Raw genomic sequence first — 113544 nt, forward strand, 5'->3', positions numbered from 1 at the left:
CGCCGCAGTAGATGAAGTTTGCCTGAAAATTAGCAATGCAATTGTTAATTGCTATCAGGACGAACAGGTCGGCCTTGATGCAGCGGAAACTATTTGCGGTGACTTCGCCGCCCAGCTTCGCAAAGGAGTGCAGTCATGAAAAACCGTAAAGCAAAAATCATCATTCTTCGCGCCCTGAAAAACTGCTACCCGCGCCAGTGGCTGAACGTAAGCAATCGTCGCATGGTTCTCTTCTCGCTTGGTGGTGTTAGTCGTGAAGGGCATCAATTCAAAAATAGCGCAGCACAGAATCGCTGGAAGAATCATGTGAGGTTCCTATGAGCAACATCGACAAACGCGCATTACGTGAAATCGCTGAGGCAGCAGTTGGTGCACATGAGCGCCTTAGTGTTATGCCGCCTGACGATATTTTCGACATCTCACTCGCAGAAGGAACTCAGCTTGATGCAGATATCACTGCCTTGAACGCGTTGAACTCCGCAGCAAACCCCACTACCGTGCTGGCGCTGCTGGATGAACTGGAAGCCGGAGAGAAGCGGATTGCTGAGCAACGCGAGTATTACGAGAGCGTCATCGCTGACGGTAGTATGCGCATCGCCTCGCTTGATGCCAGAACGCTCACCGTGAAGCTGCCGCAGCGCGCAACAGCAGGTAAATACGTTGACGAGGAATTTAATAATAGTGACCTCGCAGCCATCTACAACTCATGCCGCCTTGAATGTGAGGTGAAGTTTAAAGATGCCTGCGCCGCCGCTGGCATCAAATTGCAGATAGAGGGGGAGTGAGTATGAGAATGGGCGATCACATGCAAGAAGTCGTGGACCTTGTCAACGAGCTAACAGGCTGCGATACAGGCGCATCACTCAAGTTGCTGGCTTTGGTAGTCGGTGAATACATGATTAACGCAGATGCCACGGAGATGAGCGTTAATGCTGGCGTGATGAGTATCAATGTGGAAATTATCGTGCAGGCAGAGGACTAACCCATGACATTCACCAAAGAACAATTACAGCACATCATTGAAACCGATCACGTCCAGTGTGGTGATGCATCTGCATTGGCACGCATGGCGCTTGCGGGGATGGAAGCGGAGCCTGTGGCGTGGGCGCACAGATTAATCAACAAGCGTAACGGAGTCGTTCACCCTTGGGTTTACGGTAGCGCAGAGGCATGTCCAAGCGAGGGGGATATCTTCAATATTGAGGTAATGCCACTTTACACAGCCCCTCCAGCGCCGGTATCTGTGCCCGCTGCGATGGAAATGGATGATGACTTTGATAGCGCGTTTGAACACGGAAAAGCTGTCGGCTGGAACGCCTATCGCGCAGCCATGCTTCAGTCGTTCGGTAATTCCGAACAACTCAACTCTCCGGTGATTCCTGATGGTTGGGTGGCTTGCAGTGAGCAGATGCCTGAAGAGAATGCAGAACAAGAGGTTCTCGCATGCTTCAAGGGTGGTGACATATCAACTCTGTATTATTTCGAAGGCCGATGGGATGACGCATATGGAATCGTGCCGATTCGACAGGACGTTACCCACTGGATGCCGCTGCCATCAGCACCGCAGCAGGAGGCATGATGTACGACAATTACACCATCAACCGCTGCGACGCCATGGAGTGGCTTGCAGGGCATTACCCAACCTTCCCGGACAGGATGCCAGATGTGCCGCTTAAGGCCGACTGGTGTAGCGCCAGCCTATTCAGAGGGTGGAGTTTCGTTATCTTGCTCGATGGTTCACTGGTCTTTGCTGACTGCCTGTCACCTCCCATCCGGGCAGAAGACATGGCTGGCTTCAAACTGCCTGAGTTGACATAGCTACCATACAAGCGATATGGGAATCCCCATATCGAGAGCCATGGCCTCTTCGGAGGCCTTTTTCTCGCATTGATAATTCAGAATCAACCAGCCATAATATCAGTGCCGTCGGAGTTGAACGCCCGACGGTAAGACTTCTGCGCATTTGATGGGGACATTAAATGCGACCACAATCTGAACTCCTCACCTTGTCACAGATGCAGAAATGCACCTGCGATTTTCTGCATTCTGCGGTTTCCGTTAAGGAGGCCGTATGACTCTGCCAGTAGACGGTATCAAACTCCATCGTGGCAACTTCGCGGCCATCGGCCAGCAGATTCAGCCGTTGCTGGATGCCGGGCAATGTTTCCGCCTGCAAGTCAAACCGTGGCGCGAGAAGCGCAGCCTGTCTCAAAACGCACTCTTTCATCTTTGGATGGGAGAAATCAGCGGATACCTCATCAAATCCGGGCGTACCGACGCAACGCCGGAATGGGTTAAGCGCAACCTCAAAAAGACGTACCTCGGATGCGAAGAAGTCACCTATACCGACTTCATTACCGGTGCGAAAGAAACCTCATGGGAGCCTCGACACACCTCCCTCCTCGACACTGGAGAGATGCATATCTTCATGTGCAAGGTCGAAGCCTGGTGCGCCCAGTTCGGCCTGGCGCTGACTATCCCGAACGGTTGCGAATATCAGCAGCTGCGCGATAAGCAGGAGGCGTAATGGCTAGCCCTCTCGCTCGCATCATCACCAACGAAATCTACCGGGTCCGGACTCGCCGCAAGCGCAAGCCGGAACTCAAGCCATCTGAAATCCCAACCCTCAAGGGCTACACCGCCCGTCTCGTCGATCAGAAATGGCTGCGCCTGGCAGCAAGGAGAAATCATGCGTAAACCAGCCCGGCGTAAGTGTAAGGTCTGTAATGAATGGTTCCAGCCGGCGTACAGCAATGTCGTCTGGTGCTGCCCGGCTCACGGCGCTATCTACGCGCTAGATCTGCGTGCCAAAGAGAAGGTTAAGGCTGAGGCGAAGCGCATCAGGGAGAAGCATCAGGCCGAGAAAGAGAGTAGGGATCGCCAGGCTAAAAAACGCCTCGAGGTTAAGCCGCTAAGTTACTTCGCAAAGCAGGCGCAGCAAGCGTTCAATGAGTTTATCCGGTACCGGGATCGGCATCAGCCATGCATCAGCTGCGATCGTTATCATTACGGCCAGTATCATGCCGGCCATTTCCGCACGACTGGAGCTAACCCAGAGCTTCGCTTCAATGAAGACAACTGTCATCGCCAGTGCGCCCCCTGTAATAACCACCTTTCAGGCAACCTGATCGCCTATCAGCCAGCACTTATCGCCAAGATAGGCCAATCCCGCTTTGATGCCCTGATGGGGCCGCACGAATTACCGAAATGGAAGCGCGACGACTACATCCGGATCCGAGATGAGTACCGCGCAAAACTCAAAGAACTGAAACAGCAGGAGATCGCAGCATGAATAAAATCCATTACCCATGTGAAACAGCAGCGATCTTTCAGGACGTGCTGTTCGTCATGCGAGTTAACCATTACTCAGAGCTTCTTTGCGCAGCTGACAGAGCCGCAGAGTTCTATCTCAACTACTTCCCGTACGCGACGCTCGAAAACATCCGTGACGGCATCCTGTATAGCTTTGGCGGCCTGTATCTGAACGACTACGAGCTGATCAGGGAGGCGGCATGAGCTTTGAATTGATATTCAACCTCGCAATCTGGATGGGACTTTTATTTGGTTGGCTGCCCTATATGCACTTGAAGCACCTAAAGAGGATGAGGGCTTACAGAGCGATAAATAAGGGCCGGCGTTTTTCCGAAAAGTATCGGCTGCTGAAGAGGATTAGCTGACATGCGCCTCTCCGAGTTTCAGAAATACCAGGCCGAAAGCGTCATGCGCGCCAAGATGCCGCCAGTAGCAAAGCACAGCCAGACCAAAACCAATCAGCCACAGAAGGAAGCCGCATGAGAAACATTCAGCAAGTTTTAGAGCGTTGGGGGGCTTGGGCTGCCGATAACAGCGAGGATGTTTACTGGCCGCCGATTGCAGCAGGTTTCTCTGGACTCATACCATCGAAGGTGCGCACTCGCCTCCAGTGCTGTGATGAAGACGGTCTGATTATCTCAAACCTGATGGCAGGACTAAGGTCAAAGCATCCTGTGGCTCACGACCTGCTTTTTGATTACTACGTATTCGGCAAAACATTCATGCAACTGGCGAATGCGCATCATTGCTCTGACGGGCATATAGGCAAAAAGCTATCAAATGCAGAAGGGATCGTTGATGGCCTTCTTATGGCGCTGGAAATCAGGCTGGAAATGGACAGAGAGGTAAGGATTTTTCCGGCAGCATGAGCAGATTGCCCACTCAGGTGGGCTTTTTGTTATTTATGGTCCAAATATCCCATGCGGCGACCAAGTATCTCAGCAAGCCGCCTCGCGTGCTCTTCTCCCTCGCGAAGAATGTCTGCCGTGAACGGATCCTTTTTCGCAAGGTCACTTAGGAACTGCTCTTTCTCTTCTACTGTCGATGCGGCATTAAAAGCGGCTTGAGTTGAGTCGAAATCAACAAGGTCGCTTTCAGAAACAGCCTTATCGGTATCCAGCGTTTCTTGAAGTATCTGCACAATTTCAGAGTTCATCGACCTGCCATTGCGCTTGGCCCGCTCAGCTATAGCGTCACGCATCCCATCCGGGAAGCGTAGGTTGAACTTGTCGTAATCTTTTACTTGTTTTTCGGCCATTGCAAATCCCTCAAAAAAACAATGGTGCCATATTGCCATATCATTTCAATGGTGGCATTATGGCCTTGTGGTGTCATTATGGCCCCTAAGGAGATAAGAGTGGAAAAGAGTGAAGTAAAGACGACCCTGCGTTATCCGCAGAAGTTGAAAGAGGAGTTTAAACGCATAGCCGATGAGGAGGGGCTTTCAGAAAATGCAGCCTTGGTCCAAGGATTGGTTTGGTGGCTAAAGTACAGAGAGAAAATGCAACATGCGCTGTAAAAACAGCGAAGCCCCAATGGCTGCAACCATTGAGGCTTCGATATCAACAAATCTGATTGGGAAATATTGACATGACAAGTTTAGCAATTGCAGATCGCACAATCAACGTGCCTTTCTATGGTAATTCTCTTTTCGTTGTTGAGCATAACGGGGAGGCGTATACGCCGATGAAACCGATTGTTGAGGGTATGGGTATTACTTGGCAATCGCAACTGGAGAAGATTAAAAATCGCTTTTCCAAAGGTGTAACGGAAATCGTTATACCTTCCGCTGGTGGTTCACAATCAATGACTTGCTTAGCTCTGCGTAAACTGAACGGATGGCTTCAAACCATCAGTCCAAACAAAGTGAAACCTGAAATTCGTGACCGGGTCATCCAGTACCAGGAAGAATGCGACGACGTTCTCTACGAATACTGGACGAAGGGCGAGGTTAAAAATCCGCGCAAAGCCAAAAAGGCGCTCCCCGGCAAAATCACTGCCGAACAGCAGGAAGCAATTAAGCAGTTGGTAATGACTCGCGGTAAAGCCTTGCCGAAAGAATGCCAGGCCAAAGCGATGATCACAATGTGGTCATCCCTTAAATCCCACTTTGGTTGCAGCTACAAGGAAATCAGCGACGACCAGTTTACTGAGGCGCTTTCTATTGCGGCGCGAGTGCCGCTGGAAGGGGATTTCATCGGAAAGCAGGAGTCGCTTCCTGCACCGAAGCTTGACGTTAACCTGCCCATCCAGTGGTGGATCGACAATAATCCACTGGTACGCAGCGGTAATCTGTCGTTCGGAAATTCAAAGTGCGCTCCAGCCCTGGATGTAACTATGCCAATGTTGTGTGGAGACAATTCGACATCATCAGCAATTCGCCTGATTAATATTCTTGAGGCGGCGGGATTTGATGTATCTGCACCCAAGGCTGAAATCGTAGCGATGCGAAGCCATCTGGCTAATGTTGAATATGGAATGAAGGCCATTGCTGACGCTTGCCGTCGGGCGGGGAATAAAACCATCTCCTTCCGTGGTGCTAAAGCTGAGTTCGTAATCAACTAAATGCTTTACGTACGTAAAAACATGAATATCATGGTAAGAGTGGTCACTTCGACACGAACTTAAGAATTCAAGCCCGAGGTTAATGCCTTGGGCTTTTTTATTTGCGGTACGCCGCACACAGAACCCACTACCTGGGACCCTTCGGCCAGAGAGCCGACATTGCCTTACCCTCATCTTCCCGGCCTGTCGCCGGGTTTTTTATTTCAGGCTCCGGGAACCATCCTCGACATGCCTTCTTGTTAAATCGTCCCGAGGGCCTGACCCCTTTTAAACACACAGCCCCCGCTTTTAAGCCGGAGGTTAGAGACTATGAAAATGCATAACGATCCCCACTCCTGGACGGAGTTTATCGAACTACTCCACAGTTGGTGGCGTGGCGAAACGCCGATGGGTGCCGTCTTGCTATCGGTTGCCATGGCCGCATTACGAATCGCTTACGGCGGTGGCGGATGGAAGAAAATGCTACTTGAGGGGGCAATCTGCGGGGCTCTGACCCTTACTGCTGTGTCGGCTCTTGATTACTTCAACCTTCCGCAGTCCCTGTCGATTGCTATAGGTGGCGCACTCGGTTTTGTTGGCGTAGAGCAGGTGAAGGTTATGGCTGCACGGGTGTTTAATTCTCGCTTTGGAGGCGGTGATGCAAACCAGTGATAAAGGCATTGCCCTGATCAAGCAGTTCGAAGGCTGCAAGCTCACCGCCTACCAGGATAGCGTCGGCGTCTGGACGATCGGCTATGGCTGGACTCAGCCTGTCGACGGGAAACCAATCCGCGCCGGGATGACGATTAAGCAGGAAACGGCAGAGCGTCTGCTGAAGACCGGGCTGGTCAGCTACGAAAGTGACGTGTCCCGCCTGGTCAAAGTTGGAATGACTCAGGGGCAATTTGACGCCCTGGTGTCGTTCACGTACAACCTCGGCGCCCGGTCACTGTCGACATCTACTCTCCTGCGAAAACTCAACGCCGGAGATTACGCTGGCGCTGCCGATGAGTTCCTGCACTGGAATAAAGCTGGTGGCAAAGTCCTGAATGGGCTGACCCGTCGGCGTGAGGCGGAGCGCGCTCTGTTCCTGTCGTGATTGGCGCGCTGGTAAAACGTTACTGGCTGCAGTTGCTGGTGTTGGCGTTAATCTTCGTGCTGGCGTTCTTCGTGAACCACTACCGCGACAACGCTATCACCTACAAAGACCAGCGCGATAAGGCCATTGAGAAGCTCAGCCTAGCGAACGCCACCATCAAAGACATGCAAACCCGGCAGCGTGACGTTGCTGCACTGGATGCCAAATACACGAAGGAATTAGACGATGCTAAAGCTGAAAATGATGCTCTTCAGCGCAAGCTTGATAATGGTGGCCGGGTGCTCGTCAAAGGAAAGTGTCCAGTGCCAGCCTCAACAGAAACCGCCAGCACCACCGGCTTGGGCAATGATGCCACCGTCGAACTCTCTCCAGTTGCTGGACGAAACGTTCTCGGTATCCGTTCCGGAATCATCAGCGACCAAGCATCACTGAAGATGCTGCAGGAATACATCAACACACAGTGCCTGAAATGATGGACAACCCGCACTAAGAATAGAAGAGCTGACCTGCCCCCACGATTAGATACAACACTCAGTTAGTAACGCCGGAATCTTCATTCTCAGAATGACCCTTTCTCCAGCCCGCTGCAAATTCAGACGGTGTCTGATAATTCAGCGTGGAGTGCGGGCGGCATTCGTTATAATCCTGCCGCCAGTCATTAATAATTTTCCTGGCATGAACGATATCGCTGAACCAGTGCTCATTCAAACATTCATCGCGAAATCGTCCGTTAAAGCTCTCAATAAATCCGTTCTGCGTTGGCTTGCCCGGCTGGATTAAGCGCAACTCAACACCATGCTCAAAGGCCCATTGATCCAGTGCACGGCAAGTGAACTCCGGCCCCTGGTCAGTTCTTATCGTCGCCGGATAGCCTCGAAACAGTGCAATGCTGTCCAGAATACGCGTGACCTGAACGCCTGAAATCCCAAAGGCAACAGTGACCGTCAGGCATTCCTTTGTGAAATCATCGACGCAGGTAAGACACTTGATCCTGCGACCGGTGGAAAGTGCGTCCATGACGAAATCCATCGACCAGGTCAGATTGGGCGCCGCCGGACGGAGCAGCGGCAGACGTTCTGTTGCCAGCCCTTTACGACGTCTTCTGCGTTTTACGCCCAGGCCACTGAGGTGATAAAGCCGGTACACGCGCTTATGATTAACATGAAGCCCTTCACGGCGCAGCAACTGCCAAATACGACGGTAGCCAAAACGCCTGCGCTCCAGTGCCAGCTCAGTGATGCGCCCTGATAAATGCGCATCAGCAGCCGGACGGTGAGCCTCATAGCGGCAGGTCGACAGGGATAAACCTGTAAGCCTGCAGGCACGACGTTGCGACAGACCGGTCGCATCACACATCAACATCACGGCTTCCCGCTTCTGGTCTGTCGTCAGTACTTTCGCCCAAGAGCCACCTGAAGCGCCTCTTTATCCAGCATGGCTTCGGCAAGCAGCTTCTTGAGTCTGGTGTTCTCTTCCTCAAGCGACTTCAGGCGCTTAACTTCAGGCACCTCCATACCGCCATACTTCTTACGCCAGGTGTAAAACGTGGCATCGGAAATGGCATGCTTGCGGCAGAGTTCACGGGCGGGTACCCCAGCTTCGGCTTCGCGGAGAATACTGATGATCTGTTCGTCGGAAAAACGCTTCTTCATGGGGATGTCCTCATGTGGCTTATGAAGACATTACTAACATCGGGGTGTACTAATCAACGGGGAGCAGGTCATGGAGAGTTCAGCTGCAATGGCTAACCCTTCACAGAGGGGCTTCGATAATGACAAGCAGAGGTATCACCATGCGCCTTACCGTACTTGACGACGATCCCGGCATCAAAATTAACCCTGGTCGTGAGCGAATCACTGTTTACCTTGATGATGTTGAGGTGAGTCGATGCTTAACCGCTGACGATGAGAAGGGTGAGGTCATCGTTATTGCCACAACCAATGATGGGCAACCACTCATTGAGGATGGCGAGTTGGTGCATAAAACCCTTCACGGAAAAGTAAGGATTGAAAGACATGGCGGCTACCTTGCAACTAGAAATCAAAACACGGTGGTGGGTGAAGCTTTATATCAGGACACTCACATTATTCTGCCTAACCACACGACAAGAACCTGATTACGACAAGGTCGCAGGCTTTATTGTTCGCCATGGCATCAGCAAGAAGGTGAAAACATGCCCGACATCTACCAAATCACGCTAACCACCCAAACAGGCGAAAGCTTCACGGGCAAGATGTCCCGCCGTCAGCCTGAGCTGGTTAATGGCTTTGTGCCGCTGGCGACCGAGACGGGCGAGTGGCTGTATTTTACACCTGGCGACGTGAAGCGCGTGCAGTTCACACCAGTACCGGCAGATCAACCAGAACAGCCAGCAGAACAAGCGACGGAGTAACGAATGAGCAAACCGGACTGGGAGGCCATCGAGACGGCGTACCGGGCCGGAGTGATGTCCCTCCGAGAGATAGCATCACAACACGGCATAAGCGAAGGCGCTATCCGTAAGCGTGCCAAGCGTGATGACTGGTCGCGTGACCTGAATGCGAAGGTGAAAGAACGTGCTGACGATCTGGTACGCAAAGCAGAGGTACGCAAACAGGTACGCAGTGAAGTCACTTTTAACGAACGCGTACTCATCGAGGCGACTGCTGAAGTAATCGCCAACGTCCGCATGGAGCATCGCGGCGACATTAAGCGCGCCCGGCAGATAACCAACGCTCTGTTTGATGAGCTGGGCGCAGAGTGCGCAGACGTGGCCGCACTGGAGAGGCTCGGAGAGTTGATGTTCGACCCTGACGACAAAGGCCAGGACAAACTCAATGAGATTTACCACAAGGTCATCAGCATGCCGGAGCGGGTTAAGTCAGTGAAGGCGCTGAGCGACGCGCTGAAGAACCTGATTGGGCTTGAGCGCCAGGCCTACGATATCGACGGGCCGGAAGGCGACAATTCTGTTAAGCAACTCTCTGACCTGATGGATTCACTGTCTCAGGGGGCGTAATGAAACCTGAGCACATCAAGCTGCTGGCAGATAAAGACTGGCGGCTGAACAATCTTTACTGGATCACCGACAAAGAGGGAAAGCCAACGCGTTTCAGGATGACGCCTGAACAGCGGGAATACTTCGAGGGGATCCACACCCGCAACATTATCCTGAAGGCTCGTCAGCTAGGCTTCACGACCGAGGTGTGCATCATACAGCTCGACGCGGCTCTGTTCGAGTCGGCGAAGTGCGCGTTAATTGCTCACACGCTGAATGACGCAAAACGCCTGTTCCGCGAAAAGGTGAAATACGCATATGACAAGCTGCCGGCAGAGATAAAGGCTGCCAACCCGGCCAGCAATGACTCTTCCGGAGAGCTCGTCTTTAAGAAGGGCGGCTCACTTTACGTCAGCACGTCATTCCGTGGCGGTACGCTGCGTTACCTGCACGTTTCCGAGTTCGGGAAGATATGCGCCAAGTATCCTGACAAAGCCCGTGAGATCGTCACTGGTGCGTTTGAGGCGGTATCGACCGGATGCTTCGCTACTATCGAAAGCACGGCTGAGGGTCGGGCAGGTTACTTCTTCGATTACTGCCAGACGGCAGAGAAAGCGTTGCTGCAGGGGAAGCCTTTATCCGCGCTGGACTGGAAGTTTTTCTTCTTCTCCTGGTGGAAGAACCCACAGTACGCAATCGACCCGGTCGAAGCACTGCCGGTGCGCCTGCTGGAATACTTCGCTGAGATGGAAGCGAAGCATGGCGTTGTCGTAAACGAACGGCAGAAGGCCTGGTATTACGCCAAAGAAAAGACACTCGGCGATGACATGAAGCGCGAATACCCGACCATTCCGGCCGAGGCGTTCCAGCAGTCGGTCGAGGGCGCGTACTACGCCAAGCAGTTCCGCTGGCTCTACACCAACAAGCGGATCGGCCAAATTCCGGATAACTCACACCTGCCGGTGCACACGTTCTGGGATATCGGTGTGGGTGACTCCACGGCGATATGGTTCGTTCGTGAGGTCGGCGAAGAGTTCCACATCATCGACTACTACGAAAACTCCGGCGAGGGGCTGAGGCACTACATGAAGGTGCTGAAAGACCGCGGCTATGAGTACGGCGAACACTGGGGGCCGCACGACATCGAAAACCGCGAGTTCGCAGCTGATGCGAAGTCACGCAAAGAGCTGGCGCGCGAAGGGTACGAAATCGACGGTCAGATGTACTCACTGAATTTCAAAGTGGTGCCGAAAGCTGGCATCGATACCGGCATTGAGTCGGCGCGTGAAATCCTCCCGAAATGCGTATTCGATGAGGAGAAATGCTCGGAAGGTATCTCTCACCTTGAGGGCTACCGGAAGGAGTGGGACGACAAGCGCGGATGCTGGAAAGACAAACCTCTCCATGACGCCACTTCGCATGGTGCCGATAGTTTCCGTTACTTCGCTGTGACGAAGAACAACCGCAAGCAGGTTGGCACAGTATTCTTCTAAGGAGCATCGCCAGTGAGCGAACAAGATAACGGCCTTCAACTGGCTGTGAACAACCTCGCCACTGAAATGAGGCGAGCAAATTACCTGAATGCCATCGGCATCGGTGGCGGGAACACGAAGCGACCGACGCTTTACCAGGAATTTGGCTACCCGCGCACGATCACCTTCAACGACTTCTACAACATGTACCGCCGCAACGCCGCTGGCTTCGCTGTGGTGCATCGCCTGCTGGATGGTTGCTGGCAAGACTATCCGGTCATTGTTGACGGTGATGAAGCTCAGGAGGCGAAGAATACAAACGCCTGGGAAAAGAAAGTCACCAAGTTCATGAAGAAGCTGTGGCCGAAGGTGAAGGATGCCGATCGCCGCAATATGGTCGGGCGCTACTCAGCGCTTCTGCTGCAGGTCAAAGACAATCGGAACTGGGATCAGGAAGTCGACACTGCTTTAGTAAAACGACTCGGCGAGTCAGCGCTGGTAAAACTTATCCCTGTGTGGGAGCCGCAGTTAACCGTCGCTGAATGGGATAACGACCGTCAGTCAGAAACGTTCGGCCAGCCGAAGATGTTCAACTTCAACGAGCAGCCGGTTGGTGATGAGCCTTTTGTCGGTCCGATGCGCGGAGAACCGGTACATCCGAGCCGCGTTATCCTGTTCTGCGAAGGATCTGAAGACGACAACGTTCTGTCCGGCATCCCGCTGCTGGAGGCTGGTTTCAACAAAGGCCTCGATATCGAGAAGATTTCCGGCGGTGGCGCCGAGGGCTTCCTGAAAAACGCCAGCCGTCAGATCGCCGTCGAGTTCAGCAAAGAAACGGACATGGCGACACTGGCAGACCAGGCCAAGAAGGCTGGGTATGCCGATCTCGGCGAAGCTATGGGCGACAAGGTCAACAAGCTTAACCGCGGTACCGATGCGGCCGCCGTAATGCAGGCCGGGCAGATGCACGTTCTCAGCGTCACACCCGGCGACCCAGGGCCAACCTGGGAAGTCACAGCCAACGAACTGGCCGCATCCGTTCAGATCCCGTTCACCATCCTGTTTGGTCAGCAGACCGGGCGACTGGCGAGCGACGAGGATAAAACGGACTGGGCTATACGCCGCAACACACGCCGTAATGGTTTCCTGACTGACCGCATCACAGCGCTGCTGGAACGCTTCTGGACGCTTGGGATTATCGACCCACCGACTAAAGGCGAGGTCACCATCTCCTGGAGCGACCTGCTGGCGCCCGGCGAGAAAGAGAAGATCGAGAACGCTTCGAAACTGGCCGATATCGTGCAGAAAACATCTGGCTTCTATGGTGGCGAACCGCCATTCACTGCCAATGAGTTGCGCGAGATTGTTGGGCTCGACCCGCTTCCTGAGCCAAAAGAACCACCGAAACCGGACGAGAAGGTGACTACCGATGATCCACTGGCCGATGACACCAGAACAGACGGCAAAGGTGGGGCTGCCGATAGTTCCGCGCAGCAAGGTTGACCCGACACGCTCTGCAAAGCAGGTTTCCGCGATGTTCCGGGATATCGAGGAGCGGTATCTCGGCATCAAGCGCGCGCTAAAAGCACTGTTTGACCAGCGGCTGACCGGGCGAGAGCGTGAGGTAAATAGCCATAACTGGCACTTCCTGTGCCACGACCACGGCGAGGATATGCGGCTCTACCAGGTCAACGCCGGCAGGTTCATCTACGACATGTCGGCGCAGGAACTGGCTGACCTGCTGGAGGCAGTGCAGGGAATTCTCGACGATTACCTGCTTGATGGTGGCGAGCAAAACCTCTGGACCATGGATTTCGTCGTCGCAGAGGCGCAGCGCGGCACGCTGGAGGCATTCAACAACCTCTCGCAGCAGTCGCAGATGTACGCCAGCCAGACAACGCTACAGCAGCTTTTAAGTAGCCCAGGTTATCTGAACCAGATATCGGCGGCCAGGCTGACAACGTTCAATGACTGGAAGGTCATCAGCGATACCGCCCGAGGTGATCTGACCAATATCATTACCGATGCGGTCGCGCGTGGGGCGAATCCACGCGAGACGGCCAGCGTCATCAGCAAGCGCCTCGATGTGTCGATGTCGAAGGCGAAGACCATAGCGCAGACCGAGCAGGTAGGCGCGATGCGGCAGGCGCAATGGAATGAAACTGACTGGGCTGCTGACCGGCTGGGGCTGAACACCGGCTTGCTTTGGCTCTCAGCGCTAAAACCAACAACGCGCACCTGGCACGCCAGCCGTCACGGCAAGGTCTACACCACCGAAGAGGTGCGGGACTTCTACGCCGAGAACGGCAACCGGTACAACTGCTATTGCAGCCAGATTCCGGTGCTTCTCAACGACGACGGCAGCATATTCAACGAAGGGCTGGCGGATAAGTTGGCGAAAGAGCGAAAAATCTGGAATAAGACTCAATGATTATGAAAAACAGCCGATAAGGTATAGGGACATTTTCAAGGAGAATACTATGGAAAAATATATCGTAACTTATCGCGCTTTTGGAAATAACAACGTTCAATTGGGAGAAGGGCATACAGCTGTTGAGTATGCGGAAGGAAGTTTTACTGCGGTAGGTTTTTTGAAAGATGTTGAAGACGAGGCGCTAACTGATGCCCAGAGTCGCCATCAAAACGCAATCAGAATTATCATTAACTCTGTATTTAAGCTCTAGCCCATATAGTTGAACTAAACCCTCCTCCGGAGGGTTTTTTATTGCCTGAAATCCACCAATGAGGACGCAACGTGAAGCTATCCAGCATCCACGTTAAATCCCTCGCCATCAACGCCTCCAACATCTCAACGACCACCATCAACGGCCAGGAGCACTACGTCATTCGTGGTGCGGTCCCGATCGTCGATGACATCGTGATGAATGGCGGCCTGTATCCGGCGGAGGAGATTAACAACAGTTACCAGACGATGGAGCGCAAGTTAATGCCGATCGGCCACCCGATGGTGAACGGCAAATACGTCAGCGCCAACGACCCGCAGGCTGTCAACGATTACTACGCCGGGGCATGGGCTCAGAACGTCAGCAAGGCAAACGACAAAGTCGTGATGGACGTTTACGTCAATAAGGCTGTAGCAGACACCAAGCCTGACGGGAAGCGCCTTATTCAGCGCCTGGACGACATGATTTCCGGCAATAACGCCGACCCGATTCATGTCTCTACCGGTCTGCTGCTGAACAAAGAGCAAAAGGCAGGTGAGTCGAAGCAGAAGAAATACTCCTGGGTCGCTCACAACATGCAGTTCGACCACATCGCGATCCTGCTCGACGAGCCAGGCGCCGGTACGCCGGATGAAGGTGTCGGCATGTTCGTCAACGCTGACGGGCAAGAGGCCGATGTTGAAGCGACGAGCCTCATCGATGCAGCCAACAGCATGAAAGACGGCTGGTGGAACAAGGTGAAGTTCTTCATTAGCAACGCTTCAGAGATGTCCTTCGACGACATCTACCAGGCGCTGCGCATGTCCATCAGGCAGGACGACAAAAAGTGGCGCTACGTCGTCAGTGTCTGGCCTGACCATTTCGTTTACGAAGAGGATGTCGAAAACGCCAAGCCGAAGCTCTTCGACCAGAAGTACCTCATCTCTGACAAAGTCGTAACGCTTGTCGGCGATCCAGTAGAAGTCGTGCGCAAACCAACTGAGTACGAAGTCAAAACCAACGGAGAAACAAACCCGATGAAAGAGAAGATGATCGCCGCGCTCAATGCCGCAGGCGTTAAAACCGAAGGGCTGACCGACGATCAGGTCTGGGATGCCTACAACCAGCAGATGCAGAAGAAAGATGGCGGCGGCGACCCGGGCAAGGCTCAGATCAACTCTGATGTGATTACTGCTGCTGTTAATGCTGCGCTCACCCCGCTGAACGAAAAGCTGAGCAAGCTGGAAACTCAGCTGCAGGCGAACGCTGAGAGCGAGCTGAAAACCAAACGTGACGCTGTTAAAGCGAAATTCTCGTTCATGACCGAAGCAGCGGTTAACTCCCTGTCCGGTGACGCGTTGAACGACTTGTACTCACAGTGCCAGACCAGCACCGGTCTGAACCCTGCATTCCAGGGGAATGGCGCTCAGAGTGAAATCCTTAACATGGAGGCACCTGAATAATGGCTCTCGCACCTCGTTTCCATACGGTAATCGCGGGCACGGCCCGTAAGAATGACCCACAGGTCATTGAAGCAATCATGGCGGCGGCCGTGAAACCCGGCTCACTGGTGATGCTCGACAGCACGGGGAAACTGGCAGTTCACAATGTCGCTGGCGGTGCAGGCGTTGCCCTGGCTCTTCAGCACAACTACATCGGCGGTGGTGACATTCGCGACTCGGTTCCTGCAGGTGATACCGGCGCGGCCATCATGTGCGAAGACGATGTGGATTACCACATGCTGGTCAAAGCAGGCGAAGCGTTGCTGGAAAACGAAGGTCTGGTTTCTGCCGGTGACGGCACGCTGGCCAAGTCGACCACACCAGCCACCGACCAGGTCCTCTTTTATTCACGCGAAAAAATCACCGTTGGCGCAGAAGCTCAGCTCGTGAAAGTTCGCAAATCAGGGAAAGCAACCGCATGAGCATGATCGTATTCAACAAAAAGCTGGTTACTGAATATAACCAGGTAAAGCAGGCGTGGAATCAGCTGCTGATGCAGCGTGAGTCCTTCAACATCAACCAGAACACTATTTCCGCCCAGTATGGCGGCGCACTGGAAGTTAACCAGGCTGCGCTGATCTCCAAAGACTACTGGCGTGAAGTGGACAACATCACTACCCGAGTCTTCCGTAATGACGAAGGCAACGGCCTGCTGGATGATCTGCTCGGTCTCGGTACGCCGATCTCTATCGGCAAGACAGCGGCGCTTTACCGCGTCTCCAGTGACGCGGGCAAGGTTCATCGCACACTGACGGGCCACGTTCCGGAAGAACTGGATAAAGTCATCTACGACGAAGCTGGTGACCCAATCCCGATCTTCAATACCGGCTACAGCCGTGAATGGCGTGAGTGGAACGGCATGCAGTCAGAAAACCTTGACGCAATGGCCGATGACCAGGAAGCGCACGTTGCAGCCATCCGCGAGGATATGGCCGACTACATGCTGTCTGGTGACGCGAAAGTGAAGGTGAAGGGGTATGTCGGCGCAGGCATCACCAACCACGCCAACACCAACCAGGTGGATCTGAGTGCGTCCGGTCTGAATATCGACCTGACCACCGCCACCCCTGACGAGATGGTCGCATTCTTCACCGGCCCGTTCGCTAAGCTCCTGGACGATAACTACGTGCAGGAGAAGGTGAAGGTGTGGGTGTCGCCTGACATCATGCGCAACATGAGCAAACCATATTCCTCCGCTGCCGGCTTCAAAGAAGGCACCGTGCTGGAGTACATCCTGCGCTACGGCCGTATCGAGTCTGTTAACCAGACCTTTAAGCTGACGGGTAACCACTTCATCGCGTACGTGCGCAATTCGCAGTACATCAAGACGCGTATTGCCGCGCCGGTGGGCACCTTCATGATCCCGCGCCAGAATCCGTTCGACAACTACAACACTCTGGTCTGGAGTGCTGTCGGTCTGCAGATTAAGCGCGATTTCAACGGTCGCTCTAAAGTGTTCAACGCACAGGGTTAAGGGGCTTCGGCCCCTTTTCTTCAGGAGAGAGCATGAAAAAGTTAAAAGTCGAGAAGACTGGCTGCTGGGGAACGATTAACGGCGTATTCCAGCAACTGCCTTTGGGTCATGAGTTCGTTGCGGTTGATGTGCCACCTGCTTTCGCTGGCCGCGTCTCGGTCGTTGGCGAAGTTGAAGAGCAGGAACTTGAAGTTGCCACTCCTGGTGCTGACGATAAACCTGCAGAGCAGGCAGAGCAGGCAGAGCAGGCAGAGCAGGCAGAGCAGGCAGAGCAGGCAGAGCAGGCAGACAACACCGCTAAATCGAAAAAGGCGAAATAACCATGGCAACCCCGCTTACGCCAGAAGAAATTAAAGGCTTCCTCGCTGAGTTGGGGTACGCCATACCTGATACCTTGCTTACGCCGATCCTCTGCGTGGTGAACAAGATTATCCCGTGCCTCAATGGCGCCGGGTATGACGAGTGCACCGCGAAGCTGATCCTGATGTATGCCGCCGCGCTTATGGCTACGTCGTCCGGGGCTCGCCGCATCAAATCTCAGGGTGCGCCGTCTGGGGCGTCCCGTTCGTTTGAATATGGCGACGACAGCATAACCTGGTTGCGCGACTCTCTGGCCCGTCTCGATACCAGCGGATGCACCGGCGAGTTGCCGATCAGTGCCGGTAATAGCGTCGGCCTGTTCATGGTGGTCGGAGGCTGCTGATGACGTACAAATCAGTTAAGCACGGCCTCCCGCGCTCATTCGTCCGCGTCTGGGTGATGACCGACACCGGGCGGGAGACTACCGGCTACGTGAAATCGGATGGCGAGTGGTTCATCAACTGCCCGCGCATCCGGGCGACCGGCGCGAAGGTGCTGCGCTGGAAGGAGGGCTGATGTCGTCTACTGCTTCATGGTCATACAACAAGCCATGCACGATATGGCGCAAGGGAGCGGGCGGTAATGACGAGTGGGGCGATCCTGTCGACCCATACGAACCGCCTGAAACCATCATGTGCGACTACATCGGCGGCCTGTCTGCAAAGCTCGGCTCCATCGGTAAAGAGGTTGTCGTAAAAAACACCTTCTTTACTGCGTATGCGTTAGCTGATGAGGGCGATTACATCCTGATAGGTGTTAGCGCTGATCCGGATCCGGTCGTAGCAGGTGCTGATGAGGTTCGTCACGTGACGCGCTGGAACGACACTCTCGACGGTCTGGAAGATGACTGGGCGATAATTACGGGAGTGTAGCCATGGGCATCAAAGTGCGCGGCGTTAAGCAGTCGAAAGCCGGGCTCAACCGCATCATTAATGACGTCAAAGGGCGAAAGGTCGTCAGGGCGTTACAGTCAGCCATGATCATGGGTAGCTCTCAGGCTGCGTTATACACTCCTATCGACACTTCAACGCTAATCAACAGTCAGTACAGGGAAATAGTCATCAATGGCTCGCTGGTAACCGGCAGAGTTGGATATTCTGCCAATTATGCGATGTTGGTACATGATCCAAACGTTAAGCAGAACTTCCGACGTCCTACTGCGCAGAAAGAATTCCTGTCTAAGGGTTTTGAAGACACCAGAGGTCAGATCGACGCCTTGGTTAAAAAGGAGTTATCTGTATGAACCCTCCTATGTACGAGCGGGTAAAAAACCTTTTCCAAGATGCAGGGCTAACCACCGGTCGCATTGTTCAGTTGCTTTTTTTTGAAGACACTAAGAAGGCAACTGACGCATTTATCGTATTTGCGCCAAATAACGGCACACCAATCAGAAGCGATCTCGGTTCCGATCATTACGTAATGGTTAACGTCATCGGTCCAAAAGATAAGAGAGCTGCTACGGCTCAGGCTGCGCAGTCTATTGTCGATTACATTCAGGCTAATCCAATGGCTGATGAATGCGTTGGGTACATACAGAACATGGCAGGCATACCGCCGCCAGTACTGACAGAGGAAGGGCGGATCGTCTTTCGTCTGCAATTTTCCTGCACTTACGGCGAATAGCCATTCAAAACAAATAACCCGCTCAGGCGGGTTTTTCTTTTTAAGTCAAAGAGGAGTTTCACATGGCTAATTGCCAGAACTCGAACGAACGCCTGTTCGGTGGAGCGGTTGTGCTTGAGGTCGCCGATGGCTGCCCGGACGTCAAGCCACTTGAATCTGAGTGGAAGGCGCTGGCTGCTGGTACGTCGAAAGGCTTCGACTTCAACCCTAACACGGTTACCTCTGATGCGGATGACGGCGGCGGCTATGTCGAGACCATCATCACCAACAGTGATCTCACCTTCAGTTTTGAAGGTGAGGTGCGCAAAAAAGATAAGCTGGATCAGTACGGTGTCGGCAAGTTCATCAAGTATTTCTCAGGTGAGTTGAAGGCAAAGCGTCAGACAGGTATCTGGGTGCGAATGGCATATGGCCCCGTAGAATTTATCGGCTACATGAACATCACCGCGCTGAGCTCTGACGGCGGTACCAACGACATCGTCACGTTCTCTACCGAGTTCAAAGTCGGTGATGCGAGCACCATCGAAGTGAACGAGATCAGCGAGGTCGCAGTGACTGGAGTGACGGTAACACCGACAACCAGCACCGGCACGGCAGGCGGTACCAGCACCTTCACGGTTAACGTCGCACCAACCGGCGCAACCAACAAAGATTTCACTGTAGCGACTACCGATGCGACTAAAGCAACGGCCACCGCCTCCGGCAACACCGTTACCGTGACGCGTGTTGCCACCGGCAGCGCACAGATCATCATCAACACCGAAGACGGCAACTTTGTGGCCGTGCATACGGTTACCGTTACCTAACGGACATTCCAAAGGGCGGCGTGCTGCCCTTGATAATGACCGTTTACTGGAAGGCCTATGACCGCTTTAACCGATATTGGCGAACTCTCTATCAGCGACAGCCGCGAAGGCGGGAAAGATTACCTGCTGCGACCTTCATTTGAGGCCATGACCAGGATCGGCACTCCGGAAGAGATTGTGCAGGCGTACGCCACCATCCACGGCAATGATGTCACTCAGCTGATTGAGGTTTGCGCTGGCACGCTGGGACGCTTTCCTGAATGGCTGGCTCCATCATTCAACCGCGCTGCTGAGAAGCTGTTATCAACTAGCATGCTGGTGCTGCAGGCATGCTGCGAGGAAGACCTGACGCCAATGATTGGCGAGTGGAAGGGTTGGCGACACTGCGTTGTATATCGACCCGGCCAGATGCCTAAAAACGACATCATCGTACTGGCTCAGCACCTTATGCAGCACGGCGTCGTCGGCAAAGCTAAGATCCGCCAGTTGCAGCGCCATGAGACCGGCGAGAGGACGAGCGAGTTTAGGGCGCTGGATTACATCGTTGCCGCACAGACTCATTTCAGGATGAGCGAGGAAGAGGCGGCAAGGCTGACAATGACAAAATTCCAGATGCTGCTGGCGGCGAAATACCCTGACCAGAAAGGCTTCACTCGCGAAGAGTACGAAACCATTGCTGATCAGTACCTGGCTAAACAGGCGGCACGCAGAGCCAAAAGAAACAGCGAATAATATTGCCGGGAGAGTGTAATGGCTGAGAACGTCGGGAACATCTATTACGAAATTGACATGGATGTGCGCGGCATGCTCAGCGCGCAGCAGCAGGTTAACAGGCGTCTTGATTCTCTGGAGAGTGGGTTTGACAGCACGACTCGCGCTGTAGCCGGAACAGAGAGTTCAATGTCTGGTTTGTCGAAAGTCGCGCTTGCACTGGCTACTGCATTATCTGCTCAGCAGATCGGTGAATACGCTGACGCATGGGCTAACGTCAGTAACAAACTGGCGAACTCACTTCGGCCAAATGAGCAATTAATTGACGTCACTGAGCGCGTTTTTAACATCACGCAACAGACGCGAAGCAGTCTTGAAGCTACAGCGTCACTTTATTCACGCCTTGAGAGAGCAACCAGGCAGTACGGAACAAGCGCTGATGACCTTGCAAGACTGACTACCATCATCAATCAGGGTTTCGTTGTATCTGGTGCCAGCGCTCAGGAAGCTGAAAACGCAATTATTCAGTTGTCACAGGGGCTGGCATCCGGAGCACTACGTGGTGATGAATTCAACTCGGTGAATGAGAACGGTAACCGCCTTATGGTGGCACTGGCTGATTCAATGGGCGTGACAATAGGTCAGATGCGCCAGCTTGCCGCTGACGGAAAGCTGACTACAGAAGTCATCGTTAACGGTCTGCTTTCGCAGGGCGCAACTATCGGTGCAGAGTTTGCAAAGACAACTGCGACGATCAGTCAATCAATGCAAATTGCCGGTAACAACATCACCAAATTCTTCGGTGAGAATGCGACAGTCAAATCCGGCGTCGCGGTATTTAACGAAGCTATTATCACGGCAAGTGAAAATATCAGCCTGCTAAGCACTGTGTTAACCGGCGTTGCCGCCGTTATGGGTAGCCGCTTTGTTGGCGCATTAACCATGTCTGCGGCTGCACAGGTTCAGTCAACTTTTGCGGCACAGCGCCAGGCTTCGGCAAATAGCCAGGTGGCACAAACAGCTCTGGTGGCAGCTACTTCAGCGCAGCGCAAGGCACTTGCTGATAAAGAGGCAGCATTATCAGCCATGGCGCTTGCTCAGGCAGAGTACAACGTTGCCAGAGGTAGCGCTGCAGAGATGCTGGCAATGGATGCTCTGATCGCAGCGAAATCCCGCGCGACAGCCGCATCAATCACTCTGGCTCAGGCTGAAACAGCTCAGGCCGCAGCATCTGCTCGCGCAGCAACAGCTGCTCGTGCAGCGTCAGCTGCTATCGGACTTGCTCGCGGGGCGCTGGCGCTTATTGGAGGTCCGGCTGGAGCTGCAATGCTGGCCGCCGGTGCAATATTCTATTTCTGGCAGAAAGCGCAGCAAGCAAAAGAGGAGGCGATCGCCTTTGCTGACGGTCTGGATAAGCTAAATGCGTCAATGACGTCAATGAGTAACACCCAACTGCGCGGGACGATTGCAGATGCCAATAATTCTATACGAGCCCAGAAAGAGGCTGTAGCAGATCTGCAGAGTGAAGTTGACTCGCTGAGAGACAGGTATCAGAACTTTACCCCGGCAGCGCAGGAAGTTGCTGAATCTATGGGGCAAGGTGCGGATTTCGCCCGTCAGCAGGCTGAGGTGTCTGATGAGCTGGCTCGCAAGACGCGAGATCTTGAGGCCGCAAAGGATAAATTATCCCGGACAGAAGAAACCGCGTCAGAGGCGACACGCACGCTCACGAACAACATGCTTACGGCGATGGGAGTTCATGATCAACTCATCGAAAAATCCTGGTCTCTTGAGCAAGTTCAGGGTGCGGTAGCGAAAGCCTTTGGTGATACAGCTGATGAAATAAACCGGGCCAATCAGGCAGGGAAGAATTTTGATCCGAAAGCACTGCAAATTTCTCCGGCCACGAAAGAGGGCGATAAGCTTATCCTCAATCTTGAGGAGCAAAACGAACTTCTTAAAATTCAGGATGAGCGACAAAGAGCCGTTGTTAAAGCTCAAATGCAAGCCGCCAAGGTAACTGATAACAAGAATCAGATATCATCAGCTGGAAAGCTTGCTGGAGAAAACTACGACCTGCAAAAGGCCGAAGAAGCCAGAAAAAAAACACAGCGTGAAAGCGAACAGCAGGATAAACGTTCTGCAACATCCGCTGATTCTGTGGCTCAGAAACTGGCGAACCTGAAACAGCAAGCGGAACTGGCGGCGGGGTCAACTCAAGAACTCAGCAGAGAGCAGGCCATGCTTAATGCCGAGCAATCTCTTGGGAAAGGCGCGACTCAGGCCCAGATCGCAGAGGCCCGCCAGTATGCTGCAGCAAAATGGGATACGGCCAACGCTATCAAGGCAGAGTCTGCAGCTCAGAAGCTTCTTCCTGAGTCACGTGAGAACGCCACTTACAAGCAGGATGTTGAGGCTCTGAACACAGCTCTGGCCGCGAAGAAAATCAGCCAAGAGCAGTACAACGCTACGTCAGAACAACTTGAGCAGCAACATCAGGTTAATCTGGCGAAGATAAGGGCGCAGAAAATTGCAAATGTCACGCCCGTACAGGATGCGCAAGGAGGAATTGACTCAGTTCAGCAACTTGCCAATCAGCATGCAACCGAATTAGCCATGATTCAGCAATTCGAGTCTGATAAAGGAAAGCTAACACAGCGTGGGATAGAGCTTGCTAATGCAGCTAATACTCAATACGAACATCAACGGATAGCAGCGCAATGGGAAATATGGAAAAACCAAAATTCTGCGAATGAGTTATTGGCAGCCGGATTTGACTCTTTAGCTGGCAACGCTTCCAACGCTTTCACGGGGATCCTAACCGGAAGCATGTCTGCTCAGGAGGCCATGCAATCTCTCGCAAGCAACGCGCTGAATAGCCTCATCAATGGCTTTGTGCAGATGGGTGTAGAGTGGGTTAAATCAGCGATAACTGGCAGCACTGCCCAAATCGCTGCCACCACGGCCACAACCTCGGCAGCAGTAGCCGGTACAGCGACGACTACCGCGGCAAGCGTTTCCTCTGCTGCGGCCACGACCGCGGCGTGGACACCAGCTGCAATCGTCGCCTCCATCGGATCATTCGGTGGTGCTGCGGCCATTGGTATCGGTGCAGTTATTGCCGCCATGGCGATGGCTGGTGGTATCGCAGGTAAGCGTAAAAATGGCGGTCCTGTATCAGCAGGCTCTATGTACCAGGTAGGCGAGGGCGGCATGCCTGAAATCTACCAGGCCAGCAATGGCAGTCAGTACATGATCCCCGGAGACAACGGAAAGGTGATTAGCAATAAGGAGCTGACGAATGGGGGAGGTGGTGGTGTGGTAGTCAATATCAACAACTACACGTCGTCAAACGTAGATGCGCAGGCAACACCAGACGGAAATGGAGGGTGGACGGTGGATGCATTCGTTTATGACCTCGATAACGGCGGTCCTGCCAGTCAGGCCATACAGCGAAATCACCAGGCACCACGTAAGGCAAGGAGCTAACTATGCCAATTCCATATCCTGACTGGCTGCCCTTGGCGCAAAAAGGGAAGATACCCTCGACCGATACCGGTTTTCGGACGGACCAGCCGGCGGTCGGCGCGCCAATATTTCAGAAACTCACCGATGACCTGAAAACCACATTCTCTCTTACGTGGATTTTCACCCGGGATCAGCATCGGGCCTTCATGCAGTGGTTGCGGAGCCCGAACTACCTCGATAACTGCAATCAGTGGTTCACGATGCGCCTCGGGACAGGTACTGGTGACACAGGGATAGAGGTTCAGGAACTGCATTTCCTTTCCTGGCCGACATGGTCGCAGTCCGGATCCATTTTCACCTGGAGCGGTGATGTTGTCGCGCGAGAACTGGTTAACTCTGATGATGAGTATGACGACATTATTGTCGAGCTTCCGCCGCCGTGGGGTTCATGGCTCGATATTATCGTCACCGGTTATCCGGATGGACGCGATCCGGAAAGCCTTTCGAGGGTTCCGTAATGCCCACACTGAGAGAATTTCAAAGCCAGAGACCTAATCGGATACTGTACGAGACGATCACCTTCTACAACGAGACGTTTGGATATGTGCGTCTGGTGAACAACCAGATATTCCCAAAAACGTTAGGCGGCCAGGTGTTCACTCCATGCCGGATGGAGCTTACGGAGAGCCAGCAAAGCAATACGCCGGTACTCGACAGCACGGTTAAATTTAGCCGCCTGGCGCAGGACTTTAAGCAGAAGCTGAAACTCTGGAAGGCGCATTCGCGCATCACACCGATCTCTGCCACCTATCAACAATTTGACGCTGCAGACATGAGCACAGCCATCAAGTCATGGACGCTCTACGTCAATGACTGCTCGATGGATGACAAGGACGTCACATGCAGCCTCACGCGAATTAATCCGCTAAACCGGAACGTTGGCCGTCTGTACACCGTCGAAGAATACCCGGGGCTTCAGAATGCATAGAGACGAGTTTATTTCTCGAATTGAGGGCGTGCCATGGAGTAACCGGGCGTGCAGTTTCGACGCAGCAGACTGCTGGGGTCTGGTGGTGATGTATTACCGGCATGTTCTCGGTATCGAGGTACACCAGACTGCGGACTATGAATCCGGGCGCGACTTCATGACCTGCTATGACGCGGATGTCGTGTTCTGGCAGCGAAGCGAAACATTTTTCGATGAAGGGATCTTCGTGGCCTGGGTTGGCAGCCAGCCTGTGCATGTTGGCCTGATTGTTGACGGCCGGGCGCTGCACAGCCGCGGGGAATACGGGCACGTCAGATTTGACGCGATACGGACAATTCAGAAGCTATTCACCAGAGTGGAGTTTTACCAGTATGCCGGTAATCGAAATTCAGCGCGTCCCGGGGATGCCGAAGGACAGGGCGGAAGTTGAAGCAGGGACGGTGTTTTATGACTGGCTTGAGCAGGAAAGTTTTCACCGCGATATTCGCATCAACGTTAACGGCAAAGAGCTGGAGCCTGAAGAAGAACTGGGGTTTGTTCTTCAGAAAAATGACCGGGTAGTCATTTTTGACCAGCCTAAAAACGGCGGTCTGATTGGTACCATCCTGAACCCGCTCGAGCACCTCAACCCGATAAAATTTACTCAGAAAGTACTTTCCGGGCTGATGCCGAAAGCAAATGCGGGCGCTGCCGGCGGGAACAGTAAAACGTCGCCAAACAACAGTCTGAAAGGCCAGACCAACATTGCGCGTAATGGCGAAGCCAAGCCTGATAACTTCGGTCAGGTGCGTTCTTTCCCGGATCTGGCTCAGGAATCGCTGTTCGAATATATCAGCAACCTGAAATACATCACTGAACTGATGGTATTCGGGCTGGGTAAATACGACGTTACGTCTGTGCGTTTCTCAGAGTCAAATCTCGGTTCAATGGCAGGGGCCAGTTACACCATTTACCAGCCAGGTGACGTAATCCCGGTAGTGAATGAAGGCTACCATTTCGATGACGTTGACGGGCAGGAAGTGCCAGGGTTAAACGAGAGTGGCGATTTCCCGGTAGAAACGGCCACTGCAAACACTGTTATCAGCGGTGTCTATGCAGGGGGACAGATAGCGATGAAAATCGTGAAACAGGCAACCTTCGATTACTTTGCCGATCTGACTTTCCCGCACCCGGTGACATTCACCATTAATGTGACGTATCCAATCACTGGCGGTACCAGAACGGAAGACGTAACTCTTTCTGGCAGGCTGATACAGTTTCAGGAAACAAACGACGGAGCAGTGGTTAATCCGACCTATTACTACACCTTCACATTTGACCGTCTGAATGGCCCGGCTATCCCCATTCAGGATGCAACCATCAATACGACGAAGTTCATCCTGAATGATAACGCTGCGCTGATAGTGGGGCCGTTTTTCTCGCCGATTGCATCAAGCCAGTTGTGGCTTCACACGCAGTCCGGCCTCGGCGGTAATAGCGAAACAAATTGGAAGGTGACAATCTGGAAAGTCGACGACAGCAATAACCAGATCCCCGGAACCGAACAGGTGTTTACTTACCGTCAGACAACGCCTCATGACTACATGTCTGAGACGTTTAACCGGACGGACAAGCTTATTCCAACTGGCGGGTTTGGGCGCTATGCAATCACATTCCAGAGGACCGATAACAGCAGTGATGCCAGTAAGCTTCAGGTTGAAGAAATCCATGCGGTAAACGTGAGGACAAACGTCGTTCACGCTGAAGATTCGCTGGTAATGGTAAAGGTTCGGGCCACAGAAAATGCCACGAGCGGGCGCGACAGGAAATATAACGCGCTGATCACCCGCCATGTCATCAGCTACAACATGACGACGCAACAGGTCGACTATACGCTCAGACCATCGCGTAAATTCGCTGACATTGCGTTGTTTAACTGGCTGGTCGTCGGGCAGCAGCCGGAGTCGAGCATCGACATTTATGGCCTGTACCAGATACAGGCTGAAATCGACGCTATCGACCCGCGCCTCGGATACTTCGATTACACCTTTGATGATGAGGATGTGTCGCTCGGCTCGCGGATGGAGACCGTCTGTGACGCTGCCAGCGTGTCCGTTTATGACGATAACGGCGTGCTGTCATTCACACGAGACAGCAAGAAAACCTCTGCGGCCACGATATTCAACCGCTCAAACACAAAGCCAGACGGTTACTCGCTTTCTTACGACATGACGCTTCCAGGCGGCTATGACGGCGTTGAAGTGCAGTTCCGCAACCCGGACACCAATAAGCAGGACTTTGTCCGGTACCGGATATCGGGAAATTCCATCATTGAAGGATCGCCGACTAAGGCGAAAAAGTTCGAAATGCTGTACGTCAGAAACAGGTTTCAGGCGGACGAAAGGGCGCTGCGCGAGTGCAAGAGGCTGATCTTCTCCCGTATGACCATGGCCATCACAGCAATGGCTGACGGAGAATGGGTAAACATTGGCGATATGGTTCAGGTGCCGGATACATATGATACCAACCAGCAGGCCGGATACATCGTGTCACGGGTCGGCAATGACTTCGAGACGAGTGAGCGCATCAACTTCTCAGGAACCATGTTTGTACAGGTCACGGATACAACCGGCGCTACCACAGCCAGATATCCGGCATCTCCACGCACTGACACCGCGTTTGGCTTTACTGCTGCCATTCCAGACATTGACCTGAATCTGTTCGACGGCGTTGACGTCCAGTCTCCTTCCCGGTACGTCATTGCCACGTCACAGGAGCTTGATGCAGGGCAGTGGACAATAACAGCTAAGCAGCCAGACGGTAAGGGAAGCACAGCCTTAACCCTCGCTGAGTATAGCGACCTGATTTACCAATAAGACCTATCCCGACTAACCAGACCCGGCCTCTGCGCCGGGTTTTTTTATGGAATCAATATGGCTACGCAACCAACCAATCTCCCTGTTCCAAGTGAATCGCCTCGCGACCTGAAATTTAACGCAGGAAAAATCGACGAATTTGTTACGTCTGAAAGCCATGATTATGTTGACAGATTTGGCAATAAGCATCGTACAATTGAAGGTATAAATTACGATGCGAATCAGGCAATTCTGAATTATGGCTATATCACGAAGGATTCTTTTGAAGATGGCAGCACCCTTAGCCTTGCTAACGAGTGCTTACGCTGGGAAAGCAGCGGCGAATACTACAGATGGGATGGGACGCTCCCCAAAGTAGTTCCCCCTGGATCTACGCCTGATAGCACCGGTGGGATTGGGAAGGGGAAATGGGTAAGTGTAGGAGACGCTGCGTTACGGTCAGATTTAAAGAAAGACAATGGCACCAGCAACATACATGGCACAACTGACGCAACTGGATCGGTTGCTAGAGATTTATCAGACATCATATCTGATAATAAAAACTTGCTCAGTTTTGGCGGCATGGATGATTTTGATGGGACCAATGCATCTAGCGCAACAAATAATAAAGATGCATTTGCAAGATACTTTACTTATCTAAATTCTATTGGCGGTGGAGATTTACGACTCATCAAAACCACTGATGGCACCGGTAAGTATTTTATCAACGGTGACGATAACACGCCTGTAACTAGCCCTATCAGGATTGTTGCTGATGATGGTGTGTCTATTTATTTGACTTACTCTGGCGGTGCTCAAAACAGCCCGCTGGTTAATACCGGTCTGAAATCAAATATTCAGATACCTATTCAATATGTTAACTTTGGTTTTGGTTCCTATATTGGTGCTAATGTACAAAAACAATTAGGTGAGATACTGCCGACAGTTAACAATGGAGATGGTGTATATTCAAACCCAAAATCATTGAGCGGTACAAGTGATTTCAAAATCGTTGCATTAACTAATGTTAATGCATCCTTAGCGCCGTCTTCTGCATCAGCTGACAGTATTGTATATGCAGGAAATGGAGAGGCTCGAGGAGCCATTACGTCAGCTGTACCGGGTGATGAAGTGCATTCGTTAATTTCTTCATCTGTTTCAGGTGTTTTCTTTGCTGGCGTAATAACTGCGCAAGGATATGCATACATTGCCCAGGATTCAGGAACCCAAGCCGTAAAATTAGTAGATGGGACTAATGGTCTTCCAGGAGTCGTTCAAGGAGTTCCATACGCCCTGCTGAATCAGCAGCGTGACAATTTTAACAACTCATTGTTGACTGTGAAAGTTACATCGACTAGAACTTTCTCTGTCCTTGTTAACGGTTTAACGGTTTATAGCTATACAACCAGATCTAATATTCTGGGTATTTGCTTCGGAACAGAGAACATAAACAGCGATGTAAGTGTATCTCAAATGAGCAAGGTTTCTGGCAGGAGTTATGCTGGAGCGAAAGCCCTTAAAATTATTTTTTGCGGCGATTCAATTAGTGATCCATCAGTCCAGTATTCTCATGTTAAATATCTCCCAATGATTTTAGGTTCCGCTGGAATAAATATTGCGGAAATTAACAATTTAGCGGTAAGCGGAGAGAATGCTGCACAGCAATATTCCAGATTGCAAACAGTCGGGTCAGGTTATGATTTATGTTTGATTCAGATTGGTGTTAATGATGTTCAGTTGCAAACTAGTTTTTCGAGCTTTATATCAACCATTCAAGGGATGGTAACATACGCTAAATCTATTGGTGCTCAGCCAATAGTTGGTATCCCAACAGCCTTCTATTCAAAAGCTGAAGCGAACGCAAATGGTCAATCTGGCGGACAAAATACACTCCATAATGACACGCTTCATACGTATCGCGCACTTCTGATACGCGCTGTCGCGGATGCAGGCGGCCTTTTGAACATGGAGCCAATGAAGGCATATGGAGCCATGACAGCGAAATGGTTAAGCCTTACTCCATACTCTGTGAGTGATAAGATCGTAGTTGATAATATTCACCCGAGCCCCTACGGTTCAATGATGCTTTCACAGGGGTGGGCGCGCTCAGTGATTGGGTGGCTTTCACGCCCGGATATGACCAAGGACGAATCTTCAGAGGCGATGCCATCTGCCTGGCTTTCAAGCGGTTTTGGGTTATCATCTATTCCAAAGGTTAAGGGGCGTGAATTCTCAGGTATGCTTAGCCTCCATGCAACAAATAATAATGATGGTGCTGTAGCGTTTAAACTCCCACCAACATTCAGTATATCCAGTGTTGTCATGAGAACCGTCACAGCAATAAACGCATCTAATCTCCCTGTTGGAGTATGTAATCTGTATGTTGGGACTAATGGTAACTGTTATTTCTTTAACTTACCTGCAGGTACGACACAGGTTTCCTTAGATGGTGTGAAGTTATAAAAACAGCGGGGCTAAGCCCCGCTGTTTAATCAATCATGAAATGGTGTTTTGCTTTCCATTTCTAAAACTACTGCTCTGAAGTTCTGGTTATCATTGTAACCACCCTTACCATTAATAACAGTATTCAGGCATTCCCCTAAAAATGTTGATCTTATTAATGCACCATATCCATTAGTATGATAAGCAGAATCCATAAAGAATTTTCTTCCCAAGTTTGATGCGCTTGGCGAGCATTTTATCTCGAGCCCGCGATCATGCAGTAATGATTTTAGCCGAGTTAAGTTATCAGTAGTTGAAGCTATATCTGTGTCGAACAATGGGTTTCTCATCGTAACAGGCCAAGTCAGTACGAATGTGCCTCCATTTTCTTCGACAAAGGATTTTATATATTTTAGTTTATTTGCTGAATAGTCTGATATTGCACTTATGTTAGATGAATAGTCAAAGCTGCCTTTTTCTATATTATCAAATACAGTTTTTTCATTAGTGATGTAATTAATATCACCAAATTTGTCCATGCTTTTATAACTGTAGCCATTATATGAGCCGTCTGCTGTTTTAAACTTTTCGTATACTGAACTAATAGGTTCTACGTAACCTTTATCTGTGGCTGAAAAACCTTCCAGCATTCGTTTAGGTGTCACATTCATTAAAAATTTTATGTAATCATATGCAGGAAGTGAGGAAACATAATCATGCCCCCAGCCTGTCATATTGTTTACAAACCAGTCTGTTGGCTTTCCGCTAGAGGTATAATATTCATACTCGAGAGGCATGACTACAATGTCACCTTTCTTCATAAGCTTCTTAAGAATGTAAAAATGGTAGTTTAAGTCCAACCCCGCATGAGTAGCTAGATTAACTACAGGGAATCCAGTTTTTGATGAAATAGTATCAGCATTAATCGAAAAAAGGCTGTTCGACCCGCTCAGAACAATTATTTTCTTTGATTTTATGCTTTCAGCAGCCATCTCTTTAAACTGATAAGTGTTCACTAGCCACCACTCACCTACGTTCTGCTTTCCTTCCTGCATTTTGAATGCATAAATAAACGACCCTGCGGCAATCGCAAGTATTGCGAAGAATAAAGAGACGCTAAATTTATAGTTCACGTTTCGTCCTTAAAAATTAAAATAGATAAAGGAACCGGGAGCCGCTCCCCCCAATGAGGCAATAACAGCAACGCAAACCCCAAAAGCGCACAAACAAGGCGCAAGAAGGTTCCACGCAACCCCTCTCTTCTGCTCTTTAATCATTCCAAGGAACACATTAGAGTTAGCATTAACTAAGCATGCCATGATGGCAATGGCGCAAATCACTATCATATAGAAACCACCTTTTGATGCCTCATAGAGGAAGGAGTCTGCAAAAGGCTGAGTGAACTTAAATCCTGAAACCAAATAATCATAACCTGCAAACATTTTCTTTAGTAAACTAAATGCATCATTTAAGTTTTCAGTTCTGAAGAAAATCCAAGTAATATTTACGTAGTTAAATGTAACAAACCAACCAACCACATTAGGCATGCGAAATCCATTTTGTGACCAATACCTGTGAATAACAAGTCCAAATCCATGTAGTGCACCCCAGGCAATAAAATTCCATCCCGCTCCATGCCAGAATCCACCAATCAAAAATGTCAGGAATAGATTTAGATATGTGCGGAAAACACCTTTTCGGTTACCGCCAAGAGGTATGTAAACATAATTCCTGAGCCATGTTGAAAGGGTGATGTGCCAGCGTCTCCAGAAATCTTGAAGGTCTGTTGCAATGTACGGTGAGTTGAAGTTTATAGGCAGCACAACGCCAAACAGAAGAGCTGAGCCAATTGCCATATCAGTATATCCGGAGAAATCAAAGTACAATTGTATACTGTATGAAAGGCTTGTTATCCATGCTTCCAAAGCACCAAGAGATGTGATGCTAGCATAACCTTGATCCGCTATAGAACCAAAATATGAAGACATGACAACTTTTTTGAAAACTCCAACACTAAATATAAAAATAGCAGGAGCGAAATATTTACCTAAATACTTTTCTCTCGAATTAAGTTGACTTGTAATTACGTCGTAATTAGTTATTGGCCCTGATATAAGCTTAGGGAAGAACAAAATGTAGGAGCAATAATCAAGCATTGAAATGTTAGATACCTGCTTTTTATACAAACTAACTGACAATGAAATCTGCTGGAATGTATAAAAACTGATAGCTAGTGGGGCAATAACATTTAAGTGCCCTATATTCAAGTTTAAAAGACTTGATATGTTACTTGCAAAGAAGTCGCAGTATTTAAAGTACCCTAGAGATACGACGTTAAATATAATAGATAGCGATACATATAATTTTGCCTTTCTATCTCTTATCATATTTAATATGAAGTAATTTATTAACATGGAGATTAATAAAAAAGGCAAAAACTTAAACGTGAAGAATGTGTAGAAGTATAGGCTTGCGCAACAAACCCACACTTTAGAAATAGCTATGTTGAATTTTTTTAGGTAAAAGTATATCAATACAACTAGAGGTAAGAATAATACCGTATATTCTAAAGAGTTAAACAACATTCCTTATCCCTTATATAAGTAGCCAACCAAGCACATTTTTTATCTGAACACAAACCTTGCTTATAAACTTACCAACATTTGCAGCGCACTTTCTTAAACCCAGTGCGTCACAACCTTGCTATTAGCTGGAATCTTCAAAAATCAGTCACCTGAAGTTTACCATCACAGATAAATCTGATCATTACTTGATCGCAAGTGGGTAAGGCTATACTGTATTTATATACAGTGTCAATCGGAGGTGCATCATGGGTTTTCCATCGCCAGCAGCAGACTATGTTGAAGAACGCATATCACTTGATAAGCGTCTCATTGCCCACCCTTCAGCCACCTACATGATGGTAGCTGGCACGACATATCTGCGTGCGGGAATAATGAAGAGTGCCATGCTTATCGTCGACTCATCGCTGACGCCGAAAGACGGTTCTCTGCTTGTCTGTGCTGTTGATGGTGAGTTCAGGATCATGCGTTACAGGACGCTACCGCATCCTTGCCTGGAGAACCCTGAGGATGGAAGGAGGGAGCCGTTACCATCGAAGGATGATGTGTCTGATACTTCGCGGCCGGTATTTGGTGTGATCACCTACAGTATCAACGATGCGCGTTCGGGCGAGTTCGACGACTGCCAGGTGATGTGAAAAACGCGTTGTGTACCAAATTGCGTACCAAATGAAAATGTGCTGAGGTTGGTGGCTTTAATAGCGCGGGTTTCGTGGCTACTGCGCGTAATCGTGGAACAAAAATGTAGGGCGCGCGGCTGAATCAGACACCAGTAATACCATCCTGTTAAAAAATGACGTCTCTATGGTAAACGATCGTGCAGGTCAGTCCGAATAAAAAGCGCCATCACCGTGCAAATTTGCGAGGCCGCTTCAGCGTAAAATCTGCTTTCTGTCACATTTTTTTGCAATTAAGCCAGGTAACGACAACAGAACTCCCGTAAAAAGGTCATCGATTTTTAATGACCTGAGGATATACCGTTGAAACGCCGTCTGTTTATTGCTGTTTCTTTACTCGCTTCGAGTGTCTCTTCTGCCTTCGCGGCCGATCCGCTGGATTTTTCGCCGCAGCCTCCGGCCATTCAGGCGGGCTCCTGGGTGCTAATGGATTACACGACTGGTCAGATCTTAACGGCGGGCAACGAACATCAACAACGTAATCCGGCGAGTCTGACCAAGCTGATGACGGGCTACGTTGTCGATCGGGCCATCGACAGCCACCGCATTACCCCGGATGACATCGTTACCGTTGGCCGCGACGCGTGGGCAAAAGGGAACCCGGTGTTTGAAGGATCGTCGCTGATGTTCCTGAAAGAGGGCGAGCGTGTCTCGGTGCGCGACCTGAGCCGTGGTCTGATTGTGGATTCCGGTAACGACGCCTGCGTGGCGCTGGCGGATCACGTAGCGGGTGGTCAGCCGCAGTTTGTGAAGATGATGAACGACTATGTACAAAAGCTGAACCTGCGCGATACCCACTTTGAAACCGTCCACGGTCTGGACGCGCCGGGGCAGCACAGCTCTGCCTATGACCTGGCCGTGCTCTCCCGGGCTATCATTCACGGCGAGCCAGAGTTCTACCACATGTACAGCGAAAAGAGCCTTACCTGGAATGGGATCACCCAACAAAACCGTAACGGCCTGCTGTGGGATAAAACCATGAACGTTGATGGCCTGAAAACGGGGCACACGTCGGGAGCGGGCTTTAACCTGATTGCGTCAGCGGTTGACGGTCAGCGTCGTTTAATCGCGGTGGTGATGGGCGCTGACAGCCCGAAAGGGCGTGAGGAACAGGCCCGGAAGCTGCTGCACTGGGGACAGCAGAACTTTGATACGGTGCAGATCCTGCATAACGGCAAAAAAGTGGGAACAGAGCGTATCTGGTATGGCGATAAAGAGCAGGTGGAGCTGGGCACCGACCAGGATTTCTGGCTGGCCTTGCCTAAAACAGAAGTTCCTAACATCAAAGCCAAGTACGTGCTGGATAAAAAAGAGCTGGAAGCGCCGATTGCGGCTCATCAGCGGGTAGGGGAGATCCAGCTTTACGACCGTGACAAAGTCGTGGCGCACTGGCCTCTGGTGACGCTCGAAGCGGTGAATAAAGGCGGCCTCTTCTCCCGTCTGAGCGATTATCTGCATCACACGCTGTAACGGCCTGCGTTAAAGCACATGAGCAGACTGGCGCGGTTGCGAGTCTGCTCACATAATAAACACTCCTCGTTTGCTGAACAGTTAAAACCTGCTTTATAGTGTATAAATATACAGTAATAAAAGGAGGCAGCATGGACTACAGCATCAAGCAGCAACAGAAACGTAAAATCGCCGGCTTTCATCTGGTCGGGCCGTGGGACAAAACGGTAAAACAGGGCTTCGAACAGTTAGTCATGTGGGTGGATGGACGTCACATTCAGCCGCTGGAGTGGGTTGCGGTTTACTACGATAATCCGGACGAGGTCCCGGCAGAAAAATTGCGCTGTGACACGGCCGTAACGGTCCCGGACGATTTTGTCATTCCTGAAAACAGCGAAGGCGTCATGATGACGGAAATCGCCGCTGGAGAGTATGCGGTGGCGACGGCGCGCGTTGAGAACCATGACTTCGCGACCCCATGGAACCAGTTCTTTAATTCCCTCTTGCAGGACAACAGCTACCAGATGGCCCCTAAACCCTGTTTCGAGCGCTACCTTAATGATGGTAACGCGGACGGTTACTGGGACATCGAAATGTATATTGGTGTAGAGCACAAAGCCGGTTAAGCCTGGTTATTACAGGGTTTTTCAGCCGGGTGTGATCCGCCCGGCTGAAAACACAGTACAATTGTGATTTGCCGTGTAGCTGGAGAGCGGGTGTGCGTCCCGACAAATCATTAACCCCTTTTGAAATTCGTCTGTACAAACACTACCGCGTGGTACATGGGTGCCGTATCGCGCTGGCCTTTGTGTTGACGTTTGTGCTGGTTCGTTTGCTGGATGTTCCTGAGGGAACATGGCCGCTTATCACGCTGGTGGTCGTGATGGGGCCTATTTCGTTCTGGGGGAACGTTGTTCCACGCGCCTTCGAGCGCATTGGCGGTACCGTTTTAGGCTCTGCCCTGGGGCTTATCGCGCTGAAGCTTGAGCTTATCTCGTTTCCTGTTATGTTGATCTGGTGCGGTGCCGCGATGTTCCTTTGCGGCTGGCTGGCTTTAGGCAAAAGGCCCTATCAGGCGCTGCTGATTGGTATCACGCTGTCGGTGGTGGTCGGTGCACCGGCGGGGGATATGACGACCGCCTTGTGGCGAAGCGGGGACGTGATCCTCGGCTCACTGCTGGCTATGCTTTTTACCGGCATCTGGCCACAGCGTGCTTTTCTGCACTGGCGTATTCAGATGGCTAACTATGTCACCGCATTCAACCGTGTCTATCAGGCCGGATTTTCCCCTAACCTGGTTGAACGTCCGCGGCTGGAAAAACACCTGCAAACGATCCTCAACGATGTGGTCAGGATGCGTGGGCTGATTACCCCGGCCAGCAAAGAAACCCATATCCAGAAATCCATTTTCGAAGCCATTCAGACGGTAAGCCGCAATCTGGTATGCATGCTTGAGCTGCAAATCAACGCGCACTGGGCTTCTCGTCCCAGCCACCTTTTAATGCTCAACGCCCATACCTTAAAAGAGACGCAGCAGATGACGCAGCAAACGCTGCTCACCATCGCCCACGCGCTTTATGAAGGTAACCCGCAGCCCATCCTGGCGAACAGTGAACGCCTGAATGAGATCGTTGCGGAGCTGAAGCAGTTAATGCATGAGCGTCAGAGCGATAACGTCGCGGAAACGCCTATTCATGGTTATGTCTGGCTGAGCATGGAGCTAGCGCGGCAGCTGGAGCTACTGTCGCATCTCATTTGCCGGGCGCTGCGCAAATAAAGAGCAGCTATCTCCATATGTGACGCCTGCTGCTTCGATTCAGCATCAATTGGGGTTATGATAGCTTTAAACGATATACTCATTGTCATTCGCAGCCGCTGTCAGTAAGGTTATTGTTACAACGGTTGCTTTAACGAATCCGAATCTCACATTATCAGGGGTGTAAAAATGGAAACTACCAAGCCTTCGTTCCAGGATGTTCTGGAATTCGTCCGCCTGTTCCGCCGCAAAAACAAACTGCAGCGTGAAATCCAGGACGTTGAGAAGAAGATCCGTGACAACCAGAAACGTGTCCTGCTGCTCGATAACCTGAGCGACTACATCAAGCCAGGCATGAGCGTTGAGGCTATTCAGGGCATCATCGCCAGCATGAAGAGCGACTACGAAGACCGCGTTGATGACTACATCATCAAAAACGCTGAGCTGTCTAAAGAACGCCGTGATATCTCCAAGAAACTGAAAGTAATGGGCGAAATCAAAAACGGTGAAGCCAAAAGCGAGTAATCGCCGATGAATACAAAAAAGGCTCTCTGGTGACAGAGAGCCTTTTTTATTACGCAGTACGCGGCTGTAGCTGATAAATCCAGGCGTTGACCTGTTTTCCATCCGGCGTGGTCACATTGACCTCAACCCGATCGTAGCCGTCTTCAAATTCGTCCAGCATTGGCCAGTGTGCACTCAGGCTATCAGAGATAAACAGAAAGCCCTCCACGTGTGGGCCGTCCGGGTGCAGCACTATTCCCGGAAAATCTGCCGCCGCGCCCCAGCCATGTTCGTAAAACGTCCCGGTGACAAAACCGGCCTGCCATTCGCCACCGATGTTTTCAAGAATATGTGCATTCGCGTGACCCGGGCGTAGCGTGCCGTAGACAAACAGAGCGTTCATTTTCCCTCACCAGCAAAGCAAAAAGCCTGCTATAAAAGCAGGCTTTTTAAATTTGGCTCCTCTGACTGGACTCGAACCAGTGACATACGGATTAACAGTCCGCCGTTCTACCGACTGAACTACAGAGGAATCGTTGTGGAGGCTTATCTTAGCGGCGAAAAAAGTTTTGTCAAACCTGATCTTAGCGATTAGCGATCGATTGATGATTCTGTCGACAGTTTGTTGTAAATCCACACATCTTTTTATGGAAAATACTTTGCAGGTTTAGCATTTCTCCCCCATCATTTGAAATGGAGTTTCAACTTTCTCGTTAAGGTCCATTTTGAACGTCACTGCCCCCCTACGCCAGGCGATTATGCGCACGCCATGGTATGCAAAGCGTAAAAGCTATCGTGTTCTGTTCTGGCGTGAAATCACCCCCCTTGCCGTGCCTATTTTCCTGGAAAACACCTGCGTTCTGTTGATGGGGGTGCTGAGTACCTTCCTGGTCAGCTGGCTGGGTAAAGAGGCGATGGCTGGTGTCGGGCTGGCGGACAGCTTTAACATGGTGGTTATTTCATTTTTTGCTGCCATTGACCTCGGGACGACGGTTGTCGTCGCCTTTAGCCTCGGCAAGCTCGATCCTAAACGTGCGCGCGAGGCTGCCCGACAGTCGCTGATGATCATGACCATTTTCTCGATCGTGCTGGCGGCGGTGATCCACTATTTCGGCAGGGAAATTATCGATTTTGTCGCCGGTGAGGCCACAAATGAGGTTAAAGACCTCGCGCTGACCTACCTGGAAATGACGGTCCTGAGTTATCCGGCTGCAGCCATCGCGCTGATTGGCAGCGGCGCGCTGCGCGGGGCGGGCAACACCAAAATTCCGTTGCTGATAAACGGCGGGATGAACATCCTGAATATTATTATCAGCAGCGTGCTGATCTACGGCGTCTTCTCCTGGGACGGGCTCGGGTTCGTGGGTGCCGGGCTGGGGTTAACGATTTCACGTTATATCGGTGCTGCTGCCATTCTCGGGGTGCTGATGGCGGGGATCACGCCGTCACTTCGCCTTACGCTGAAGAGCTATTTCCGCCCCTTTAACTTCGCCATTATCTGGGAAGTGATGGGAATTGGTATTCCCGCCAGTATTGAATCCGTGTTGTTTAATGGGGGCAAGCTGCTGACGCAAATGTTTGTCGCCGGGATGGGGACCGACGTTATCGCCGGTAACTTTATTGCCTTCTCCATCGCCTCCCTGATAAACCTGCCGGGCAACGCCCTCGGTTCGGCGTCGACCATCATCACCGGTAAACGGCTGGGGAAAGGGCAGATAGGGCAGGCGGAACGGCAGTTGCGGCACGTCTTCTGGCTGTCAACCATTGGCCTGACGCTGATCGCCTGGGGAAGCGCCCCCTTTGCCGGGCTTATGGCCTCTTTTTATACCCACGAAGATGATGTCAAAGAGGTCGTTAAGATCTTGATCTGGCTGAATGCGGCCTTTATGCCCATCTGGGCGGCTTCATGGGTTCTGCCTGCCGGGCTGAAAGGGGCACGCGATGCACGCTTCGCGATGTGGGTGTCGATGCTCGGCATGTGGGGTTGCCGTGTGGTGGTGGGTTACACGCTCGGGGTCATGCTTGGCATGGGGGTAGTCGGCGTCTGGCTGGGGATGTTCCTTGACTGGGCGGTGCGTGGGGCGTTGTTCTACTGGCGTATGGTCAGTGGGCGCTGGCTCTGGAAATACCCGCGAATAAAACAGGAACCAACGACCACAGAATCAACAGAATGCCTGACAAATGCACGAAGTGGAGAATAATTCGGCAAACAGTCAGAAATATGCATTCTGCCTTTGACATCATCGGGGAGCATCGATAATATGCGCCCCGTTCACACGATTCCTCTGTAGTTCAGTCGGTAGAACGGCGGACTGTTAATCCGTATGTCACTGGTTCGAGTCCAGTCAGAGGAGCCAAATTTAAAAAGCCTGCTTTTATAGCAGGTTTTTTGCTTTTCTGCGTTCTGAAAAAGTCCGATGCGACGGGCTTACAGCCGGGTCAGGCGAAACCGCCGCCCGGCATCCACCTGATATTTCTAGTGGTTAACCCCAACCGGCATCGTCGCCTCAAGCAACCATTGCCGCGCGTCGCTGTCGACCAACGGTAACAGGGCCTCACGCACCTGCTGATGATACTCATCCAGCCACTGTTTTTCCTGTTCGTTCAACAGCTGTAACTCGACCTGGCTCAGGTCGATCGGGATCAGCGTCAGTGAGGAAAACGTGCAGAATCCCGGACGGCTTTCGACAATCTCCACCTGGTTTTCAATGCGGATCCCATGGCTGTCCGCCAGATAATATCCAGGCTCGATAGTCATGATGGTGCCGGCCACCAGGGGCCACGGGTTAACCTTTTTGGCAAGACGATGCGGGTTCTCATGGATAAGCAACTGATGTCCTACCCCATGCCCTGTCCCGTGATCGTAATCCAGCCCCATTTCCCACAGCGGGCGACGCGCGAAGGCATCAAGCTGATGGCCCTGGCTGCCGGAGGGGAACTGCAAGGTTATCAACGACAGAAACCCTCTCAGTACGGCGGTGTAGTGCAACTTCTGCTGTGGCGGCACGCTACCCCATGCCAGCGTACGCGTGGCGTCAGTGGTGCCGTTATGGTACTGACCGCCGGAATCATTAAGGTAAAAATGATGATGACCGATGGGCTTATTGCTGGCTTCGCTTGAGTGATAGTGGCACATCGCCGCATTACTGGAGGAGGCGGAGATGGTGGCAAAACTTTGCTCAATAAATCCAGGCTGCTGTTTACGGAACGCAAGCTGCTGCGCCTGCGCTTCCAGCTCCGTCAGCGGTTTTCCCGCCGCCTCACGCAGGGGGACTTCACGGCTTAGCCAGGCCAGGAAATTCACCCAGGCAGCACCGTCCTGGTGATGACACTCGCGATACCCGGCAAGTTCGACCGGGTTTTTAGTGGCTTTCATCAGAGTGATGGGATCGGTTCGCCAGACTATTTCGCCCTCTGGCTCAATGGCAAAGCGCAGGGCGACCGGTGCGGAATCGGCATCAACCATCACCCGCTTGCCTTGTGACAGGCGCTGGCAGCGTTCGATAAAGGCATCCTGTGGCGCAATCCTGAACGCGTTTCTCACGCTCTCGGGTAGCTCGCTGAGCTTATTGTCGTTAACAAACCACTCCACGCTACCGTCACGGTCAAGAAGGGCAAAGGAGAGGGGAACAGGACTGGATGGAATGTCAGTGCCACGCACGTTCAACAGCCAGGCGATGTTATCCGGCAGAGTCACGGCCAGATAATCGGCATCGTGTGCGGCCAGCACGGCGGCAACGCGCTGGCGTTTGGCGAGGCTGCTTTCGCCACTGACCTCCACCGGCATTTCTCGAATACGTCCCGCCGGCGCGGCAGGGCGATCGTGCCATAAGGTATCAAACGGCGACTGACTGAGCGGAACCAGTTCACAGGGTGTTGCAGACAGTTGCCCGAACTCCGTATTGGTCATCAGCAGTGCTTCAAACCCAATACGCATGCCGGCCCTGACGTTGGCTGTGAGCCATTCGGCCAGCGGTTCATTGTGCAGATGGTGGATTTCAATTTCATCCATATTGACCTGAAGGCGAGCCTGAACCTGATAGCGGCCATCGACAAACAGCAGGGCTGTGTTTTTCAGTATCAGCGCCAGACCTGCGGAGCCATCAAAGCCCGTCAGCCAGGCCAGCTTTTCATCGTACGGCGCGCAGTACTCACTCTGCCAGGCATCCGCGCGCGGCACGATCATGCCATCAAGATTGTTTTCCTGTAGCCACCGGCGCAGGGCCGATAAGCGTGCTGGGGTGTGCATGGTTATTCCTTGTTCTGGTTAGCGGAATGGCGGCTCGTTGAAGGTACGTAATTTACGGGAATGCAGCCTGTCGCCTTCCGCACGCAGCAAATCAATGGCGCGAATGCCGATTTGTAGATGTTCGGAGATTGCCCCTTCATAGAAACGGTTGGCCTGACCCGGAAGCTTAATTTCGCCGTGCAGCGGTTTGTCGGAGACGCACAGCAGCGTGCCGTAAGGGACGCGGAAGCGATATCCCTGTGCGGCGATGGTAGCGCTTTCCATATCAATCGCGACGGCACGGCTGAGGTTGAAACGCAGCGCGGAGGCGGAGTAACGCAACTCCCAGTTACGGTCATCCGTCGTCACTACCGTACCGGTACGCAGACGCTGTTTAACCTCTTCACCCGGCATACCGCTCACCTCTTTGGTGGCGTCATACAGCGCACGCTGCACTTCGGCGATGCTCGGGATAGGAATATCCGGTGGAAGCACAGCGTCAAGCACATGGTCATCACGCAGATAGGCGTGGGCCAGCACGTAGTCGCCAATCAGCTGGCTTTCACGCAGGCCGCCGCAGTGTCCAATCATCAGCCACACGTCCGGGCGCAATACCGCCAGATGGTCGCAGATGGTTTTGGCATTTGACGGACCAACCCCGATGTTAATTAAGGTGATCCCCTGGCCGTCAGCGGTGATCAGGTGCCAGGCAGGCATCTGGTGCTTTTTCCACGCCAGGTCGGAGATGGCCTGCTCGGGTGCCTCGGTTTCCGCGGTGATCCAGATCCCGCCGGCGCAGGACAGCGCGATGTAAGGGCTATCCGGGTCGAGGATCTGGCTACAGCCCCAACGGACAAACTCGTCGACATAGCGGGTGTAGTTGGTAAACAGTACAAAGGGCTGGAAATGGTCGACGGGCGTCCCGGTGTAGTGACGCAGGCGCGCCAGAGAGAAATCCACGCGGCGGGCATCAAAGTGCGACAGCGGTGAAAATTCTGCCGGGTGGTAGATACCATCCGCCGTCTCATCGCCAATCTGCGACAGCTCGGTGGTCGGGAAATGGCGCGTCAGTCCCGCGCTCATGGAGCGGTCGAGGGTTAATGCCGAACCGTCAATCACATACGGATACGGGATCTCATGCTGTGAGGGTTCAACGGCAATGTGCGCGCCGTAATCCTGATACAACAGCGTGAGTTGCTCTTCAAGATAAGGGCGGAACAGTGCAGGGCGGGTGACGGTGGTGCTGTAGCAGCCGGAGTGGGTAAAGCGTGCGTAGGCGCGCGTTTTCGGCGTGTTAGTCGCGCTGCCGTCCCAGGTGACGGAAAGCGATGGATAAACAAAAAGGCCCTTACTTCTGGCCTTTTCGTCGGGGAGTTTCCCTGTTTCGATATACTCACTGATGGCGCTGCGCAGCGCGTTGACGGACTGTTCATACAGTGCATCGAGTTTTTCCAGCGCCTGAGCCGGGGTCAGGCTGGAGCCCTTATTATTCATCTCTGTCTCCTTGTTCCACAGGTGTGCGACTCTACCCGATAGTATGTCACACGCCTGTGAAACAAAAGTGAGATCAGGTGTGGCTCGTCTCTTTCATCAATAGCGCCGTCGCCGCTGACAGCAGGCAACCGGCCAGCAGATAAAGTGCCACACTGTGCCAGTTGCCCCCGGAGAAGGTCACCAGCGCGGCGGCAATAAATGGCGTAAACCCGCCCCCGACCACGCTTGCCACCTGATAGCCTACGCCCGCGCCGCTGTAGCGATAGCTCGCCCCGAACAGTTCGGTAAACATGGGCTGCTGCACGCAGACCACCATATCGTGGGCGATGTTAGCGAGCATGATGGCAAAGAAGACAATCCAGAAGATCGACTGTGCCTCCAGCGCCATGAAGAACGGCCAGGCGCTGAGGGTGCCAATCAGCGCCCCAGTGATATAGACGCGACGGCGACCAAACCTGTCCGCCAGCCAGGCGAAGCAGGGGATAGTCAGGCAGCTGATCCCGCCGACCAGCAGGCCAATGTTCAGGAACAGCTCGCGGGGCAGACCGAGATTTTGCGTTGAATAATTGAGGGCAAACGCGGTCACGATATACATCGTCAGCAGTTCGCACAGGCGCAGGGCGATAATTTTCAGAAAAGCGCCAGGATGCCGGACAAGCGCTTCCATCACCGGCAGCCGTTTTCTGGCAACGGGCGGTTCTTGCCGCTGTTGTTCGAACTCAGCAGATTCCTCCATGCCGTTGCGGATCCACAGGGCAGCGACAACCAGCACGATGCTGAAGAGAAACGGAATGCGCCAGCCCCAGCTCAGGAATTGTTCATCGGTGGTGAAGTGGCTCATCAGCGACACCAGCCCGGTGGAGAGCAGCAGACCTACGCCATAGCCCACCTGCACGCCGCTGCTGTAAAACGCTTTCTTGTTCTTCGGGGCACTCTCAACGGATAACAGCGCCGCGCCACCCCATTCGCCGCCTACCGCGAAGCCCTGAATGGCGCGCAGCGTAACCAGCAGCACCGGCGCCCACCAGCCAATGGTGGAAAATGAAGGGAGAACGCCAATCAGCGCGGTGGCGATGCCCATCATCCAGACGGTGAGCATCAGCATGCGTTTGCGACCGAGACGGTCACCGAAGTGGCCGAAGATCACCCCGCCCAGTGGACGAAACAGGAAGCCGACGCCAAAGGTGGCAAACGCGGCGAGCGTACCCATTGCCGGGCTAATCTGGGGGAAGAATTCGCGGTTAAACACCAGCGCGGCAGTAATGCCGTAAAGCAGAAAATCATACCAGTCGACGACGGCACCCGCGAAGCTGCCGAGGGCTGCGCGGCGGGCACGATTGAGCGAAGGTGTCTCCTCGTTGGGATGTGTGGAGGTGAGAGTGGAGTCCATAGTTGTCCTGTCTGCACGTATTTCTAATTATTGGTATAAGAAAAGGTCACTCACATAGCCACCGTCATATAAACGGAACGTATGAGACTACCGCGCCAGGGCGCGTGTGCAAACTGATTTTATTTCCTGATGGGTAATGCAAAGCGGCTACGCTATGCTTAGCAAATCAAGGTGCGACTGAGGAAGGGAATATGTGTCGTATAAATGTGTTGAGTTGTCTTGCTGCATTACTTATCAGCCAGAGCGTTCAGGCGGTAAGTTATCCTTTACCGCCGACAGGCAGTCGGCTGGTGGGCACTTCGCAAACCATTACCGTGCCGGATCACAATACGCTACCGCTCGAAGCGTTTGCCGCGCAATACGGGCAGGGTCTGAGCAATATGCTGGAAGCGAACCCGGGCGTGGATCCTTTTTTGCCTAAATCCGGGACGCAACTGGTGATACCCCAGCAGCTGATTTTGCCTGACACCGTCCGCGAGGGAATTATCGTTAATGCGGCAGAAATGCGCCTCTACTATTACCCACCGGGAAGCAACACTGTTGAAGTGTTACCCATCGGCATTGGTCAGGCCGGGCGCGAAACCCCGCGAAACTGGGTCACAGCGGTAGAACGTAAGCAGGAAGGCCCCACCTGGTCTCCTACGCCGAATACGCGCCGTGCCTATGCGGCAGAGGGGAAAACGCTGCCTGCATTCGTGCCCGCCGGGCCCGATAACCCAATGGGACTGTATGCGATTTATATTGGCAGGCTGTATGCCATTCACGGGACAAACTCCAATTTTGGCATCGGACTGCGGGTGAGCCAGGGTTGTATTCGTTTGCGCAATAACGACATTAAATATCTTTTCGATAACGTCCCGGTAGGCACCCGTGTACAGCTTATCGATCAGCCCGTTAAAGTGACGACAGAGCCGGACGGCAGCCGCTGGGTTGAGGTGCATGAACCGCTATCACGGAACCGGGCGGAATTTGAATCGACCCGGAAAGTGCCTTTGCCGATATCTGCCTCGCTGCGAACCGAGCTTGTCAACGAGGGGGCGGGCGCGGAACTGGAACGTCGGTCAGGGATGCCGGTTAAGCTCGGCAACTGAGGGCAATTTTACCTGCCCCAGAAAAGCAAAAAGCCTGCTATAAAAGCAGGCTTTTCAAATTTGGCTCCTCTGACTGGACTCGAACCAGTGACATACGGATTAACAGTCCGCCGTTCTACCGACTGAACTACAGAGGAATCGTGTGAACGGGGCGCATATTATCGACGTCAGCCGGCCTTGTCAAAGGGTGGATCAACGCCTTTTGATCGTTTGCTGACAAAATCAGCAAAATGGCGTTTTTGACGCCGGAATGCACCGTAATGGTGCGCACATACCCCTAATGGGGCAGATCATAAACTGCTGTTTCAGTAATAAAACCGCTGCTTATGATTAGCTTTCCTTATTTTCAGCCGCTTAGCGACAAATCAGACCTCTTCGTAAAACTGGCATTCATATTGCAAAACCCTATCAACAATGAAAAGCCAGTACCGGCACAGCATTTCGAACAGGGGGCAAAATGAACTTAAGACGACTGAAATACTTCGTAAAAATCGTCGATATCGGCAGCCTGACTCAAGCGGCGGAAGTGCTGCACATCGCGCAGCCTGCGCTGAGCCAGCAGGTGGCTACTCTGGAAGGCGAGATGGATCAGCAGCTGTTGATCCGCACCAAACGTGGCGTGACGCCAACGGAAGCAGGCAAAATCCTTTATACCCATGCGCGCACCATCCTTCGCCAGTGCGAACAGGCGCAGCTGGCGGTGAATAACGTGGGCCAGACGCTGAGCGGCCACGTATCCATTGGGCTGGCTCCGGGAACGGCCGCGTCCTCTATTACCATGCCGCTGCTGCAGGCCGTCCGCGCAGAGCTGCCAGAAGTACTGGTTTACCTGCATGAGAACAGCGGTTCTGTGCTGAATGACAAACTTCTTAGCGGCCAGCTGGATATGGCGGTGCTGTACGACCGCTCACCGGTGGCCGGGATCATCAGCCAGCCGCTGTTGAAAGAAGATCTCTACCTTGTGGGCACCCGCGACTGTCCGGGGCAGAGCGTCGATCTGACGGCCGTAGCAGAAATGAATCTTTTCCTGCCACGTGACTACAGCGCGGTGCGCGTGCGTGTGGATGAAGCGTTCTCCCTGCGCCGCCTGACGGCAAGAATTATCGGTGAAATTGATTCCATCTCCACGCTAACCGCCGCTATAGCCAGCGGTATGGGTGTGACCGTCCTGCCTGAATCCGCAGCACGTTCGCTGTGCAGCGCGGCAAACGGCTGGATGGCGCGCATCACCACGCCTTCGATGAGCTTACCGCTGTCGCTGAATATGTCCGCGCGCGGATCGCTGTCACCTCAGGCGCAGGCGGTAAAAGAGATTCTGATGTCGCTGGTCAGCAAACCGTCTCTGGAGAACCGTGAGCTGCAGCTGGTGAGTTGATATTCCATAAAAGCATAAGATGCTGGTTTTTATTATTTGTTCTGCAGGTCGGCTGACTCTAACAATAGCGTTATGTCAGATGCGCCGGAGTGAATCGTGAATTTCCAGCAACTTAAAATTATCCGTGAGGCGGCCAGGCGGGACTACAACCTGACCGAGGTCGCCAATATGCTTTATACCTCTCAGTCCGGCGTCAGTCGCCATATCCGCGAGCTGGAAGAAGAACTGGGGATAGAGATTTTTATCCGTCGCGGCAAGCGTCTGCTTGGCATGACGGAGCCGGGAAAAGCCTTGCTGACCATCGCTGAGCGGATCCTCAACGAGGCCAGCAATGTGCGTCGCCTGGCGGATCTCTTTACCAATGACGCCTCGGGCGTCCTCACTATCGCCACCACCCACACCCAGGCGCGTTACAGCCTGCCGCCGGTGATTAAAGCCTTCCGTGAACTTTTCCCTGACGTCCGTCTGGAGCTTATCCAGGGCACACCGCAGGAAATTGACGTGCTATTGCAAAACGGTGGGGCAGATATCGGCATTGCCAGTGAACGCCTGAGCAACGATCCGCTGCTGGTGGCTTTCCCGTGGTTTCGCTGGTACCACAGTCTGTTACTTCCCGTCGACCATCCGCTGAATCAGGTTACGCCCCTGACGCTGGAAGATATCGCGAAATGGCCACTGATTACCTACCGGCAGGGTATTACCGGACGCTCGCGCATTGATGAAGCCTTTAACCGCAAAGGCTTAACGCCGGATGTGGTGCTGAGTGCACAGGACTCTGATGTAATCAAAACCTACGTCGAGCTGGGGCTGGGCATTGGTCTGGTGGCGGAACAGTCCGGTGGTGAACGCGAGACGGAGAACCTGGTACGACTGGATACGCGTCATCTCTTTGATGCCAATACCGTATGGCTCGGCCTGAAGCGTGGACAACTGCAGCGCAACTATGTGTGGCGCTTTATCGAACTCTGCAACGCCGGGCTGTCCGTGGATGAGATTAAACGTCAGGTGATGGAGCCAGAAGAAGTGGCGATTGATTATCAGATTTAAGCCCCTTATAGCACCCGTCCCCGTCGACAAGAAGCACAAGCCTGCAATTAAAGCAGGCTTTTTTATTGAAACCGTTTAATTTCCTGACCGCTTGTTCTCAATAATATCCTGATGAATAACGATACCCTGTGACGTCATAAGATTGCCTTATATTGAAATATTCCTCATATTTTCCATTGGGTTACATATAAGAATATATAAAGAAATATGATTCTTTTAGATGAGGATAATATTCCCGTGTGGCAAAAAAAAGGCTGAAAAGCCCCATAACACGCCGAGCGAAGCGTTAACTAAAAGGGTACTTTTTAAATGCCGCCTGGTTTTCGAAAACGTCGGCTACCGCTTGAATCTTTTTAAAATCCCCGGCGTTAACGACGTGAGGGATCATTGACTGAATAAATGTCCAGATAACCGTACTGGTAACAGCAACCTGATCGGCCACCGCGTTTTCCGGGCGCGCTTCCAGCAGCGCGTTCCATTCCCGACAGGCAGCCAGCAGCTGGACGGTAATACGTTCTATCCACGGATTATGTTGTTTCTCCGCCGGGCGCAGATTGTGTTCGTACACATTTTGCACAGCTTTCTCCGCGGCGGCGAGGATAAAGCCCAGCGTCTGGAGATCGTTCGCCAGTGCATCCTGCGTCACGGGCAGGAGTCACCGTTCAGGCGCGGCCTGAGCCTCAAAATAATTCAGTATGAGAGACGAGTCCATCAGACGTGTTCCATTTTCCAGAACCAGCGTTGGCGCTTTTACCGCAGGGTTAATCCGGGAAAATTCCTCAAATGTGCTGAATACGGACAACGGCTGGCTTTCAAACGCAACGCCATAAAGTTCCAGGGAGACCGCCACGCGGCGTACATAAGGAGAATCCATCATGCCAATCAGCTTTATCATGATTCCCGTTTTCCTGTCTGTGTGAAATAACGCTTCATTGAAGATGATAAACAGACATTACAATAAATTCGTTGTGGCGAATATCATCAGTATCTTACGGCCTGAGTGAGTATTACTGACAGATTGGCCGGTTAGTGTTTATCAGATTCAGTCTATGAGGGCGTGGTTTCATGTCGGATTTTCCTCCTATCGCAAGTTTGCGTAGTTTTGAAGCTGTGGCTCGCCTTGGCAGCGTAACGCTTGCGGCGAAAGAGCTTCACGTTACCCATTCCGCCATCAGCCAGCAGATTAAAGTGCTGGAGGAAATGGTGGGGGTGAAGCTGTTTATCCGTTATGGGCGAGGGGTGCAGATCAACGAAGAGGGGCGTCTCTACGCGTTACAGGTGCGCGAAGCACTGAATCATATCGCAGATGCCACCCGGTTAGTGCAGGTGAAACCGAGAATACTGGAACTGACGCTGGCGATGGTGCCGTCTTTTGGTTGTCACTGGTTGTTGCCGCGTCTGGCGCGGTTTTGGGAAAAATATCCACACATCACGCTGCGGATCCAGGCCAGTCTGACGATCACCCGCATGCAGCAGGAAGGGATAGATGTGGCGATACGCATGGGGAAAGGTAATTGGGAAGGAAGCGACTGCCATTATCTTTTTTCAGATGAACTGATTGTGGTTGCAGCACCCGGTTATAACGGCGGCGTCCTCCCGGCAACGCCAGCTGAGGTGGCGAAGAGTAAAATCATATTCTCCATGGAGTCGTGGAAAACCTGGTGTTTCAATGCGGGACTGGAAAAAGATATTGTGCCCGGCGGGTTATGCATTAACGACTCAAATTTAGTCCTTGAGGCTGTCAGACTCGGTAAAGGTATCGCGCTGGAGCGTCGCTCTCTGGTACAGGATGCCATCACCCGGGGCGAGTTGGTCCAGCTTACCCCTTTCACTGCACCTTATCCCTGGCCTTACTGGCTGGTGACATCGCAGTTAACGGAAGCGAAACCGGAGGTGGCTCTCTTTAGTGAGTGGATGGATGAGGAAGTGACGGCCTGGCGTCAGTTGACAGGGGCTGTGGAAAGTAACGGCTAACAGAAAAGCAAAAAGCCTGCTCTAAAAAGCAGGCTTTTCAAATTTGGCTCCTCTGACTGGACTCGAACCAGTGACATACGGATTAACAGTCCGCCGTTCTACCGACTGAACTACAGAGGAATCGTGTGAACGAGGCGCATAGTATCGGCCTCAGTTCGTCTTGTCAAAGGGGGAAAACGCACTTTTCGTTCGTTTGCCGACAATTTCAGCAAATCGCTGATTTTATAGCAAATTCGCGCTGAAATTACACAGTAAATTACGCCGCCCGCAGGCGGCGCGCAGGATTAGAACAGTACGGAGTAGTTCAGACCAAACGTACGGCCACGGCCTTTATAAGTATACAGACCTGGTGTACCGTAGGTTGGGCTATACAGCCCCGGCGCACGCTGACCCCAGGCGGTGGTGTAGTCTTTGTCCAGCACGTTTTCCACGCTGAAGCTCACTTTACCCACCGGCAGGTCGTAGCTGCCCAGGAAGTCGACCGTGTTATAGCCATCGATCTTCTTACCGTCGGCATCTGACACGTCAAAGGTCTGCGTACTCTGCACGCGCAGGGTCCAGTCGCCCGGTGCCCAGTTGACCCAGGCGCTGGCTTTCGACGGGCTGGCGCTGTCTACCGTCAGCTTCTCCCATTTACCGTTTTCGCGGGTTTCAGACTTAATGGCGTTAAAGTTCGCGCCGGTGCTCCAGTCGCTGTCGGTGAAGAAATAGTCCACCTGGCCTTCAATCCCGTAGATACGACGCTTGTCGTCTTCGAGGTTGATGGTCATGTCCGTCTTGTTGATGGTGATGGTTTTGTCCGAGAGCGAGTAATACGCCGCAACCTGCGTGCGCAGGTTATCGCCGGTGTAGCGCCAGCCCAGCTCATACGCGTTAACCTTAATGCCGTCCAGCGTCGAGTCGTTAACGTTCACGCTGTTCAGCAGGCGATAGTGCCCGTCGACAAGCTGGTAGGTACCGGAGCCGTAATACTTCGCCAGGTCCGGAATTTCGAAGCCCTGGGAGAAATTAAACCACAGCTGCTGCTGTTCGGTCAGACGGCCAAGGATCCCGGCGTTGAACAGGAAGTTGTTGTAATTGGTTTTCCCGCCCGGTACCGCATCAGCCGATGTGGCTTTCCCGTTAGCGATGGCCTGTTGCTGGGTATAACCAACGAAGTCATCCACCTTGTTTTCGGTGTACTGATAGCGCACGCCGCCGCTCAGGGTAATGGCATCAATGTCGTAGCTGGCCTGCAGGAACGGGGCGAGGTTGGTAATGCTGTAACCCGGGTAACGGCCCACGTTATAGGCGTTCTCCAGATCCATACCGCCGCTTGCTGCCGCTTTGTCCAGATTGAAGAACTGCTGGTTAGCGTCGAAGGTTTCGTGGTCAGCATCCACACCCCAGGTCAGCGTTAAATCATCCATCGGTTTGCTGTTCAGCGTCAGCTTGCCGCCGTAAAAATCGGTTTTCTGCTGCGACGCACCGATGCTGCTCACCACGCCTTTGGTCAGTGTCGGGAACGGGTAGTAGGTCAGGCTTTCGTCACGATAGTAAATCTGTGCGACCAGATCCTGGCCCCAGAAATCGGTGTTGGAGTACTGCAGGTTAATCAGATGCCGCTCTGTGCCCGGCAGGCGGTCAGAGTTCAGGTTGCCTTTATTGTAGGCTTTGGCATCACCCGTAACCGCGGAGAAGTTTTCCCCGAGGAACAGGCCGTGCTTCCCGTCAGACTCGCTCTTGTAGTATTGCGTCGTAAGCTGCAGCTGCTGGTGATCGTCGATGTTGAGGGTGCCTGTTCCCATCACATCCAGACGGTCGGAATATTGTAATCCGGTCTGGGTGTTATCAATAATCACCTCGTTGCCTTTGCCGTCGTACCAGCCGCCGTAGCGCTGATACGATACTGACAACCGGCCAGAGGCATTGTCGTTGCCGCCGCTCACCGCGGCTGACACGTTCTCATCGTGATCGTTATGGCTGTTAAAGCCACTCTTTGCTCCGGTCTGGAACTCCACTTCGGTATCAGGCTGGCCTTTTTTGGTCACGATATTCACCAGACCGCCGGTGCTGCCGCCGCCGTAGAGGGACGTGGCGCCGGAGATCACTTCGATACGGTCAATGTTGAACGGATCGATAGAGTCAAGCTGGCGGCTGTCGCTGCGGGACGAGTTAAGACGCACGCCATCCACCATCACCATCATCGAGCGGCCGCGCAGGTTCATACCGTAGTTGGTGCGGCCCTGGCTGCTGACGTCCATGCCCGGGATCAACTGCGCCAGGACTTCTTTAATCTCTTTTCCACCCTGAACCTGCTGTTCAATCTCAGCACGCTCAATAACCCAGGTAGTCTGCGCCATCTCCGCCACGCTGCGGTGCGCGCGGCTGGCGGAGACAACAATATTTTCTTCCTTTTGTTCTTCCGCCCACGCAGAGGTAGAAAGCATTGCAAGCAAGCAAGGATTTAAAACCCAAAGATGAGAACGTTTCATTGTTATGTAGTTCCTGAATGTGTGTGTCAGTACTCGGTGGTTCTTGCTAAAGATTGATAAACCTGGCTGCTGTCCGGGCGGGGAGTGCTTCGCCAGTGGATCACGCCAGGGGTGGTGGCCAGCTCAAACGGCTCGTCGTCGTGCGCGCGATTCAGAATTCGCGCGGCGCGCCAGGCCATCAGGCTGAGCTGGGGTTCGGCAATGCCAAGACGGTGCATCCCGGCATTCACGGCGAACAGGCGGTTGCTCTGCGGACCGTCCCATTCAAGGGTGAAATCATTGTTGATGCAGAAGGTTTCGTCGGCGTCCAGACGCAGGCGATGGGAGAGCGGTGCCAGAAACGCAGGCTGCACGGTGCGATAGCCGGTCGCGAAAATCACCACGTCGGTATCGAGTTGTTCACGGCCGCCGTCAAGGTGATGCTGTAACGTCAGGCGCTTGCCGTTCTCCTGCTGCGCGATCGCGGTGACCGAGCGAGAGGGCAGGAGGTGTGCCCACGGTTTTTCCCGCAGCACTTCGAAGCGGTGATACATGGCGCGATAAATCGCCAGCAGAGACTCCGTGGTGATGCCGTCGGAGGTCATCTTCTGCTCGTGCAGCATCTGACGACGCGCCTCTTCGCCAAGCGTGGAGAAGCTGTCTACATATTCCGGTGTGAAATACTCGTTGGCGAAAGCCGCTTCATCCAGCGCGTTATAATTGTTGCGTCGGGAAACCCAGTTCAGGCTCAGTGGCTGACCCCACTCCCCGCGGAAGATATTCAGAAACAGATCCGCACCACTCTGACCTCCGCCGACGACGGTGACGCGTTTACCCGCTAAATCCGGCGTGCGCAGCATCATCTCGCTGGCGTGGAAGCAGCTGTCATCCTGCGCCGGAGCGCAGTCAGGCAGGTTAATCTGTTTGCCAATTCCCACGCAGACGTGACGCGCCAGGAAGCGATCGCGCTGAGTCACCACGTCGAACAGACCGTTTTTTTCATCAAAACTGACCTGCTGTACCTGCTGGCTGAAGGACAGGTTAGTGAGATTTTCCGCGGCCCAGCACAGGTAATCGGCAAACTCTTCGCGAGAAACGGTACGCTGCTCGGTGGTCAGAAAACGATAGAACTTTTTACGCTGCACCAGATAGTTAAGAAAACTGTGGCGATTGGTGGGTTCCACGGCGCTCACCAGATCTTTCAGGAAGCTGGTTTGCATATGGCAGTCCGGCACCATCATGCCAGGGTGCCAGGAAAAATGCGGCTTGCGTTCAAGAAACAGCGAACTAAAACCGTCCAGTCCTTCAGCCAGTGCGGCGATGCTGAGGTTAAACGGGCCAATACCAATGCCGATGAAATCATACGTTTTCATTGCGCTGACTCCTGGGAGACCAGAAAAAGAGGGTTATCAAGATCGGTGACATAGTTCGGCAACATGCGGCTGCCGCCGTCGTGTTCGGAGAAGGTCAGTTTGACCGGGTTGAGGATCACGCGAATAATTTGCGGCTTTAACAGATCAAACTTCGCAAAGCGTTCGGCGAGATCGGGATGTGCGGCCATATAGCGGCGCAATACCTCGGCCAGGATCTGGTAGAAACGGGTTTCGCTGACGCCGCTTTGCAGGGTAAGGCGTGAAATAAACCGCAGCACCGTGACAAAGTTACCGGTTTGCAGATCGTGAATGATGTAATCCGCACTCAGGCGCGCCGTGACGGACTTCACCTGTTCAGGCAGGCTTGCTGCCTGCGGGAAATCTTCATCCACCAGGCGCATGTCCCCCTGGAAATCTTTCAGCAGGATGCGTTGCGGAATGGCGTCTTTCATCACCAGCGTCACGTTCTGGCCGTGGGCGATAAGCGCCACGCCGTAGCGGCAGAGCAGGTGATAGAAGGGGATAACCGTCGCGTCAAAGAGCTTTTCCAGCCAGGCTTCAGCGGTCAAACCGGATTGGGCGATCCATGCGTCAATCAAGGGGCGTCCGGCATTATCGCTTTCCATCAACGCAGCCATCAGCACCGCTTCTTCACCCTGCTGAAGATAACAGGACGGATTTTCGCGCCAGATAACCCCCAGCATCTCCTGATAACGGTAAGGCGCTTTCGGCAGCGCGGCGTAACCCGGGTGGGAAAGATACCCGGCCGCGGGCTCGCCAAGCACCTGCGCGCCACAGTGAATAAGCGTGGCATCGCTGGCGAACTGCTGCTGTAACCAGCGTGAGGCCAGCGGGCCAGCGGCAATGTACTTACCCGGAATACCGCGATAGCAGGAGGTGTTGTAAATGGTCAGCGGCAGCTTGATGTCAAACGGCGCGCGGCGGCTGGCATTGGTGAGGGTACGCAACGATTGCTGCGCCAGGTACTCGTCGCCAAACTCGCCCAGCTCAACCATTTCGCCGCGCGCGAGTTGCGCTAGGAAATGGACAGCAATCTTTTGTTGCCACTGCCACGGATGCAGCGGCACGGGCAGCCAGTTATCATCAAGATCCAGCGCCTGCCAGCGGGCATCAAACCGGGCGCGCTCGGCGTTATCCATGGCGCTCGCCAGCAGGGTATTGATATCGCAATCAACATCGCTGCTCCAGACCAGGTGCGCACGTTGCACGGCGACCCAGTGCAGGCGAAAACGGCCACGGTATTCCGGGGCATACTGGCGTAGCGCATCCAGCCCCCAGCCGCGGCGTCCCTTGTTAAAGATAAACTTAGGATGGCCGCTCATCAGGCACTGTAATTCGTCCGGGTCGAGATGAATGAGCGCATCAGCATCCAGCGTTTCGCGCGCCTGTAACAGCTGAATATCACCCCGCAGCGTGGCATAGAGATCTTCCAGATGCTCCGCGGTCTGCGCGTCGCTCATCTCCAGTACCGTCGCAAGCTGCAGCAGTGCAGTTTCTGCGTCCACTGCGTTACCGCTGACGGTGGTCAAGCTCTCGGGGTCGATATGCAGCCAGCCCCAGATCCCGCGCGTGGCCTGGAACTGCCAGGTCTCCGCGCCCATGGTGATTTGCCAGCGATTGTCTGCCAGCTGCCGGGCGCTCAGGGTGCGTTCATATTCCAGCTCGGCGAGGATTTTCGCCACCATGTCGCGGTTCACTTTCTGCCAGTACACGTTCACAGTCCCACCTCGCTGAAGAAGCGGTGACGCTGGTTCATGATGAGGCGCGAGCGTTTATGCGGGAAGTCGAACTCTTTCACGGTTTCGAAACCGGCAGACGAAAGATGGCGGAACAGGCGCTGGTTGTCGAAACGCGGCTCGGCAACGATGCGTGTTGTGCGTGGCTCATCCAGCCACAGATAATGGCTCAGACCGCGCAGCCAGCTGCGGATATACTGCGCGCCGCGCCAGTTTTCTTCCCCAACCAGCATGTGCAGGCCGCGGTCAAATGGCTGCCAGCGATAGTGACGGCCAATACGGTCTTCCGCCGCCCAGTAAATTTCAAAGTAGCCGAACGGCTGGTCATCAAAGCAGCCGATAAGCGGATAACAATAGGTCGAGTCGAGCTGACGGCGCAGGTAATTTTCCTGCTCCGCCTGCGGGCCGGCCATCTCCCAGAAGGCGTTAACGCGCGGGGTGTTCATCCAGCGGGTGAAACGTTCGCCGTCCTGCGCCACATCGGCCACGCGGAAACTCAGGGTGCGTTTAATCTGCGGGTCGTAACGGCGATAGACTTCACCTTGCGGGCGGTGAGGGCGCAGCGGGAAGTAAAGCTGACGGCTTTCATCGAACTGCATGCCGCCGTGGTTCTGGGGCCGTTCTCCCTGCAGCCACAGGGGTAACTGCCAGAACGTTTCGCGCGCCAGATAATCTCCGCTGGCAAGCGTAAACAGCGCCTGCGCCTGCGGTTCATCCTGCCAGGCAGACCAGGGGAGCGTGACGCCGGTCAGAGCCGGCGCGGCGATAAACAGCTGATCCAGCGCGTCGACTAACCAGCCTTCTGGCATACCACTCACGCGCTCAAGCACTGCGCTGCCGTCGAGACCTAACGTCAGGGGCAGAGTGTTCTCCGTTACGGTGCAGCGAAAGCCATAGCCAGAATGGACGATATTCGCGTTTGCCATCACGCCTTCTCCTTGTAAAACGGGTTGCTAAAGTCGAAATAGATCACTGCCGGATCGGCGATGGTGTTTTCGTTGCGATCGTGCAGATAGCAGAAAAAGTTGCCTTTACAGTTCCAGGTTGGGCTGTCGAGCACGTAGTCGAGGCAGCGGGTCTGTTTCGCTGTTTTGCGTAATTCGGCCAGTGCGTCACGCACCTGCGCCATCAGGCTCTCTTCGCTGTCGAAACCGGCGGCGGCGAGCGCGGCAGTCACGGCAAGCGTTGAGTTCAGCAGCAGGTAGTAGGGGAAGTAGCGCAGCAGCTGGCTTTCGCCAAAACGGTTTTCCACATCATGTTCACCCGCCTCTTTTAGCCATTCATCGGCCCCTTCGGTCCAGGCGCTGCCCTGGCAATCACGGTAGATCAGCCCGACGGGGAAATCCTGCTGCATCTCAACGAGGATATTTTGCTGGTGTGCCAGCAGAACCAGGCCGTAATCCGCTTCCGCGCTAAACAGCGGAAGTAAGACGCGATCGCAATACGCCTGCACCCAGCAGCGCGCAGCCTCGGCGAGGGGTAAATCCAGGCGCTGGCTCAGACGACGTACCGCCGCAACCAGCAGACTGTCACCTCCGTCCGGTGCCGCCTGCGTCAGGCTCACCAGTACGTTGGTCTGGCTGTCTGGCGTCTCAAACAGCAGGTTCACGCGCAGGGCCATCAGGCTCTCTTCCTGGATGACGCCATTTTCATCACGCAGCCCCGCCCAGCCGTCTTCCTGCATAACACGCAGGGTCGGGTAGCGTGCCTGTAAGGTCTGCCAGCGCGCTGTCTTAGCCAGACGCGCCAGGCGCATACCGCGTTTAACCTCTTTCACCGACAGCGTGCGCACGGAGTTGGTCAGGCGCACGCTGAGGGAAAACTTGATCATGTCGCTGTTGGTTTCGCTGTACAGCGAGCGCGAGGAGCTGGTGGGCAGCCACTGCACGCCCGCTTCGCCCAAATCCTGCAGGTCGCCGTTAGCCACAAGACGCTGGCACCAGGCCTGACCCAGCAGATGCTCGGCCTGCCACGGATGCATCGGCAGCAGCCAGCAGGTGTCGGTGAAGTGACCGAGGAGCTCAGGGGCACTCTGCGCTGCGAAGCGCAGCAGGCGTTCGCGAAGAGAGACGGCCAGGCTGTCGCCGGCAATCAATTCACGCTTAACCGCAAACCAGCGCAGCGGGAAGCGGGAGGCAAAATCAGGCAAATAGCGGCGCGCTTCACTTTCGTTAAACGGCTCGTGAGATTTGGGGGCCGGGTGAAACGCATGTCCCACCAGCAGCGCCTGTTCTGCTTGCGCAAAATTCAGCGGTTTGTCACGCAGGTTTGCCCAGTTGTGGCGCAAATCGATGGCCTGCCAGGTGTGGGCATGGCTTTCAAGGGCGCGTTGCTTAAAGCGAGCCAGCGTTTCGGTATCGAGTGAGCCTTTAACTGAAGGTTTTTCCAGAATTAAGTCAATCAGTTGCGTGAAAGTGACGGCGTCACCGCTGTCGCTGTCGCGCTGGATAAGCGTCGCCGGAAAGTGATACTGATGATGCTGAGTTGGAGAGAAATAGCGTACCGGAACCCGAATGGCCTGGGTTGAAGAGAGCGGAATATGAATCTGCGATAGCTCATCCGCAACGGTAGCGGGGAGATAGCGCCAGTCCTTCGTTTCACGCAACAGGGCGTTCAAAAAACACTGGGCCGCAACGTCTGTACCGGCGGAGCGGGGCAGAGTATGCATAGGTGTACCTCATTCCATGATTGATAATAATTATCGTTATGATATGCATTCTGTTTACAGCCGCAACTATTTTTGCAATATTTGTTTTCATAAACTTCATGATTTCCACACATTTATTGACACTATGTTCACATTCTCATGCGCACTTACCCTGAAACACTGACGGAAAACCTCACCCCGAAAGCGAACTGGCCACTGGCGTTATGCGCCGGATTGTTAGGCATTGGGCAAAACGGTTTGCTGGTCATGCTGCCGCAACTGGTCACCCTGACCGGGTTATCGCTCTCCGTCTGGGCGGGGCTGTTAATGTTCGGCTCCATGCTCTTTTTACCCGCATCGCCGTGGTGGGGACGCCAGAGTGAGCGACACGGCTGTAAGGTCGTGATGCAGGCCTCGCTAAGTGGCTATCTGGCGAGTTTCGTCGTGATGGCGCTGGTGGTCTGGGCGATGGCAAGCGGGATGATGAGTGCTGTCTGGGGGCTGGCGGGCCTGATCCTCTCGCGCACGCTGTACGGCCTGACCGTCTCAGGGCTGGTGCCCGCGGCTCAGACATGGGCCATTCAGCGCGCGGGTCTGGATAAACGCATGGCCGCGCTGGCGACCATTAGCTCCGGCCTCAGCTGCGGTCGTCTGCTGGGGCCGCCGCTGGCGGCGATGATGCTTAGCGTCAATCCGGTGGCTCCCCTCTGGTTGATGGCGATTGCACCGTTTATTGCTCTCCTGCTGGTCCTTCGAGAGGTCGCCGATCCGCCGCTGCCGCCGGTCGCGCATCAGGCGACGCGTGTGCAGGTTTCAATGCTGCCGTACCTTGTGCTGGCGTTGCTTCTGGCCGCACTGGTGAGCCTGATGCAGCTTGGCCTGTCACCGCATCTCAGCCCTCTGCTGGATGGTGACCCGCGAGAGGTAAGCCATCATGTCGCGCTGCTGCTGAGTCTGGCCGCGCTGGCAACGCTCGCTGCGCAATTTCTGGTGGTCCGTCCGCAGCATTTCAGCCCGGTGACATTGCTCTGCCTGGCCGCGGTACTGATGGTGACGGGACTGGGGCTAATGTGTATTGCCGGTCTGGTGTTGTTCTACGTGGGAATTGTCATGACGTCGCTGGGAGCCGCCATGGCGACGCCAGGATACCAGCTGCTGCTGAATGAACGGCTGACCACCGGAAAAGGGGCGGGAGTGATTGCCACCAGCCACACGCTGGGCTACGGGCTGAGTGCGCTGCTGGTGCCTGTCGTCACGCGTTTATTCGGCGAGGTATTTTTAACGCAGGCCGCCTGGGTGATGGCGCTGATGTTTCTGGTGATGAGCCTATGGGTACGGGCGGTCAATCGTACCCATGTCGACCCGTCTTAATGGAGCTGGTGAGATGAATTGCCGGCAGGATCCTCATTTTGCCGCAGACGCAGCAGAGGGTCTTGCTGATAAAACTGACAGAACCGTTGCCAGAGGGCCGGGAAACGGGGGGCGAAAAGCTCAGGCGCGCTAAAGAAATATTCTGACAGCACCGCAAAGCACTCCGCAGGATCGGTTGCTGCATAGGCATCGATGCTGGCGGCACTTTCGCCCACCAGATCTATCTCATCCTGGATATTATCCATTGCCGCATGCAGATCGTGTTCCCAACCCGCGACCTCACGAAGCGGGATCAGCGGTACACCGCTGGCGCGATCCCCGTTGCGGGTATCCAGCTTATGCGCCACTTCGTGAATGATCAGGTTAAAGCCTGATGCGTCGAAGGAGTCCTGAATATCAAGCCAGTTCAGAATGATCGGTCCTTGCTGCCAGCTTTGCCCGGACTGCACCACCCGCTGGTTATGCACCAGGCCGAAATCGTCCTGCCATTCATCGTCCACCACAAACGGTGCAGGGTAGATGAGTACTTCATGGAAGCCATCCAGCCACTCAATACCGAGTTCCAGTACCGGCAGACAGAAAAGCAGGGCGATACGCGCGTTTTTCAGGGGATCCAGCTCGAAGCCCTGCAGCGGAACCAGACGTTTTTGCTGCAAAAAGCGATCCGCCAGTTGAACCAGTTTTGATTGTTCATCCGGCTGAAGATTAGCCAGAACAGGGATCGCCAGCGCTTCATCCCACGGCAGCGCCATATTTCGGCCAGCGTCATTCGTTTTCCAGGGCCACTTAATCATCGCTTTGCTCGCAAACTCGTCACTTGAACAAAAGGGGAAGGTAAGGTTCTGTTAAAATGCCAGACATTCTGCCACCAGGGCAACTCCAAACAAGAGAGATGCGGAGGGGATCCTACACCTTTTCTGCATGCACGTTATCATTTAGGTCACGGAGTGGATAGTGCTTTGAAAAACTGACGTTCGTTTTGTGACTCTGGTCGTCAAGCGTAAGCGCAATGAACGTTCTCTGCGCCTGTCGTTGCCTTCACTTTGTCTCACAGGTGAGACGCTTTCCTCTGAAGCGCGGTCAATGCTAAAGAGGTTTATTATTATTTGTGTAAGTATTTAGCAGGCAATTTTATTCTACGGAAACTATTATTGATTCATTATAAATACACAAAACGTCCTGTATTTAAGGTTTCACTATAACGCATTAAAAGCCGTCATTTATGTGCGCTTAAAGGAATATTGATTCTATAGAGTGGGGCTGTTTTTATTGCTATGGTTTGACGGTCAGCAAAACGATATTGTTGATACCCATTATTCCTACCTGATAATTCACGGTGCTAACGCGCTACGTATATTAATGGAGAATATATGCTGTTCAGAAAAATCGCTTTCGTTGCTGTTCCTTTACTTTTTTCCTCCGTTGCATGGGCTGATGTTGGTGCGCCATGTTGCCCTTTCAGCGATGAAAATCTGAAAGAAAATATCAAGCCACTGGATCATTCTCTGGAAAAAATCCTCAAACTGAAAGGCGTTTCTTATACCTGGAAAGAGGATAAAACAGGGGATGTCGGCTTAATTGCTCAGGATGTTGAGAAAGTCTATCCGGAGCTGGTTAAAACTAAAGGTGAAATCAAACAGGTTGATTATCAAAAGCTTGTCGCGCCATTGATTGAAGCCGTACGTGAGCAGCAGAATGAAATCAACGCGCTGAAAGCAGACGTCGCGCAATGTGCACGTAAAGCAAACTAGTCGGTTTTTGGTGTGCGCCCGCCGTGTAACCATTGCGGGCATTTCTTGTGTCGCGTAAAAAAGACGGTCTTTTGGTGAGTAACAGGGTGAATGCCGGAAAAAGCTGACAGATCTGTGTGTATTATCAGGGTTAGAATTTATTCCTCTTTTAATTTCCTGAAGCGACCTATTACGTGCATTAGTTTTATCTTATTGCTCATTTGAAATAATGAACTTATTGATATTCTGAAAAAGACCTATTTTGTCTCGGCAGGAGAGTCGTCTCTTTCACCAAATTATCGACCTCGTCGAATGATGACATCCTGAACGCTATATTGATAAGATTATTTCTCTGGGAATTATGAATAATAAATTACTCACACAGTCTCTCATTGCCGCAGGTCTGATTGCGGCAATTCCTTACGCCAGCGCGTCCAGCAATAGTTTTGACGCACGTAGCTCCGCCATGGGCGGGGTCGGTGTTGCTTCGGCACACTTCGGTGCTGCCCCGCTGACCAACCCGGCGCTGCTGGCGACCTCCCGCGGGCAGGATAAAATCAGCCTGATTGCACCGTCAATCGGTGCGCAGGCCAGCGATCCGGCGAATCTGATTGATGGTTTTGATGACGTAACGACGGCATGGGATAACCTGGAAAACGCACTGGGTAGTGGCAATGAGGCGGAAGCTGCTGGCAAACTGGCTGATAGCGTAGCGGGCCTGGCGGGTGAACATGCCAACGCGAACCTGGGATTAAGCATGGTGCTGGCGGTGCCGGATGACGAATTACCGGTGGCCTTATCCGTCAACAGCTGGGCGAAAGGGCATGCACGCGCCCTGGTCAGCCAGTCTGATTTGGATTATCTGGATGATGTCGCCAAAGGTATTATCATTCCGGGAAAAGATGACCTTGATAAACTCACTTCCCGTGCGGAAGGCATGGCGGCGCTGGTGACGGAATATGGCGTGACGGTTGCGCATCCTTTTACGCTCGGCGAACTGCCGGTGGGTGTTGGGATCACGCCTAAAATCCAGCGTATTGAAACCTGGAACTATAACGTCGCCATTAATAATTATGATTCATCGGATCTGCGCGACGGCAACTGGCAGCATCAAACGATGAGCGCCAATATTGACGCAGGCTTTTTTGCCTCCGTCACGCCAGAGTGGATGGTAGCCCTTTCCGCGCAGAACCTGTTTGAAAACAAAGTGAAAACGCGAGAAATCAACGGCTATCAGCCGGCGTTTATCATTCGTCCCGAGCTGACGGCTGGTACGGCCTGGAATAACGAGCGCGTAACCCTGAGTGCAGATATCGACCTCACCCCGGTGAGCAATTTCCAGTATGTTGATAAAAACCAGTATGCAGCCTTTGGGGCAGAACTGCGTGCAGCGGACTGGGTGCAATTGCGGGCGGGCTACCGGCTGGATATGCGCGGTAACGATCGTCGTGTTGTCACCGGTGGGGTTGGCTTATCCGCCGGAGAGGCCATGCAGTTTGATTTAACGGCTATGGCCGGGCGAGATCGCACGATTGGCGGTGTCGCACAATTTACGTTCCATTTCTGATCGAATAAAGGCCACGGGAGTGGCCTTTATTCAGCTGTCATCATCCTGATTTACCCTACTTCTGTGATTTATTATTTCAGGTGGCTTACGTGAAAAAAGAAACAAATGATGGAATAAAAGTCTATACACCGCTCGCATTGAAATTCTATGACTGGTGGGTGTTAAACATATCGAATCGCTACGCCTGGAAATGCGCCACAGAGCGTCATCTTATTCCGTATTTCAGAAACAACATGAGAAATCATCATCTGGATATCGGGGTGGGAACGGGGTTCTACCTGAATTATGCCCCGTCCCTTTGCACTGTATCTTTGTTGGATTTAAACAGAGCAAGTCTCGATGCGGCAAATGCTCGCGTGGGCAGAGACAGGATCAAAGAATCTATTCTTCATGATGTTTTCAATCCCTTTCCATCTCATCTGCATGACCAGTTTGATTCTGTTTCTCTGTTTTATCTGCTTCATTGCCTGCCCGGCACGATGAAAGAGAAATTCCCGGTTATCCGCAACGCTGCTACTGCATTAACCGATGAAGGCTGCCTGTTTGGCGCGACCATCCTCGGCGACGATATCGGCCATAACGCTTTCGGGCGTAAACTGATGGGCGTTTATAATAAAAAAGGCATATTTTCTAACAGAACCGACAATATCGAGGATTTGCAGACGATCCTGTCAGAGGCTTTTCATCAGATTGACATTAAAGTAGAAGGTAAAGTCGCCCTGTTTAAGGCTGCGAATAAAAAACAGGCCGCATACCGGTGAGTTAATTTCAGTAAATTGTCTTTTTACCGATAAAAGATATGCGTTGATACCATTATATTAAGGGGAACGTTGGTTTCCGCGTCGCGTTCTAAACGGACAAAGGCTTTACCGGCTCGCCGGTAAAGCCTTTTTTAATGGCTGGAGCGATAACTCACCGTCAACTGATTGCTCAGTATGGTCACCGGGGAACGAAGCGTCCCTGCTTCAGAGGCATGATATTCAAACCGAAACGGTCCTTCTGGCGCAATCCCGGCCGGGAGGGGCATTTCTCCCGCCCACCCGGCTAATCTCACACAGCGTGCCGCGTTGCACAGTCGAATACGCAATCCTGAAGGCGTAAGGCCATCCGTTTTTATCTTCCAGTGAACAGTCGTCGCGCGTGCCCCAGGGGGAAGGGGAGAAGGGCTCTGGAGCGGTTTACTTTTTACAGACTGTTGGCCGCGCGTCATCGTACCGCCAAAGCTCTCACTGCTCCAGCTGCCGCCGGCGGCCAGCGCCCACGGCGAGATCAGAAGGAGTCCCGCCAGATACGGTTTACTCATCCTTTGCCTCCAATCAGGTAGGTCATACGCACGTTACGCTGGGTATTGATCTCCTGACTGGAGAGCACCGCCAGTTGAGGGAAGATGCGGCGCAGATAACGCGACAGCATCAGCCGCAGTGCGGGGTTCACCAGCAGTACCGGCGGTGCGCCTAATCCTTCCTGATGCAGCAGCGCTTTTTCTGTCTGCTTCATCAGGTTTTCGGCAATCCCCGGCTCGATGGCGCTGCCGCTCTGGGTGGCCTGTATCAACAACTGCTCCAGCGAGAGATCAAGGCCAATCAACTGAATATCGTCCTCGCCGGGGAACCATTGCTGTGTAATGGCACGAGAGAGGCGCGCACGCACGCGGGCGGTCAACTCATCAGCATCGCTTTGCGCGGTGGCAAACTCGGCCAGCGTATCAATAATGGTGCGCATGTCGCGGATCGGTACACGCTCTGAAAGCAGGTTCTGCAGCACTTTATGCAGGGTGGTGAGGCTAATGACCGCCGGGATCAGATCGTCAATCAGCTTCGGCGACTGTCTGGCGATTTGGTCGAGCAGCTGTTGCGCCTCCTGACGACCAAACAGCTCGTCGGTATGGGTGCTGATCAGATGGTTGAGGTGTGTCGCCACGACTGAACTCGGGTCGACGACCGTGTAGCCCAGCGTCTGCGCCAGTTCGCGATGGACTTCGTCAATCCACAGCGCCGGGAGGCCAAAGGTCGGCTCCGTGCACGGCGTGCCAGGCACTTCACCCTCGGCACAGCCTGGGTTGATCGCCATCCAGCGGTCCGGTTGTACCTCGCCGTGGCCAATATTGACCCCTTTGAGCAGAATGCGGTAATGCGTCGGGGCCAAATCCAGGTTATCGCGAATATGCACGGCAGGAGGCAAGAAGCCCATCTGCTGGGCAAATTTCTTGCGGATCCCACGCACACGTGTCAGCAACTGGCCCTGCTGCTCATGATCCACCATTGGAATCAGTCGGTAACCCACTTCCAGACCCAGCATGTCTTCCATTTGTACGTCGGACCACGTGGCTTCATTCACCTGGGCCACCTCGGCATCGGTAATGTCTGAATTCGCCTGCGCCGTGCTGGATTTGTTCGTCTCGCCTTCGCGGCCACGCAACCACCAGGCGATGGCCAGTAACGTCACGGTAAACAGCAGGAAGACAAAATTCGGCATTCCGGGGATCATGCCCAGCATTCCAATGACGCCTGCGGCGAGAACAATCACGCGTGGAGAGGTAAACAGCTGGCCAACCATCTGCTCACCCACGTCCTGATCGTTTGCCACGCGGGTCACCACCACCCCTGCGGCGGTAGAAATCACCAGCCCGGGGATCTGCGCCACCAGCCCATCACCAATGGTCAGCAGGGTGTAGGTTTCACCTGCCAGACCCACGGTCATATCATGTTGCATGACGCCGATCACCAGTCCGCCGATGATGTTGATCGCCATTATCAACAGTCCCGCGATAGCATCACCGCGCACAAACTTGCTGGCACCGTCCATCGAGCCGTAGAAATCAGCTTCCTGTGTGACCTCTTTACGACGGCGTTTGGCTTCGTCTTCTCCAATCAATCCGGCATTAAGATCGGCGTCAATTGCCATCTGTTTACCCGGCATTCCGTCCAGTGAGAAACGAGCACCAACTTCTGCGATACGTCCTGCACCTTTCGTGATGACCATAAAGTTAATGATGATCAGGATGACAAAGACGATGATCCCGATGGCGAAGTTGCCGCCCACCAGGAAGTGACCAAAGGCCTCCACCACCTGGCCTGCCGCTTCGGAACCGGTATGACCGTTCATCAGGATCACACGCGTGGAGGCCACGTTTAGCGCCAGGCGCAGCAAGGTCGAAAACAGCAGGACCGTAGGAAAAGCGGAAAACTCCAGCGTGTTCTGGGTAAACATGGCGACCAGCAAAATCATGATCGCCAGGACGATATTGAAGGTAAACAGCAGGTCCAGTACAAAGGTGGGCAGCGGCAGGATCATCATCGCCAGGATGGTCATGATCAGTACCGGCCCGGCCAGCACTTGCCACTGGGTTTCCTTCATATTGGGTAATCGTAACTTGGTGGCGATATTGGCCATCACTCTCTACTCTCTTGTACAAAATCCATCGTCGCGGGGACGGGAAGATCTTTAGGTGTCAGCGGACGTGAGCCATAGCCTTTACGCCAGCGCTTCAGGCCATAAACCCAGGCCAGCACTTCGGCCACCGCGCTATACAGCTCGGCGGGAACCGGCGTGCCCGGGTCACAATGGCGATACAGGGCGCGCGCCAGTGGCGGTGCCTCCAGCATGGGAACCCGGTTCTCTTCGGCCAGCTCGCGGATACGCAGGGCAATCAGCCCACTGCCGCTGGCAACCACCATCGGGGCGCCCATTGCACCCTCCTGGTACTTCAGGGCCACCGAATAGTGGGTCGGGTTGTTCACCACCACATCGGCGGTGGGAACATCGGTCATCATTCTTTGCTGCGCCATCTGACGCTGCAGCTGGCGGACTCGCGCTTTGATCTGCGGGTCGCCTTCCTGATTTTTGAATTCGTCTTTGATCTCTTTAAGGCTCATGCGCAGCTTCTTGAAGTTGCTCCAGAGCTGGTAAATCACGTCGAAGGCAACCATCGGGATAAGCGATAAAATAATGACCAGCATGCAGCCAATCAGCAGGGCGCTGATATCCGCAAGCGCCATGCCCAGAGGTTCAAAAATCAGGTTGATAAACTTCGCTTTGTTCAACCACAAAAACAGCCCGCCACCGATTCCCGCCAGCAAAACCTTCAGAATGCTCTTTACCATTTCCGACACCATTTGGCCGGAGAACAGACGCTTAATGCCGCTCAGGGGGTTGAGCTTCTTAAGGTTAAATTTGATGGCTTTGGCACTCATATTCAGGCCGCCAATAATTGACGGCGTGACGAGGGCAGTAATAAACAGCCCGCCGACGAACGGCAGGATCGCCAGAAACGCTATTCCCAGTAACGCGGCCGCATGGTGCAACATATGCTGAGGATCGCTGACCAGCAGCCGGTCGAACGTTAAGCCGTTATGCAGCAAATGCTGCAGTTGCTTTGCCAGGTAATTTCCGCCCACGAGCAGCAACCCCCATCCTGCCAGCAGCATGGAAAGGCTTGTCAGCTCGCGCGAGCGGGGAACCTGGCCCTCTTCACGCGCTTTTTGCTTTCGGTGGGGTGTGGGGTCTTCTGTTTTTTCGCTGTCGTTTTCTTCTGACATGGCATAAGCCCGGCGTGATTAGAAGCCGAGTGACTCCAGCAAATCGTCCACCTGCTCCTGCGAGGCGACAATACCTTCCACGCTGGTATCAATCTGTGGACCGTTTTTCAGATGATCGTCACCGTTTTCAGCATCGGCATCGCGCTCGGTCATGTTTTCAACCAGTACGCTGATAAGCTCTTTTTCTACCGTCTCGATAACCTGCATCAGGCTTTGCAGTACCTGGCCGGTCAGATCCTGGAAATCCTGAGCCATCATGATTTCGGTTAACTGACGGTTGGTCTGCTGAGTGATATCCGGCACGGTGTGCAAGAACGTACGGGTTGCTTTTACCAGTTCACGGGCCTCGTCAAGCGGCTGTGGCTCCTCGAACCATGCATCCCAGCGTTCGGTCAGTTGTGACGCGTTCTCGCTTAACCCTTCCTGAAGTGGACGCGCCACTTCTACGCTGGTGAGGGCGCGATCGGCGGCCTGAGAGGTTTTACCTACCACGTAGTTCAGGCGGTCGCGCGTGTTAGGGAACGCGTCAGCCACCTCCATGATGGCCTGCTCCAGCCCGAGGTTGGCCATGCTGTCGCGCAGCAGGCGGGTCAGTTGTCCGATACGTAAAAAGATATCTTTGGCGTTATCCGCCTGCATATTTAACGGGGTGCTCATCATCGTTACCCGAGTTTTTCAAAGATTTTGCCCAGCTTTTCTTCCAGCGTAACGGCGGTGAAAGGCTTGACGATGTAACCATTCGCACCCGCCTGAGCGGCCGCGATAATGTTCTCTTTTTTCGCTTCAGCGGTGACCATGAGCACGGGCAGTTTTGCCATGCCGGCATCGGCGCGAATGGTTTTAAGCAACTCGAGTCCGTCGACGTTCGGCATGTTCCAGTCGCTTACAACGAAATCGAAATTGCTGGCACGCAGTTTGTTGAGCGCATCCTGACCGTCTTCGGCCTCATCAATGTGCTTGTAGCCCAGATCCTGCAGCAGGTTACGTACGATGCGTCGCATAGTGGCGAAATCGTCCACCACCAGAAAACGCAGGTTTTTATCTGACATGGGTGAAACTCCTTAACGTCTGACATCCTTTGTGGATGCATTTTTATAATGAAAACTGTCCAGCAGGCACTGGCTGATATCGTCAAGGTCGACGACCTTTTTCGCGCCACCGAGGGCGATAGCTTCGCGGGGCATACCGAAGACCACACAGGTTGCTTCGCTTTGCGCCAGCGTAAACGCACCGGTTTGCCGCAAATGCAGCAGACCACGCGCGCCATCGGCGCCCATGCCGGTCAGGAGCGCGGCGCTGGCATGTTTGCTGGCCTGACGGGCCACTGAATCAAACAGAACATCCACCGACGGACGGTGGCGGTTGACCGCGGGCGCATCGCTGAGCCTCACCCGATAGCCATTGTCCTGGCCGATGATTTCCATATGCCGATCGCCTGGCGCTATCAGGGCCGTGCCGGGCAAGACGGGCTCACCGTCCTGCGCTTCGCGCACGGCTATCTGGCACAAGGAGTCAAGGCGCTGGGCAAACGAGTGGGTAAACCCTGATGGCATATGCTGGGCGATAACGATCCCCGGGGTGCTGACGGGAAGCGGCATCAAAACCTGACGCAGGGCTTCGGTACCGCCCGTTGATGAGCCGATTGCAATAATGCTTTGCTGGCGGACAGGTATTCCGGCCAGTATGGGACGAGTGCGCTGACTGCGCAGGTTCAGCTTCGCGCGAGCGGCAATGCGGATCTTCTCGACCACCTGTTGGCCCCAGCTCTCAATGTTTTCTGCGGCGCGATGTTCCGGCTTAGGCAGAAAGTCGACCGCACCATGTTCAAGCGCGTTCAGGGTGGCCTTTGATCCTCGCGTGGTCAGGGAGGAGATCATAATGACCGGCATGGGGCGCAGGCGCATCAGGCGGGAGAGAAACTCCAGCCCGTCCATACGCGGCATGTCAATATCCAGCGTCAGCACATCCGGATTCAGCTGTTTGATCAGCTCACGTGCAATAAACGCATCCGGCGCTGTTCCTGCCATTTCCATATCAGGCTGCTGATTCACAACCGCGCTTAGGGAAGGTGCGAACAAGTTCCTGATATGAGATCATCATATTCATCCGGAGCGCATCCCAGAGGGACATCATGAGCCATCAACTCACCTTCGCCGATAGTGAATTCAGCACTAAGCGCCGTCAGACCCGAAAAGAGATTTTCCTCTCCCGCATGGAGCAGATTCTGCCATGGCAGAATATGACCGCTGTCATCGAGCCGTTTTATCCCAAGGCGGGCAATGGCCGACGGCCCTATCCGCTGGAGACCATGCTGCGTATTCACTGCATGCAGCATTGGTACAACCTGAGCGACGGTGCCATGGAAGATGCCCTGTACGAAATCGCCTCCATGCGCCTGTTTGCCCGATTATCCCTGGATAGCGCCCTGCCGGATCGCACCACCATCATGAATTTCCGCCACCTGCTCGAGCAGCATCAACTGGCCCGTCAATTGTTCAAGACCATCAATCGCTGGCTGGCCGAAGCAGGCGTCATGATGACCCAAGGCACTTTGGTGGATGCCACCATCATTGAGGCACCCAGCTCTACCAAGAACAAAGAGCAGCAACGCGATCCGGAGATGCATCAGACCAAGAAAGGCAATCAGTGGCACTTTGGCATGAAGGCCCACATTGGTGTCGATGCCAAGAGTGGCCTGACCCACAGCCTGGTCACCACCGCGGCCAACGAGCATGACCTCAATCAGCTGGGTAATCTGCTTCATGGAGAGGAGCAATTTGTCTCAGCCGATGCCGGCTACCAAGGAGCGCCACAGCGCGAGGAGCTGGCCGAGGTGGATGTGGACTGGCTGATCGCCGAGCGTCCCGGCAAGGTAAAAACCTTGAAGCAGCATCCGCGCAAGAACAAAACGGCCATCAACATCGAATACATGAAAGCCAGCATCCGTGCCAGGGTGGAGCACCCGTTTCGCATCATCAAGCGGCAGTTCGGCTTCGTGAAAGCCAGATACAAGGGGCTGCTGAAAAACGATAACCAACTGGCGATGTTATTCACCCTGGCCAACCTGTTTCGGGTGGACCAAATGATACGTCAGTGGGAGAGATCTCAGTAAAAACCGGAAATAACGCCAGAAATGGTGGAAAAAATAGCCTAAATAGGCTGATTCGATGTGTTTGCGGGAAAAAAATCGGCCCAGATCCGCGAAATTTTAATCAACGAGTCAGCTTGGGAAGACATGACCTGCTTATTCGCACCTTCCCTAAGTAATAACAGCCATACCCACTTTAAGGTTATTAATCGGTGGTAAAATAACCTTGCTAATTGTCTGGTGAAGTGAATTTAATTTTAATCATATTAAAACCAATTGCTTACCTTTGGTGCGCTCAAGCCGCCAGGCGCAAGGCTTAGCTGGAGAGAGGTAATAAATGTCTTGAGTTAATAAAAATTAATATGACAAAGATTATTAATTGTAGGGAAGAGTGTATGGGAATGGTTGCGCAAGAAGACCATCAATTTATACTGTTGTAAACACATGTCATTGAATTTATTAAACAGTAAATATTTTACAAGGAAGGCTAATGTTCACTCTCACGCGTTGTTTACAGACGTCAGATACCTCTGCGATGTTGCCGGTCTTTATTTGCCGCCTGGTGATGGGGGTCTTTTTCTTTACGGCCGGGTTTAATAAGTTATTTGTTCCTGAGAACCAGTTGCTGATGCTGGATACCCTGCACGATGCCGGTATTCCTTTTCCTGCGGTGATGGCGGTGGTCGTGGCATTTCTTGAATGTTTTATGGGGTTGCTGTTAACGCTGGGTTTATTCACCCGTTTTAGTGCACTGACGCTGATGATAATCAGCAGCGTCGCACTGGTCACGATTGGTATTTACACTATTCCACCGGGGCTTAACCTGATAGCCTGGCTGAGCTGGCTCTTTTACCTGCCAGAAGCGCTTTATATCGTTCTGGGGCTGGTACTGATGAGCCTGGGCGGAACCTGCTATAGCGTCGATGGCTGGCTGGTTAAGCGCTGGCAGAGTGTGCGCAAAATTATTTTTATCGATGGATAACAGGAATGCGCTGTTATCAACGGTTTGAAGAGCATATTTCCTGACCCCCGCATAATAAAATAGCCCTGTTGAGGCAGCGTCGTGCTGCCGTTTAACGTACAGGCGCTAAATACATGGTTTTCACAGTCATACTGATCATTATCTTTATTACACTCCTGATTCTGGTGCAGACCGGCATTATGCCCTGGTTTATCCGCACCGAAGGGCAGCGCCTGCGCACGCAGGTTGATACCCTCGCGACCCAGTTACGTGAACAGCTCGATCGTGTTGAAGCACAGCAGCGCACGGTGACCGAAAGTGTCGTGACCCTGAAAAGCTTCGCCATGGACAAGGGGCCTCCGGGGGAAACCGACGTGGCGGAAGAGGCGGGGAGCCATCGTCAGTTCTTCAATGCGCTGGTTAAAGAGATGGGCGAGCGTCTGGGGGGCCGGGCCTGGATGGTGGAGGATACGGGACGCATTATTGGTGATGCCGCAGGGGCGCCCAATGTGCAATCCCTTAACGATACCGACCTGCCGATGGCAGTGCCGCTACGTTCGCTTCTGGCTCAGTCCGGAGAGGGGTTGCGACATACCCGTTTTCGTAGCGCCAGCGGTGAACATACGCTGGTGGTCGTGCCAATTGCTGATACGCCGTGGCAGCTGGCCATTGACGTACCCACCCGTCGCATGGGGGAACGACCAGGCATTCTCCTGCATAAGCCCTGGCCGCTGGCGGCCCTGCTGCTGGTTTCTACGCTCACGCTACTGCGAAGCCTCAACCTTCATCTTTCTCGTCTGAATGAAGAACTCCCCGCACAGTTAAAAAGCGATCAGGGAGCGCATTTACCACCGCTGATGAAAGATATCGGCGAGCAGGTGAATGTGATTGCACGCGCTGCCATGACCATTGCTCAGGAAAATGAGCGTTTGCTGCGGGTCCCTGAGGCCAATGCGAATACCCTGGCAACGCTGAGCGAAAGTGCGACCCATGTCGTCCAGGCGATGGGGGCGTTGAATGATGCTGCTCTGAACATTGCCAACAGCAGCGGCACGCTGGTACAGCTTGCCAGCCGGGCCTACAGCTACTCGATGGATAATGAAGAGAGTGTTTTTGCTGTGGAGTCACGCAATCTGGCCAGCCGTTGCGCGCGCTCTTCGAAAGAACTCAGAGCCTTAATTGACGATGCGATGATGCAGGCACAAAGCGGTGTGCCATCCGTTGCGCACAACAACAGCGTGTTGATTGAAGAAGTGTATACGGTGGCGAATGCGTTAACGCAGCGGGTGAAGGGCTAATTCTTGCCATCAATAATTCCACCTTAAATTTTTTCTTTTAGAGTTGTTATTTATGTTTACGTCACTTCAAAGTAGAGCCTTCTTACTGGTCTCTGCTTTCTTTTTATTGCTTACGGCACTCACCGTCTGGGTCGTGCTGAATTTTGTCGCCCCCCAATTGCTGAAAAACGAATACCGGCGCGTCCACCATGAAATTGGTGAGCAGGCTGCCGCCATTACGCAACTGATGTCTCGCGTAGAGGCGCAGCAGCGCACTATTACTGAAACCGTCTCGCGGCTGGATAGCGCGGATATCGATCGTTTGCTCCCTGCGCTGGTTGATCAGTACGGCGATGCCACTCTCTTTGGCGGCGGCGTGTGGCCGCTGCCGGGAAAGCGAGAGCCTGGTATCGAAAAGTACAGCACCTTCTTTGCCCGCGACGCGCAAAAAACGCTGCGTCTGAATACCACCTGGAATCAGCCTGATGCCCCGGCCTACTGGCAGCAGCCGTGGTTTAAGGCGGGGATGCGCGCGGCGAAAGGACAGTGCGCCTGGGCTGAGGCCTATATGGATGCGGCGAGTCCTCAGCCGCGCACCAACTGCGCGATGCCCATTTATCGTGATGGCCAGCTATGGGGAGTGGCGACGCTTGACGTCACGCTGGGCTTCTTCAATCAGCTTGCCCGTAAAATGGCTGAACCTCTGGAAGGTGGCGTGCTGATTGTAGAGGCCAGCGGCAAAATTGTGGCTTACAGCCGTGCAACGGATAATACGCCGGCGCTGAAAAACATCAGCGAGATCCCCGGCAAAGAGATTGCCCTGCTGCAGGCGATGTTAAGCCGGCAGGTGGACGGTCACAGTGAGCAAACCTATGACGCAGAGGATGGCGAACACACCATCTTTCTCTATCCGATTGCCGGCAGTCCGTGGTTTGTGGCGACCGATACCCGGAGCAGCGTGCTAAGCAAGCAGACCCGCGATATTTTAGTGCGTCTGGCGATGGTGCAGATCCCGCTTCTGCTTCTGCTGGCTGGCGTACTGCTCCTGAGCGTTCGCATCCTGATGCGTAATCTTCAGGGGGTGGGAGAGCGTCTCGCTGCGCTCTCTGCTGGCGGTGCCGATTTGACGCGCCGTCTTCCTGAGAGCGGTACACAGGAGCTGAACGCGATTGCCACCCACGTGAACACGTTTATGAATTATCTCCAGGGACTTTTGCAACAGGTCGGGGCCAGCACCCGGACCATTGCCGCGGCGTCGCACCAGATTGCCGACGGCAACCTGTCGCTTTCGTCGCGTACCGAAGAGCAGTCTGCTTCGCTCACGCAAACGGCAGCGTCGATGGAGGAGATAGCCGGTATCGTGGCCAACAATGCGGATAACGCGGAGCATGCCGACAGGCTGGCGACGCAGGCGGCAGGAATTGCCCGGCGCGGCGCAGCGCTAATGAACGCGGCGGTGGACAAAATGGGCCATATTGAATCGTCTTCAGCGCGGGTAGCGGATATTGTCGGCGTGATTGACGGTATCGCCTACCAGACCAATATTCTGGCGCTGAATGCGGCGGTGGAAGCCGCGCGTGCCGGTGAGCAGGGTCGCGGGTTTGCCGTGGTGGCCACAGAAGTCCGTAACCTCGCCTTGCGTTCCTCCAGCTCCGCGAAGGAGATCCGCGAGCTGATTAACGAGGCCGTGAGCGGCGTACAGGACGGCAGTCGCCTGGTGCAGGATGCCGGAGAGACGATGAATGCGCTGGTGACGTCCGTGGGTGAGGTCTCCACCCTGATGGAAGAGGTCAAGACCGCCAGCCGTGAACAGCGTGCGGGTATCGAACAGGTCAACGTCGCGGTTTGCCAGCTCGAAGGGGCGACCCAGCAGAATACGACGCTGGTAGCGGAACTGTCGTCGGCGGCGAAAGCGATGGAAGAGCAGTCCATGGAGCTGGAAAACGTGGTGAAGCGGTTTAACGTTTAATTTTCGTTATTGCCGGGCGGCGCTGCGCTTGTCCGGCCGACGAACTGCACCGAATACGCCCTCTCCCGTGAGGGTGGAAGTACAGCCTGGCACAGACTCCCCCTCTCCCTTGGGGGGAGGTACAGCCTGGCACAGTCTCCCCCCTCTCCCTTGAGGGAGAGGGCTGGGGTGAGGGGGAAAATGCAACGCCAGACTTCATGCTTTTCATCCCATTTGTTCGCTTTTCTGAAGACGCCTCGCAAGTTTAAATTTCTCCCGAATGACCCTCTGTTAATCCCTTATCGCCGGGCGTAATGTGCTCGCACGTCAGCCACAACCGACGTCGGGATTGACCTCCTGAAAAATGCACTGGGGACAACGCATACCATTTTCTGGAGGTTACGCTATGGCTTTACATCATCTCTTCACTACCCCGTTTGACCATCACACCGATTTCACTGATCTTGCCGACCACTGCGAGCGCTTTTGCGACGCGCTGTTGGAAGAGCGCGATCCCGTCGTAAAAGCGGCATTATGCGGTCGCTTAAGCGCCTGTTTGGCCCTACTTAAACCGACGCTAACCGATCCGGTTCCGCCCCATCTGGTGGACTTTTTGACTGTAGACAGTGAACCCGTAACGTACCCGGAATTTAACCCGGAAACCGATCAGCTTTGCCACTACTGCGAAGTGATTACCCAACAGCTGCTGGGGGGAGGGCTCTCTGACAATAGCGCGCGGGTGATGATGGATTTACTGCATGACCTGACCGGCTATTTTGCCGAACGACTGAAGTTCCCGCGCTGGATACGCACGCAAGAAGGGCGGGTGTTTATCGAATAAAAAAAGCCCTCCACCAGGGAGGGCAACCGCGCATGGAGGAGATGCGCGTAAGTGTTTGAGGGGGGTTACGCAGATTAACGCAGCAGGGACAGCACGTTCTGCGGAACCTGGTTAGCCTGGGCCAGTACGGACACACCAGCCTGCTGGAGGATGTTCGCGCGGCTCATGGCGGACACTTCCACGGAGAAGTCGGCATCCTGAATACGGGAGCGTGCTTCGGTGGTGTTGATGATGTTGGTGTTCAGGTTCGCAATGATGGAGCTAAAGCGGTTCTGAACGGCACCCAGGTCGGCACGGAAATCGGCGACTTTGGTCAGTGCGGCATCCAGGTCTGCCAGTAGGCCATCGGCAGCGGCTGCACCAAACTCTTTCAGAACAACATCAGCATCGGCAGGGCGAACGTCATTGGCAACCGCTGCATTACCAGCAGCACTATTAAAGGTGATTTCTTTCAGAACCTTAGCACCGCTAGTATCCTCGCCATACGCAAAGTAACGGTCGGTTGTGCCATCGTTCATCATGATCATTTTCATGCCAGAACTTTCAGGTGTTGAAGTAGCACCGAAGGCTGCTACAGCAATTTCGTTGAGTTTGGCAGCATCAAGAGCCATATCTACACCAGCCGTATTTTTAACGGTAGCCCCCTCTGCAAGTGGCGACGACGAGCCTTCAGTGAAGTCAGTCGGGCCTTTCAGCAGCATGTCCGTATCTTCAGCTCCGAGTTCTTCCAGGCCAGTTGCATTCACTGCAGTCACTTTAGCTTTTGTGTTATCGGTATCGTGCTCAGCGAATGTAATTGCAGTAACATCGACTTTATACATTTTTTTAGCAGCAACATCGTAAGCAAAAACTTCGCCATCGAGCTGATACACTTCAACAGCACCGGCAGGAGCTGCGCCTGATTTGTTTTCTATTGCCGTTTTGAATAAATCAGCTTCTGCAGCAGTGTATTTCCACTTGCCATTAGCTGGTGAGTCGATGTCAGTGACGAGATCAGCTGTAAGCTTAGTTGCTGCTTGACCATATTGGCTGCTCGCAATACCTGCCCCATTCATGGTAATGCCGATATCCGCGAAATCATCCATGAACTTATCCAGACCCAGGGTTTCCATGTCCAGTTTGTTGAGATTGATGTCGATGGTGTCACCGTCTTTATCGCCGATCTGAATAGAGATCTTGGTCTGAGAGCCGTCGAACACTTTCACCCCGTTGAAGTTGGTCACTTCCGCCACGCGGCTAATTTCTTCCAGACGGGTACCAATCTCTTTCTTGATGGAGTCCAGGTCACTGGTGGAGTTGGTGCCGTTTTTGGCCTGTACGGTCAGTTCGCGGATACGCTGCATGTTCTCGGTCACTTCTTCCAGCGCGCCTTCGGTGGTCTGCGCCAGGGAGATACCGTCGTTGGCGTTACGCGCCGCCTGAGTCATCCCGCGGATGGAAGAGGTGAAGCGGTTGGAAATCGCCAGACCTGCCGCATCGTCTTTTGCGCTGTTGATACGCATACCGGAAGAGAGGCGCTGAATCGCGGTACCCAGGGAAGACTGGGATTTGTTCAGGTTGTTCTGAGCCATCAGGCTCAGTGCGTTGGTATTAATGACCTGTGCCATTGTTTATATCCTTTTAAGTGATAATAACTGTATGTGCTATGCGTTCGTTGATGCGCATACTGAATTCATCGGGGGAAATAAAAATGACTAAATTATTTTTTTTAGGTTTTTTATAAACCAAAGAAATACGGTCACAACTGACATTAATTACACAAATAGCACAACGCAATAGCGTAATAAGCTCACAATTCTATTCTGGGGAAGGGTAATCATTGTTGACGTATAAATGAAAAATTAAACTTACGTCTCTATTACCCGATAGGAATAGTGACAGGCTAACCTATTTCAAGAGGAGCATTTTATTATGGCATCAACCAATTTCTTAGGCGTTGGTTCTAACCTGCCGTTCGACCAGTGGCTGGCGGTGGAGCGCGAGGGTATTAGCCAAAAGCTGAACCCCTATTTGCAAAAGCAAAGCACCTTTCAGGGGCAGATTTCCGCCTGGGGGTCTATCTCCAGCGCGTTGAGTACCATGAAGGACAATCTCGGTAAGCTTGAGAATGAAGGGTTCAACGGCGTCAGCGTCAGCGACAATAAAACCTTTAAGGCCACGGCAGGTAGCGGGGCGATCCCTAACAGCTATTCCATTGCGGTAAAGCAGCTGGCGAAAGCGCAGCAGCTGGCCGTTGAGAATGACACTCGCGATAAACCGATTGGTAACGCGGATGCGAAGGTGACCATCACCCTGAAAGAAGGGGAAAAACCGCTGGAGCTGGAATTAAAAAGCGATGAAACCTCGCTCGATCAGATTGCTAAGAAGATCAACGATCGGAAAGGTGACGTGGTTGCGGAAGTGATCACCATTGAGGACGGGAAGCATAAGCTGGTGCTGACCTCGAAAAAAACCGGTGAGGCCGGGGATATGGCTATCAGCGTGACGGGAAATTCGCAGCTCAAGAGCAAGCTCGAAGGTGCGACGGTTGAAACCGCATCGCAAAATGCCGAACTGTTTCTGAACGGAAAACCTATTACCCGCAGTTCAAACACCATCAGCGATATGATTACCGGCGTGACGCTGGAGCTACGGGAAGTCTCCGAGCTGAATGACCCTGACCTCGACCCGGACGATCCGTTGAGGTACAAAACAGAATCCCTCACCATCACCGAAGACACCTCAAAGGTGAAAACGCTGATTGAGGAGTTCGTTAAGAACTACAACAGCTATCTCAGCACCGTGGCCAGCGCGACCAAATATACCGCGCCGGATCGCGAAAGCCAGTCAACGACGCCCGATTCTACCAACGGCGCACTCTTCAGCGACGGCTCGCTGCGTCGCCTCACCAGCCAGCTTAAATCGACCGTTGGCGGTAACTATCCTGATGCGGATGCGCTTATTCAGTCTCTGGGCAGCATTGGTATTACTGTGAAATTTGACGGAAAGATTGGCGATGAACGTAGTGGCGCGCTGGGGGAGTTGTCTATTGATACCAAAAAGCTGGATGCAGCCCTGAAAGACAACCCTAAAGCGGTGGAAGCGCTGTTCCTGGGCAAAGACGGTAAAGAGGGTATCAAAGATCGCATGGAGGGTATTTTTGATACCTACCTCGGGGATAAAGACGCCATCACCAAAAAAGAGGGCGTGATCGAAACAGCCCTTGAGTCGCTGCGAGAGCAGGATAAACGTATCGGCAAACAAATCACGGCTATGGAACGGCGTATTGAAGAGGCTATGGCGCGCAAGGAAAAAGAGTTTCAGCGTCTCGACAAGGTGATAAGCGATATGAACAACATGAGCAGTCAGCTACAGGGTTCGCTGGCAGGGTTGATTTAATTTTTATCATAATCCGGGCAGGATACTGCCCGGCAGGATTTTACGATGTACACCAATAATGGCTATAACGCCTATACCGCTGTCTCGCTGGACAGCCAGATTGCGGGCGCCACACCGCATCAACTGATTGTCTTGCTGTATGACGGTGCCATTAACGCCATGCGCCGGGCGGAAATCTACTTTCAGTCCGGCAATATTGCCCGCCGTGGGGAGATGATCTCCCGCGCGATTAACATTATCGACAACGGCCTGCGTGCCGGGCTGGACCACGAAAAGGGCGGGCAGATTGCCGCCGAGCTGGAGAGCCTGTACGAATATATTTCGCGCACGCTGCTGGAGGCGAATCTCAACAAATCCGGTGAAAATCTGCCGCATCTGATTTCGCTGATGACGGAGATGCAGGAAACCTGGCAGGCCATCAACCCGGAAAACAAGCAGGTGAAACATGGATAACGCAGTACTGTCACTTATTGAGCAGATGCTGGTGAGCAATGCGACGCTCCTGCGACAGGCCGAAGACGGTGAGTGGGACGCATTTGTAGAGGAGTCGGCGGCCTATTCCATCGGCATGAGAACGCTGTGTGAAATCGATTTGACCCAGCTGGCACAACACAATAAACAGCAGGTGGTGGGGCAGCTGGGGCAGCTGCTGGATGTCGATGCACGCCTCTCGCGTGCCATTCAGGACCGCCTCTCCACGCTTGGCACCGAACTGTCCACCATGCGTAAATCCAGCGCCTCGGCGAAAGCGTATACCGCGGTTTAATTCCTCTCTTTGTTTCAAAAAACATGCACGGATGGCCTTCCCCTCCTTTGGGGGAGGGTCATCTGTTCCTGCTTCCCGGATAAAAAAAAGCTCGCCAGAGGCGAGCAAAGAGGACAACGCAGACAGAATGGGTCAGATGCTGATGTTGTATTTGTGGCCGCCAGAAACCTGGCTGGATTCCCCCGCCGGGCCGTAAAGCGAACTGCTGCGCCCTACGTGGTCAATCGCTTTTTGAATGTGCTGGTTTTTCTTCATATGACTCTGCAGCAGCGATTCCACCTGTTGATTGAGCGCTTTCGTGTTGCGCACTTTTTCATTGACCTGCTGCCAGCTCGAGAACAGTTTTCCGTGGCCAGGGTAGGGGGCCTGCGTGGCACTGTGCTGCTCCTGCTGGCGGCGCATGTCGTCATAATATTGAATGGTCGTCAGAAGCTGATTTTTATTATCTGCCAGCACCTGCAGAGAAACCGGGTTTATCTGCGCACGGTTGAGCTGATTGACCTCTTCAATCATGATCGCCTCCAGTTCATCCAGAGACGTTTTCATTTGCGTGAGAATGGGATAAAGCTTGTCCATAACGGTCCTGCTTGCGGTTAAAACTGAAAGATATCCTGCACCATGGCCTGCGCAATTTTCTCAGGCTCTATGCGCAGCGACCCTGTCGCCAGCGCGGTGCGGATCGCCTCGACGCGCGCGTAGTCAATATCGCGGCTGTCATCGTTCTGGATCTTTTTCGTCAGTGTGGTCAGGGTGACATCGGTTTTGTCATCCTGACGAGGCTGCGTCACGTTAGCTGACACGTCGCCGTCCTGAGGGTGAATGCGCGCGCGCAAATCCTGAGTGGGCGCGATTTTCGTAATCGACGCAGTGTTCTGGCTGCTGGAGATGCTCATAATTGTCCTCACAGATAATGATTTTATGTGACTGATACTTCTTTCATCGGTGATTCACAAAAAACCTAAAATTTATTGTTGTGAAATAATGATGACCTGTCCTGAGGAATCGACTTTCCCGCTCACGGTGCGCCCGCCAGCGGTTTTCACTTTCAACATCTCATCCACCGCCGCGTTGTTTAACGCCTTTCCCTGGCTGCGAATACGAAAGCCGGAGCCGGTGGTGACCAGGTCTACCGTTTGCCCGGCGCGCAGCCGCCATTGCTGTCGGAGCTGGCTTTCCAGCAGCGGTTTGCCGGCGACAACAGCGCGCGTCAGGCGCTGGCCCACTATCTCATCGGGATTGAAGATCAGGCCGGTGGGCTGGTGGTCAAGATTGCCTGTTACGGGCTCAATATCGCTGCGCTGAACAATGGCCCCGCCTGGCAGACTCTGGCTGGCAATCCACCATGTGCCCTGAGCACTGAGGCGCACGGGAAGGAAGTGGCGACGAGGCCCACACTGCGCCAGCACGGTGCGTTTGCCGGTAAGGCGACTGTCGCGCCCGACCAGGCTCAGTTCCGGGTTATCGCAGACGGCCTGCAGCTGCGCGGGGGTGGCGAGCAGCGAAACCGTGCGCACGATATCAGGCCCCGACTCGGGTTGCTGAATCAAGGCATCCAGCTTGAGCAACAGGCGCTGTTTTGCCGTTTGGGTTGACGGAACGCTGGCGAGGGTGGAGGCCGAACACAGTAAAACGGCTACTGTCGGGCTGAATAATCGCAACTTCATCGTATTGCCTTTATAGAGCGGGATGATAATAAAAAAGTGGATAAATTATATACGTTCCGCGAGGGGTTTTATTGAATTAAATAGTGACATCTTTGGCGGTAATTAAATTAATCATTGTTTTAACTTTTCTCTGGCTCGTTCTATTTCCCTAAATGCGCCTATTTGTGTCGGGTCTTTGCAGTGTGATATTTCACCCACGGTGACTACACTAACGCAGTTTAAATAATGCGAAGCAGGAACTCTATCGTTATGAATAAACTCGATGACGCCTTTCGCTTTCAGCAGCAGGCATTAGGTTTGCTGTCGCGCCGTCAGGATATTCTGGCGTCGAATATTGCAAATGCGGATACGCCAGGCTATCAGGCGCGAGATATCGATTTTACCGGGCAGTTAAAACAGGCCATGGAAAATAATTCGATGGCCAAATCACCGGTCTCACTTTCGTTGACGTCTCAGCGGCATATTGAAGCGAAAGCAAAGCCTTTTGATGACAGTCAACTGCTTTATCGCGTGCCGGATCAGCCGAGCGCCGACGGTAATACCGTGGATATGGATCGTGAGCGCGTGAATTTTGCGGATAACGCCATGAAATACCAGTCGAGCCTGACCTTCCTGGGCGCGGATATTAAGAAAATGATGACAGTGTTAAGTCAGGGGTAATAAACGATGTCGCTTTTTAGCGTATTTGATATTTCGGGATCGGCAATGGCTGCCCAGTCCCGACGCCTCAACGTCAGCGCCAGTAACATGGCGAACGCTGACAGCGTGGCGGGGCCAGACGGCCAGCCGTATCGCGCCCGTCAGGTGGTTTTCCGTGTCGACAACTCTGTCGGGCAGGAGATCGGCGGCGTTCAGGTGAGTGATGTGGTGGAAAGCAGCGCACCGGATCGCCTTGTGTACGAGCCGGGCAATCCGCTGGCCGACGAACAGGGCTACGTGCGGATGCCAAACGTCAACGTGATGAACGAGATGGTGAACACCATTTCCGCCTCCCGCAGCTACCAGGCCAACGTGGAAGTGATGAATTCCGCCAAAAGTCTGCTGCTGAAAACATTAACTCTTGGTCAATAAGGACGCATATGGCGGTCTCTTCGGTTAACAACAACAGTGGCCCAGGTGAAAGTGGCACCGGCAACAGTGCGGCGGATCTGTCGAATCAGTTTATGAGATTGCTGGTGGAGCAGATGAAAAACCAGGATCCCACTAACCCGATGGATAACAACCAGCTCACCTCGCAGCTGGCGCAGTTCAACATGACTGCGGGCGTGGAGAAACTCAACAACTCCGTGGCGGGTGTGCAGGCGATGATGGTTCAGCTCGGCAGCATGAGCGCTTCCTCCTGGGTAGGCCGCAGCGTGCTGATTGAAGGGGAGGCGAAGGTCTCCTTCGGCGAGCCAGAGAGTAATGGTATTCACCAGGTCGGTGCGGATCGTCCTGGCGGCTCGGACGACTTCCACTTCGTATTAGCGGGTGATGCCGAAACGGTGACCGTCACCCTGCACGACGGCGGCAAGGCGTATACCGCAGAGCTGAAAAATGTGAAGAAGGGGATTAATACCTACAACCTCGACGACCTGGAAAACTTCAAGCCGGAGCCGGGGCCGCCGCATGACAGGGAATACACCCTCTCCTTTGAAGCCAGCAACCCTGAGGGGGAAAAACCGGAAGTGGTTGGTCTGGTACCGGACCAGGTGCAGGGCGTCACGATGGATCCGAACGGGCCGATTCTGCATCTGGTGAACAACGATCCGATCGGCATGGGCCAGGTTGTTGTCATTCAAAAATAGTCATTACTTTCTGGAAATTAATTATGGGTTTTTCACAAGGTCTTAGCGGTCTGAGTGCCGCGGCAAAAGCGCTGGATGTAGTGGGTAACAATATTGCCAACTCCCAGACCGTAGGGTTTAAAGCAGGCTCCGTCTCCTTCGCCGATATCTTTGCCGGTTCGACCGGGATGGGGGTGCAGGTTGCGGGCGTCAATCAGAATATGGGCGACGGCGGGCTAATGAACGGCGCCTCCCCGCTGGATATGGGGATTTCCGGTCGCGGCTTTTTCCGCATGGTCGATCAGGCGGGCAGCGTGTTCTATGGCCGTAACGGTCAGTTTGAGCAAGACCAGAACGGCTTTATCGTCAACAAAACCAACGGGATGTTTTTAACCGGCTACCAGGCGACGGACGGGGTGATTAACCCGGGCGCGCAGGTGGGGCCGATCCGCATTCCAAAGGACGACATGCCGCCAGCGGCGTCAACCGCAGGCTCCGTGACCGGCAACCTGAAGTCTGATGATAAAATTATCCCCGCGACATCGGTCTTTAATCCTGACAATCCAGACACCTACAACTATGTCAGTGAAGTCACCGCCACCGACAGCCTGGGTAATAAGCATGCAATTAAGGTGTACTACGTGCATACCGCGGAAGGGAAGTGGCAGGCACACGCCCAGGATTCCACCGCGCCGGGCACGGGTACGGATGCGTGGAGTGTGCAGACGCTTACCTTTGGGACCGATGGCAAACTTACCGCGCCGGTGACATTGAACGTCAAAGGGTCCGCTTACAACGGCTCAGCAGCGCTGAATGTGAATATTGATCTGAATATTACCCAAAACGCCAGCGATACCCAAGTCATGCTCGACGAAATTGACGGTCAGGCTCCCGGTAAATTTAATACCTATCAGGTCAGTGACACGGGCGAAGTGATTGCCATCTACGGTAACGGCAAGCGTCAGACCGTCGCGCAGGTGGTGCTGGCAGACTTTGCCAATTCGGGCGGTCTGGAACAGCAGGGCAACAACCTGTGGGCGGAAACCGTGCAGTCCGGCCAGCCGTTTCTGGGAACATCGGGCACCGGCAGCTTCGGAGATATCGATGGCGGTATGCTGGAGTCCTCCAACGTGAACCTGGGCGACGAGATGGTCAACATGATCGTCTACCAGCGTAACTACCAGTCCAACTCGCAAACCATCAAAACCCAGTCTGAGATCCTGCAGACGCTGGTTAACCTGCGTTAAGGCTGAGTGATGGATCGCGCTATCTATACCGCCATGAGTGCCGCCAACGCGGCGCTCAACCGCCAGGCGGTCACCTCAAATAATCTGGCGAACAGTTCTACCGCCGGTTTCCGCTCTCAGCTTGCCGCGTTTCGCTCGGTACCCATTGAAGGCGAAACCCTGCGTACGCGCGCGCTGGTGGCGGAATCCACCCCCTTTCACGACACCACCATGGGGCCCATCACCCACACCGGGCGCAGCCTGGACGTGGCACTGCCGCAAAACGGCTGGCTGGCGGTAGCGCTGGATGACGGCAGCGAAGGTTATACCCGCAACGGCGCAATCGAGGTGGATCAAGACGGAGCGCTCAGCGTCAACGGCCGTCCGCTGATGGGTGATGGCGGCCCGCTGGAAGTGCCGCCGCAGTCACATATCACTATCGGCACGGACGGCACCGTCTCCGCGCTCGGTATGGGCGATGACCCCACGGCTCTGGTCCCTGTCGGGCGCATTAAGCTGGTCAACGCGGAAATCAATGCCCTGCAGCACGGCGACGACGGTCTGTTTCGGTCAGCCGCGGGCGATGTGCTGGCACAGGATGAAACCCTGCGCCTGACGCCGGAAGCCATCGAAGGCAGCAACGTCAGTCCGGTGCACGCGATGACCCAGATGATCGCCAACTCTCGTGGCTTTGACATGAACATGAAGGTCATTCGCACCGCCGACGAAAATGCCCAGAAGGCTAACCAGCTATTAAGCGTGAGCTAAGTTCGCGCAAGGAGTCACAACATGATTCGTTCTTTATGGATCGCTAAAACCGGGCTGGAAGCACAGCAGCTCAATATGGACGTTATTTCCAACAACCTGGCGAACGTCAATACCAACGGCTTTAAGCGCCAGCGCGCCGTGTTCCAGGATCTGCTCTATCAGAACATGCGCCAGCCAGGCGCCCAGTCCACCGAGCAGAACACCCTGCCGAGTGGTCTGCAACTGGGTACCGGCGTGCGTCCTGTTTCCACCCAGCGGGTACACACTCAGGGTGGAATGAACTCTACCGGTGACGAGTATGACGTGGCTATCGAAGGGGAAGGTTTCTTCCAGGTGCAGATGCCAGACGGCAGCACCGCCTACACCCGCGATGGGCATTTTGGCAAAAACCCTGACGGGCAGTTAACGAATGCAGAAGGTTATCCGATCCAGCCGGGCATCGTTATTCCTCAGGATGCGCAAAAGCTAACGATTGGCAGCGACGGTATCGTCAGCGTGAAAGTGCCCGGTCAGGCTGAAGAGCAGCAGATCGGCCAGCTGACGCTGACCACCTTCGTCAACAACGCGGGGCTCGAAAGCATCGGCGGCAATCTCTACAAAGAGACCCAGTCTTCCGGCGCGCCGAATGAACTGAACCCAGGCATGGAAAGCGCGGGCACGCTGAAGCAGAGCTATGTGGAAACCTCCAACGTCAACGTGGCGGAAGAGCTGGTGACGATGATTCAGGTGCAGCGCGCCTACGAAATCAACAGCAAAGCGGTTTCAGCATCGGACCAGATGCTGCAGCGTCTTTCCCAGCTGTAATGTCCTCTTTCTGGCCGCGCGAGCGGCCAGATATTTTATCGACACTGAAATGAAAACACTCTTAATGAATACCCCTGTCGTCGCGCGTCGTTGCGCACTGGCGGCGAGCGTGCTGCTGTTGAGCGGCTGCGCGCACATTATGCAAAACAAGCTCGTTGAAGGTCCGACGACGGCAACACCATTACCGATGGCACCGGCAGCGACCGGCGGCTCGCTGTTTCAGGCGGGGCAGGGCATGAACTACGGCTATCAGCCGATGTTCGAAGACCGCCGCCCGCGTAACGTAGGCGATACGCTGACGATCCTGCTGCAGGAGAACGTGAGCGCCAGCAAAAGTTCCTCCGCCAGTGCCAACCGTAATGGATCGGCCGGGATGGGGCTTATCGCGGTACCCACTAAGCTCAACAGCTGGCTGGGTGATGGCAAAGCGGATTTCGAAGCCGAAGGCAAAAATGATTTTTCCGGCAAGGGCGGCGCCGCGGCGCGAAACACCTTTACCGGGACGATCACCGTGACCGTAAACGAGCTTCTGCCTAACGGTAACCTGCGCGTGGTGGGCGAAAAGCAGATCGCCATTAACCAGGGCACGGAATTTATCCGTTTTTCCGGCGTGGTGAATCCGCGGTTTATCAGTGGCGGGAATACCGTGCCCTCCACCCAGGTGGCGGACGCGCGGATCGAGTATGTCGGCAACGGCTACATCAACGAAGCGCAGAACATGGGCTGGCTGCAGCGCCTGTTCCTGAACCTTTCTCCATTCTGATAAGACCATGAAAAAAGAATCTATCCTGTTTTTCCTCAGCATCCTGCTCTACGGCATGATGCTGGTCGTGCCCAAAACCGCCAGCGCGGAGCGCATTCGCGATCTGGCGACGGTGCAGGGCGTTCGCTCCAACTCCCTGATGGGCTATGGCCTGATCGTGGGTCTGGACGGCACGGGCGACCAGACCATGCAGGCACCGTTTACCGGGCAAAGCCTCAACAATATGCTCTCGCAGCTGGGGATCACCGTGCCGGCGGGCACCAACATGCAGCTAAAAAATATCGCGGCGGTGATGGTCACCGCCGAGCTGCCGCCATTTGCCCGTCCCGGCGACAAGCTGGATATCGTGGTTTCCTCGGTCGGTAATGCCAAAAGCCTGCGCGGCGGCACGCTGCTGATGACCCCGCTGAAAGGCGCGGATAACCAGATCTACGCCATTGCCCAGGGCAACATCCTGATTTCCGGCGCAGGCGCGCAGGCGGGCGGCAGCCGCGTGCAGGTCAACCAGCTCAACGGCGGGCGAATCAGCGGCGGGGCGACCGTCGAGCGCGAGGTGCCGAACGATTTTGCCACCCAGAGCATTGTCCGGTTGCAGCTTAACGAGAGCGATTTCTCGCTGGCGCAGCAGATCAGCGACGCCATTAATCAGCGCTACAGCGGCGGGGCGGCTATCCCGGAAGATGCGCGTACCGTGCGCCTCTTTGCACCGCCGGATGGCCCCTCGCGCGTGCGTTTTCTGGCGAACATCCAGGACATTCCCCTGCGGGTGAACGTGCAGGATGCGAAAGTCATCGTGAATTCCCGAACCGGATCGGTGGTAATGAACCGCCACGTGTCGCTGGACTCCTGCGCGGTCGCGCACGGCTCGCTGACGGTAGAAGTGATGCAGAACAACATTATCAGCCAGCCGGATACACCGTTTGGTGGCGGTGAAACGGTGGTGGTGCCGCAGACGGACATCTCCGTGCGCGACAGCGGCGGTTCGCTGCAGCACGTGCGCAGCAGCACCGATCTGAACGCGGTGATTCGCGCCCTGAACAGCCTGGGTGCCACGCCAAACGAGCTGATGTCGGTTCTGCAGGCGATGAAAAACGCCGGCTGCCTGCGAGCGAAGCTGGAGGTGAACTGATGAACGCCTTCGATAAGTTCGACCAGCCCGCCTTTGACGTCCGTTCGCTGGACAACCTGAAACGGGAGGCCGGGCGGCAATCGCCCGGCGCACTGAAGGCAGCGGCGAAGCAGATGGAGGGGATCTTCGTGCAGATGATGATGAAAAGCATGCGCGACGCCACCTTTAAGGACGATTTGCTGAGCAGTCAGTCGTCAGAGATGTACACCGCCATGCACGACCAGCAGGTCGCGCAGAATATTGCCGGGAGTGGTCAGCTCGGCTTTGCCGATCTTATCGTCCGTCAACTGGGTGGCGAGAGCGATGCGCCTGTCGTAAGCACGCCGGGACGCGATTTTTCACGTCCCGGACTTTCTTCTGTTCCGGCTACCGGGCCGCTGCGCTTGCCTGCCCCGGTATCGTTCGCAAAACCAGTCGAAGGCGCGCATCCGTTTATCTCGCGTCTGTTGCGCCCGGCACAGGAGGCGGCAGCCCAGAGCGGGTTACACCCGCATCTGATTCTGGCCCAGGCGGCGCTGGAGTCCGGCTGGGGGAAACGTGAAATTCCGGCCGCCGACGGCTCCCCGAGCCATAACCTTTTCGGCATAAAGGCCACCGGCGACTGGCGCGGAAAAACTACCGAGATTACCACTACGGAATACATCAACGGCGTGAAGCAGAAGGTGAAGGCGGCATTCCGCGTCTATGACTCCTATGAGCATGCGCTGAAAGACTACGCGGCACTGTTGACCAAAAATCCTCGCTATCGCGGTGTGGCGCAGTCTGCTTCACCGGAGCAAGGAGCGAAAGCGCTGCAGGCGGGGGGCTATGCGACAGACCCGGCCTACGCCAAAAAGCTCATCACCATTATTCAGAAGGTGAAAGGCGATATTCAGCAGGGCGTAAATGCCTATAAAAACGATATCGACAAAATTTTCTGAAAAAGATGTTTTAGAGATTTTTTGAATCACCGATGAAATAAACAGAGCCATGAACTTTCTGGCCCGGATGCGAATGCCGGGCCCGCAATCAGGGAATATCCAGAACGTATGAATAACCTATTTAATTTAGCCAGAAACGGCATCAGCGTGGCGCAGGCTGCGATCCGGGTGACCGGCGATAACCTGACCAACGGTATGTCTACCAACTACAGTCGTCGCAACCTGATTATCGGTGAGCTCGGCGGCATGTCGACCGCGCAGGGCTTTTATGGCTATGGCGCCCGTGCCAGCGGTGTCGAGCGTGCCTATGATGCGTTCGCCAACAATCAACTGCGGGATTCGCTGTCCGGCTACGCCTCCCTGACCGGACGGATGGAGCAGCTGGCGGATATCGACAACATGCTGGCGGACGAGTCGGATAACGTCTCTGTTTCACTGGGCAAGCTGTTTAAGGATATGGCGACGCTGAGCGGCGATCCGGCGGATGGCCCGGCGCGTGCGGCGGTATTTACTTCCCTCGACGTGCTGGCGAACCGCTATAACGCCAGCGCCAAGCGCCTGTCCGGACTTGAAAAAAGCACCAATACCCAGATTGAGCGCAGCGCCAAGGAGATTAACAGCTTCACCGAACAGCTGGCAGAGATCAACAAACAGCTGGAGCGCGTACAGGGAAATGGCACGCCGCCTGCCGATCTGCTTGACCAGCGTGACATGCTGCTGGAAGGGCTGAGCGAGCATCTGGGGATTACCGTCACCGAGGATCATGTTTCTGGCCGCGTGAGCGTCACGCTGGCTGATGGGCGTCCGCTGGTCTCTGGCGGCACCGCGTATAAACTGCAAACCTCGCCGTCGGATGCCGATCCCAACAAGACCATTGTCTCCTACGTGGATGCTAACGGCAAAGCATCGCCGCTGGATGAAAACGCCATTACCAAAGGGCGTCTGGGCGGGCTGTTCAAATTCCGCAATGAGGATCTTACCGTCGCGCGTCAGGATCTGGATCAGATCGCCTTTATGATGGCGCACCGGATGAACGAGCAGAACCGCGCAGGATTCACCCCAGAAGGTGAGGCGGGTGGCGATCTCTTCTCTCTGCCGGATATCAAAGCCATTGCGAACGCCAAAAACAGGGGTACCGATGCGCTGGATAATATCAGGGTCACTGATTTCAAAGAGGTGAAGTCGGAAAATTATGACATCAGTTTCGATGGTACAGACTGGGTCGTGAAAGGAGCCGATGGTCGTATCATCCCTCTCGATCCCGCCGCGCCATTAGGGGTGCTAAAGTTTGAGGGCATCGAAATTACCCTTCCCACCCCTTCAACTGCCGAAGCGGGGGATAAATTCACTCTTAATCCTATGGCCGGGGCCGCCGAAGGCATCAGCCGTAAGATAACCAATGGTCAGGAGTTTGCGGCATCTGACAACGCGACGGACGGGCCGGGAAATAACAAAAACCTCCAGGAAATGCTGAAAATCCAGGATGAGGCGCTGATCGGCAACGACACGCTGAGTGCGGCCTATGCGAGCCTGGCGGGCAAGATCGGTGAAAGCGCCCGCGAGGTGAAATCCTATGCCAGCAGCGCCGAAAGTGATTTACGCACCAAATTTGACACCAAACAGGCACTCTCCGGGGTCAACATGGATGAGGAATATATCAACCTGGACATGTTCCGTCAGTACTACAACGGCAACGCGCAGCTGCTGAAAACGGCGACCGCCATGTTTGATGCCCTGCTGGCCATCCGATAAGGAAAAGATGATGCGATTAAGTACGCTTTATATGTACAAGCAAAGTTCGGAGTCGATGACAAAGCGCATGAGTCAGAGTAACGATGCTTATCTGCGGATGTCAGCAGGTAAAACGCTACTCAAAGCCTCAGACGACCCGACCGCCGCAACCGATGCGGTAAAACATCAGGACGCGCTGGCGAAGCTTGAGATGTACAGCAGCGTGCGCTCCCGCGCGCGCAGCGCACTGGAGTTTCAGGACAATATTCTGAACGGTGTCGGTAATCTTATGACAACCACCCTGAAAGAAAAAATCATTGCGGCAAAAAGCGATACCTATTCTGGTGAAGATCGTCGGGCACTGGGTGAAGAGATAAAAGGGATCCGCGAAAATCTGCTGGATTTAGCAAACAGTCGTGACAGTAGCGGCCGCTATATTTTCTCCGGATTTAAAACCGATACGCCTGCTTTTGATGAAGTCGGTAATTATCGTGGCGGTAATGAAGCGCGTACACAGACCGTGGCCGATGGAACGGAAATGCAAACGGGCCATCTCGGCGATGAGATATTTGATGATATTTTTAGGGTATTGAACGATGCCGTCGCCGCATTAACGATGGAGCCGATTAATGACGCCATGCTGGATGCGGCACTTAGCGCCGCCAGCAACGCCATCGATGCGGGTATTGACCGCCTTGGCAAAGCCCAGGCCGAACTGGGGACGAACCTGCAGCAACTTGACGCGCTGGATCTCACCGGAGACGTGTTGATTAACGACACCATTGTCAAAGTGCAGGATGCCATCGGCGCCGATACCAGCATGCTGGTGACGCTGGTGTCAGAGTCACAGATGTCCGAGCTCGCCTTTAATGCCTCTATGTACGTCTACAAAAATATGCAGAAGATGAATCTGTTTAATATGTGAGTACATAACTGTTTAATTCACTTTTCTTCAGGCGTCGCCGCGTACGATGAACTCGTGCGCGGCAGGTGAAAATCTATGTTAACGAAACTTAAAATCTATACCGCGGTCAGCCTTATTATTGGGCTGTTTGCTGCCTTGCTGTTTGGTATTACCGTCTATTCAGTTTATGACGCCGTCAAAAATAACAATAATTTTAAACGTATTGTTGTCGCCTCTGAAAATAACGATCAGATGCGTGATGCGGCCTATAACATCAGCGCCGTAATGGCCAACACCAACGGCTTAATGCTCCAGGCTGCGATGGGTAATCCGGTCTCGCAGAACGTGACGACACACACGCAAAACGTCGTGAAATTTGCCCGCCGGAATATGGATGACTTTATGGCATCGCCGTTCAATACGCCGGAGGAGAGTCGTCTTGCGGCGGAAGTGAATGCGGCGTTTAACGAAGTCTACAAAGCGGCAGAAGCGAAGCTTGGCTACCTGAACAATCCGACAGGCTATACCGGCTCACTGGAGCACGACATGAACCTGCGCACGGAGCTGCGTAATAAGGTTGAGCAGTATACGGATGCCAGTGCCCGCCTGAATGAAAGCTATATTCATGAATCAGAGCGTGGCTACAAGATTATGCTCGGCGTTGGGCTGGTCGTGATTCTGCTCGGTGTGGGAATGCTGTTTGCCGTTCGCTTCTGGCTGCGCAATACCCTGGTCCGTCGTATGGAAACCACGGTGGAGACGCTGCGTCGCGTGGCAGCGGGCGATCTGAGTCAGGCGATCGAAAGCGGAAGCCAGAATGAAATTGGCAGCATGTTGTCCGAACTGGAAACGATGCGCACTTCCCTGACCAGCACCATTCTGGGCATTCGTGAAAGCGTGCAGCGCATTCACAGTAACGCCCAGGAAATTGCCCACGGTAATAACGATCTCTCTTCCCGTACGGAAGAGCAGGCGGCCGCGCTGCAGGAGACAGCGGCCAGCATGGAGCAGATCAAAACTACCGTGCGTCAGAATGCCGATAACGCGCATGCGGCCCGTGAGCTGGCGGAAAGCGCCAGTACCAATGCCCATAACGGCGGCGAAGTCATGCACAGTCTTGAGCAAATCATGGCGCAGATCACCACCAGTTCCCGACAGATTGCCGACATTAACGGCGTGATCGACAGCATTGCGAACCAGACCAATATTCTTGCCCTGAACGCGGCGGTAGAAGCAGCACGCGCCGGTGAACAGGGGCGTGGTTTTGCCGTGGTTGCAGAAGAGGTGCGTAATCTGGCTAAACGCAGCGCGGACGCTGCCAAAGAGATTAATCAGCTCATCAATACCAGCGTCAATAATATTGATACCGGTTCACGCCAGGTCGGGCAGGCCAGTAACGTGATGCAGGAAATTGTGACATCGGTGGCGCAGGTGACCCAAATTATGGGCGAGATCACCTCGGCATCTGATGAACAGAGCGCGGGGATTAATCAGATTTCGCAAGCGGTAAATGAAATGGATCTGGTGACGCAGCAAAATGCCGCGATGGTTGAAGAGGCGGCCCTCGCCGCCGGTGATCTTGAAGCACAATCTGATTCCCTGGAAAAACTGGTCTCACAATTCAGGCTGAATGAAAGCAGTGCAACTGCAAAAGTATTGCCTGCATCCAGTAGACCACAGCGTCAAAAAGATGATTCTGCTCTTGCGCAGTGGGAAACCTTTTAAAGAGGTGAAATACCGCCAGTATTAACGCCTTATTCATTGTCTGGGCGTGATATTAAATGAAGTAGCGGAATGCGCATTTTTATAAAGGCTTATTGCACTATTTGAATGATTAATTTCACCGGATAATTCTCTGAGAGAATAGCGGGTGGAATGCAATCGTGGATGGTATATATACAGCCGAAGGGTTGGAAGACAAAACAGTCGTCTGGTCAAAATATCATTATCTTGTGCGGCAGGAAGCATTGCGTCTACATAAGCGGCTTCCTGCCAGCGTGGAGCTGGATGATTTGATTCAGGCAGGTTCGATGGGTTTTTTAAACGCGGTAGAAACCTTCGATCCGAAAAAAGGAATAGCGCTCAGCGCGTGGATAACACAACGCGTAAAATGGGCATTGTTAGATGAGTTGAGAGAAAGTGACTGGGTCCCGAGACGGGTAAGAACGCATACGCGAGAAATTGTCAGTATTATTCAACAAATCGAGCAGGAAAAAGGGGGGGAGGCCACCGAAGCGGATATTGCCGGGCGTATGGGCGTGTCGCTAAAAGAGTTTCAGCAAATGCTGGCGGATAATAACAACAGCCAAATGTATTCTGTCGATGAGTTACAGGAGAATTTTGCCGACAGCTGGGAGTCCTGCGACGATGAAAACGAGTCGCTTAATCCTGTCCATCATGCTGTCAGGCAGAATTTAATTGAGCAAATTACAGAACATTTGCAGTACATACCTGAACGAGAGTAAGTCTTACTTCAGCTTTATTATCTTCAGGATATGAACATGAAAGAGATTGGGCTGGTGTTCGGCATCACGGAAACGCGTGTGAGCCAGTTGCACAGTCTGGCACTCAAAAGATTGAGAAGCCGGATGGAATCGTCTTCAAGATAAAGGTGTATTTGAGTATTCACAGTTTTAATATGTTAAAGCCAGCGGGATGTGCAGTGATTATCAGGTTTAATAACGTTTAACAAAGGTATTAATCTTATGTTAATCATGTAGTTAACATCAATTCGATGATTTGTGGCGATTTCTGTCGCTTGTTCGAAAAATACTTAATGTTTATGATTTTGCCAGTTTTGTGATGCAGCCTCCTTTGGCATTGACAAGGTAATAACGCATTTTCTGAAGAACACAGATTTACTTCAGTGAATATCAATACCAAAAGACTCTCTGCATCAGTTCGGTAGTTTTATATCTCTAAACTGACATGCCATTTATTGGCTGGATAACATTGGGAGTTTTCACCTGTGTCCAATTTCGACGAGTATCTGCAGAATATCCATGACATCAACCTGTCCTATTTGCTGCTGGCACAGCAGCTTATTCGCCAGGATAAATTTGCGGCCGGTTTTCGCCTCGGACTGTCCGAGGGAACCATTGACAATCTTAAAGAGCTTTCGTTGCCGCAGTTAATGAAACTGGCAACAACGAATCAGCTTATTTGTCGTCTGCGCGTGGACGATGAAGTTGTCATTGAAAATCTCACCAAAGATTCTCGTATTGAAGCGCTACAACAGATTCACACGGGCATTATTTTGTCGACCAATCTTCTGAATGGGCTTAGCGAAGAAACTGCGGCTGCAGCGGAGGAGGCGTAATATGTGTGGTGAAAAAAGTCTGCTGCAGGAAATTGATGAAATCAACATCGCGATGGGGTTAATTTCACTCGGCGCAAGAATGCAGGTACTGGAATCTGAAACGTCGCTGAGCCGCCGTCGTCTTTTACGATTATATAAAGAGTTGCGTGGTTGTCCGCCGCCGAAAGGCATGCTGCCCTTTTCGGAAGACTGGTTTATGTCCTGGGAACAGAATATCCACTCATCCATGTTCTACAACATTTATCTGTATCTGAAAAAGACCGAGCAGGGCCGTTCAATTGAAATGCTGATGAAGACCTATCGTCTTTATCTTGAGCAATGTAGCACCTGTGCGGATGAGAAGCCGGTCCTGGGGCTGACGCGTGCCTGGACATTATTACGTTTTATCGACTGCGGCATTATTTCCCGCAAAGCCTGCAGTACGTGTGGCGGCGGTTTTATCGTTACCACGGAATTTATTAAAAATCCATTTACCTGCAGTTTGTGCAGCCCGCCATCGCGTGCGCTTAAAAAATCTCAGGTGAGCCATTCCGGGTTGCGTGGAACCTTTGCCGCCCCGGAAATCATGACGGCGTAAACCTGAACGGCGGCTATGCGCAGGATGGCGTTTACCTGATGCCGGGATGACCGGCATCGGTCGAATAAAGTTAAAGGAGAGAGTGTGTTAGTTATTGTTGGCTATCTTGTTGTCATACTGACCGTTTTTGGTGGTTTTATCCTTTCCGGCGGCAATATTATGTCGCTGTTCCAGCCGCTGGAGCTGCTGATTATCGGCGGTGCCGGGGTCGGTGCCTTTATCGTCGGCAACAACGTCAAATCACTCAAAGCCACCGGCAAAGCGCTGGTGAAATTGTTTGTCGGTAAACGGTACAACAAAGCGGTCTATATGGACCTGATGGCGTTAATGTTCCTGCTGCTGTCGCAAAGCCGTGTTCACGGGCTGATGTCACTTGAGAAGGACATTGAAGATCCGCAGAACAGCGACATTTTTAATGCTTATCCGCGCCTGATGAGCGACCCGATGCTCAGCAACTTTATCCTCGACTATTTCCGCCTGATGATTGGCGGCAGCATGAATTCACACGAAATCGAAGCCTTAATGGATGAAGAGATCGAAACCTGTGAAGAGGAGCTGGAAGTTCCGGCGCACAGCCTGAATACCGTGGGCGACGCGTTTCCGGCGTTTGGGATTGTCGCAGCGGTGATGGGGGTGGTGAACGCCCTGGGGTCCGCCGATCGCCCTGCCGCAGAGCTGGGAATGTTGATTGGCCATGCGCTGGTGGGTACCTTCCTCGGCATTCTGATTGCCTATGGCTTTGTGTTACCGCTGGCAACGCTGCTGCGCCAGAAGAGCTCCGATCAGGTCAAGATTTTACAGTGTATTAAAGTGACGTTACTTTCCAGCCTGAACGGCTATGCCCCACAAATTGCTGTGGAATTCGGCCGTAAGACCATTTTTACCAGTGAACGTCCGTCGTTTGAGGAGCTGGAGGAGCACGTTCGTGAGGTGAAATCCAACGCCACGCTGAAAACCAAATCGGCGGACAACGCAGCATGAAAAACGTCACGCCTGTCATCATTTCACGTAAGCGCAAAAAGAAAAAACACGCGCACCACGGCGGGACGTGGAAGATTGCCTATGCGGACTTTATGACCGCCATGATGGCCTTCTTTCTGGTGATGTGGCTGCTGGCGCAGTCCACGGACATGGAGAGAGAGCTGATTGCCGATTATTTCCGTATGCCGATCAAGCCCTCCATGTCCAATGGCAATAAAACCAGCCTGAGCGACAGCGTCATCCCCGGCGGCGGGGATGACATCCTCAAGCAGCAGGGGGACGTGTTTAAAAGCCAGATCAATGCCCTCGATAAGCATAAGCGCTTTGAAAGTCTTCAGCAGGCCAAAGAGAAGCTACAGCGGATGATTGAAACGGATCCGCGGCTTAACAATTTTAAGTCAAATATCCTGCTGAACCTCACCAACGACGGGCTGTTGATTCAGATTACGGACTCGCAGGATCGCCCTATGTTCCGCGTGGGAAGCGAGCTGCCAGAATCCTATATGAACGGGATCCTGCAGGCGCTGGTGCCACTGCTTCAGGAGTTGCCCAATGCGCTCAGCCTGACGGGACATACCGACTCGCTGCCGTATGCCGGCGGTGAGGGAGGATACAGTAACTGGGAACTCTCCGCCGGACGTGCTAACGCGGCCAGGCGCGTGCTGGTTCGCGCCGGGTTGAATGACGAGCGATTTCTGCGCGTCATTGGTACCGCCAGCCGCATGCCGCTGGAAAATACGTCTCCTGACAGTGCGGTGAACCGCCGAATCAGCATCCTGATCCTCAGTCGTTCAAAAGAGCAGGCGATCCGTCTGGAAGATACGCAGTCACAGCGTGCAGAAAGCGTGCTGAGCGACGTGAATCTGCAAAACGTGCAGGGTTATACCGATGGACATGAATGATTTCTCGCAGATCTTCTTTACCGAAGCAGAAGAACTGCTTGCCGAAATGGAACAGGAGCTTTTACAGCTCGATGTTGCTTCTCCCGACCAGGAGCAACTGAACGCCATTTTTCGCGCCGCGCACTCACTGAAAGGGGGCGCAGCCACCTTCGGTTTTAGCGCATTACAGGAGACAACGCACCTTCTCGAGAACTTGCTCGATCAGGCGAGGGCCGGTGAGCGCGCGTTGAGCCGGACGATCGTTAACCTTTTTCTGGAATGTAAGGACATTATGCAAGCGCAGCTGGAAGCCTATCAGTCTTCGCAGGAGCCTGATGAAGCAAGCTTTCGCTATATTTGCGAGGCTTTAAGAGAGATCGCGCTGGACAGTAAAGCACCCGTTGCACCAGCCCCGGAACCCGTCCCGCAGGTCGGGGCAGACGAAGACGTCGCGCTACTGATAACGCTCAGTAACGTGGATGCCCACGAGCAGGCGATGTTACGTGAAGAGCTAACCCATATAGGGGAGCTGGTGGCCGCGGAGGCCAGCGCGGACAGCCTGACGGTAACGCTGATGACCAGTGCGTCGGCCGACGACATCACTGCCGTGCTTTGCTTTGTGCTGGAGGCTGAACAGATTAAGGTCACACCAGCCGCTCAGACGCAAGCCATTGCATCGCCGCCTGTTGCGGAAAAACCTGCGCCCGCCGCAGTGGCCAGAAAAATCACCGCGGCGCCTCGTGCGGCAAATCAGGAGTCGGGTAGCATTCGTGTGGCGGTCAGTAAGGTCGATCAGATTATTAATCAGGTCGGCGAACTGATCATCACACAGGCCATGCTCTCGCAGCTATCGCGAACGCTCGACCCGGCCAGCTACGATCTGCTTTCCGGCTGTGTTGCGCAGATGGAGCGCAATACCCGCGAGCTGCAGGAGTCGGTGATGTCAATCCGTATGATGCCCATGGATTATGTCTTTAGCCGCTTCCCGCGACTGGTGCATGACCTCGGGTCCCGCCTGAATAAACAGGTTGAACTGACGCTCAAGGGCGGCTCCGCCGAGCTGGATAAAAGCCTGATTGAACGCATCATCGACCCGCTCACGCATCTGGTACGTAACAGCCTGGACCATGGCATCGAAGAGAAAGAGATGCGCGTGGCCAAAGGGAAATCTGAGGTCGGGAATCTGACGCTGTCGGCTGAGCACCATGGTGGCAACATCGTGATTGAAGTCAGCGACGATGGCGCAGGACTTAATCGCGAGAAAATTCTCGCCAAAGCACGTGCCCAGGGGATGACGCTCAGCGACTCAATGAGCGATGAAGACGTGTGGATGCTGATTTTTGCCGCCGGTTTCTCGACGGCAGAAAGCGTGACGGACGTCTCCGGGCGCGGCGTTGGCATGGACGTGGTGCGACGAAATATTCTGGCGATGGGCGGGCACGTCGATGTGCTTTCCACGCCGGGTACGGGCACCACCATTCGCATTATTCTGCCGCTGACGCTGGCAATTCTCGACGGCATGCTGGTGAAAGTGGGCGACGAGATTTATGTCCTGCCGCTGGGTGCGGTAATGGAGTCGCTCCGTCCGAACGAAGAGATGCTGTGTCGCTTTGTCGGTGAGGAACGGTTGTTGCAGGTGCGCGGTGAGTATCTGCCACTGGTTCTGCTGCGCCAGCGGCTCAGCGTGGCGGGAGAGGTGCCCGCCGATGACGGCATTGTTGTGATCGTACAAAGCGCGGGCTGCCGCTATGCGCTGTGGGTTGACCAGCTTATTGGTCAGCAGCAGGTCGTGGTGAAAAATCTTGAACAGAACTACCGCAAAGTTCCGGGCGTCTCAGCGGCAACCATCCTTGGCGATGGCAGCGTGGCGCTGATCCTTGACGTGGTTGAACTCTCAACGCTCAACGTTCCACAACCCCGAAGGGAGGGGGTAAAAGCATGACCGTAGCAACCGCCACAAAACCGACCAGTACCGATGCCATTGCTCAGGAGTACCTGGTATTCCGTCTGGGAGACGAAGAATATGGCATCGATATTTTGAAAGTGCAGGAGATCCGCGGCTGCGATCGCCTGACGCGAATTCCAAACGCGCCAAACTTCATTACCGGTGTAACCAATCTGCGCGGCGTGATTGTCCCGATCGTCGATTTGCGCGTGCGGTTTGATCTGCCCGACCCCTCGCAGGATGAAAGTACGGTCGTGATTGTGCTTAATCTCAACGATAGGGTGGTGGGCATTGTTGTCGACGGCGTGGTTGATGTTCTGTCGATGGGCGTCGAGCAGATTAAACCGACGCCGGACGTGGCCTCGGTGCTGTCCGGACGCTATCTGCTTGGGCTGGGCGTACTCGATACCCGCATGATTATCCTCGTCAATATCGAAATGCTCCTGAGCCGGGAAGAGATGGAACTTGTCGACGCCGTCACTGAGTCGTTTGCCGGGTGAGGTTCCTGATGCAAAACGCCAGAGAGCAACCTGGCGTTTTGCCGCTGTACGTCAGGTTGAAACGTTAAGGGCCTGTTAAAATGTGCGTCAACCCGTCATGATGATCGTCATCAGAACGGAGAGATGTCGAAACTATGCCCGTAAATTTTGACCTTAACGATCTTTATGCTTTCAGAGCGTTAGTGGAATACGGCAACTTTCGGGTTGCTGCTGAATCTATCTGTTTGTCCCCGTCAGCACTGAGCCGCAGGATTGAAAAACTGGAGGCGGCGCTGGGAGCGAAGCTGTTTGACCGGACCACCCGCCACGTGGCTCTGACACTGTACGGGCAGAACTTTGCTGAACGTTCAGCGCATTTGCTCGATAACGTTGAGTCCATGCTGGCTGATATTGATAAAGTGAGTGAAGAGCGGACCGGGCTGATTACCGTCGCTACGGTACCGTCTGCGGCCTATTACTTTATGCCGGATGTTATTCGTCGCTTTCAGTCCCGTTATCCGCGTGTCCGGATTAAGCTCATCGACAGTAGCGCGGGGAATGTCATTGACGCGGTTGCCCGTAGCCAGGCGGATTTCGGGATCTGTTTCGCCGGGAGTTTGCCCTCTGAAATCGAGTTTTTCCCCCTTGTAGAAGATAGCTATGTCGCCGCGTGCAGGCGCGATCACCCGCTGGCAAAAAAGACTCACCTGATGTGGCAGGCGTTTTATCAGCAGGACTATATCATCCTCGACAAAACGTCAGGCAACCGTAACCTGCTCGACCGGATGCTGGGGGATATCGTGCCTGCGCGTCCCAGCGTTTGCGAAACGCGCCATGTGACCACGATGCTCGGTATGGTAGAGGCGGGCATCGGCATTGCTGCCGTGCCCGCCATGTCGATGCCGACGTCAGAGCACTCGCTACTGACGTCTGTCCCGCTCGTGGCACCGGAGGTGAAACGCACTGTGGGGCTGATTCGACGCCGGGGGCGTATCCAGTCTTACATTGCGGCTGAACTGGAAAAACACATTACTGAGCAGTACCGCGGGACGTGACGGGGCTCATCCCCGTGTCGCGAATCACGGCGCTGGACTGTGTTGAGGAAAGGTAATCCAGCAGCGCTTTCCCTTCGCCAGGATGGTCGGCGTGGCGGGTCACGGCGCCAGCAAAGCGGGTGATGTATTGCAGGTTGTCCGGGAGTTTGCCAATAAACGTTACCCCCGGAATCGGCAGCAGTTCGCTGACCTGCTGGAAACCTACCGCGTATTTCCCTTTCGCCACTTCTTCGGCGACGGGGGTGCGCTCAACCTTCGTTGCTTTACCCATCACCTCTTTTTCAATCCCCAGCGTTTTGAACAGCGTCTGGCTGACGTATCTGCCGCTGGCGCTGTCGGAGTAGGCGATGGACTCCGCCTGAAGCAGCGTATGGCGAAGTTTCGCCTCGTTACTGATATCCGGGACGTCAGCGCCTTTTTTTACCACCATACCGACAGGGGAGTCCGCAAGTTCCGTGCGCGAGCCAGGCTGAGTCAGGTTGTCCTTTTCAAGTGTTGCCAGCGCATCGCCCACCATGATCACCACGTCGGCTTTTTCCCCGCGCGCAAGCCGGTTAGGAATTGCCTGCGGAGTCGTTCCCATAGACGGGCCGGGAATGAGCACAATGTTATCTCCGGTCTGGCGTTCATATTCCGGTGCCAGCTTTTCAAGGGCGGCTTTAAAACCGCCTGAGATCATGACCGTCACCTCTTTCGCTGAGGCACTGAAGCTCAGGACGGTCAGTATCAACGCGCCGGTGGTCAGTCGAGGAATCAGTCTCATGCCGCCCCCTCTGATTTCACGGTATTTTGCAGCGTCACTGCACGACGACGGTACAGGTAGAGCGTTGCCAGCAGGGCGCATACCGCGGCGAAACTCATCCAGTAGCCGGGAGAGGCTTTATCCCCGGTATATTCAATCAGCGCGGTAGACATTACCGGCGTGAACCCCCCAAATACCGCCGTTGCCAGACTGTAGGCCAGAGAGAACCCCGCCACGCGAACTTCAGAAGGCATGATCTCCGTGAGCGCCGGGATCATCGCACCGTTGTACAGGCCATAGAGGAAAGAGAGCCACAGCAGGACGCTCAGCATCATTGAGAAGCTCGGTGCCTGCGCCAGCAGCGTCAGTGCCGGGTAGCTCGTCGCCAGAGCCAGCAGCGTCATGGCGATAAGCACCGGTTTACGCCCAAAGCGGTCCGACAGCGCACCGCCTATCGGCAGCCAGATAAAGTTGGAAATTGCCACCAGAAGCGTAACCAGCAGGCTGTCCGAAGCGCTGAGCATCAGCACTTTTTTCCCGAAAGTCGGCGCGTAAACGGTGATCAGATAAAAGGCCGTGGTGGTCATTGCCACCATCAGCATGCCGGCAATGACCACCTGCCAGTTACCGAGCAGGGTTTTAAAGACCTGATGCATCTCCAGATGATGGCGGCGTGCGTTGAATTCCTCTGTCTCCTCCAGCTTGCGGCGCAGGAAAAAGATAAACGGTACGATTAAACAGCCGACCAGGAACGGGATACGCCAGCCCCATTCACGAATGGCGCTCTCTGCCATCAGCGCATTCAGCGCAAACCCCATGGCTGCCGCAACCATAATCGCGACCTGCTGGCTGCCGGACTGCCAGCTGGTGTAAAAACCTTTGCGGCCGGGCGTGGCAATTTCAGCCAGATAGACCGATACACCACCCAGCTCCGCTCCGGCAGAAAACCCCTGCAACAGTCGGCCAGTCAGAACCAGTAACGGTGCCCACAGACCTATGCTGTGATAAGACGGAATAAGCACGATCAGGAAGGTACCCGCCGCCATAATCGACAGGGTCACGATGAGTCCTTTTCTGCGCCCAACCTTGTCGATATAGGCACCCAGTACGATTGCCCCGATGGGGCGCATTAAAAATCCTGCGCCGAAGACGGCAAACGTCATCATCAGGGAAGCAAATTCACTGCTCGCCGGGAAAAAGGTATGCGCGATGTAGGTCGCATAAAAGCCAAAGAGGAAGAAGTCGAATTGCTCGAGAAAGTTGCCGGACGTCACGCGAAGTATCGCGCCCGCTTTCGAGCGAACGGTTGCAGGTGAGGTTGAGGAAAACATGGTTATCTCCAGTTTATTGTTGACGTTTTGCTCGTCTGTTTCTGAAAACTGGATCAAGAACCCCAAATTTATAAGCGCAATTAATACATGGACTGATGCATTTAACGCATCAATAGCGCGTGGTCGATCGGGAGTGATTGCCGTAACAACAACTTAACAATTAATTGATTTTTTATTCACCAGTTTGGGTAAGTCACTGATATTGCCGTTTTGTGACATCGCGCAGAGGCACCCTTGTTTGCAGAGAATACAAAAGCCAGGCGATGCCTGGCTGTTAACTATCACTTACCGCGACTTACCGCAACGCGTTGGCAATCGCACTGAACATCAGTGAGGCTTCCAGCGGCTGTGCGCTAAACGACGGTTCGGCCTGCGGCCAGGTGGACCACTGAACGATCACCAGATTTTCCGCCTGGTTTACCATGATCATCTGCCCAAAGATCCCCAGCGCCCAGAGCGAGCCTTTCAGCGACTCATTCGCCGCGGGCACCACCTTCGTGGCCGTGACGGGCACTTCGTTGTTCCACCACTGATAGCCGTACAAGCCGGTCGGGTGTGCGTCAGAGACAGATCCATCAGCCTGCGTCCAGCATGAGGCGTCTTTCACCCAGTTGTCAGGCAGGATCTGTTTGCCGTTCGGTAGTGTGCCGTTATGCAGGATAAACTCCCCGAAGCGTCCCCAGTCTTCCAGCGTGGCGTTAAAGCCATGCGCGCCGACATCATGCTGACCTTTACGGTAGGCATGCCATACACCGTCGCTCGCCATGCCGTACGGCTGCCAGATGCTCTTCTCAAGATAGGCGGCCAGGGTCATGCCCGTTGCACGCTCAAGCACGTCACCCAACAGCCAGGCACCACCGGAGGAGTAAGACCAGTGCTGGCCTGCCGGGTGTTCGCGTTTCAGCCCGGACACCAGTTTACGCACGCAGTCATAGGTACCTGGTTTCGCTTCACACTCGGTGAGCTGTGCGAAATCGGAGGTGGGATTGGTGTAGTCTTCGTTCCATGCCACGCCGGAGGTGTGGGTGATCAGCTGTTTTAACGTCACACCGTCCCAGGCGGTGCCTTTCAGGTCTGGCTCGTATTGCGTGACCAGGTCGTCGAGTGAGCGAATTTTTCCCTCTTTGAGAGCCACACCAACCAACGTTGAGACCACGGATTTCCCGACCGAACGGGAGGTCCAGAGCGTCGTATCCGTATTGCCTTCGCCGAGATATTTCCACGCGATTTTGCCGTCTTTCAGTACCAGCATGCCGCTCACGTTCTGACGTTTCAGGTAGTCCTGCAGGTTATAGGTCTTGCCGTTGACCTGATAGCGGGCGTCAGTGAGCGGTTTCTCTGCGCTGAGCAGCGGCGTGGCGTTGCCGTGATGGAACACATCTCCCGCGTAGTTGCGGTAGTCATTTCGAAAGCCGACCACGCGATCCGCCTGGCTCCAGGTGAGCATCTTGTGCGTGTCAGGAAGCTGTTTGTCGAACGGAGCAGGGCAGGTGTTCAGGTCAGTACCGTCGCAGGCAGCCAGCGCGACAGGCGCAAACAGACCGCTGCACAGGCTAATTACAACGCCCGCCAGCAGCGTGCGGTTCAGTGAAGGATAATTCATCATTTTTCTCGCTGTGATTAGGAACGCCTTCAGTTTAAGAACCCGCGACTTATAATAAAAAACGCGTAATGGGGGAAATTCCCCCCGAAAACTGAATGGAGAGTGGCGTGTCGACGGTAATTTATTCCTTTGCCCAACTGGAAGCGTTTACCGCCGTGGTGGAATACGGTGGCCTGGCAAAAGCGGCGATGAAGCTCGGGAAAGATCGTACGACGCTGCGCGACCTGATTGATTTTCTCGAAGATGGATTAGGGTACAGGCTGTTTGTGCGTGAAGGACGCACACTGCGTCTGACCCCTGAGGGCGAGCAGCTGCAGCGGCAGGCGCACCTGCTGATGCGCCAGGTGAAAGCCTTTGAGGCATTTGCCAGCGCGGTACCGGAGCGTGCTACGCAGGACATCACGCTGGTTTACGATCCCTTTACCTCAAGGCCATTTTTGCAGGCGCTGATTGGCGAGATGGCGAAGCGACATTTACGTCTGAGCCTGGTCAGCGCCTCCCGGGATGAGGCTGAAGCGATGCTGGCCAGCGGGCAGGCGGATCTGGGCATTTGCCAGGCACGTAATCGCAGTGTGGGTAATGAAATGGAGTGGCGGGCGCTCGGGGCGATCGATATGGATTTCTACGCCTGCAACACGCTGTTCGCTGAAGCCACGCAGCCGCTGTCGCTGCTTGAGTTGTCGCTGGTGCCGCAGGTGATTATGCACGCCGCCTCGGATGAGCCGGTGGCACGTCGTCTGCAGATATCGGGGCACACCCTTTTCACCAATGAGCTGGAGATGTTGCGGGGCCTGCTGGAGCAGGGATGCGGCTGGGGATTTTTACCGACGCATTTCCAGCCGACCGGGTGGAAAAAGGTAAAAAGGCTGCACACCGAAGTGGGCAGCCAGGGGATAAGTCAGACGATGGTGACCATCTGGAAGCCGGGAAGCGACAAGCGAGAGAGGATCGCTGAAACGCTGTCGCTGTTACCGGCGTTGTGGAAAAACTCAGCGCTGTGAACACCCATTGCACTGCTGATTCTGGATCTGCTGGAAGAAGTCGTTACCTTTGTCATCCACCAGGATAAACGCCGGGAAGTTTTCCACTTCGATTTTCCAGATGGCTTCCATACCCAGTTCAGGATAGGCCACGCACTCCAGACGCTTGATGCTGTTTTGTGCCAGTACCGCCGCCGGGCCGCCGATGCTGCCGAGGTAGAAACCGCCGTGCTTATGACAGGCATCGGTCACCTGCTGGCTACGGTTGCCTTTCGCCAGCATGATCATGCTCGCACCGTGAGACTGCAGCAGGTCGACGTACGAATCCATCCGTCCAGCCGTGGTTGGGCCGAGAGAGCCTGATGCATAGCCTTCCGGAGTCTTGGCCGGGCCTGCGTAGTAGATTGGATGGTCTTTGACGTACTGCGGCAGTTCTTCACCGTTGTCGAGCAGCTCTTTCAGCTTCGCGTGGGCAATGTCGCGCGCCACGATGATTGTGCCGTTCAGTGACAGGCGGGTAGAGACCGGATGAGCAGAAAGCTGGGCCAGGATCTCCTTCATCGGCTTATTCAGATTGATGCTGACCACGTCGCCTTCACCCTGTTGACGCAGGAATTCAGGAATATACTGGCCCGGATTGTGTTCCAGCTTCTCAATCCAGATACCGTCGCGGTTGATTTTGGCTTTGATGTTGCGGTCAGCGGAGCAGGAGACGCCCATGCCAATGGGGCAGGAGGCACCGTGGCGCGGCAGACGGATCACGCGAATATCATGGGCGAAGTATTTCCCGCCAAACTGCGCGCCGAGGCCGAGGTTCTGTGCTTCCTGAAGCAGTTCCTGTTCGAGCTGAACATCACGGAACGCCTGACCGTGTTCGTTGCCTTCGGTGGGCAGCGCGTCGTAATAGCGCGTTGAGGCGAGCTTAACGGTTTTCAGCGTCGCTTCAGCCGACGTTCCCCCAATCACGAAGGCAATATGGTAAGGCGGGCAGGCCGCGGTACCCAGGGTACGCATTTTCTCAACCAGGTAGTTTTTCAGCTTCGCCGGGGTAATCAGCGCTTTGGTTTCCTGATAGAGATAGGTTTTATTCGCGGAACCGCCGCCTTTTGCCATGCACAGGAATTTATACTCGTCCCCGTCGACGCTGTAGAGATCGATCTGCGCAGGCAGGTTAGTGCCGGTATTGACCTCTTTATACATATCCAGCGCGGCATTCTGGGAATAACGCAGGTTATCTTCGATGTAGGTGTTATAGACACCCTGACTCAGCGCGGCTTCGTCACCGCCACCGGTCCAGACGCGCTGGCCTTTTTTACCCATGATGATCGCCGTACCGGTATCCTGGCAGGTGGGCAGCACGCCTTTGGCCGCGATTTCAGAGTTGCGCAGGAACTGCAGGGCAACGTATTTATCATTTTCGCTGGCTTGTGGGTCGTTAAGAATAGCGGCAACCTGTTTCTGATGCGAAGGGCGCAGCATAAAGGCGGCGTCGTGGAAGGCCTGCTGTGCCAGCAGCGTCAGCGCTTCGGGTTCCACTTTCAGGATCTCCTGACCCTCAAATTCGGCAACAGAGACATGTTCTTTGGTCAGCAGATAGTATTCGGTATCGTCGTGTGCAAGAGGGAAGGGGTTCTGGTAGTAAAACGGTTTGTTTGACATAGCGTATTGCTCCAAAAAAATAAAACCGCCGGAGGGGTAGTCCGGCGGTCAGGGATCAGAACATCATGGACATCCACGGATAACCAATCAGCAGCAGGGCCGCCAGGAAGATGGCACCAAAGATGGTGCCGAGGCGCCAGTAGTCTTTGGTTGGCAGGTAGCCGCTACCGTAGTAGATAGGGCTAGGGCCGGTACCGTAAGGGGTGATAATCCCCATGACACCCAGGGAGGTCACCATCAGCAGGACGAACACCTCCATATTCATGCCAGGAATGGTAGAGGCGATGGTCAGCATCGCTGGCAGCAGCGCCGTGGTGTGTGCGGTGGTGCTGGCAAACAGGTAGTGCAGCAGGTAGAACGCCAGCAGCAGTACGATGGTGGCAACACCCGGCGAGATACCGCTCATCAGCAGACCGCCTTCTTTACCCAGCCAGCTAATGAAGCCCGTGGAGGAGAGACCATCCGCCAGCGCAACCAGGGTGGCGAACCAGACGAAGGTGTTCCAGGCGGCTTTATTCCCGGTGATATCGTTCCACTCCAGCACCCCGGTCCACAGCATCAGACCCACGATTAACAGTGCAGCCATCGCCGGTTCAATCCACGCGGCGGCGAAAATCCACATCAGCAGCGCGCAGCAGACGAAAATCAGCAGCAGGATTTCGTTACGGGACAGTTTGCCCAGTTTTTCCAGTTCACGGGTCGCCCACAGTGGCACTTCGTTGTTCACTTTAACTTCAGGCGGGTAGAACCAGTAGGCCAGCAGCGGCATGGTCAGAATCAGCAGCACGCCCAGCGGCAGGAATGCGATAAACCAGGTGCCCCAGGAGATGTCGATCCCCACGGTGCTTTTCACCAGCGCCAGCGCCAGCAGGTTCGGTGCGAGGGCAGACAGGAACATTGAGCTGGTAATACAGGCCGCGGTGATCGCCACCCACATCAGGTAAGAACCAATTTTACGCGCGCTTGGATCGTTCGGTTTTGAACCATACAGCGGCGGCAGGTTAGCGATAATCGGATAGATGGTCCCGCCACTACGCGCGGTGTTGGAAGGTGTAAACGGTGCCAGCAGCAGGTCCGCGAAGGTGATAGCGTAACCGAGCGTCAGGCTGCGACGACCCAGATATTTCACCAGAATCAGCGCCAGACGGCGGCCGAAGCGGGTTTTGTCATAGCCTGCGGCAAACATGAAGGCACCGAAAATCAGCCATACGGTAGAGTTACCAAAACCGCTCACGGCCCATTTAAAGGAGGCACCCGCCAGTTTGAATTTCGGGTCGGCCAATTGTTCCGGGCTGAACAACACCCACTGGCTGCAGAGCGCAATTGCCACGACGCCGGTCAGGCCAATGACCGCGCCTGGCAGCGGTTCGAAGATTAAACCGACAATCACGCCGACAAAGATAGCGAAGTAGTGCCACGCGTAAGGAGGAAGCCCTTCCGGGACCGGAACAAACAGTAACAGCACGGCAACGACAATGGGCAATGCCATCATTAGCAGACGTTTTGCCTTTCCGTTGGATGCTTGACTCGCCACAGGGGGCGTTACAGCAGTTTTTGTATTCATAGTTTCGCGTCTTAAGTTGTCAGGAATTCGGTTATGCGCTGAAATATTCATTTGCTTTCTTTAGTTTGTTTTTATTTTATTTAGTTACTAAAGGTGCGCATTTGCTATTTCAGTAATAGCGATTTAACGCATTTTTGATGCGCTAAATTAAAAATTGATGATATTTATATATTGCGCCTTTGACTGTCTCGATGATTGATCGCGATCAAAAAAATAGAGTGGCGGTGGTGTTTTTGTCCAGTTGATAATAACCACTCTGGCGTATGTGGGTATTATTTATTTTGATATGGATTTTACTCAATGTTGTTAACATTTCAAATAATCATTTCCATATAACTCTATGTTTTTAATGGTTTGTTTTTGTGTCTTGGGATCGTGAAAAGGTCATTGATACGTTAACAGTGTTTAAAGGATTGTGAATAGAGTAATTAATATTGCTAACACCAATGTGTTATTAATGTTATTGAAGGGATTAAATAGTTTTTTAACTAACGTAATGGCTTTAGAAACTAAAAAAATCATTATATTAGTATTATGACATCGGAATAAAAAATCGAAATAAAACTGAGCCCGATAACGAATTCTTAATTTTAAAGTTTGGAGTTTCTATTATGAGCACTAACGAACGTATTCTAAGCCCCTTCACATTACCGAATGGTACCGAACTGAAAAACCGTTTGTTAATGGCCCCTATGACGACCTGTACCGGTTATTACGACGGTACGGTGACCAGCGAGCTGGTTGAGTACTATCGCGCCCGCTCAGGCAGTATTGGTACCATTATTGTTGAGTGCTGCTTTGTTGACGATCTCGGTCTCGCCTTCCCGGGTGCGATTGGCATTGATAACGACGAGAAAATCGCCGGGCTGGCGAAGATCGCTGAGGCGATTAAGTCCAAAGGCTCTAAAGCGCTGCTGCAGATCTACCACGGCGGCCGCATGGTTGATCCGAAACTGATCGGTGGCCGCACGCCGGTGGGGCCAAGTGCCGTTGCCGCGCCGCGTGACGGCGCCGCCACGCCGGTTGCCCTGACGGGAGAAGAAGTCGAAGGGATGATTGGTAAGTTCGGTGAAGCAGTACGCCGTGCGATTCAGGCGGGTTTCGATGGCGTTGAAATCCATGGGGCCAACACCTATTTGATTCAGCAGTTCTACTCTCCAAACTCTAACCAGCGTGACGACGAGTGGGGTGGCAGCCGCGATAACCGCGCGAAATTCCCGCTGGCCGTGCTCGACATCACCCATAAAATGGTGCGCCAGTACGCCGATGACGCCTTTATCATCGGCTATCGCTTCTCCCCTGAAGAGCTGGAAGAGCCGGGCATCCGCTTTGAAGACACCATGTACCTGCTGGAAAAGCTGGCCGCGCGCGGTGTGGATTACCTGCACTTCTCCGTTGGCGCAACCCTGCGTCCTTCTATTGTCGACACGCAGGATCCGACCCCGCTTATCGAAAAATACCGCGCAATGCGTTCTGACACGCTGGCGCAGGTGCCGGTCATGGGCGTCGGTGGCGTGGTCAATGCCGCGGATGCGAACGAGGCGCTGGAACATGGCTACGATCTTATCGCCGTAGGCCGCGCCACCATCGCCTATCCGGACTGGACAGACCGCATCGCGGCGGGAGAAACGCTGGAACTGTTTATGGACAGCACCCGACGCGAAGCGCTAAGCATCCCTGAGCCGCTGTGGCGTTTCTCGCTGGTGGAGGCGATGATCCGCGATATGAGCATGGGTGAATCGAAATTTAAACCGGGCATGTTTATTGAGAATGTTCGGGACGATAGCAACGAACTGGTGATTAACGTCAGCCTGGAGACCGACCGCATCGCCGACATTGAACTGGCTTCTGGCCCGACCCAGGACGTTGAGTTTGTCACCAGCTTCGAAGAGATCCGCACCCGTATTCTGGATGCAAACACCCCGCACGTGGATGCCATTACCGGTGCAACCAGCCAGAGTGAAGCGGTCAAAAAAGCGGTGTCCAAAGCCATGCTGAAATCCAGCAAAGCGCTGGCAGCCGAAGAGGGTGTCGACCCGAACGAGACCCGAAGCGTTGACGTTGTGGTGGTCGGTAGCGGTGGCGCGGGTCTGGCCGCAGCAATCCAGGCGCATGACGAAGGCGCAAGCGTGCTGATTGTTGAGAAAATGCCCTCCATCGGCGGTAACACCATTAAAGCGTCTGCGGGGATGAACGCCGCGGAAACACGCTTCCAGCGGGTGAAAGGAATTCAGGACAGCAAAGAGCTGTTCTATCAGGAAAGCCTGAAAGGCGGTAAAAACAAGAACAACCCGGAACTGTTGCGCCGCTTTGTGGAAAATGCCCCGCAGGCGATCGAGTGGCTGGCGACCCGCGGCATTATGCTCAACGACATCACCACCACCGGCGGGATGAGCATCGACCGTACTCACCGTCCAAAAGACGGTTCTGCGGTGGGCGGCTATCTGATTAGCGGCCTGGTGCGTAACGTCAACAAACGCAACATTGAGGTCATGCTCGATACGTCGGTCAGCGACATTCTCTTCGAGAACGGCGAAGTCACCGGCGTACGTCTGACCACGGAAGAAAACGAAACCCTTACCGTAGCAACCAAAAGCGTCATTGTGGCTACCGGTGGTTTCAGCGCCAATAGCCAGATGGTGGTGAAGTACCGTCCTGACCTGGAAGGTTTCGTGACCACCAACCACAAAGGGGCGACAGGGGGCGGTATCGCGCTGCTGGAGCGTATTGGCGCCGGTACGGTCGATATGGGGGAAATCCAGATCCACCCAACCGTTGAGCAGAAAACCTCGTACCTGATTTCCGAATCCATCCGTGGTGGCGGGGCGATTCTGGTGAACCAGCAGGGGAACCGTTTCTTCAACGAGATGGAAACCCGCGATAAAGTCTCTGCACAAATTATCGCCCTGCCGGAGAAATACGCTTACATCGTCTTTGATGAGCATGTACGCGCCAAAAACAAAGCGGCAGATGAGTACATCGCCAAAGGGTTTGTCACCAGCGCCAGCTCACCTAAAGCGCTGGCTGAAGCCCTGGGGATGGATTATCACGCTTTCCTGGCGACCCTGGAGCGTTACAACGGGTTTGTTGAAAAACAGCACGATGACGATTTTGGCCGTACGACCGCGCTGCGTGCACCAATTAACGAAGGGCCATTTTATGCCATTCAGATTGCGCCGGGCGTGCACCACACCATGGGCGGTGTGACCATTAACACCGAAACCTGCGTACTGGACAGCAACCACAACGTGCTGCCAGGGGCATTTGCGGCCGGTGAAGTGGTCGGTGGTATCCACGGTGGTAACCGCATCGGGGGTAACGCGGTGGCAGATATCATTATTTTTGGTACGCTTGCCGGACATCAGGCAGCGATGCGCGCGAAAAGGGCGTAAGTCAGCCGTAAGGGTATGCCGGATACGCCCCGTGTATCCGGCATTTCAACCAGGGAGCTTGCACCATGTCTTCTGACCACCGCGTCTACAGTTACTCCGCCGTTCTGATGGGATCGCCCATTCTCCTGAAGCTTTTCTCTCATGATGAAGCCCTCGCTTCTCGCGTTTTCAGATTGATTAAACAGTATGAAGACCTGCTGACCGTCAACCGTGCCAGCTCGCAGGTGATGGATATCAACCATGCTGCCGGTCAGCATCCTGTCACCGTCAGTCGCCCGGTTTTTGAGCTTATCCGCTGTGCGAAAGCGGCAAGCCAGCTCAAGGACAGCGCATTTAACCTGGCTATCGGCCCGCTGGTGAAACGCTGGAAAATCGGTTTTCGGGGAGATAGCGTTCCGCCTGCCGATGAAATCGCGTCGTTGCTCGCCATTACCCATCCTGAGGATGTGGTCCTTGATGAGGCCAGCAGCAGCGTGTTTCTGACCCGGGCGGGCATGGAGATTGATCTGGGGGCTATCGCCAAAGGCTATATCGCCGACAGAGTGCGCGATTACCTGCGTAAAGAGGGGGCTCAACTGGGGCTTATTAATCTTGGCGGTAATATCCAGACGCTGGGTTCACCGGAAGGGGGCTGGAGCGTGGGGCTCAAAAAACCGTTCGCCGGGGAGGCGCTGATCGGTACGATGGCCGTAGAGAACATGTCGGTGGTGACATCGGGTACCTACGAACGCTTTTTTGAGCAAAACGGCAGGCGTTATCACCACATACTTGACCCGCGTACCGGCTATCCGTTGGATAACGAACTGGACAGCGTCACCATCATTTCGAAAAACTCCATTGATGGTGATATCTGGACCACGCTGATATACGGCATGGGCGTCAGTAAAGGCTGTTCAGCGCTGCGTGCACGACCCGACATTGAAGCAATCTTCGTGACCAAAACAAAAGAAGTGGTGCTCTCTTCAGCGCACCACTTCCGCTTTACCTTGCTGGATAACAGCTACCGCGTTACTGACAGTACTGCTTGAGCAGTGCCGTCTGCTCGGGCTGCAGGCGATAGCGATACACTGGCCGGCCGGTGGCACCGTAGTGAATGCTGGTGAACAGAATGTTAATTTGCGCCAGCCAGATCAGGTATTTGCGACAGGACACGCGGGAGATATTGACCGCGTTTGCCAGATCATCGGTGGAAAACTCCGTCTCCGGGTGCGCGTCAATCCACTGACAAATCGTACGCAGCGTTTGCGGCGTTAACCCTTTCGGCAGTTTTTTACTGTCCGCCAGTTCCGGCGCACCGCCGTGGATCAATCTGTCGACGTCGGCCTGCTCATAGTACTGATGCGATCCCATCAGGCTGTGCTTTGCCTTCCAGCCGTTCAGCGCCTCTTCAAAACGCGGGAACTGGAACGGTTTAATCAGATAATCCACCACACCGTAATGGATGGAGGTCTGGATGGTGGCGGCATCGGCGGCGGAGGAGATCATAATGACATCGATCGGTCGGCCTGAGGCACGGATGACGGGAAGGAGATCCAGCCCGTTATCCTGCTGCATATAGACATCCAGCAGCACCAGATCGACAGGCTGGCTGGGGTCGTTAATGATGGCCCTGGCCTGGTTGAGCGTGGAGGCGACGCCACAGCAGCTAAAGCCTTCAACACGGTTGACATACAGACGGTTGAGGTCGGCCACCATGGCGTCATCATCGACAATTAACACATTTATCACGCGATATTCCTCTCGCTATCCCAGGGGATGTGAACAAAAAATTGGGTAAATACGCCAGGCTCGGACTCGACGGTAATGTCTCCGCCCAGGTTCTGG

The 113544-nt window shown here is 53.7% G+C and carries 116 protein-coding genes, 4 tRNA genes and 2 pseudogenes (2 of these 122 only partly in view); 87 read left to right on the plus strand and 35 right to left on the minus strand.

All coding sequences use genetic code 11. From position 1 onward, the window contains the following. The 12 genes from HV157_RS23400 to HV157_RS23450 all read left to right on the plus strand — a co-directional run. On the plus strand, positions 1-139 hold the 3' portion of the coding sequence (locus HV157_RS23400) for a hypothetical protein (RefSeq protein ID WP_182269006.1). Its footprint begins 356 nt before the window's first position; 139 of the gene's 495 nt are visible here — the last part of the coding sequence; its start codon lies beyond the left edge, outside the window; the stop codon is at positions 137-139. Next, positions 136-321, plus strand: coding sequence for a hypothetical protein (locus HV157_RS23405; protein ID WP_063927592.1), 186 nt, complete (start codon positions 136-138; stop codon positions 319-321). The genes HV157_RS23400 and HV157_RS23405 overlap by 4 nt, the downstream gene beginning before the upstream one ends. Then, positions 318-785 carry an ead/Ea22-like family protein gene (locus tag HV157_RS26345; protein WP_249420774.1) on the plus strand — a complete coding sequence of 156 codons (468 nt, stop codon included), beginning with the start codon at positions 318-320 and terminating at the stop codon, positions 783-785. The genes HV157_RS23405 and HV157_RS26345 overlap by 4 nt, the downstream gene beginning before the upstream one ends. 2 nt (positions 786-787) lie before the next feature. Next, entirely contained in the window at positions 788-982 is a 195-nt protein-coding gene (locus HV157_RS23415; RefSeq protein ID WP_182268279.1) for a diguanylate phosphodiesterase, read from the plus strand. A gap of 3 nt (positions 983-985) precedes the next feature. Beyond that, the gene (locus tag HV157_RS23420; RefSeq protein WP_182269007.1) at positions 986-1579 is read left to right on the plus strand and encodes a DUF551 domain-containing protein; all 594 of its coding nucleotides are present in this window, start codon (positions 986-988) and stop codon (positions 1577-1579) included. Beyond that, the gene (locus tag HV157_RS23425) at positions 1576-1818 is read left to right on the plus strand and encodes a hypothetical protein (protein ID WP_126680751.1); all 243 of its coding nucleotides are present in this window, start codon (positions 1576-1578) and stop codon (positions 1816-1818) included. The genes HV157_RS23420 and HV157_RS23425 overlap by 4 nt, the downstream gene beginning before the upstream one ends. A 253-nt stretch (positions 1819-2071) precedes the next feature. Next, positions 2072-2527, plus strand: a complete 456-nt coding sequence (locus HV157_RS23430) for a YbcN family protein (RefSeq protein ID WP_182269008.1) — start codon at positions 2072-2074, stop codon at positions 2525-2527. After that, on the plus strand, positions 2527-2697 hold the full coding sequence (locus tag HV157_RS23435; protein ID WP_032612199.1) for a NinE family protein: 171 nt from the start codon (positions 2527-2529) through the stop codon (positions 2695-2697). Before HV157_RS23430 ends, HV157_RS23435 begins: the two co-directional genes overlap by 1 nt. Beyond that, positions 2690-3292 (plus strand): recombination protein NinG, encoded by a 603-nt coding sequence (locus HV157_RS23440; RefSeq protein WP_182269009.1) that lies wholly within the window; start codon positions 2690-2692, stop codon positions 3290-3292. Before HV157_RS23435 ends, HV157_RS23440 begins: the two co-directional genes overlap by 8 nt. Next, positions 3289-3516 carry a hypothetical protein gene (locus HV157_RS23445; protein WP_182269010.1) on the plus strand — a complete coding sequence of 76 codons (228 nt, stop codon included), beginning with the start codon at positions 3289-3291 and terminating at the stop codon, positions 3514-3516. The genes HV157_RS23440 and HV157_RS23445 overlap by 4 nt, the downstream gene beginning before the upstream one ends. Positions 3517-3678: 162 nt before the next feature. Beyond that, entirely contained in the window at positions 3679-3795 is a 117-nt protein-coding gene (locus HV157_RS26350; protein WP_249420801.1) for a hypothetical protein, read from the plus strand. After that, positions 3792-4181, plus strand: a complete 390-nt coding sequence (locus HV157_RS23450) for an antiterminator Q family protein (RefSeq protein WP_032665720.1) — start codon at positions 3792-3794, stop codon at positions 4179-4181. Before HV157_RS26350 ends, HV157_RS23450 begins: the two co-directional genes overlap by 4 nt. 29 nt (positions 4182-4210) lie before the next feature. Here HV157_RS23450 and HV157_RS23455 read toward each other — a convergent pair whose 3' ends face one another. Then, positions 4211-4570: an Arc family DNA-binding protein gene (locus tag HV157_RS23455; protein WP_025759393.1), complete on the minus strand. Its 360-nt coding sequence runs from the start codon at positions 4568-4570 to the stop codon at positions 4211-4213. Between the two features lie 99 nt (positions 4571-4669). Here HV157_RS23455 and HV157_RS23460 point away from each other — a divergent pair, with 99 nt between their 5' ends. The 5 genes from HV157_RS23460 (at position 4670) to HV157_RS23480 (ending at position 7428) form a co-directional block, all read left to right on the plus strand. Continuing rightward, positions 4670-4831 (plus strand): hypothetical protein, encoded by a 162-nt coding sequence (locus HV157_RS23460; RefSeq protein ID WP_162876077.1) that lies wholly within the window; start codon positions 4670-4672, stop codon positions 4829-4831. 107 nt (positions 4832-4938) lie between these two features. After that, on the plus strand, positions 4939-5877 hold the full coding sequence (locus HV157_RS23465) for a phage antirepressor N-terminal domain-containing protein (RefSeq protein WP_182269145.1): 939 nt from the start codon (positions 4939-4941) through the stop codon (positions 5875-5877). A 309-nt stretch (positions 5878-6186) separates the two neighbouring features. Continuing rightward, positions 6187-6528, plus strand: coding sequence for a phage holin, lambda family (locus tag HV157_RS23470; RefSeq protein ID WP_172703114.1), 342 nt, complete (start codon positions 6187-6189; stop codon positions 6526-6528). Further along, positions 6512-6955, plus strand: coding sequence for a lysozyme (locus HV157_RS23475; RefSeq protein ID WP_182268283.1), 444 nt, complete (start codon positions 6512-6514; stop codon positions 6953-6955). Before HV157_RS23470 ends, HV157_RS23475 begins: the two co-directional genes overlap by 17 nt. Positions 6956-6987: 32 nt before the next feature. Continuing rightward, on the plus strand, positions 6988-7428 hold the full coding sequence (locus HV157_RS23480; RefSeq protein WP_182268651.1) for a lysis protein: 441 nt from the start codon (positions 6988-6990) through the stop codon (positions 7426-7428). A gap of 58 nt (positions 7429-7486) precedes the next feature. Here HV157_RS23480 and HV157_RS23485 read toward each other — a convergent pair. Then, positions 7487-8607, minus strand: a protein-coding gene (locus HV157_RS23485) for an IS3-like element ISSen4 family transposase (RefSeq protein WP_180245966.1) whose coding sequence is annotated in 2 segments (ribosomal slippage) — positions 7487-8349 and positions 8349-8607 — 1122 coding nt in all. Because the reading frame shifts where the segments join, the coding sequence is not laid out codon by codon here. Between the two features lie 119 nt (positions 8608-8726). On the opposite strand from HV157_RS23485, the gene HV157_RS26355 reads away from it, so the two are divergent. From HV157_RS26355 to HV157_RS23605, 24 genes are all read left to right on the plus strand, one after another. Continuing rightward, positions 8727-9071 carry a hypothetical protein gene (locus tag HV157_RS26355; RefSeq protein WP_249420777.1) on the plus strand — a complete coding sequence of 115 codons (345 nt, stop codon included), beginning with the start codon at positions 8727-8729 and terminating at the stop codon, positions 9069-9071. Between the two features lie 57 nt (positions 9072-9128). After that, positions 9129-9347 carry a hypothetical protein gene (locus tag HV157_RS23495; RefSeq protein ID WP_182268285.1) on the plus strand — a complete coding sequence of 73 codons (219 nt, stop codon included), beginning with the start codon at positions 9129-9131 and terminating at the stop codon, positions 9345-9347. Between the two features lie 3 nt (positions 9348-9350). Next, on the plus strand, positions 9351-9953 hold the full coding sequence (locus HV157_RS23500) for a hypothetical protein (RefSeq protein ID WP_029392972.1): 603 nt from the start codon (positions 9351-9353) through the stop codon (positions 9951-9953). After that, complete coding sequence (locus tag HV157_RS23505; protein WP_182268286.1) at positions 9953-11425, plus strand: terminase; 1473 nt, start codon at positions 9953-9955, stop codon at positions 11423-11425. The genes HV157_RS23500 and HV157_RS23505 overlap by 1 nt, the downstream gene beginning before the upstream one ends. 12 nt (positions 11426-11437) lie before the next feature. Then, positions 11438-12907 carry a phage portal protein gene (locus HV157_RS23510; protein WP_182268287.1) on the plus strand — a complete coding sequence of 490 codons (1470 nt, stop codon included), beginning with the start codon at positions 11438-11440 and terminating at the stop codon, positions 12905-12907. Next, on the plus strand, positions 12834-13835 hold the full coding sequence (locus HV157_RS23515) for a phage minor head protein (protein WP_182268288.1): 1002 nt from the start codon (positions 12834-12836) through the stop codon (positions 13833-13835). Before HV157_RS23510 ends, HV157_RS23515 begins: the two co-directional genes overlap by 74 nt. 49 nt (positions 13836-13884) lie before the next feature. Further along, a complete protein-coding gene (locus HV157_RS23520; protein WP_182268289.1) occupies positions 13885-14088 on the plus strand; it encodes a hypothetical protein in 204 nt (67 codons plus the stop codon). 71 nt (positions 14089-14159) lie between these two features. Next, complete coding sequence (locus HV157_RS23525) at positions 14160-15530, plus strand: DUF2213 domain-containing protein (protein ID WP_182268290.1); 1371 nt, start codon at positions 14160-14162, stop codon at positions 15528-15530. Then, positions 15530-15991 (plus strand): hypothetical protein, encoded by a 462-nt coding sequence (locus HV157_RS23530; RefSeq protein WP_182268291.1) that lies wholly within the window; start codon positions 15530-15532, stop codon positions 15989-15991. Before HV157_RS23525 ends, HV157_RS23530 begins: the two co-directional genes overlap by 1 nt. Next, the gene (locus HV157_RS23535) at positions 15988-17043 is read left to right on the plus strand and encodes a major capsid protein (RefSeq protein WP_025913417.1); all 1056 of its coding nucleotides are present in this window, start codon (positions 15988-15990) and stop codon (positions 17041-17043) included. Before HV157_RS23530 ends, HV157_RS23535 begins: the two co-directional genes overlap by 4 nt. A 32-nt stretch (positions 17044-17075) precedes the next feature. Next, positions 17076-17363 carry a hypothetical protein gene (locus HV157_RS23540; protein ID WP_182378584.1) on the plus strand — a complete coding sequence of 96 codons (288 nt, stop codon included), beginning with the start codon at positions 17076-17078 and terminating at the stop codon, positions 17361-17363. Between the two features lie 2 nt (positions 17364-17365). After that, positions 17366-17746, plus strand: coding sequence for a hypothetical protein (locus tag HV157_RS23545; protein WP_182268293.1), 381 nt, complete (start codon positions 17366-17368; stop codon positions 17744-17746). Then, the gene (locus tag HV157_RS23550; protein WP_057060243.1) at positions 17746-17919 is read left to right on the plus strand and encodes a hypothetical protein; all 174 of its coding nucleotides are present in this window, start codon (positions 17746-17748) and stop codon (positions 17917-17919) included. Before HV157_RS23545 ends, HV157_RS23550 begins: the two co-directional genes overlap by 1 nt. Further along, on the plus strand, positions 17919-18275 hold the full coding sequence (locus HV157_RS23555) for a hypothetical protein (protein ID WP_182269011.1): 357 nt from the start codon (positions 17919-17921) through the stop codon (positions 18273-18275). Before HV157_RS23550 ends, HV157_RS23555 begins: the two co-directional genes overlap by 1 nt. A gap of 2 nt (positions 18276-18277) precedes the next feature. After that, positions 18278-18646, plus strand: coding sequence for an HK97 gp10 family phage protein (locus HV157_RS23560; protein ID WP_182269012.1), 369 nt, complete (start codon positions 18278-18280; stop codon positions 18644-18646). Next, complete coding sequence (locus HV157_RS23565; RefSeq protein ID WP_182269013.1) at positions 18643-19026, plus strand: hypothetical protein; 384 nt, start codon at positions 18643-18645, stop codon at positions 19024-19026. The genes HV157_RS23560 and HV157_RS23565 overlap by 4 nt, the downstream gene beginning before the upstream one ends. Before the next feature lie 62 nt (positions 19027-19088). Beyond that, the gene (locus tag HV157_RS23570; RefSeq protein WP_058677217.1) at positions 19089-19832 is read left to right on the plus strand and encodes an Ig-like domain-containing protein; all 744 of its coding nucleotides are present in this window, start codon (positions 19089-19091) and stop codon (positions 19830-19832) included. Positions 19833-19889: 57 nt separating this feature from the next. After that, positions 19890-20564 carry a DUF6246 family protein gene (locus HV157_RS23575; RefSeq protein ID WP_182269014.1) on the plus strand — a complete coding sequence of 225 codons (675 nt, stop codon included), beginning with the start codon at positions 19890-19892 and terminating at the stop codon, positions 20562-20564. 18 nt (positions 20565-20582) lie between these two features. Then, complete coding sequence (locus tag HV157_RS23580) at positions 20583-24032, plus strand: tape measure protein (RefSeq protein WP_182269015.1); 3450 nt, start codon at positions 20583-20585, stop codon at positions 24030-24032. Positions 24033-24034: 2 nt separating this feature from the next. Continuing rightward, positions 24035-24529, plus strand: coding sequence for a hypothetical protein (locus HV157_RS23585; protein WP_182268299.1), 495 nt, complete (start codon positions 24035-24037; stop codon positions 24527-24529). After that, positions 24529-24999, plus strand: a complete 471-nt coding sequence (locus tag HV157_RS23590; RefSeq protein ID WP_044865745.1) for a hypothetical protein — start codon at positions 24529-24531, stop codon at positions 24997-24999. Before HV157_RS23585 ends, HV157_RS23590 begins: the two co-directional genes overlap by 1 nt. Then, the gene (locus HV157_RS23595) at positions 24992-25429 is read left to right on the plus strand and encodes an NlpC/P60 family protein (protein WP_182268300.1); all 438 of its coding nucleotides are present in this window, start codon (positions 24992-24994) and stop codon (positions 25427-25429) included. Before HV157_RS23590 ends, HV157_RS23595 begins: the two co-directional genes overlap by 8 nt. Further along, positions 25371-27854, plus strand: coding sequence for a host specificity factor TipJ family phage tail protein (locus tag HV157_RS23600; protein ID WP_182268301.1), 2484 nt, complete (start codon positions 25371-25373; stop codon positions 27852-27854). The genes HV157_RS23595 and HV157_RS23600 overlap by 59 nt, the downstream gene beginning before the upstream one ends. Positions 27855-27911: 57 nt before the next feature. Then, positions 27912-30296: a GDSL-type esterase/lipase family protein gene (locus HV157_RS23605; protein WP_182269016.1), complete on the plus strand. Its 2385-nt coding sequence runs from the start codon at positions 27912-27914 to the stop codon at positions 30294-30296. 29 nt (positions 30297-30325) lie between these two features. On the opposite strand, the gene HV157_RS23610 is transcribed toward HV157_RS23605, so the two are convergent. Continuing rightward, positions 30326-31408, minus strand: a complete 1083-nt coding sequence (locus HV157_RS23610) for a hypothetical protein (RefSeq protein ID WP_182269017.1) — start codon at positions 31406-31408, stop codon at positions 30326-30328. A 9-nt stretch (positions 31409-31417) separates the two neighbouring features. After that, positions 31418-32860, minus strand: a complete 1443-nt coding sequence (locus HV157_RS23615) for an MBOAT family protein (RefSeq protein ID WP_182269018.1) — start codon at positions 32858-32860, stop codon at positions 31418-31420. A 245-nt stretch (positions 32861-33105) separates the two neighbouring features. Here HV157_RS23615 and HV157_RS23620 point away from each other — a divergent pair, with 245 nt between their 5' ends. From HV157_RS23620 to HV157_RS23640, 5 genes are all read left to right on the plus strand, one after another. Then, positions 33106-33495, plus strand: coding sequence for a S24 family peptidase (locus HV157_RS23620; RefSeq protein WP_182269019.1), 390 nt, complete (start codon positions 33106-33108; stop codon positions 33493-33495). 342 nt (positions 33496-33837) lie between these two features. Further along, positions 33838-35004, plus strand: a complete 1167-nt coding sequence (gene dacD / locus HV157_RS23625) for a serine-type D-Ala-D-Ala carboxypeptidase DacD (RefSeq protein WP_182269020.1) — start codon at positions 33838-33840, stop codon at positions 35002-35004. Between the two features lie 131 nt (positions 35005-35135). Then, the gene (sbmC, locus tag HV157_RS23630) at positions 35136-35609 is read left to right on the plus strand and encodes a DNA gyrase inhibitor SbmC (RefSeq protein WP_032678501.1); all 474 of its coding nucleotides are present in this window, start codon (positions 35136-35138) and stop codon (positions 35607-35609) included. Positions 35610-35701: 92 nt separating this feature from the next. Further along, positions 35702-36760, plus strand: a complete 1059-nt coding sequence (locus tag HV157_RS23635; protein ID WP_182269021.1) for an FUSC family protein — start codon at positions 35702-35704, stop codon at positions 36758-36760. A 168-nt stretch (positions 36761-36928) separates the two neighbouring features. After that, the gene (locus HV157_RS23640) at positions 36929-37264 is read left to right on the plus strand and encodes a DUF496 family protein (RefSeq protein ID WP_008499467.1); all 336 of its coding nucleotides are present in this window, start codon (positions 36929-36931) and stop codon (positions 37262-37264) included. Positions 37265-37313: 49 nt separating this feature from the next. On the opposite strand, the gene HV157_RS23645 is transcribed toward HV157_RS23640, so the two are convergent. Continuing rightward, positions 37314-37646, minus strand: a complete 333-nt coding sequence (locus tag HV157_RS23645) for a gamma-glutamylcyclotransferase family protein (RefSeq protein WP_086532325.1) — start codon at positions 37644-37646, stop codon at positions 37314-37316. A 53-nt stretch (positions 37647-37699) separates the two neighbouring features. Continuing rightward, positions 37700-37775 (minus strand) — tRNA-Asn (locus HV157_RS23650). Positions 37776-37968: 193 nt separating this feature from the next. On the opposite strand from HV157_RS23650, the gene emmdR reads away from it, so the two are divergent. After that, positions 37969-39444 (plus strand): multidrug efflux MATE transporter EmmdR, encoded by a 1476-nt coding sequence (emmdR, locus tag HV157_RS23655; protein ID WP_071605454.1) that lies wholly within the window; start codon positions 37969-37971, stop codon positions 39442-39444. A gap of 80 nt (positions 39445-39524) precedes the next feature. Then, positions 39525-39600, plus strand: a tRNA-Asn gene (locus tag HV157_RS23660). Between the two features lie 119 nt (positions 39601-39719). Here HV157_RS23660 and HV157_RS23665 read toward each other — a convergent pair. The 3 genes from HV157_RS23665 to shiA form a co-directional block, all read right to left on the minus strand. After that, positions 39720-41492, minus strand: coding sequence for an aminopeptidase P family protein (locus tag HV157_RS23665; protein WP_138014004.1), 1773 nt, complete (start codon positions 41490-41492; stop codon positions 39720-39722). Between the two features lie 18 nt (positions 41493-41510). After that, positions 41511-42965: an AMP nucleosidase gene (locus HV157_RS23670; RefSeq protein ID WP_014170778.1), complete on the minus strand. Its 1455-nt coding sequence runs from the start codon at positions 42963-42965 to the stop codon at positions 41511-41513. Between the two features lie 73 nt (positions 42966-43038). After that, positions 43039-44355, minus strand: a complete 1317-nt coding sequence (gene shiA / locus HV157_RS23675; RefSeq protein ID WP_138014003.1) for a shikimate transporter — start codon at positions 44353-44355, stop codon at positions 43039-43041. A 191-nt stretch (positions 44356-44546) separates the two neighbouring features. On the opposite strand from shiA, the gene ldtA reads away from it, so the two are divergent. Continuing rightward, positions 44547-45446 carry a L,D-transpeptidase gene (ldtA, locus tag HV157_RS23680; RefSeq protein ID WP_040017923.1) on the plus strand — a complete coding sequence of 300 codons (900 nt, stop codon included), beginning with the start codon at positions 44547-44549 and terminating at the stop codon, positions 45444-45446. A 61-nt stretch (positions 45447-45507) separates the two neighbouring features. Here the strand turns inward: ldtA and HV157_RS23685 are convergent. Next, a tRNA-Asn gene (locus tag HV157_RS23685) sits at positions 45508-45583 on the minus strand. A 320-nt stretch (positions 45584-45903) separates the two neighbouring features. Between HV157_RS23685 and nac the strand changes: the two genes are divergently transcribed. Beyond that, the gene (gene nac, locus HV157_RS23690; protein WP_182269022.1) at positions 45904-46821 is read left to right on the plus strand and encodes a nitrogen assimilation transcriptional regulator NAC; all 918 of its coding nucleotides are present in this window, start codon (positions 45904-45906) and stop codon (positions 46819-46821) included. Positions 46822-46917: 96 nt separating this feature from the next. Continuing rightward, a complete protein-coding gene (gene cbl, locus HV157_RS23695; protein ID WP_025203722.1) occupies positions 46918-47868 on the plus strand; it encodes an HTH-type transcriptional regulator Cbl in 951 nt (316 codons plus the stop codon). Positions 47869-48154: 286 nt separating this feature from the next. Here the strand turns inward: cbl and HV157_RS23700 are convergent. After that, positions 48155-48763: pseudogene (locus HV157_RS23700) on the minus strand (glutathione S-transferase family protein). A gap of 170 nt (positions 48764-48933) precedes the next feature. Between HV157_RS23700 and HV157_RS23705 the strand changes: the two are divergent. Continuing rightward, positions 48934-49842: a LysR substrate-binding domain-containing protein gene (locus tag HV157_RS23705; RefSeq protein WP_182269023.1), complete on the plus strand. Its 909-nt coding sequence runs from the start codon at positions 48934-48936 to the stop codon at positions 49840-49842. Positions 49843-49886: 44 nt separating this feature from the next. Here HV157_RS23705 and HV157_RS23710 read toward each other — a convergent pair. From HV157_RS23710 to HV157_RS23735, 6 genes are all read right to left on the minus strand, one after another. Next, positions 49887-49962, minus strand: a tRNA-Asn gene (locus HV157_RS23710). 164 nt (positions 49963-50126) lie between these two features. Continuing rightward, a complete protein-coding gene (locus HV157_RS23715; protein ID WP_182269024.1) occupies positions 50127-52316 on the minus strand; it encodes a TonB-dependent siderophore receptor in 2190 nt (729 codons plus the stop codon). 26 nt (positions 52317-52342) lie between these two features. Next, the gene (locus tag HV157_RS23720) at positions 52343-53668 is read right to left on the minus strand and encodes a SidA/IucD/PvdA family monooxygenase (RefSeq protein WP_020883310.1); all 1326 of its coding nucleotides are present in this window, start codon (positions 53666-53668) and stop codon (positions 52343-52345) included. Further along, positions 53665-55407 carry an aerobactin synthase IucC gene (gene iucC / locus HV157_RS23725; protein ID WP_275943649.1) on the minus strand — a complete coding sequence of 581 codons (1743 nt, stop codon included), beginning with the start codon at positions 55405-55407 and terminating at the stop codon, positions 53665-53667. The genes HV157_RS23720 and iucC overlap by 4 nt, the downstream gene beginning before the upstream one ends. Then, positions 55404-56351 carry a GNAT family N-acetyltransferase gene (locus HV157_RS23730; RefSeq protein ID WP_182269025.1) on the minus strand — a complete coding sequence of 316 codons (948 nt, stop codon included), beginning with the start codon at positions 56349-56351 and terminating at the stop codon, positions 55404-55406. Before HV157_RS23730 ends, iucC begins: the two co-directional genes overlap by 4 nt. After that, positions 56351-58093, minus strand: coding sequence for an IucA/IucC family protein (locus tag HV157_RS23735; protein WP_182269026.1), 1743 nt, complete (start codon positions 58091-58093; stop codon positions 56351-56353). Before HV157_RS23735 ends, HV157_RS23730 begins: the two co-directional genes overlap by 1 nt. A 138-nt stretch (positions 58094-58231) precedes the next feature. Between HV157_RS23735 and HV157_RS23740 the strand changes: the two genes are divergently transcribed. After that, entirely contained in the window at positions 58232-59443 is a 1212-nt protein-coding gene (locus HV157_RS23740) for an MFS transporter (protein WP_068794772.1), read from the plus strand. On the opposite strand, the gene mtfA is transcribed toward HV157_RS23740, so the two are convergent. Next, entirely contained in the window at positions 59440-60237 is a 798-nt protein-coding gene (gene mtfA / locus HV157_RS23745) for a DgsA anti-repressor MtfA (protein ID WP_014170764.1), read from the minus strand. The genes HV157_RS23740 and mtfA overlap by 4 nt on opposite strands. A gap of 576 nt (positions 60238-60813) precedes the next feature. Between mtfA and HV157_RS23750 the strand changes: the two genes are divergently transcribed. From HV157_RS23750 to HV157_RS23760, 3 genes are all read left to right on the plus strand, one after another. Next, a complete protein-coding gene (locus HV157_RS23750) occupies positions 60814-61194 on the plus strand; it encodes a tail fiber domain-containing protein (RefSeq protein WP_025203729.1) in 381 nt (126 codons plus the stop codon). Between the two features lie 340 nt (positions 61195-61534). Further along, positions 61535-62740, plus strand: a complete 1206-nt coding sequence (gene traF, locus HV157_RS23755) for a conjugal transfer protein TraF (protein ID WP_182269027.1) — start codon at positions 61535-61537, stop codon at positions 62738-62740. Positions 62741-62829: 89 nt separating this feature from the next. After that, complete coding sequence (locus HV157_RS23760; protein ID WP_182269028.1) at positions 62830-63501, plus strand: class I SAM-dependent methyltransferase; 672 nt, start codon at positions 62830-62832, stop codon at positions 63499-63501. Positions 63502-63632: 131 nt separating this feature from the next. Here the strand turns inward: HV157_RS23760 and HV157_RS23765 are convergent, their stop codons facing one another. From HV157_RS23765 to HV157_RS23790, 6 genes are read right to left on the minus strand one after another with little or no spacing between them, the layout of a single operon-like run. Next, complete coding sequence (locus tag HV157_RS23765) at positions 63633-64043, minus strand: flagellar protein FlhE (protein WP_182269029.1); 411 nt, start codon at positions 64041-64043, stop codon at positions 63633-63635. Beyond that, positions 64040-66133: a flagellar biosynthesis protein FlhA gene (gene flhA, locus HV157_RS23770; protein WP_025203734.1), complete on the minus strand. Its 2094-nt coding sequence runs from the start codon at positions 66131-66133 to the stop codon at positions 64040-64042. Before flhA ends, HV157_RS23765 begins: the two co-directional genes overlap by 4 nt. Beyond that, on the minus strand, positions 66133-67278 hold the full coding sequence (gene flhB / locus HV157_RS23775) for a flagellar biosynthesis protein FlhB (RefSeq protein WP_063924773.1): 1146 nt from the start codon (positions 67276-67278) through the stop codon (positions 66133-66135). Before flhB ends, flhA begins: the two co-directional genes overlap by 1 nt. 18 nt (positions 67279-67296) lie before the next feature. Then, complete coding sequence (gene cheZ, locus HV157_RS23780) at positions 67297-67935, minus strand: protein phosphatase CheZ (protein ID WP_025203736.1); 639 nt, start codon at positions 67933-67935, stop codon at positions 67297-67299. Between the two features lie 5 nt (positions 67936-67940). Further along, positions 67941-68327, minus strand: a complete 387-nt coding sequence (gene cheY / locus HV157_RS23785) for a chemotaxis response regulator CheY (protein ID WP_025203737.1) — start codon at positions 68325-68327, stop codon at positions 67941-67943. A 12-nt stretch (positions 68328-68339) separates the two neighbouring features. Then, a complete protein-coding gene (locus HV157_RS23790) occupies positions 68340-69365 on the minus strand; it encodes a chemotaxis response regulator protein-glutamate methylesterase (protein ID WP_182269147.1) in 1026 nt (341 codons plus the stop codon). A 44-nt stretch (positions 69366-69409) separates the two neighbouring features. Between HV157_RS23790 and HV157_RS23795 the strand changes: the two genes are divergently transcribed. From HV157_RS23795 to HV157_RS23815, 5 genes are all read left to right on the plus strand, one after another. After that, complete coding sequence (locus HV157_RS23795) at positions 69410-70390, plus strand: IS5-like element ISKpn26 family transposase (RefSeq protein WP_000019445.1); 981 nt, start codon at positions 69410-69412, stop codon at positions 70388-70390. Positions 70391-70856: 466 nt separating this feature from the next. After that, a complete protein-coding gene (locus HV157_RS23800) occupies positions 70857-71348 on the plus strand; it encodes a DoxX family protein (protein WP_040017889.1) in 492 nt (163 codons plus the stop codon). A 113-nt stretch (positions 71349-71461) separates the two neighbouring features. Further along, positions 71462-72625: a methyl-accepting chemotaxis protein gene (locus HV157_RS23805; protein WP_040017887.1), complete on the plus strand. Its 1164-nt coding sequence runs from the start codon at positions 71462-71464 to the stop codon at positions 72623-72625. Positions 72626-72677: 52 nt separating this feature from the next. After that, the gene (locus HV157_RS23810; protein WP_182269030.1) at positions 72678-74573 is read left to right on the plus strand and encodes a methyl-accepting chemotaxis protein; all 1896 of its coding nucleotides are present in this window, start codon (positions 72678-72680) and stop codon (positions 74571-74573) included. Between the two features lie 385 nt (positions 74574-74958). Next, entirely contained in the window at positions 74959-75393 is a 435-nt protein-coding gene (locus HV157_RS23815; protein WP_182269031.1) for a hypothetical protein, read from the plus strand. Positions 75394-75467: 74 nt separating this feature from the next. Here HV157_RS23815 and HV157_RS23820 read toward each other — a convergent pair whose 3' ends face one another. Further along, a complete protein-coding gene (locus HV157_RS23820) occupies positions 75468-77000 on the minus strand; it encodes a flagellin (protein ID WP_182269032.1) in 1533 nt (510 codons plus the stop codon). Between the two features lie 304 nt (positions 77001-77304). On the opposite strand from HV157_RS23820, the gene fliD reads away from it, so the two are divergent. The 3 genes from fliD to HV157_RS23835 are packed head-to-tail and all read left to right on the plus strand — an operon-like array spanning position 77305 to position 79537. Beyond that, entirely contained in the window at positions 77305-78771 is a 1467-nt protein-coding gene (gene fliD, locus HV157_RS23825) for a flagellar filament capping protein FliD (RefSeq protein ID WP_182269033.1), read from the plus strand. Positions 78772-78816: 45 nt separating this feature from the next. Beyond that, the gene (gene fliS, locus HV157_RS23830; RefSeq protein ID WP_025203762.1) at positions 78817-79224 is read left to right on the plus strand and encodes a flagellar export chaperone FliS; all 408 of its coding nucleotides are present in this window, start codon (positions 78817-78819) and stop codon (positions 79222-79224) included. After that, on the plus strand, positions 79217-79537 hold the full coding sequence (locus tag HV157_RS23835) for a flagellar protein FliT (protein ID WP_040017882.1): 321 nt from the start codon (positions 79217-79219) through the stop codon (positions 79535-79537). The genes fliS and HV157_RS23835 overlap by 8 nt, the downstream gene beginning before the upstream one ends. Positions 79538-79669: 132 nt before the next feature. Here HV157_RS23835 and flgN read toward each other — a convergent pair whose 3' ends face one another. From flgN to flgA, 3 genes are all read right to left on the minus strand, one after another. Further along, complete coding sequence (gene flgN, locus HV157_RS23840) at positions 79670-80113, minus strand: flagellar export chaperone FlgN (protein WP_040017880.1); 444 nt, start codon at positions 80111-80113, stop codon at positions 79670-79672. A gap of 17 nt (positions 80114-80130) precedes the next feature. After that, positions 80131-80430, minus strand: coding sequence for a flagellar biosynthesis anti-sigma factor FlgM (flgM, locus tag HV157_RS23845; RefSeq protein ID WP_182269034.1), 300 nt, complete (start codon positions 80428-80430; stop codon positions 80131-80133). Between the two features lie 72 nt (positions 80431-80502). Further along, entirely contained in the window at positions 80503-81201 is a 699-nt protein-coding gene (gene flgA, locus HV157_RS23850; RefSeq protein WP_182269035.1) for a flagellar basal body P-ring formation chaperone FlgA, read from the minus strand. A 225-nt stretch (positions 81202-81426) separates the two neighbouring features. On the opposite strand from flgA, the gene flgB reads away from it, so the two are divergent. The 20 genes and pseudogenes from flgB to HV157_RS23950 all read left to right on the plus strand — a co-directional run bounded on the left by flgB (position 81427) and on the right by HV157_RS23950 (position 100449). Next, a complete protein-coding gene (flgB, locus tag HV157_RS23855) occupies positions 81427-81861 on the plus strand; it encodes a flagellar basal body rod protein FlgB (RefSeq protein WP_040017877.1) in 435 nt (144 codons plus the stop codon). A 6-nt stretch (positions 81862-81867) separates the two neighbouring features. Continuing rightward, positions 81868-82272 (plus strand): flagellar basal body rod protein FlgC, encoded by a 405-nt coding sequence (gene flgC, locus HV157_RS23860; protein WP_025203768.1) that lies wholly within the window; start codon positions 81868-81870, stop codon positions 82270-82272. A gap of 8 nt (positions 82273-82280) precedes the next feature. Next, entirely contained in the window at positions 82281-82988 is a 708-nt protein-coding gene (locus tag HV157_RS23865) for a flagellar hook capping FlgD N-terminal domain-containing protein (RefSeq protein WP_182269036.1), read from the plus strand. Between the two features lie 23 nt (positions 82989-83011). After that, positions 83012-84214, plus strand: coding sequence for a flagellar hook protein FlgE (gene flgE, locus HV157_RS23870; RefSeq protein ID WP_182269037.1), 1203 nt, complete (start codon positions 83012-83014; stop codon positions 84212-84214). 9 nt (positions 84215-84223) lie between these two features. Next, complete coding sequence (locus HV157_RS23875; protein WP_040017867.1) at positions 84224-84961, plus strand: flagellar basal body rod protein FlgF; 738 nt, start codon at positions 84224-84226, stop codon at positions 84959-84961. A gap of 21 nt (positions 84962-84982) precedes the next feature. Further along, positions 84983-85765, plus strand: coding sequence for a flagellar basal-body rod protein FlgG (gene flgG / locus HV157_RS23880; protein ID WP_182269038.1), 783 nt, complete (start codon positions 84983-84985; stop codon positions 85763-85765). A gap of 49 nt (positions 85766-85814) precedes the next feature. Continuing rightward, positions 85815-86528, plus strand: coding sequence for a flagellar basal body L-ring protein FlgH (locus HV157_RS23885; RefSeq protein ID WP_025203773.1), 714 nt, complete (start codon positions 85815-85817; stop codon positions 86526-86528). A 7-nt stretch (positions 86529-86535) separates the two neighbouring features. Beyond that, positions 86536-87657: a flagellar basal body P-ring protein FlgI gene (locus HV157_RS23890; RefSeq protein ID WP_025203774.1), complete on the plus strand. Its 1122-nt coding sequence runs from the start codon at positions 86536-86538 to the stop codon at positions 87655-87657. Then, positions 87657-88577: a flagellar assembly peptidoglycan hydrolase FlgJ gene (gene flgJ, locus HV157_RS23895; RefSeq protein ID WP_182269039.1), complete on the plus strand. Its 921-nt coding sequence runs from the start codon at positions 87657-87659 to the stop codon at positions 88575-88577. The genes HV157_RS23890 and flgJ overlap by 1 nt, the downstream gene beginning before the upstream one ends. 108 nt (positions 88578-88685) lie before the next feature. Next, positions 88686-90329 (plus strand): flagellar hook-associated protein FlgK, encoded by a 1644-nt coding sequence (flgK, locus tag HV157_RS23900; protein WP_182269040.1) that lies wholly within the window; start codon positions 88686-88688, stop codon positions 90327-90329. Between the two features lie 10 nt (positions 90330-90339). Further along, positions 90340-91233 carry a flagellar hook-associated protein FlgL gene (flgL, locus tag HV157_RS23905; protein ID WP_182269041.1) on the plus strand — a complete coding sequence of 298 codons (894 nt, stop codon included), beginning with the start codon at positions 90340-90342 and terminating at the stop codon, positions 91231-91233. 75 nt (positions 91234-91308) lie between these two features. Beyond that, positions 91309-92937, plus strand: a complete 1629-nt coding sequence (locus HV157_RS23910; protein ID WP_182269042.1) for a methyl-accepting chemotaxis protein — start codon at positions 91309-91311, stop codon at positions 92935-92937. 158 nt (positions 92938-93095) lie between these two features. Further along, positions 93096-93821: pseudogene (gene fliA / locus HV157_RS23915) on the plus strand (RNA polymerase sigma factor FliA). 359 nt (positions 93822-94180) lie between these two features. Further along, positions 94181-94531: a flagellar transcriptional regulator FlhD gene (gene flhD, locus HV157_RS23920; RefSeq protein ID WP_025203780.1), complete on the plus strand. Its 351-nt coding sequence runs from the start codon at positions 94181-94183 to the stop codon at positions 94529-94531. Position 94532: 1 nt separating this feature from the next. Continuing rightward, a complete protein-coding gene (gene flhC / locus HV157_RS23925) occupies positions 94533-95108 on the plus strand; it encodes a flagellar transcriptional regulator FlhC (RefSeq protein ID WP_025203781.1) in 576 nt (191 codons plus the stop codon). Positions 95109-95192: 84 nt separating this feature from the next. Continuing rightward, the gene (gene motA, locus HV157_RS23930; protein ID WP_025203782.1) at positions 95193-96089 is read left to right on the plus strand and encodes a flagellar motor stator protein MotA; all 897 of its coding nucleotides are present in this window, start codon (positions 95193-95195) and stop codon (positions 96087-96089) included. Then, positions 96086-96991 carry a flagellar motor protein MotB gene (gene motB / locus HV157_RS23935; protein ID WP_025203783.1) on the plus strand — a complete coding sequence of 302 codons (906 nt, stop codon included), beginning with the start codon at positions 96086-96088 and terminating at the stop codon, positions 96989-96991. The genes motA and motB overlap by 4 nt, the downstream gene beginning before the upstream one ends. Further along, positions 96978-98912: a chemotaxis protein CheA gene (cheA, locus tag HV157_RS23940; RefSeq protein ID WP_182269043.1), complete on the plus strand. Its 1935-nt coding sequence runs from the start codon at positions 96978-96980 to the stop codon at positions 98910-98912. Before motB ends, cheA begins: the two co-directional genes overlap by 14 nt. Beyond that, entirely contained in the window at positions 98909-99415 is a 507-nt protein-coding gene (locus tag HV157_RS23945; protein WP_025203785.1) for a chemotaxis protein CheW, read from the plus strand. Before cheA ends, HV157_RS23945 begins: the two co-directional genes overlap by 4 nt. Before the next feature lie 134 nt (positions 99416-99549). Further along, on the plus strand, positions 99550-100449 hold the full coding sequence (locus HV157_RS23950) for a LysR family transcriptional regulator (protein ID WP_182269044.1): 900 nt from the start codon (positions 99550-99552) through the stop codon (positions 100447-100449). On the opposite strand, the gene HV157_RS23955 is transcribed toward HV157_RS23950, so the two are convergent. From HV157_RS23955 to HV157_RS23965, 3 genes are all read right to left on the minus strand, one after another. Next, positions 100424-101212, minus strand: coding sequence for a substrate-binding domain-containing protein (locus HV157_RS23955; RefSeq protein WP_126487915.1), 789 nt, complete (start codon positions 101210-101212; stop codon positions 100424-100426). The genes HV157_RS23950 and HV157_RS23955 overlap by 26 nt on opposite strands. Continuing rightward, positions 101209-102522, minus strand: coding sequence for an MFS transporter (locus HV157_RS23960; RefSeq protein ID WP_020883317.1), 1314 nt, complete (start codon positions 102520-102522; stop codon positions 101209-101211). The genes HV157_RS23955 and HV157_RS23960 overlap by 4 nt, the downstream gene beginning before the upstream one ends. 295 nt (positions 102523-102817) lie before the next feature. Further along, on the minus strand, positions 102818-104125 hold the full coding sequence (locus tag HV157_RS23965) for a serine hydrolase (RefSeq protein ID WP_182269045.1): 1308 nt from the start codon (positions 104123-104125) through the stop codon (positions 102818-102820). Between the two features lie 95 nt (positions 104126-104220). Here HV157_RS23965 and HV157_RS23970 point away from each other — a divergent pair, with 95 nt between their 5' ends. Next, entirely contained in the window at positions 104221-105126 is a 906-nt protein-coding gene (locus HV157_RS23970) for a LysR family transcriptional regulator (RefSeq protein WP_078774567.1), read from the plus strand. On the opposite strand, the gene fumA is transcribed toward HV157_RS23970, so the two are convergent. Further along, positions 105115-106764, minus strand: a complete 1650-nt coding sequence (gene fumA / locus HV157_RS23975) for a class I fumarate hydratase FumA (protein WP_121339361.1) — start codon at positions 106762-106764, stop codon at positions 105115-105117. The genes HV157_RS23970 and fumA overlap by 12 nt on opposite strands. A gap of 55 nt (positions 106765-106819) precedes the next feature. Continuing rightward, positions 106820-108328, minus strand: coding sequence for an anion permease (locus HV157_RS23980; RefSeq protein ID WP_072126457.1), 1509 nt, complete (start codon positions 108326-108328; stop codon positions 106820-106822). A 611-nt stretch (positions 108329-108939) separates the two neighbouring features. On the opposite strand from HV157_RS23980, the gene HV157_RS23985 reads away from it, so the two are divergent. Together HV157_RS23985 and HV157_RS23990 are read left to right on the plus strand one after the other, a co-directional pair. Beyond that, complete coding sequence (locus tag HV157_RS23985; RefSeq protein WP_014170755.1) at positions 108940-111720, plus strand: flavocytochrome c; 2781 nt, start codon at positions 108940-108942, stop codon at positions 111718-111720. Positions 111721-111785: 65 nt separating this feature from the next. After that, a complete protein-coding gene (locus HV157_RS23990) occupies positions 111786-112748 on the plus strand; it encodes an FAD:protein FMN transferase (protein WP_182269046.1) in 963 nt (320 codons plus the stop codon). Here HV157_RS23990 and dcuR read toward each other — a convergent pair. Together dcuR and HV157_RS24000 are read right to left on the minus strand one after the other, a co-directional pair. Beyond that, on the minus strand, positions 112729-113448 hold the full coding sequence (dcuR, locus tag HV157_RS23995) for a two-component system response regulator DcuR (RefSeq protein ID WP_014170753.1): 720 nt from the start codon (positions 113446-113448) through the stop codon (positions 112729-112731). The two genes, HV157_RS23990 and dcuR, sit on opposite strands and share 20 nt — an antisense overlap. Continuing rightward, positions 113445-113544, minus strand: the end of a protein-coding gene (locus HV157_RS24000; RefSeq protein ID WP_020883323.1) for a sensor histidine kinase. 1517 nt of this gene lie beyond the right edge of the window; 100 of the gene's 1617 nt are visible here — the last part of the coding sequence; its start codon lies beyond the right edge, outside the window — the gene reads right to left on this strand; it ends in the stop codon at positions 113445-113447. The genes dcuR and HV157_RS24000 overlap by 4 nt, the downstream gene beginning before the upstream one ends.

Origin of the sequence: Enterobacter sp. RHBSTW-00318, assembly GCF_014101375.1 — a bacterium.
Taxonomy (GTDB): domain Bacteria; phylum Pseudomonadota; class Gammaproteobacteria; order Enterobacterales; family Enterobacteriaceae; genus Enterobacter; species Enterobacter ludwigii.

What these genes read in the sequence shown, in the direction of transcription:
- HV157_RS23405 (WP_063927592.1), top strand. Translation starts at nt 136, where the DNA reads ATGAAAAACCGTAAAGCAAAAATCATCATTCTTCGCGCCCTGAAAAAC.
- HV157_RS26345 (WP_249420774.1), top strand. Translation starts at nt 318, where the DNA reads ATGAGCAACATCGACAAACGCGCATTACGTGAAATCGCTGAGGCAGCA.
- HV157_RS23415 (WP_182268279.1), top strand. Translation starts at nt 788, where the DNA reads ATGAGAATGGGCGATCACATGCAAGAAGTCGTGGACCTTGTCAACGAG.
- HV157_RS23420 (WP_182269007.1), top strand. Translation starts at nt 986, where the DNA reads ATGACATTCACCAAAGAACAATTACAGCACATCATTGAAACCGATCAC.
- HV157_RS23425 (WP_126680751.1), top strand. Translation starts at nt 1,576, where the DNA reads ATGATGTACGACAATTACACCATCAACCGCTGCGACGCCATGGAGTGG.
- HV157_RS23430 (WP_182269008.1), top strand. Translation starts at nt 2,072, where the DNA reads ATGACTCTGCCAGTAGACGGTATCAAACTCCATCGTGGCAACTTCGCG.
- HV157_RS23435 (WP_032612199.1), top strand. Translation starts at nt 2,527, where the DNA reads ATGGCTAGCCCTCTCGCTCGCATCATCACCAACGAAATCTACCGGGTC.
- HV157_RS23440 (WP_182269009.1), top strand. Translation starts at nt 2,690, where the DNA reads ATGCGTAAACCAGCCCGGCGTAAGTGTAAGGTCTGTAATGAATGGTTC.
- HV157_RS23445 (WP_182269010.1), top strand. Translation starts at nt 3,289, where the DNA reads ATGAATAAAATCCATTACCCATGTGAAACAGCAGCGATCTTTCAGGAC.
- HV157_RS26350 (WP_249420801.1), top strand. Translation starts at nt 3,679, where the DNA reads ATGCGCCTCTCCGAGTTTCAGAAATACCAGGCCGAAAGCGTCATGCGC.
- HV157_RS23450 (WP_032665720.1), top strand. Translation starts at nt 3,792, where the DNA reads ATGAGAAACATTCAGCAAGTTTTAGAGCGTTGGGGGGCTTGGGCTGCC.
- HV157_RS23455 (WP_025759393.1), bottom strand. Translation starts at nt 4,570, where the DNA reads ATGGCCGAAAAACAAGTAAAAGATTACGACAAGTTCAACCTACGCTTC.
- HV157_RS23470 (WP_172703114.1), top strand. Translation starts at nt 6,187, where the DNA reads ATGAAAATGCATAACGATCCCCACTCCTGGACGGAGTTTATCGAACTA.
- HV157_RS26355 (WP_249420777.1), top strand. Translation starts at nt 8,727, where the DNA reads ATGACAAGCAGAGGTATCACCATGCGCCTTACCGTACTTGACGACGAT.
- HV157_RS23495 (WP_182268285.1), top strand. Translation starts at nt 9,129, where the DNA reads ATGCCCGACATCTACCAAATCACGCTAACCACCCAAACAGGCGAAAGC.
- HV157_RS23500 (WP_029392972.1), top strand. Translation starts at nt 9,351, where the DNA reads ATGAGCAAACCGGACTGGGAGGCCATCGAGACGGCGTACCGGGCCGGA.
- HV157_RS23505 (WP_182268286.1), top strand. Translation starts at nt 9,953, where the DNA reads ATGAAACCTGAGCACATCAAGCTGCTGGCAGATAAAGACTGGCGGCTG.
- HV157_RS23515 (WP_182268288.1), top strand. Translation starts at nt 12,834, where the DNA reads ATGATCCACTGGCCGATGACACCAGAACAGACGGCAAAGGTGGGGCTG.
- HV157_RS23520 (WP_182268289.1), top strand. Translation starts at nt 13,885, where the DNA reads ATGGAAAAATATATCGTAACTTATCGCGCTTTTGGAAATAACAACGTT.
- HV157_RS23530 (WP_182268291.1), top strand. Translation starts at nt 15,530, where the DNA reads ATGGCTCTCGCACCTCGTTTCCATACGGTAATCGCGGGCACGGCCCGT.
- HV157_RS23535 (WP_025913417.1), top strand. Translation starts at nt 15,988, where the DNA reads ATGAGCATGATCGTATTCAACAAAAAGCTGGTTACTGAATATAACCAG.
- HV157_RS23540 (WP_182378584.1), top strand. Translation starts at nt 17,076, where the DNA reads ATGAAAAAGTTAAAAGTCGAGAAGACTGGCTGCTGGGGAACGATTAAC.
- HV157_RS23545 (WP_182268293.1), top strand. Translation starts at nt 17,366, where the DNA reads ATGGCAACCCCGCTTACGCCAGAAGAAATTAAAGGCTTCCTCGCTGAG.
- HV157_RS23550 (WP_057060243.1), top strand. Translation starts at nt 17,746, where the DNA reads ATGACGTACAAATCAGTTAAGCACGGCCTCCCGCGCTCATTCGTCCGC.
- HV157_RS23555 (WP_182269011.1), top strand. Translation starts at nt 17,919, where the DNA reads ATGTCGTCTACTGCTTCATGGTCATACAACAAGCCATGCACGATATGG.
- HV157_RS23560 (WP_182269012.1), top strand. Translation starts at nt 18,278, where the DNA reads ATGGGCATCAAAGTGCGCGGCGTTAAGCAGTCGAAAGCCGGGCTCAAC.
- HV157_RS23565 (WP_182269013.1), top strand. Translation starts at nt 18,643, where the DNA reads ATGAACCCTCCTATGTACGAGCGGGTAAAAAACCTTTTCCAAGATGCA.
- HV157_RS23570 (WP_058677217.1), top strand. Translation starts at nt 19,089, where the DNA reads ATGGCTAATTGCCAGAACTCGAACGAACGCCTGTTCGGTGGAGCGGTT.
- HV157_RS23575 (WP_182269014.1), top strand. Translation starts at nt 19,890, where the DNA reads ATGACCGCTTTAACCGATATTGGCGAACTCTCTATCAGCGACAGCCGC.
- HV157_RS23580 (WP_182269015.1), top strand. Translation starts at nt 20,583, where the DNA reads ATGGCTGAGAACGTCGGGAACATCTATTACGAAATTGACATGGATGTG.
- HV157_RS23585 (WP_182268299.1), top strand. Translation starts at nt 24,035, where the DNA reads ATGCCAATTCCATATCCTGACTGGCTGCCCTTGGCGCAAAAAGGGAAG.
- HV157_RS23590 (WP_044865745.1), top strand. Translation starts at nt 24,529, where the DNA reads ATGCCCACACTGAGAGAATTTCAAAGCCAGAGACCTAATCGGATACTG.
- HV157_RS23595 (WP_182268300.1), top strand. Translation starts at nt 24,992, where the DNA reads ATGCATAGAGACGAGTTTATTTCTCGAATTGAGGGCGTGCCATGGAGT.
- HV157_RS23600 (WP_182268301.1), top strand. Translation starts at nt 25,371, where the DNA reads ATGCCGGTAATCGAAATTCAGCGCGTCCCGGGGATGCCGAAGGACAGG.
- HV157_RS23605 (WP_182269016.1), top strand. Translation starts at nt 27,912, where the DNA reads ATGGCTACGCAACCAACCAATCTCCCTGTTCCAAGTGAATCGCCTCGC.
- HV157_RS23615 (WP_182269018.1), bottom strand. Translation starts at nt 32,860, where the DNA reads ATGTTGTTTAACTCTTTAGAATATACGGTATTATTCTTACCTCTAGTT.
- HV157_RS23620 (WP_182269019.1), top strand. Translation starts at nt 33,106, where the DNA reads ATGGGTTTTCCATCGCCAGCAGCAGACTATGTTGAAGAACGCATATCA.
- sbmC (WP_032678501.1), top strand. Translation starts at nt 35,136, where the DNA reads ATGGACTACAGCATCAAGCAGCAACAGAAACGTAAAATCGCCGGCTTT.
- HV157_RS23640 (WP_008499467.1), top strand. Translation starts at nt 36,929, where the DNA reads ATGGAAACTACCAAGCCTTCGTTCCAGGATGTTCTGGAATTCGTCCGC.
- HV157_RS23645 (WP_086532325.1), bottom strand. Translation starts at nt 37,646, where the DNA reads ATGAACGCTCTGTTTGTCTACGGCACGCTACGCCCGGGTCACGCGAAT.
- HV157_RS23665 (WP_138014004.1), bottom strand. Translation starts at nt 41,492, where the DNA reads ATGCACACCCCAGCACGCTTATCGGCCCTGCGCCGGTGGCTACAGGAA.
- HV157_RS23670 (WP_014170778.1), bottom strand. Translation starts at nt 42,965, where the DNA reads ATGAATAATAAGGGCTCCAGCCTGACCCCGGCTCAGGCGCTGGAAAAA.
- shiA (WP_138014003.1), bottom strand. Translation starts at nt 44,355, where the DNA reads ATGGACTCCACTCTCACCTCCACACATCCCAACGAGGAGACACCTTCG.
- ldtA (WP_040017923.1), top strand. Translation starts at nt 44,547, where the DNA reads ATGTGTCGTATAAATGTGTTGAGTTGTCTTGCTGCATTACTTATCAGC.
- nac (WP_182269022.1), top strand. Translation starts at nt 45,904, where the DNA reads ATGAACTTAAGACGACTGAAATACTTCGTAAAAATCGTCGATATCGGC.
- HV157_RS23705 (WP_182269023.1), top strand. Translation starts at nt 48,934, where the DNA reads ATGTCGGATTTTCCTCCTATCGCAAGTTTGCGTAGTTTTGAAGCTGTG.
- HV157_RS23715 (WP_182269024.1), bottom strand. Translation starts at nt 52,316, where the DNA reads ATGAAACGTTCTCATCTTTGGGTTTTAAATCCTTGCTTGCTTGCAATG.
- HV157_RS23720 (WP_020883310.1), bottom strand. Translation starts at nt 53,668, where the DNA reads ATGAAAACGTATGATTTCATCGGCATTGGTATTGGCCCGTTTAACCTC.
- HV157_RS23730 (WP_182269025.1), bottom strand. Translation starts at nt 56,351, where the DNA reads ATGGCAAACGCGAATATCGTCCATTCTGGCTATGGCTTTCGCTGCACC.
- HV157_RS23735 (WP_182269026.1), bottom strand. Translation starts at nt 58,093, where the DNA reads ATGCATACTCTGCCCCGCTCCGCCGGTACAGACGTTGCGGCCCAGTGT.
- HV157_RS23740 (WP_068794772.1), top strand. Translation starts at nt 58,232, where the DNA reads ATGCGCACTTACCCTGAAACACTGACGGAAAACCTCACCCCGAAAGCG.
- mtfA (WP_014170764.1), bottom strand. Translation starts at nt 60,237, where the DNA reads ATGATTAAGTGGCCCTGGAAAACGAATGACGCTGGCCGAAATATGGCG.
- HV157_RS23750 (WP_025203729.1), top strand. Translation starts at nt 60,814, where the DNA reads ATGCTGTTCAGAAAAATCGCTTTCGTTGCTGTTCCTTTACTTTTTTCC.
- traF (WP_182269027.1), top strand. Translation starts at nt 61,535, where the DNA reads ATGAATAATAAATTACTCACACAGTCTCTCATTGCCGCAGGTCTGATT.
- HV157_RS23765 (WP_182269029.1), bottom strand. Translation starts at nt 64,043, where the DNA reads ATGAGTAAACCGTATCTGGCGGGACTCCTTCTGATCTCGCCGTGGGCG.
- flhA (WP_025203734.1), bottom strand. Translation starts at nt 66,133, where the DNA reads ATGGCCAATATCGCCACCAAGTTACGATTACCCAATATGAAGGAAACC.
- flhB (WP_063924773.1), bottom strand. Translation starts at nt 67,278, where the DNA reads ATGTCAGAAGAAAACGACAGCGAAAAAACAGAAGACCCCACACCCCAC.
- cheZ (WP_025203736.1), bottom strand. Translation starts at nt 67,935, where the DNA reads ATGAGCACCCCGTTAAATATGCAGGCGGATAACGCCAAAGATATCTTT.
- cheY (WP_025203737.1), bottom strand. Translation starts at nt 68,327, where the DNA reads ATGTCAGATAAAAACCTGCGTTTTCTGGTGGTGGACGATTTCGCCACT.
- HV157_RS23795 (WP_000019445.1), top strand. Translation starts at nt 69,410, where the DNA reads ATGAGCCATCAACTCACCTTCGCCGATAGTGAATTCAGCACTAAGCGC.
- HV157_RS23800 (WP_040017889.1), top strand. Translation starts at nt 70,857, where the DNA reads ATGTTCACTCTCACGCGTTGTTTACAGACGTCAGATACCTCTGCGATG.
- HV157_RS23805 (WP_040017887.1), top strand. Translation starts at nt 71,462, where the DNA reads ATGGTTTTCACAGTCATACTGATCATTATCTTTATTACACTCCTGATT.
- HV157_RS23810 (WP_182269030.1), top strand. Translation starts at nt 72,678, where the DNA reads ATGTTTACGTCACTTCAAAGTAGAGCCTTCTTACTGGTCTCTGCTTTC.
- HV157_RS23815 (WP_182269031.1), top strand. Translation starts at nt 74,959, where the DNA reads ATGGCTTTACATCATCTCTTCACTACCCCGTTTGACCATCACACCGAT.
- HV157_RS23820 (WP_182269032.1), bottom strand. Translation starts at nt 77,000, where the DNA reads ATGGCACAGGTCATTAATACCAACGCACTGAGCCTGATGGCTCAGAAC.
- fliD (WP_182269033.1), top strand. Translation starts at nt 77,305, where the DNA reads ATGGCATCAACCAATTTCTTAGGCGTTGGTTCTAACCTGCCGTTCGAC.
- fliS (WP_025203762.1), top strand. Translation starts at nt 78,817, where the DNA reads ATGTACACCAATAATGGCTATAACGCCTATACCGCTGTCTCGCTGGAC.
- HV157_RS23835 (WP_040017882.1), top strand. Translation starts at nt 79,217, where the DNA reads ATGGATAACGCAGTACTGTCACTTATTGAGCAGATGCTGGTGAGCAAT.
- flgN (WP_040017880.1), bottom strand. Translation starts at nt 80,113, where the DNA reads ATGGACAAGCTTTATCCCATTCTCACGCAAATGAAAACGTCTCTGGAT.
- flgM (WP_182269034.1), bottom strand. Translation starts at nt 80,430, where the DNA reads ATGAGCATCTCCAGCAGCCAGAACACTGCGTCGATTACGAAAATCGCG.
- flgA (WP_182269035.1), bottom strand. Translation starts at nt 81,201, where the DNA reads ATGAAGTTGCGATTATTCAGCCCGACAGTAGCCGTTTTACTGTGTTCG.
- flgB (WP_040017877.1), top strand. Translation starts at nt 81,427, where the DNA reads ATGCGAAGCAGGAACTCTATCGTTATGAATAAACTCGATGACGCCTTT.
- flgC (WP_025203768.1), top strand. Translation starts at nt 81,868, where the DNA reads ATGTCGCTTTTTAGCGTATTTGATATTTCGGGATCGGCAATGGCTGCC.
- HV157_RS23865 (WP_182269036.1), top strand. Translation starts at nt 82,281, where the DNA reads ATGGCGGTCTCTTCGGTTAACAACAACAGTGGCCCAGGTGAAAGTGGC.
- flgE (WP_182269037.1), top strand. Translation starts at nt 83,012, where the DNA reads ATGGGTTTTTCACAAGGTCTTAGCGGTCTGAGTGCCGCGGCAAAAGCG.
- HV157_RS23875 (WP_040017867.1), top strand. Translation starts at nt 84,224, where the DNA reads ATGGATCGCGCTATCTATACCGCCATGAGTGCCGCCAACGCGGCGCTC.
- flgG (WP_182269038.1), top strand. Translation starts at nt 84,983, where the DNA reads ATGATTCGTTCTTTATGGATCGCTAAAACCGGGCTGGAAGCACAGCAG.
- HV157_RS23885 (WP_025203773.1), top strand. Translation starts at nt 85,815, where the DNA reads ATGAAAACACTCTTAATGAATACCCCTGTCGTCGCGCGTCGTTGCGCA.
- HV157_RS23890 (WP_025203774.1), top strand. Translation starts at nt 86,536, where the DNA reads ATGAAAAAAGAATCTATCCTGTTTTTCCTCAGCATCCTGCTCTACGGC.
- flgJ (WP_182269039.1), top strand. Translation starts at nt 87,657, where the DNA reads ATGAACGCCTTCGATAAGTTCGACCAGCCCGCCTTTGACGTCCGTTCG.
- flgK (WP_182269040.1), top strand. Translation starts at nt 88,686, where the DNA reads ATGAATAACCTATTTAATTTAGCCAGAAACGGCATCAGCGTGGCGCAG.
- flgL (WP_182269041.1), top strand. Translation starts at nt 90,340, where the DNA reads ATGCGATTAAGTACGCTTTATATGTACAAGCAAAGTTCGGAGTCGATG.
- HV157_RS23910 (WP_182269042.1), top strand. Translation starts at nt 91,309, where the DNA reads ATGTTAACGAAACTTAAAATCTATACCGCGGTCAGCCTTATTATTGGG.
- flhC (WP_025203781.1), top strand. Translation starts at nt 94,533, where the DNA reads ATGTGTGGTGAAAAAAGTCTGCTGCAGGAAATTGATGAAATCAACATC.
- motB (WP_025203783.1), top strand. Translation starts at nt 96,086, where the DNA reads ATGAAAAACGTCACGCCTGTCATCATTTCACGTAAGCGCAAAAAGAAA.
- cheA (WP_182269043.1), top strand. Translation starts at nt 96,978, where the DNA reads ATGGACATGAATGATTTCTCGCAGATCTTCTTTACCGAAGCAGAAGAA.
- HV157_RS23945 (WP_025203785.1), top strand. Translation starts at nt 98,909, where the DNA reads ATGACCGTAGCAACCGCCACAAAACCGACCAGTACCGATGCCATTGCT.
- HV157_RS23950 (WP_182269044.1), top strand. Translation starts at nt 99,550, where the DNA reads ATGCCCGTAAATTTTGACCTTAACGATCTTTATGCTTTCAGAGCGTTA.
- HV157_RS23955 (WP_126487915.1), bottom strand. Translation starts at nt 101,212, where the DNA reads ATGAGACTGATTCCTCGACTGACCACCGGCGCGTTGATACTGACCGTC.
- HV157_RS23960 (WP_020883317.1), bottom strand. Translation starts at nt 102,522, where the DNA reads ATGTTTTCCTCAACCTCACCTGCAACCGTTCGCTCGAAAGCGGGCGCG.
- HV157_RS23965 (WP_182269045.1), bottom strand. Translation starts at nt 104,125, where the DNA reads ATGAATTATCCTTCACTGAACCGCACGCTGCTGGCGGGCGTTGTAATT.
- HV157_RS23970 (WP_078774567.1), top strand. Translation starts at nt 104,221, where the DNA reads ATGGAGAGTGGCGTGTCGACGGTAATTTATTCCTTTGCCCAACTGGAA.
- fumA (WP_121339361.1), bottom strand. Translation starts at nt 106,764, where the DNA reads ATGTCAAACAAACCGTTTTACTACCAGAACCCCTTCCCTCTTGCACAC.
- HV157_RS23980 (WP_072126457.1), bottom strand. Translation starts at nt 108,328, where the DNA reads ATGAATACAAAAACTGCTGTAACGCCCCCTGTGGCGAGTCAAGCATCC.
- HV157_RS23985 (WP_014170755.1), top strand. Translation starts at nt 108,940, where the DNA reads ATGAGCACTAACGAACGTATTCTAAGCCCCTTCACATTACCGAATGGT.
- HV157_RS23990 (WP_182269046.1), top strand. Translation starts at nt 111,786, where the DNA reads ATGTCTTCTGACCACCGCGTCTACAGTTACTCCGCCGTTCTGATGGGA.